116 protein-coding genes (2 of these 116 running past the window's edge) are annotated in these 109927 nt (G+C 65.8%); 49 read left to right on the plus strand and 67 right to left on the minus strand.

Annotated features, from left to right (window positions below; translation table 11 throughout):
- The 5 genes from ADAD_RS0103240 to ADAD_RS0103260 all read left to right on the plus strand — a co-directional run.
- On the plus strand, window positions 1-724 hold the 3' portion of the coding sequence (locus tag ADAD_RS0103240; protein ID WP_010409613.1) for an aspartate aminotransferase family protein. Its footprint begins 470 nt before the window's first position; 724 of the gene's 1194 nt are visible here — the last part of the coding sequence; its start codon lies beyond the left edge, outside the window; its stop codon occupies window positions 722-724.
- Window positions 724-1653 (plus strand): ornithine carbamoyltransferase, encoded by a 930-nt coding sequence (gene argF, locus ADAD_RS0103245; protein WP_010409615.1) that lies wholly within the window; start codon window positions 724-726, stop codon window positions 1651-1653. The genes ADAD_RS0103240 and argF overlap by 1 nt, the downstream gene beginning before the upstream one ends.
- A 49-nt stretch (window positions 1654-1702) precedes the next feature.
- A complete protein-coding gene (gene hslO / locus ADAD_RS0103250; RefSeq protein WP_010409617.1) occupies window positions 1703-2605 on the plus strand; it encodes an Hsp33 family molecular chaperone HslO in 903 nt (300 codons plus the stop codon).
- Window positions 2606-2668: 63 nt separating this feature from the next.
- Entirely contained in the window at window positions 2669-3361 is a 693-nt protein-coding gene (gene queC, locus ADAD_RS0103255; RefSeq protein ID WP_029139874.1) for a 7-cyano-7-deazaguanine synthase QueC, read from the plus strand.
- Between the two features lie 20 nt (window positions 3362-3381).
- Window positions 3382-5031 (plus strand): spinster family MFS transporter, encoded by a 1650-nt coding sequence (locus ADAD_RS0103260; protein WP_010409622.1) that lies wholly within the window; start codon window positions 3382-3384, stop codon window positions 5029-5031.
- Between the two features lie 31 nt (window positions 5032-5062).
- On the opposite strand, the gene ADAD_RS0103265 is transcribed toward ADAD_RS0103260, so the two are convergent.
- The 17 genes from ADAD_RS0103265 to ADAD_RS0103345 form a co-directional block, all read right to left on the minus strand.
- Window positions 5063-5599, minus strand: a complete 537-nt coding sequence (locus ADAD_RS0103265) for a superoxide dismutase family protein (protein ID WP_010409625.1) — start codon at window positions 5597-5599, stop codon at window positions 5063-5065.
- A 90-nt stretch (window positions 5600-5689) separates the two neighbouring features.
- Window positions 5690-6808 carry an OmpA family protein gene (locus tag ADAD_RS0103270; RefSeq protein WP_010409629.1) on the minus strand — a complete coding sequence of 373 codons (1119 nt, stop codon included), beginning with the start codon at window positions 6806-6808 and terminating at the stop codon, window positions 5690-5692.
- A gap of 221 nt (window positions 6809-7029) precedes the next feature.
- Window positions 7030-7482, minus strand: coding sequence for a DUF2793 domain-containing protein (locus tag ADAD_RS0103275; RefSeq protein ID WP_010409632.1), 453 nt, complete (start codon window positions 7480-7482; stop codon window positions 7030-7032).
- A 21-nt stretch (window positions 7483-7503) separates the two neighbouring features.
- Window positions 7504-9654 (minus strand): GTA baseplate fiber-binding domain-containing protein, encoded by a 2151-nt coding sequence (locus ADAD_RS0103280; protein ID WP_010409635.1) that lies wholly within the window; start codon window positions 9652-9654, stop codon window positions 7504-7506.
- Window positions 9642-10076: an NlpC/P60 family protein gene (locus ADAD_RS0103285; protein ID WP_010409638.1), complete on the minus strand. Its 435-nt coding sequence runs from the start codon at window positions 10074-10076 to the stop codon at window positions 9642-9644. The genes ADAD_RS0103280 and ADAD_RS0103285 overlap by 13 nt, the downstream gene beginning before the upstream one ends.
- Window positions 10073-10876 carry a DUF2163 domain-containing protein gene (locus ADAD_RS0103290; RefSeq protein ID WP_010409640.1) on the minus strand — a complete coding sequence of 268 codons (804 nt, stop codon included), beginning with the start codon at window positions 10874-10876 and terminating at the stop codon, window positions 10073-10075. Before ADAD_RS0103290 ends, ADAD_RS0103285 begins: the two co-directional genes overlap by 4 nt.
- Window positions 10873-13200, minus strand: a complete 2328-nt coding sequence (locus ADAD_RS0103295; RefSeq protein WP_010409641.1) for a DUF2460 domain-containing protein — start codon at window positions 13198-13200, stop codon at window positions 10873-10875. Before ADAD_RS0103295 ends, ADAD_RS0103290 begins: the two co-directional genes overlap by 4 nt.
- Window positions 13200-13778: a hypothetical protein gene (locus ADAD_RS0103300; protein ID WP_010409643.1), complete on the minus strand. Its 579-nt coding sequence runs from the start codon at window positions 13776-13778 to the stop codon at window positions 13200-13202. Before ADAD_RS0103300 ends, ADAD_RS0103295 begins: the two co-directional genes overlap by 1 nt.
- A complete protein-coding gene (locus ADAD_RS0103305) occupies window positions 13765-13965 on the minus strand; it encodes a phage tail assembly chaperone (protein WP_010409647.1) in 201 nt (66 codons plus the stop codon). Before ADAD_RS0103305 ends, ADAD_RS0103300 begins: the two co-directional genes overlap by 14 nt.
- Complete coding sequence (locus tag ADAD_RS0103310; protein WP_010409650.1) at window positions 13962-14270, minus strand: gene transfer agent family protein; 309 nt, start codon at window positions 14268-14270, stop codon at window positions 13962-13964. Before ADAD_RS0103310 ends, ADAD_RS0103305 begins: the two co-directional genes overlap by 4 nt.
- Window positions 14267-14674: a phage major tail protein, TP901-1 family gene (locus ADAD_RS0103315; RefSeq protein WP_010409652.1), complete on the minus strand. Its 408-nt coding sequence runs from the start codon at window positions 14672-14674 to the stop codon at window positions 14267-14269. Before ADAD_RS0103315 ends, ADAD_RS0103310 begins: the two co-directional genes overlap by 4 nt.
- Before the next feature lie 19 nt (window positions 14675-14693).
- The gene (gp17, locus tag ADAD_RS0103320; RefSeq protein WP_010409655.1) at window positions 14694-15086 is read right to left on the minus strand and encodes a tail completion protein gp17; all 393 of its coding nucleotides are present in this window, start codon (window positions 15084-15086) and stop codon (window positions 14694-14696) included.
- A complete protein-coding gene (locus ADAD_RS17065) occupies window positions 15086-15235 on the minus strand; it encodes a hypothetical protein (RefSeq protein WP_192807569.1) in 150 nt (49 codons plus the stop codon). Before ADAD_RS17065 ends, gp17 begins: the two co-directional genes overlap by 1 nt.
- A 17-nt stretch (window positions 15236-15252) precedes the next feature.
- On the minus strand, window positions 15253-15768 hold the full coding sequence (locus ADAD_RS0103330; RefSeq protein ID WP_010409660.1) for a head-tail connector protein: 516 nt from the start codon (window positions 15766-15768) through the stop codon (window positions 15253-15255).
- Between the two features lie 137 nt (window positions 15769-15905).
- The gene (locus ADAD_RS0103335; protein WP_010409662.1) at window positions 15906-17057 is read right to left on the minus strand and encodes a phage major capsid protein; all 1152 of its coding nucleotides are present in this window, start codon (window positions 17055-17057) and stop codon (window positions 15906-15908) included.
- A gap of 91 nt (window positions 17058-17148) precedes the next feature.
- Complete coding sequence (locus ADAD_RS0103340; RefSeq protein ID WP_029139875.1) at window positions 17149-17538, minus strand: HK97 family phage prohead protease; 390 nt, start codon at window positions 17536-17538, stop codon at window positions 17149-17151.
- Between the two features lie 107 nt (window positions 17539-17645).
- Entirely contained in the window at window positions 17646-17954 is a 309-nt protein-coding gene (locus ADAD_RS0103345; RefSeq protein WP_010409669.1) for a DUF6127 family protein, read from the minus strand.
- Between the two features lie 55 nt (window positions 17955-18009).
- On the opposite strand from ADAD_RS0103345, the gene ADAD_RS0103350 reads away from it, so the two are divergent.
- Window positions 18010-18210: a hypothetical protein gene (locus tag ADAD_RS0103350; protein WP_139020323.1), complete on the plus strand. Its 201-nt coding sequence runs from the start codon at window positions 18010-18012 to the stop codon at window positions 18208-18210.
- Here ADAD_RS0103350 and ADAD_RS0103355 read toward each other — a convergent pair.
- The gene (locus ADAD_RS0103355) at window positions 18196-19344 is read right to left on the minus strand and encodes a phage portal protein (protein ID WP_029139876.1); all 1149 of its coding nucleotides are present in this window, start codon (window positions 19342-19344) and stop codon (window positions 18196-18198) included. The genes ADAD_RS0103350 and ADAD_RS0103355 overlap by 15 nt on opposite strands.
- Window positions 19345-19449: 105 nt before the next feature.
- Here ADAD_RS0103355 and ADAD_RS0103360 point away from each other — a divergent pair, with 105 nt between their 5' ends.
- Window positions 19450-19878, plus strand: coding sequence for a hypothetical protein (locus ADAD_RS0103360; protein WP_010409677.1), 429 nt, complete (start codon window positions 19450-19452; stop codon window positions 19876-19878).
- A complete protein-coding gene (locus ADAD_RS0103365; protein ID WP_010409680.1) occupies window positions 19875-20240 on the plus strand; it encodes a hypothetical protein in 366 nt (121 codons plus the stop codon). Before ADAD_RS0103360 ends, ADAD_RS0103365 begins: the two co-directional genes overlap by 4 nt.
- Here ADAD_RS0103365 and ADAD_RS0103370 read toward each other — a convergent pair.
- Together ADAD_RS0103370 and ADAD_RS0103375 are read right to left on the minus strand one after the other, a co-directional pair.
- Window positions 20235-21584 (minus strand): DNA-packaging protein, encoded by a 1350-nt coding sequence (locus ADAD_RS0103370; RefSeq protein ID WP_010409684.1) that lies wholly within the window; start codon window positions 21582-21584, stop codon window positions 20235-20237. The genes ADAD_RS0103365 and ADAD_RS0103370 overlap by 6 nt on opposite strands.
- Window positions 21581-22096: a hypothetical protein gene (locus ADAD_RS0103375; protein WP_010409686.1), complete on the minus strand. Its 516-nt coding sequence runs from the start codon at window positions 22094-22096 to the stop codon at window positions 21581-21583. The genes ADAD_RS0103370 and ADAD_RS0103375 overlap by 4 nt, the downstream gene beginning before the upstream one ends.
- Before the next feature lie 241 nt (window positions 22097-22337).
- Here ADAD_RS0103375 and ADAD_RS0103380 point away from each other — a divergent pair, with 241 nt between their 5' ends.
- On the plus strand, window positions 22338-22979 hold the full coding sequence (locus tag ADAD_RS0103380) for a YqaA family protein (protein ID WP_029139877.1): 642 nt from the start codon (window positions 22338-22340) through the stop codon (window positions 22977-22979).
- Between the two features lie 21 nt (window positions 22980-23000).
- On the opposite strand, the gene ADAD_RS0103385 is transcribed toward ADAD_RS0103380, so the two are convergent.
- The 4 genes from ADAD_RS0103385 to ADAD_RS0103400 form a co-directional block, all read right to left on the minus strand.
- Window positions 23001-23432, minus strand: coding sequence for an OsmC family protein (locus ADAD_RS0103385; RefSeq protein ID WP_010409692.1), 432 nt, complete (start codon window positions 23430-23432; stop codon window positions 23001-23003).
- Between the two features lie 74 nt (window positions 23433-23506).
- A complete protein-coding gene (locus ADAD_RS0103390) occupies window positions 23507-24301 on the minus strand; it encodes a sulfite exporter TauE/SafE family protein (RefSeq protein ID WP_010409697.1) in 795 nt (264 codons plus the stop codon).
- 18 nt (window positions 24302-24319) lie between these two features.
- Window positions 24320-24850, minus strand: a complete 531-nt coding sequence (locus tag ADAD_RS0103395) for a rhodanese family protein (protein WP_010409700.1) — start codon at window positions 24848-24850, stop codon at window positions 24320-24322.
- 5 nt (window positions 24851-24855) lie between these two features.
- Window positions 24856-25182, minus strand: coding sequence for an ArsR/SmtB family transcription factor (locus ADAD_RS0103400; protein ID WP_010409701.1), 327 nt, complete (start codon window positions 25180-25182; stop codon window positions 24856-24858).
- Between the two features lie 69 nt (window positions 25183-25251).
- On the opposite strand from ADAD_RS0103400, the gene ADAD_RS0103405 reads away from it, so the two are divergent.
- Entirely contained in the window at window positions 25252-26136 is an 885-nt protein-coding gene (locus ADAD_RS0103405) for an MBL fold metallo-hydrolase (protein WP_010409703.1), read from the plus strand.
- Here the strand turns inward: ADAD_RS0103405 and ADAD_RS0103410 are convergent.
- The 4 genes from ADAD_RS0103410 to ADAD_RS0103425 form a co-directional block, all read right to left on the minus strand.
- On the minus strand, window positions 26133-26954 hold the full coding sequence (locus ADAD_RS0103410) for a S1 family peptidase (RefSeq protein WP_010409706.1): 822 nt from the start codon (window positions 26952-26954) through the stop codon (window positions 26133-26135). The genes ADAD_RS0103405 and ADAD_RS0103410 overlap by 4 nt on opposite strands.
- A complete protein-coding gene (spt, locus tag ADAD_RS0103415; RefSeq protein ID WP_010409709.1) occupies window positions 26954-28207 on the minus strand; it encodes a serine palmitoyltransferase in 1254 nt (417 codons plus the stop codon). The genes ADAD_RS0103410 and spt overlap by 1 nt, the downstream gene beginning before the upstream one ends.
- Window positions 28204-28449 (minus strand): acyl carrier protein, encoded by a 246-nt coding sequence (locus tag ADAD_RS0103420; protein WP_010409712.1) that lies wholly within the window; start codon window positions 28447-28449, stop codon window positions 28204-28206. Before ADAD_RS0103420 ends, spt begins: the two co-directional genes overlap by 4 nt.
- Before the next feature lie 90 nt (window positions 28450-28539).
- Window positions 28540-28908, minus strand: coding sequence for a response regulator (locus tag ADAD_RS0103425; protein ID WP_010409716.1), 369 nt, complete (start codon window positions 28906-28908; stop codon window positions 28540-28542).
- A gap of 50 nt (window positions 28909-28958) precedes the next feature.
- Here ADAD_RS0103425 and ADAD_RS0103430 point away from each other — a divergent pair, with 50 nt between their 5' ends.
- The 4 genes from ADAD_RS0103430 (at window position 28959) to ADAD_RS0103445 (ending at window position 31578) form a co-directional block, all read left to right on the plus strand.
- A complete protein-coding gene (locus ADAD_RS0103430) occupies window positions 28959-29255 on the plus strand; it encodes a DUF3572 domain-containing protein (protein ID WP_010409721.1) in 297 nt (98 codons plus the stop codon).
- Complete coding sequence (locus ADAD_RS0103435; protein ID WP_010409724.1) at window positions 29252-29908, plus strand: hypothetical protein; 657 nt, start codon at window positions 29252-29254, stop codon at window positions 29906-29908. Before ADAD_RS0103430 ends, ADAD_RS0103435 begins: the two co-directional genes overlap by 4 nt.
- Window positions 29905-30363 carry a RidA family protein gene (locus ADAD_RS0103440; protein ID WP_010409727.1) on the plus strand — a complete coding sequence of 153 codons (459 nt, stop codon included), beginning with the start codon at window positions 29905-29907 and terminating at the stop codon, window positions 30361-30363. The genes ADAD_RS0103435 and ADAD_RS0103440 overlap by 4 nt, the downstream gene beginning before the upstream one ends.
- Before the next feature lie 66 nt (window positions 30364-30429).
- A complete protein-coding gene (locus tag ADAD_RS0103445) occupies window positions 30430-31578 on the plus strand; it encodes a GNAT family N-acetyltransferase (RefSeq protein ID WP_029139882.1) in 1149 nt (382 codons plus the stop codon).
- A gap of 4 nt (window positions 31579-31582) precedes the next feature.
- On the opposite strand, the gene ADAD_RS0103450 is transcribed toward ADAD_RS0103445, so the two are convergent.
- Window positions 31583-31909 carry an SEL1-like repeat protein gene (locus ADAD_RS0103450; RefSeq protein ID WP_010409732.1) on the minus strand — a complete coding sequence of 109 codons (327 nt, stop codon included), beginning with the start codon at window positions 31907-31909 and terminating at the stop codon, window positions 31583-31585.
- A gap of 316 nt (window positions 31910-32225) precedes the next feature.
- On the opposite strand from ADAD_RS0103450, the gene dksA reads away from it, so the two are divergent.
- The 8 genes from dksA (at window position 32226) to ADAD_RS0103490 (ending at window position 38504) form a co-directional block, all read left to right on the plus strand.
- Window positions 32226-32684: an RNA polymerase-binding protein DksA gene (gene dksA, locus ADAD_RS0103455; protein ID WP_010409735.1), complete on the plus strand. Its 459-nt coding sequence runs from the start codon at window positions 32226-32228 to the stop codon at window positions 32682-32684.
- Window positions 32685-32819: 135 nt separating this feature from the next.
- Window positions 32820-33197: a PilZ domain-containing protein gene (locus tag ADAD_RS0103460; RefSeq protein WP_010409738.1), complete on the plus strand. Its 378-nt coding sequence runs from the start codon at window positions 32820-32822 to the stop codon at window positions 33195-33197.
- 52 nt (window positions 33198-33249) lie between these two features.
- A complete protein-coding gene (locus ADAD_RS0103465; protein WP_010409740.1) occupies window positions 33250-34710 on the plus strand; it encodes an ABC transporter substrate-binding protein in 1461 nt (486 codons plus the stop codon).
- Window positions 34711-34755: 45 nt separating this feature from the next.
- A complete protein-coding gene (locus ADAD_RS0103470; RefSeq protein ID WP_010409745.1) occupies window positions 34756-35172 on the plus strand; it encodes a DUF4112 domain-containing protein in 417 nt (138 codons plus the stop codon).
- A 42-nt stretch (window positions 35173-35214) separates the two neighbouring features.
- Window positions 35215-36021, plus strand: coding sequence for a tryptophan 2,3-dioxygenase (locus ADAD_RS0103475; protein WP_010409749.1), 807 nt, complete (start codon window positions 35215-35217; stop codon window positions 36019-36021).
- Entirely contained in the window at window positions 36021-36650 is a 630-nt protein-coding gene (gene kynB, locus ADAD_RS0103480) for an arylformamidase (RefSeq protein WP_029139883.1), read from the plus strand. The genes ADAD_RS0103475 and kynB overlap by 1 nt, the downstream gene beginning before the upstream one ends.
- A gap of 1 nt (window position 36651) precedes the next feature.
- Entirely contained in the window at window positions 36652-37869 is a 1218-nt protein-coding gene (gene kynU, locus ADAD_RS0103485; RefSeq protein ID WP_010409757.1) for a kynureninase, read from the plus strand.
- A gap of 83 nt (window positions 37870-37952) precedes the next feature.
- Window positions 37953-38504 carry a cytochrome b gene (locus ADAD_RS0103490; RefSeq protein WP_010409761.1) on the plus strand — a complete coding sequence of 184 codons (552 nt, stop codon included), beginning with the start codon at window positions 37953-37955 and terminating at the stop codon, window positions 38502-38504.
- A 117-nt stretch (window positions 38505-38621) separates the two neighbouring features.
- On the opposite strand, the gene ADAD_RS0103495 is transcribed toward ADAD_RS0103490, so the two are convergent.
- Both ADAD_RS0103495 and ADAD_RS0103500 read right to left on the minus strand, forming a co-directional pair.
- On the minus strand, window positions 38622-39452 hold the full coding sequence (locus ADAD_RS0103495; RefSeq protein ID WP_237700730.1) for a universal stress protein: 831 nt from the start codon (window positions 39450-39452) through the stop codon (window positions 38622-38624).
- 86 nt (window positions 39453-39538) lie between these two features.
- Window positions 39539-40147 carry an HNH endonuclease gene (locus tag ADAD_RS0103500; protein ID WP_010409771.1) on the minus strand — a complete coding sequence of 203 codons (609 nt, stop codon included), beginning with the start codon at window positions 40145-40147 and terminating at the stop codon, window positions 39539-39541.
- Window positions 40148-40275: 128 nt separating this feature from the next.
- On the opposite strand from ADAD_RS0103500, the gene gluQRS reads away from it, so the two are divergent.
- The 5 genes from gluQRS (at window position 40276) to ADAD_RS0103525 (ending at window position 43338) form a co-directional block, all read left to right on the plus strand.
- Entirely contained in the window at window positions 40276-41124 is an 849-nt protein-coding gene (gene gluQRS / locus ADAD_RS0103505; RefSeq protein ID WP_010409773.1) for a tRNA glutamyl-Q(34) synthetase GluQRS, read from the plus strand.
- 3 nt (window positions 41125-41127) lie between these two features.
- Window positions 41128-41358 (plus strand): HIG1 domain-containing protein, encoded by a 231-nt coding sequence (locus ADAD_RS0103510; RefSeq protein ID WP_010409777.1) that lies wholly within the window; start codon window positions 41128-41130, stop codon window positions 41356-41358.
- An 18-nt stretch (window positions 41359-41376) separates the two neighbouring features.
- Window positions 41377-41955: a cob(I)yrinic acid a,c-diamide adenosyltransferase gene (locus ADAD_RS0103515; RefSeq protein ID WP_010409779.1), complete on the plus strand. Its 579-nt coding sequence runs from the start codon at window positions 41377-41379 to the stop codon at window positions 41953-41955.
- A 74-nt stretch (window positions 41956-42029) separates the two neighbouring features.
- Window positions 42030-42899, plus strand: coding sequence for a 3-hydroxyacyl-CoA dehydrogenase NAD-binding domain-containing protein (locus ADAD_RS0103520; RefSeq protein WP_010409783.1), 870 nt, complete (start codon window positions 42030-42032; stop codon window positions 42897-42899).
- Window positions 42900-42981: 82 nt separating this feature from the next.
- Window positions 42982-43338: a hypothetical protein gene (locus tag ADAD_RS0103525; RefSeq protein WP_010409786.1), complete on the plus strand. Its 357-nt coding sequence runs from the start codon at window positions 42982-42984 to the stop codon at window positions 43336-43338.
- Window positions 43339-43353: 15 nt separating this feature from the next.
- Here the strand turns inward: ADAD_RS0103525 and ADAD_RS0103530 are convergent, their stop codons facing one another.
- Window positions 43354-43752: a YidH family protein gene (locus ADAD_RS0103530; RefSeq protein ID WP_010409788.1), complete on the minus strand. Its 399-nt coding sequence runs from the start codon at window positions 43750-43752 to the stop codon at window positions 43354-43356.
- A gap of 48 nt (window positions 43753-43800) precedes the next feature.
- On the minus strand, window positions 43801-46398 hold the full coding sequence (mutS, locus tag ADAD_RS0103535; protein ID WP_010409790.1) for a DNA mismatch repair protein MutS: 2598 nt from the start codon (window positions 46396-46398) through the stop codon (window positions 43801-43803).
- Between the two features lie 196 nt (window positions 46399-46594).
- On the opposite strand from mutS, the gene ADAD_RS0103540 reads away from it, so the two are divergent.
- The gene (locus ADAD_RS0103540) at window positions 46595-48868 is read left to right on the plus strand and encodes an NADP-dependent malic enzyme (protein ID WP_010409791.1); all 2274 of its coding nucleotides are present in this window, start codon (window positions 46595-46597) and stop codon (window positions 48866-48868) included.
- A 21-nt stretch (window positions 48869-48889) separates the two neighbouring features.
- Here the strand turns inward: ADAD_RS0103540 and ADAD_RS0103545 are convergent, their stop codons facing one another.
- From ADAD_RS0103545 to ADAD_RS16280, 7 genes are all read right to left on the minus strand, one after another.
- A complete protein-coding gene (locus ADAD_RS0103545) occupies window positions 48890-49558 on the minus strand; it encodes an SDR family NAD(P)-dependent oxidoreductase (RefSeq protein WP_010409794.1) in 669 nt (222 codons plus the stop codon).
- Between the two features lie 11 nt (window positions 49559-49569).
- Window positions 49570-50937: an NAD-dependent succinate-semialdehyde dehydrogenase gene (locus tag ADAD_RS0103550; RefSeq protein ID WP_029139884.1), complete on the minus strand. Its 1368-nt coding sequence runs from the start codon at window positions 50935-50937 to the stop codon at window positions 49570-49572.
- A gap of 155 nt (window positions 50938-51092) precedes the next feature.
- The gene (locus tag ADAD_RS0103555; protein ID WP_010409798.1) at window positions 51093-51587 is read right to left on the minus strand and encodes a YciE/YciF ferroxidase family protein; all 495 of its coding nucleotides are present in this window, start codon (window positions 51585-51587) and stop codon (window positions 51093-51095) included.
- A 124-nt stretch (window positions 51588-51711) separates the two neighbouring features.
- Window positions 51712-52581 carry a hypothetical protein gene (locus tag ADAD_RS0103560; RefSeq protein WP_010409800.1) on the minus strand — a complete coding sequence of 290 codons (870 nt, stop codon included), beginning with the start codon at window positions 52579-52581 and terminating at the stop codon, window positions 51712-51714.
- A 1-nt stretch (window position 52582) separates the two neighbouring features.
- Complete coding sequence (locus ADAD_RS0103565) at window positions 52583-53251, minus strand: TetR/AcrR family transcriptional regulator (RefSeq protein ID WP_010409802.1); 669 nt, start codon at window positions 53249-53251, stop codon at window positions 52583-52585.
- 145 nt (window positions 53252-53396) lie between these two features.
- Window positions 53397-54185, minus strand: a complete 789-nt coding sequence (locus tag ADAD_RS15440; RefSeq protein WP_010409804.1) for a LytR/AlgR family response regulator transcription factor — start codon at window positions 54183-54185, stop codon at window positions 53397-53399.
- Complete coding sequence (locus ADAD_RS16280; protein WP_010409805.1) at window positions 54182-55273, minus strand: sensor histidine kinase; 1092 nt, start codon at window positions 55271-55273, stop codon at window positions 54182-54184. Before ADAD_RS16280 ends, ADAD_RS15440 begins: the two co-directional genes overlap by 4 nt.
- A gap of 476 nt (window positions 55274-55749) precedes the next feature.
- Here ADAD_RS16280 and ADAD_RS0103580 point away from each other — a divergent pair, with 476 nt between their 5' ends.
- Complete coding sequence (locus ADAD_RS0103580) at window positions 55750-58812, plus strand: TonB-dependent receptor domain-containing protein (RefSeq protein ID WP_010409807.1); 3063 nt, start codon at window positions 55750-55752, stop codon at window positions 58810-58812.
- Between the two features lie 127 nt (window positions 58813-58939).
- On the opposite strand, the gene ADAD_RS16285 is transcribed toward ADAD_RS0103580, so the two are convergent.
- Genes ADAD_RS16285 through ADAD_RS0103595 form a run of 3 tightly spaced genes read right to left on the minus strand, consistent with a single transcriptional unit; the run spans window position 58940 to window position 62288 of the window.
- The gene (locus ADAD_RS16285; protein ID WP_010409809.1) at window positions 58940-59725 is read right to left on the minus strand and encodes an aminoglycoside adenylyltransferase domain-containing protein; all 786 of its coding nucleotides are present in this window, start codon (window positions 59723-59725) and stop codon (window positions 58940-58942) included.
- Between the two features lie 33 nt (window positions 59726-59758).
- Window positions 59759-60472 carry a tRNA (guanine(46)-N(7))-methyltransferase TrmB gene (gene trmB / locus ADAD_RS0103590; protein WP_010409811.1) on the minus strand — a complete coding sequence of 238 codons (714 nt, stop codon included), beginning with the start codon at window positions 60470-60472 and terminating at the stop codon, window positions 59759-59761.
- Window positions 60473-60491: 19 nt separating this feature from the next.
- Entirely contained in the window at window positions 60492-62288 is a 1797-nt protein-coding gene (locus tag ADAD_RS0103595; RefSeq protein ID WP_010409813.1) for an SLC13 family permease, read from the minus strand.
- Between the two features lie 155 nt (window positions 62289-62443).
- Here ADAD_RS0103595 and ADAD_RS15455 point away from each other — a divergent pair, with 155 nt between their 5' ends.
- Window positions 62444-63706, plus strand: coding sequence for a mechanosensitive ion channel family protein (locus tag ADAD_RS15455; protein WP_010409815.1), 1263 nt, complete (start codon window positions 62444-62446; stop codon window positions 63704-63706).
- A 109-nt stretch (window positions 63707-63815) separates the two neighbouring features.
- On the opposite strand, the gene ctrA is transcribed toward ADAD_RS15455, so the two are convergent.
- Complete coding sequence (gene ctrA / locus ADAD_RS0103605) at window positions 63816-64511, minus strand: response regulator transcription factor CtrA (protein ID WP_010409817.1); 696 nt, start codon at window positions 64509-64511, stop codon at window positions 63816-63818.
- Window positions 64512-65076: 565 nt separating this feature from the next.
- Between ctrA and ADAD_RS0103610 the strand changes: the two genes are divergently transcribed.
- Both ADAD_RS0103610 and ADAD_RS0103615 read left to right on the plus strand, forming a co-directional pair.
- Window positions 65077-65799, plus strand: a complete 723-nt coding sequence (locus tag ADAD_RS0103610; protein ID WP_033193174.1) for a chorismate mutase — start codon at window positions 65077-65079, stop codon at window positions 65797-65799.
- A gap of 28 nt (window positions 65800-65827) precedes the next feature.
- Complete coding sequence (locus ADAD_RS0103615; RefSeq protein WP_010409820.1) at window positions 65828-66364, plus strand: prephenate dehydratase; 537 nt, start codon at window positions 65828-65830, stop codon at window positions 66362-66364.
- A 3-nt stretch (window positions 66365-66367) separates the two neighbouring features.
- On the opposite strand, the gene rpoN is transcribed toward ADAD_RS0103615, so the two are convergent.
- A complete protein-coding gene (rpoN, locus tag ADAD_RS0103620) occupies window positions 66368-67855 on the minus strand; it encodes an RNA polymerase factor sigma-54 (RefSeq protein ID WP_010409822.1) in 1488 nt (495 codons plus the stop codon).
- A gap of 201 nt (window positions 67856-68056) precedes the next feature.
- Window positions 68057-68854 (minus strand): LPS export ABC transporter ATP-binding protein, encoded by a 798-nt coding sequence (lptB, locus tag ADAD_RS0103625; protein ID WP_010409824.1) that lies wholly within the window; start codon window positions 68852-68854, stop codon window positions 68057-68059.
- A 142-nt stretch (window positions 68855-68996) separates the two neighbouring features.
- Here lptB and ADAD_RS0103630 point away from each other — a divergent pair, with 142 nt between their 5' ends.
- The 3 genes from ADAD_RS0103630 to ADAD_RS0103640 are packed head-to-tail and all read left to right on the plus strand — an operon-like array spanning window position 68997 to window position 71329.
- Window positions 68997-69359: a hypothetical protein gene (locus ADAD_RS0103630; RefSeq protein WP_010409825.1), complete on the plus strand. Its 363-nt coding sequence runs from the start codon at window positions 68997-68999 to the stop codon at window positions 69357-69359.
- 51 nt (window positions 69360-69410) lie between these two features.
- Complete coding sequence (locus ADAD_RS0103635; RefSeq protein WP_010409827.1) at window positions 69411-70790, plus strand: mechanosensitive ion channel family protein; 1380 nt, start codon at window positions 69411-69413, stop codon at window positions 70788-70790.
- On the plus strand, window positions 70787-71329 hold the full coding sequence (locus tag ADAD_RS0103640; RefSeq protein WP_010409830.1) for a hypothetical protein: 543 nt from the start codon (window positions 70787-70789) through the stop codon (window positions 71327-71329). Before ADAD_RS0103635 ends, ADAD_RS0103640 begins: the two co-directional genes overlap by 4 nt.
- Window positions 71330-71333: 4 nt before the next feature.
- Here ADAD_RS0103640 and ppa read toward each other — a convergent pair whose 3' ends face one another.
- Window positions 71334-71861 (minus strand): inorganic diphosphatase, encoded by a 528-nt coding sequence (gene ppa / locus ADAD_RS0103645; protein WP_010409833.1) that lies wholly within the window; start codon window positions 71859-71861, stop codon window positions 71334-71336.
- A gap of 132 nt (window positions 71862-71993) precedes the next feature.
- Between ppa and hisS the strand changes: the two genes are divergently transcribed.
- The 7 genes from hisS to ADAD_RS0103680 all read left to right on the plus strand — a co-directional run bounded on the left by hisS (window position 71994) and on the right by ADAD_RS0103680 (window position 80724).
- Entirely contained in the window at window positions 71994-73352 is a 1359-nt protein-coding gene (gene hisS, locus ADAD_RS0103650) for a histidine--tRNA ligase (RefSeq protein WP_010409835.1), read from the plus strand.
- Window positions 73353-73655: 303 nt separating this feature from the next.
- Window positions 73656-74723 carry a peptide chain release factor 1 gene (gene prfA / locus ADAD_RS0103655; RefSeq protein WP_010409838.1) on the plus strand — a complete coding sequence of 356 codons (1068 nt, stop codon included), beginning with the start codon at window positions 73656-73658 and terminating at the stop codon, window positions 74721-74723.
- Entirely contained in the window at window positions 74716-75573 is an 858-nt protein-coding gene (prmC, locus tag ADAD_RS0103660; protein ID WP_010409840.1) for a peptide chain release factor N(5)-glutamine methyltransferase, read from the plus strand. Before prfA ends, prmC begins: the two co-directional genes overlap by 8 nt.
- A gap of 231 nt (window positions 75574-75804) precedes the next feature.
- Entirely contained in the window at window positions 75805-76542 is a 738-nt protein-coding gene (locus ADAD_RS0103665) for a DUF4167 domain-containing protein (protein WP_010409841.1), read from the plus strand.
- Between the two features lie 69 nt (window positions 76543-76611).
- Window positions 76612-78171, plus strand: coding sequence for an apolipoprotein N-acyltransferase (gene lnt / locus ADAD_RS0103670; RefSeq protein WP_010409843.1), 1560 nt, complete (start codon window positions 76612-76614; stop codon window positions 78169-78171).
- Between the two features lie 48 nt (window positions 78172-78219).
- Complete coding sequence (metK, locus tag ADAD_RS0103675; RefSeq protein ID WP_010409846.1) at window positions 78220-79440, plus strand: methionine adenosyltransferase; 1221 nt, start codon at window positions 78220-78222, stop codon at window positions 79438-79440.
- A 102-nt stretch (window positions 79441-79542) separates the two neighbouring features.
- Window positions 79543-80724, plus strand: a complete 1182-nt coding sequence (locus ADAD_RS0103680; protein WP_010409849.1) for a DUF418 domain-containing protein — start codon at window positions 79543-79545, stop codon at window positions 80722-80724.
- Here the strand turns inward: ADAD_RS0103680 and ADAD_RS0103685 are convergent.
- From ADAD_RS0103685 to ADAD_RS0103700, 4 genes are read right to left on the minus strand one after another with little or no spacing between them, the layout of a single operon-like run.
- A complete protein-coding gene (locus tag ADAD_RS0103685) occupies window positions 80721-81863 on the minus strand; it encodes a CaiB/BaiF CoA transferase family protein (RefSeq protein WP_010409851.1) in 1143 nt (380 codons plus the stop codon). The two genes, ADAD_RS0103680 and ADAD_RS0103685, sit on opposite strands and share 4 nt — an antisense overlap.
- Window positions 81864-81873: 10 nt before the next feature.
- Complete coding sequence (locus tag ADAD_RS0103690) at window positions 81874-82539, minus strand: CoA transferase subunit B (protein ID WP_010409853.1); 666 nt, start codon at window positions 82537-82539, stop codon at window positions 81874-81876.
- Window positions 82532-83410, minus strand: coding sequence for a hypothetical protein (locus ADAD_RS0103695; RefSeq protein WP_010409856.1), 879 nt, complete (start codon window positions 83408-83410; stop codon window positions 82532-82534). The genes ADAD_RS0103690 and ADAD_RS0103695 overlap by 8 nt, the downstream gene beginning before the upstream one ends.
- Window positions 83411-83424: 14 nt before the next feature.
- A complete protein-coding gene (locus ADAD_RS0103700; protein ID WP_010409858.1) occupies window positions 83425-84138 on the minus strand; it encodes a CoA transferase subunit A in 714 nt (237 codons plus the stop codon).
- A gap of 441 nt (window positions 84139-84579) precedes the next feature.
- On the opposite strand from ADAD_RS0103700, the gene ADAD_RS0103710 reads away from it, so the two are divergent.
- Window positions 84580-86886 carry a CDC48 family AAA ATPase gene (locus ADAD_RS0103710; RefSeq protein ID WP_010409860.1) on the plus strand — a complete coding sequence of 769 codons (2307 nt, stop codon included), beginning with the start codon at window positions 84580-84582 and terminating at the stop codon, window positions 86884-86886.
- A gap of 108 nt (window positions 86887-86994) precedes the next feature.
- On the opposite strand, the gene ADAD_RS0103715 is transcribed toward ADAD_RS0103710, so the two are convergent.
- The 3 genes from ADAD_RS0103715 to polA are packed head-to-tail and all read right to left on the minus strand — an operon-like array spanning window position 86995 to window position 92322.
- Window positions 86995-88083, minus strand: a complete 1089-nt coding sequence (locus tag ADAD_RS0103715) for a mechanosensitive ion channel family protein (RefSeq protein WP_033193177.1) — start codon at window positions 88081-88083, stop codon at window positions 86995-86997.
- A gap of 31 nt (window positions 88084-88114) precedes the next feature.
- Complete coding sequence (locus tag ADAD_RS0103720; protein ID WP_010409866.1) at window positions 88115-89458, minus strand: sensor histidine kinase; 1344 nt, start codon at window positions 89456-89458, stop codon at window positions 88115-88117.
- Window positions 89455-92322 (minus strand): DNA polymerase I, encoded by a 2868-nt coding sequence (gene polA, locus ADAD_RS0103725; RefSeq protein WP_010409867.1) that lies wholly within the window; start codon window positions 92320-92322, stop codon window positions 89455-89457. Before polA ends, ADAD_RS0103720 begins: the two co-directional genes overlap by 4 nt.
- A gap of 207 nt (window positions 92323-92529) precedes the next feature.
- On the opposite strand from polA, the gene ADAD_RS0103730 reads away from it, so the two are divergent.
- Window positions 92530-92802, plus strand: a complete 273-nt coding sequence (locus ADAD_RS0103730) for a hypothetical protein (protein ID WP_010409869.1) — start codon at window positions 92530-92532, stop codon at window positions 92800-92802.
- Between the two features lie 76 nt (window positions 92803-92878).
- On the opposite strand, the gene ADAD_RS0103735 is transcribed toward ADAD_RS0103730, so the two are convergent.
- Window positions 92879-93910: a serine hydrolase gene (locus ADAD_RS0103735; protein WP_237700732.1), complete on the minus strand. Its 1032-nt coding sequence runs from the start codon at window positions 93908-93910 to the stop codon at window positions 92879-92881.
- 144 nt (window positions 93911-94054) lie between these two features.
- Complete coding sequence (locus ADAD_RS0103740) at window positions 94055-94462, minus strand: baeRF12 domain-containing protein (RefSeq protein WP_010409873.1); 408 nt, start codon at window positions 94460-94462, stop codon at window positions 94055-94057.
- 124 nt (window positions 94463-94586) lie between these two features.
- Here ADAD_RS0103740 and ADAD_RS0103745 point away from each other — a divergent pair, with 124 nt between their 5' ends.
- The gene (locus tag ADAD_RS0103745; protein WP_010409875.1) at window positions 94587-96842 is read left to right on the plus strand and encodes a DUF305 domain-containing protein; all 2256 of its coding nucleotides are present in this window, start codon (window positions 94587-94589) and stop codon (window positions 96840-96842) included.
- A gap of 106 nt (window positions 96843-96948) precedes the next feature.
- Here the strand turns inward: ADAD_RS0103745 and groL are convergent, their stop codons facing one another.
- A complete protein-coding gene (gene groL / locus ADAD_RS0103750) occupies window positions 96949-98601 on the minus strand; it encodes a chaperonin GroEL (RefSeq protein WP_010409877.1) in 1653 nt (550 codons plus the stop codon).
- A gap of 56 nt (window positions 98602-98657) precedes the next feature.
- Window positions 98658-98945 carry a co-chaperone GroES gene (gene groES / locus ADAD_RS0103755; protein ID WP_010409879.1) on the minus strand — a complete coding sequence of 96 codons (288 nt, stop codon included), beginning with the start codon at window positions 98943-98945 and terminating at the stop codon, window positions 98658-98660.
- Between the two features lie 232 nt (window positions 98946-99177).
- On the opposite strand from groES, the gene ADAD_RS0103760 reads away from it, so the two are divergent.
- On the plus strand, window positions 99178-100035 hold the full coding sequence (locus ADAD_RS0103760; RefSeq protein WP_010409881.1) for a mechanosensitive ion channel family protein: 858 nt from the start codon (window positions 99178-99180) through the stop codon (window positions 100033-100035).
- Here ADAD_RS0103760 and ADAD_RS0103765 read toward each other — a convergent pair.
- Window positions 100016-101443, minus strand: a complete 1428-nt coding sequence (locus tag ADAD_RS0103765) for an MATE family efflux transporter (RefSeq protein ID WP_010409883.1) — start codon at window positions 101441-101443, stop codon at window positions 100016-100018. The genes ADAD_RS0103760 and ADAD_RS0103765 overlap by 20 nt on opposite strands.
- 94 nt (window positions 101444-101537) lie before the next feature.
- Here ADAD_RS0103765 and ADAD_RS0103770 point away from each other — a divergent pair, with 94 nt between their 5' ends.
- Window positions 101538-103304, plus strand: coding sequence for a cation:proton antiporter domain-containing protein (locus ADAD_RS0103770; protein ID WP_010409885.1), 1767 nt, complete (start codon window positions 101538-101540; stop codon window positions 103302-103304).
- A 107-nt stretch (window positions 103305-103411) separates the two neighbouring features.
- Here the strand turns inward: ADAD_RS0103770 and ADAD_RS0103775 are convergent, their stop codons facing one another.
- The 3 genes from ADAD_RS0103775 to rplJ form a co-directional block, all read right to left on the minus strand.
- A complete protein-coding gene (locus ADAD_RS0103775; RefSeq protein ID WP_237700733.1) occupies window positions 103412-103792 on the minus strand; it encodes an immunity 53 family protein in 381 nt (126 codons plus the stop codon).
- Window positions 103793-103835: 43 nt separating this feature from the next.
- Window positions 103836-104210, minus strand: a complete 375-nt coding sequence (gene rplL, locus ADAD_RS0103780; protein WP_010409889.1) for a 50S ribosomal protein L7/L12 — start codon at window positions 104208-104210, stop codon at window positions 103836-103838.
- A 70-nt stretch (window positions 104211-104280) separates the two neighbouring features.
- On the minus strand, window positions 104281-104796 hold the full coding sequence (gene rplJ, locus ADAD_RS0103785; RefSeq protein ID WP_010409891.1) for a 50S ribosomal protein L10: 516 nt from the start codon (window positions 104794-104796) through the stop codon (window positions 104281-104283).
- Between the two features lie 366 nt (window positions 104797-105162).
- Between rplJ and ADAD_RS0103790 the strand changes: the two genes are divergently transcribed.
- A complete protein-coding gene (locus ADAD_RS0103790) occupies window positions 105163-105516 on the plus strand; it encodes a hypothetical protein (RefSeq protein ID WP_010409892.1) in 354 nt (117 codons plus the stop codon).
- An 81-nt stretch (window positions 105517-105597) separates the two neighbouring features.
- Here ADAD_RS0103790 and ADAD_RS15460 read toward each other — a convergent pair whose 3' ends face one another.
- The 5 genes from ADAD_RS15460 to ADAD_RS16965 form a co-directional block, all read right to left on the minus strand.
- Window positions 105598-105855 carry a hypothetical protein gene (locus ADAD_RS15460; protein WP_010409894.1) on the minus strand — a complete coding sequence of 86 codons (258 nt, stop codon included), beginning with the start codon at window positions 105853-105855 and terminating at the stop codon, window positions 105598-105600.
- Window positions 105856-106084: 229 nt separating this feature from the next.
- Entirely contained in the window at window positions 106085-106309 is a 225-nt protein-coding gene (locus ADAD_RS0103800) for a helix-turn-helix domain-containing protein (RefSeq protein WP_010409896.1), read from the minus strand.
- Window positions 106309-106872 carry a DUF2975 domain-containing protein gene (locus ADAD_RS0103805; RefSeq protein ID WP_010409897.1) on the minus strand — a complete coding sequence of 188 codons (564 nt, stop codon included), beginning with the start codon at window positions 106870-106872 and terminating at the stop codon, window positions 106309-106311. The genes ADAD_RS0103800 and ADAD_RS0103805 overlap by 1 nt, the downstream gene beginning before the upstream one ends.
- A gap of 34 nt (window positions 106873-106906) precedes the next feature.
- A complete protein-coding gene (locus ADAD_RS16960) occupies window positions 106907-107047 on the minus strand; it encodes a hypothetical protein (RefSeq protein ID WP_010409899.1) in 141 nt (46 codons plus the stop codon).
- 27 nt (window positions 107048-107074) lie between these two features.
- Window positions 107075-107215 (minus strand): hypothetical protein, encoded by a 141-nt coding sequence (locus ADAD_RS16965; RefSeq protein WP_010409900.1) that lies wholly within the window; start codon window positions 107213-107215, stop codon window positions 107075-107077.
- 433 nt (window positions 107216-107648) lie between these two features.
- Between ADAD_RS16965 and rpoB the strand changes: the two genes are divergently transcribed.
- Window positions 107649-109927, plus strand: the 5' portion of a protein-coding gene (rpoB, locus tag ADAD_RS0103820; protein ID WP_192807571.1) for a DNA-directed RNA polymerase subunit beta. 1876 nt of this gene lie beyond the right edge of the window; 2279 of the gene's 4155 nt are visible here — the first part of the coding sequence; its start codon is at window positions 107649-107651; its stop codon lies beyond the right edge, outside the window.

Here is a 109927-nt window from a genome sequence, read left to right on the forward strand (position 1 = left end):
CTTCAAGTATTGCCCGTTCGACGATCTGGAGGCGGCCAGGGCGGCGATCGGTCCGCAGACCGCGGGCTTCCTGGTCGAGCCGATTCAGGGCGAAGGCGGTATTCGCCCGGCGAGCCAGAAATTCATGCAGGGCCTGCGCGATCTGGCCGACGAGCATGGCCTGATGCTGGTGCTGGACGAGGTGCAGTGCGGCGTTGCGCGCACGGGCAGGTTCTACGCTCACGAACTGTACGGCATCAAGCCGGACATCGTGGCGAGCGCCAAGGGCATCGGCGGAGGCTTCCCGCTGGGCGCATGCCTTGCCACCGAACATGCGGCGCGCGGCATGACCTTCGGCACGCATGGCTCCACCTATGGCGGCAACCCGCTTGCCATGGCGGCAGGTGTCGCGGTGATGGAGGCAGTCGCCAACGAGGAATTCCTCGCCAGCGTGCGCGACAAGGGTGCGCGGCTGAAGGCGCGGCTGGAACAGTTCATCGGCAATTATCCCGACCTGTTCGAGCTGGTGCGTGGCGAAGGCCTGATGCTGGGCATCAGGATGAAGGTGGAAAGCCGCCCCTTCTTCCAGCACCTGCGCGATAACCACCAGCTGCTCACCGTGGCGGCGGGCGACAATACCCTGCGCGTGCTGCCTCCGCTCGTGATCGGCGATGCCGAGATGGACGAGTTCTTCGACAAGCTGTCGGCGGGCGCCGCCGACTACAAGATACCGGAACCCGCCTGATGGATAATCGGCATTTCCTCGACCTTTCCGACGCGGGCGGTGACGCGCTCGCCGCAATGCTCAACGACGCGCAGGATCGCAAGACCGCGCGCAGGGGCTGGCCCAAGGGTCGTGGCGATGCCGACGCGCCGCTCAAGGACCATGTCCTTGCGATGATCTTCGAGAAAAGCTCCACCCGCACGCGGGCCAGCTTCGATATCGCGATCCGCCAACTCGGTGGCAGCGCCATGGTGATGGAAGGCGGCTCGATGCAGCTCGGCCGGGGGGAGAGCATCGCCGATACCGCGCGCGTGCTCAGCCGGATGGTCGATGCGATCATGATCCGCACGGACGATCACGCCAAGGTCGAGGAAATGGCGCATCACGCCAGCGTGCCGGTGATCAACGGGCTGACCGACAAGTCACACCCCTGCCAGATCGTGGCCGACCTGCTGACGATCGTGGAGCAGGGCAAGGCGCTGCCGGGGCTGGAGCTTGCCTGGTTCGGGGATGGCAATAATGTGCTGCACTCGGTCCTCGAGGCGGCGGGCATCTTCAAATTCAACGTGCGTATCGCGACCCCGGCGGGTTACGAGCCCGAGAGCGCCTTCGTCGAGATGGCGCGCGCGGGCGGTGCCACGGTTACGCTGACGCAGGATGCGCAAGCGGCCGCCACCGATGCTGATGTGATCGTGACGGATACCTGGGTGTCGATGGGGCAGGAAAATGCGTCCGAGAAGCTCGACGCGATGCAGCCCTACCGGGTGGACGATGCGCTGATGGCACTGGCGAAGACGGACGCGCTCTTCCTCCACTGCCTGCCCGCCCATGTCGGCGACGAGGTGAGCGAAAGCGTGATCGAAGGGCCGCAGTCGCGTGTGTTCGACGAGGCGGAAAACCGCATCCACGCGCAGAAATCGGTGCTGCTCTGGGCATTCGGAAAGCTGTGAGGGCGCCAGGGGGGTTGGGTGGTCGCCCACCATCCCCATATAGCGCGCCGTGAACACGACTCTCCCTCAGACCGAAACCTTCGCCGACCGCTGGCTTGGCGCGTCCATCCCCGATCGCGATGCGCGCCTGCGCCTCGTGCGGCTGGACGAAACCCTTTCCGAAATTCTCGGCGCGCACGATTACCCCCCCGCGATCCGCCACCTGCTGGCAGAGGCGCTGGTCGTCGGATCGCTGATCGGCAGCCTGATCGACGAGGATGAGGGCCAGATGACGATGCAGGCGCAGACCAAGGCCGGCGCCGTCAGCCTGCTGGTATGCGATTACCGGCAGGGGGCGGTGCGCGGGTATGCCGAATTCGACGGGGAAGCCCTGGCGCGACTGGGCGCCAATCCCTCGCTCCCCGCGCTGTTCGGCGAGGGCTATCTGGCGATTACCTTCGACGTCCCGGAACGCGGCGGCCGCTATCAGGGGATCGTGCCGCTGGAAGGGGAGACGCTTGGCGAGGCGTGCGAGACCTATTTCGTTCAGTCCGAACAGGTGCCCACGCTGGTGCGCGTCGCGGTGCAGACCGAAGGCGATCGCACCCTGGCGGCGGGGTTGCTGGCGCAGCATCTGCCCGATGGCGAAGTGGGCCGCGAGAGGCTGCACGTCCGTCTGGCGCATCCCGAGTGGGAACATGTCCAGGTGATGGCGTCGTCCATCCGGCACGAGGAATTGCTGGACGAAACGGTCCCCCTCGAAGCGCTGGTGTGGCGCCTGTTTCACGAAGAGGCCGAGGTGCGCGTCTTCCAGGGCGCGCCTCTCACGCGCGGCTGCCGGTGCAGCATCGAACACTACCAGTCCGTCCTCCGGCGCTTCCCCGAAGCGGAACGCGCCGAGATGCGTAACGATGCGGGCGACATCGTGGTCGACTGCGCGTTCTGTTCGCGTTCCTTCAACATTCCCGACTGAGTGCGCCCGCCGGAGGCGCGATAGGCTTGCCGGGAGGCAGTGCCAGGCGCTAGCGACTGGTCCATGCCTGCCACAGCTCGTGAAAATATTGCCGCAGTGCTCCTGTCCGGGGGGCTCGATTCGATGGTCGCGGCCGGTCTGGCGCAAGAGGCCGGGCATCAGGTCCACGCCTTGACGATAGACTATGGCCAGCGCCACCGGCGCGAGATCGAGGCTGCGCGCAATATCGCCAGGGCGCTGGGCCTTGCGAGCCATTCGGAGATCGCGCTGGATCTTCGCAAGTTCGGAGGATCGGCCCTTACTGCCGATATCGACGTGCCGAAGGATGGCGTCGGTGAGGATATCCCCGTCACCTACGTGCCCGCGCGCAATCTCGTGTTCCTCTCGCTGACGGCTGCCTTCGCGGAAAGCCGTGGGGCGGGCCGGATCGTGATCGGCGTGAACGCACTCGACTATTCGGGCTATCCCGATTGCCGGCCCGAATTCATCGCCGCCTTTGCGGAAGCCGCGCGTCTGGGCACGAAGGCGGGGATCGAAGGGGGCGGTTTCGCCATCGACGCGCCGCTACAGTTCATGAGCAAGGCCGATATTGCGAGCGAGGCCGACCGGCTGGGGCTGGATACTGCGCTCAGCTGGTCGTGTTATGATCCGAGGGGGGATGGCCTCCCCTGCGGATTGTGCGATAGCTGCAGGCTGAGGCTTGGCGGTTTCGCCGCTGCGGGGCTGGAGGATGGGCTGACCTATCCGGCCCGATAAGGACAAGGACGAGGGGATTCATGAGCGAGATTGAGAAGCCTGCGGCTGCCGCAGATGCGCAGGTTCCTAACCCGGATGCGCCCGTGCCTGCCTATAGCTGGTACGCGCTCGGGGTGCTCGTGCTGGTCTACGTGCTCAACTTCGTCGACCGGCAGATCCTTTCGATCCTCGCCAACGACATCAAGGCGGATCTGGGTGTCGACGACGCGTTTCTGGGCTTTCTCTACGGGACGGCCTTCGCGATCTTCTATTCGCTTTTCGGTATTCCGCTGGGCAAGCTGGCTGACAGCTGGCACCGCGTCAGGCTGATGACCATTGGCCTTGGCCTGTGGTCGATCATGACGGCGCTCTCCGGTTTCGCGAAGAATGCCGCAATGCTCTCCGGCGCTCGCGTGGGCGTTGGCATTGGGGAGGCCACGGCCAGCCCCTCCGCCTATTCTCTTATTTCGGACTGGTTTCCAGCGCGTCTGCGCGCCACGGCTCTCGCCATCTATTCCTCCGGCCTCTACGTCGGCGGCGGTATCTCGCTGGTTATCGGCGGTCTGATCGTGGAAAACTGGAATGCGGCCTATCCCGACGGCGGCCCGCTGGGTCTGGCGGGCTGGCAGGCTGCGTTTATCGCGGTGGGCCTGCCCGGCATCCTGCTGGCGATATGGGTCCTGACGCTGAAAGAGCCGGTTCGCGGCCTGATCGACGGCATGCCGAGCAAACCGGTAGAGCGGCCTTTTCGCGGCTTCTTCGAAGAGCTGCTGCAGATCATCCCGCCCTTCACCTTCGTTGGCGCCGCAAGGCGCAGCGCCGCCGCGCTGGCGTTCAACGTGCTGGGCTTCGTGGGGTTCTTCGTTGCGGCATGGCTGATCACGACGCTGGTGCAATCGGGCCAGGGCTTCATCATGGGCGCAATCGCAGCGAGGGTGCCGATCCTCGATGTCGCCATTTCGGATCAGTGGTTCCTGCTGGCGATCGGCTATTATTCGATCTTCAGCTGGGCGAGTGCCCTGCGGTCCCGCGATGCCGAGACCTTCGCGCTGACCTGGGGCTCGCCTGCCTTCCTGTGCACGATCCTGGGCTACGGCACGGTCGCCTTCCTGTCCTATGCGACGTCGTATTGGGGCGCGCCCTATGGCGAGCGCGTGTTCGAGATTTCGAAGAGCGAGCTGGGCCTGCTGCTGGGCGCACCGGCGGCCGTGACAGGCTTCCTGGGCGTAGTGCTGGGTGGGCGCGTGGCAGACTGGCTGTTCACCAAGATGCCTGCCGGGCGCCTTTATGTCGTGCTGTTCGGCCTGCTGGCGCCGGTCCCGGTAATCTGGGTGATGTTCACGACAGAGGATCGCACGGTGTTCCTCATCATGGCCGCGATTGCGCAGCTCTTCGCGTCGAGCGCGCTTGGCGGTGCCGCCGCGACGAGCCAGTCGCTCGTCCTGCCACGCATGCGCGGAGTGGCCACGGCCACCTTCTTCCTTGCCACGACGCTCGTCGGCCTGGCGCTGGGGCCCTATCTTGCGGGCCTGGTGTCGGCAAAGGCAGGCGAAGACCTGGGGCTGGGCATGCTGAGCCTGCTGTGGATAGCGCCCATCGGTGTGGTCCTGCTGTTCTTCGCGTTCAAGCTGGTGCCTGAGGCGCAGGAACGCGTCCTGGCGATGGGACAGGGTGGAGAGGTACGCGCCTAGCTGAGGCGCGTACCTGCCCTGGCAGTAGCGGTCAGGTAGCCGGCTCCAGAACGCCGCAGCGTTCGCGCGGGCCGGCGGCGCCCGATGGATCGGTGCGCCCGTCGTCGGGCTTGGCGTGAATGACAATCGCGGTGCCATCGTCATCGAAGATCGATTCGAGCACGTAATCTCGCGGCCCGTCGATCGTGACGCGTGTGGCGGCCGTCCCGTTGGCGCCCACCACCAGGTTGGGCAGATCGCCCATGTGGCTGCCATCGTCGTCGAGCAGGCCGTGCCCTTCGTCGGAGGGGTTGAGGTGGCCGCCTGCCGAAGTGAAGTCGGGAAGCGCGCAGCGGCCGGTCGTGTGCAGGTGGAAGCCATGCTCTCCGGGCGCAAGGCCCTGGACTGTTACTGCCAGTTCGACCGTTTCATCATAGGCGAAAAGGCGTGCTTCGCCGGTTGGCGCACCTGTATTGTCGAGAAGAACGGCGGTGGCGACAGGATCGTTCTGGGACTCGGGAACGCTGGCACAGGCGGTGAGGGCCAGCGCGCTCGCGAGGTAGAGTGTAGCCTTGGCGGGATGAATCATGTGGGCGGGTCTCCTTTTCCTACTCGCCCAACGAAAAAGGGGCCGGATCGCTCCGGCCCCTTTCCAATTTCGTAGCGGAAACCCGCTCGATTACATGCCCGAACCCGGACCGTAGGTGATTTCCACGCGACGGTTCTGCAGTTCGCGGACACCGTCGGCGGTCGGAACCCGGGGGTTCGCTTCGCCGAAGGCTTCGCTGCTGATGCGCGCGTCGGGGATGCCACGGCCGGTCATGTACGAACGGACGGAAGCATTACGACGTGCCGCGAGGCCGAGGTTGTACTGCACGGTACCCGAACGGTCGGTGTAACCGGCGAGCATCACCGAGGCGGTGCCGCAGTTCTGGTAAGCCGAGACCGCGTTGTTCAGAACCGAGGCTGCTTCGGGCGTGATGTCCGACTTGTCCCAGTTGAAGAACACGATGTACGGGCCGGTGTTGCACGTCTGCGCAGGCGGCGGCGGCGGCGGCGGCGGCGGGGGAGGCGGCGGCGGCGGCGGCGGCGGCGGCGGCGGCGGCGGCGGAGCTTCCGGGGCGCCGAAGTTGTAGGTCAGCGTGCCGAGCAGCGAGTGCGACCGGAAACGACCGTCGACGGCGTCGCCGAAACGATCGACCAGATTCACGTCTTCAGCGTTGAAGAAGCGGTACTTCAGGCCAACGTCGATGTTGTCGCTGAGCGGAGCACGGACGCCCGCCAGGACCTGCCATGCGAAGCCGGTATCCGAATCATCGAGACCGGGAGGGTTGCCGAGGCTGACCTGCGCGGTGGCTTCGGTGCGAGCAACGCCCACACCACCACCGGCGAAGCCCTGAAGGCCGTCATCCGGTCCGAAATCGAACAGGCCGTTGACCATGAAGCTCAGCGAACTGACGTCGCCCGCAGCAGGGTACACGCCGGGGAGCGCGATACCGGTTGCGGTCAGCGGGAAGCCCTGCAGGCCCACGTTGACGTCGTCGATGTCCGCTTCGCGATAGCTGGCTTCGGCTTCGAGGCGCACGGGGCCGAAATCGTAGCCGACGAGGCCGCCGAAATCGTAGCCCACATCCGAGTTGACCGAGAAGTCGTTTGCGACCCCGTTGACGTCGAATTCGATGTCTTGGACGATCATCGGACCACCTTCGACTTGCACGTAGAACGAGTCATCACGTGCAAGCGCCGGCGATGCGAGCATCGTCGAAGCCATCGCCATTCCAATGACGATATTGCGCATTACTGAAAATCCCCTTTTGTAATGATTGGGAGCCACCAGGAGGCCCCCACTTAACTTTTCCCCAGTTCAGAGGCAAGCAGGCAGGCTACCACTAGAGCAAAGCGACAGCACTGTTGCACGATTGCCTCAGAAGCAAGTGCGAGTATCTTGGAAGCCGGCCGGTGAGCCTGTTCCTCCCGCACGCCCAACGCCTTAGCCAAAAACCGGTTCCCGCTAACGCCTCAGGAGCCCAGCCCGACAGCCCGCAGGGCGTCGACCAGGGCCACAATCGCCGCCCTCGCTTCCTCGTCGATCACGCCGCCCCCGGCGGGTGCGGCGGGAAGCGTGAGCGCGTGCCAACCGTCCATCCATCTCAGCGTGGTGCCGGAGGATTTGTCGAACACCTGCCAACCGGCTTGCGGCATGGCGAACATCCAGGCTCCGGCGGAAAAGAACGCGATCGAACCCTCGCGCTCCTCCCAGGAATCCTGCGGTTGGGCGCCCACGATCCAGCATTCGCCCGGCGCGGGGGCGACGGGCGGGGAGCTGGCTTCCCCTTCGATGGCCGGGGCAAGCAGGGCATCGATCCGCGCGAGCGCTTCGTTCACCGTGGCTTCCTTTTGCGCCTGCGCGGCGAACAGGAATGGCAGGTCGAGACGGGCGGAGCGCGTGGCGTAGGTGAGGGCGGTGGTCATGGTCTGAACTCCAGGGCGCAATCATTGGGGAAGGAGCGTGGGCAGGGAAACGGCATGGCTACCCACCTGCCGGACCCAGAGGGCAGCATCGGGATGGGCGGTAGCAAGCAAGGCCCAGTCCGCCGCCGGGAGGCTGAAGCGGGGCTCCGAAACGTCCCAGATCGAGACAGGCGCATCGATCGGCCCCAAGCCGACACGGAAGCTCTCGCGTTCCTCGGCCAGCGGCGTCTCTACGCCATCCAGCCAGCGCCAGGCGCCACGGGCGCGCCTGACCCAGCGCCACTCCGGATCGCCGGAGGCCGTGCGCAATGCGCAGGGATGGACCGGGGGAAGCGGGCGACGCGTCGAGTCGCGTCCGCTCAGCGTGGCGAAGGTGGGCTCGGCATCGCCGATGGTGGCGAAAGCCGCGATTTCCTCGAAGGTTTCCTTCCCCAGCGAGAGCAGCCGTTCGTCGAGGACGATAACAGACGCCCCCGCCGGGTGGCCCACGGCGGCGTGATGCTCGGTCGCACCGCGCCCACGCAGCAGCCCGCTCAGTCGCCAGTGGCCGTTGCTCAGCGGTCGGGCGAAGCGGAATTGCAGGATTTCCTCACCCAGCAGTATCCGGTTGGCACCGTCGAGCAAGACCCGCTCGTCCGCCGACTGGAGCTGCCCCTGCGCGGAGGACAGCGCGATATCGAACGTGGCCTGCGGTTCCAGAACCAGTGCGGGCGATCCGGGAAGCGCGGTGAGGCTTCGGCCCTGCAGGGCATCGCCGTTCGCGGACAGGCCCAGCGCGATGAGCGAGTCGTTTTCCACCCCCGCCAGCGCAACGGTGCCGCGCGTGCTCGCCATGGTGACGGCCGCATAGCGTTGTGGGGAAGTGCCCGCGCCGGTCCCGTCCCACGGCAGCTCGAAATAGCGGAGTGTCAGAGCGCCGGGCAGTTCATCTGCGGGTGGCAGGGCGGTGCCCGGATCGGCGGCGGACTCGATCGGTGGCAGTGCGACAATGCGTTCCAGCGCGAGGTCCGCGCCGTCCGCATGCCAGTCCCACCCCCGCACGAGCCAGGGCTGCGCATCGCCCGCGCGCGTCACGCAGCGGCCCGGCGCATAGTCCGGCGCAGGCTCGGCGATGCGGTACGAGAGCGTCTCGCGCGCCGTCCGGGCCGCGCGATGCAATTCCGAAATCCGGATCTGCGCGCTGCGGGCGGCAAACGCGCCCGCGAACTCGACGATGGCACGTTGATCGCCGCTCGCCCCCGGAGCCCGCTGCAGCGAGGGCTGAAAATCGCGTGCGGGATCGTAGTAGCGCAGCGCAGAGGGCGCCTCGCGATCCGCCTGCGCGCGTCGCACGAGCGGCACGGCCATGTCCTCACCGTCCGGGCGCCCCGCAGTCGCAGGGGGCAAGGCGGAGGTTTCGGACAATCCCATGGGCGTAATGGAGAGACCCTGCGCCGTCGCGGTGGTGGCCAGCGGGAAAACCTGCGCGAGATGGGCGAGCAGCCCCGCACGCGGGCCGCCATCGTCGGCGAAGCCTACTAGTCCGGCCAGCGCGGCGCCCGCCGCAGGGGCGAGTGCTATTCCCTCGAGCACATCCACCACGTCGAGTGTTGCGTCACGCGCATCGATCTCGAAACTCAGGGCCGGGATCCTGTTGCCGAAGCTGGCCAGCTGCAGATCCTCGAACACGGCATAGGCGATCCCGCGAAAGGCGCAGGCCTGCAGGCCCCTGTCTGCCGCGATCAGCGGGTCGACCGGTTCGTCGCCATCGCCCCGGTATATCCGCATGAGCCCGCCGACCTTCAGGTCGCCCGCCTGCCCGCGCAGCAAGGCACCATCCGCCCATACCCGGCCTACCGAGGCGATCGGACGGCTGGACAGTGCGACCGCGAAAGAGATCGAGTAATTATAGGTGGTGGTCCTGGGCTTGCCCTTGCCGCCGCTTGTCTCGCTGCTCTCGACGAGGTCTGTCGACCAGATGATAGAGCCCGGCATCCGCATCGTCCCGAAGATCCGTGGAATGGACTGCCCATAGCTCGACGTCGAAAGCGCCAGTTCGGTCAAGCGTCTGCCTTCGCGCGTCGGTGTGCCGATAAGCGTGGCATCGACGGCGCGGCCCAGCAGAGCGCCGACGGCGCCTCCAACGGGTCCGCCAACCGCCGTTCCGACAGCAGAGAGGATCAGCGTTGCCATTCGTATTCTCCGTCGGGATGCAGCCGCCAGGCGGCGATGATGCTCCAGTGATCGGGCAGTGCACCGCGCACGACCCGGCGCGCCCCGGCATGCGCGTGCACAATGTCCGAGCCTTCGACGGCGATTGCGGCATGCATCTGCGCCGGTGCCGTGCGCAGCAGAAGAATGTCGCCCGGCTGGCGCAAGTCGCCGTCCACACGTGCAAGGCCTGCAGCAGCCAGCGCGCTCTCGGGGATGGCAGGCGCGCGCCGGTGGGGGCGATAATCCTCGGGCAGGCGAGGCCGGATGCCTGCGCGATCAAGGCTGATGAGGATGACGCCGATACAGTCGAGCCCGGTGTCGGGATCACGCCCCTGCAGGCGGAACGGTGTGCCCGCGAGGCCGTTTGCCGCTGCGATCACCGCACGTATTCGCGGCGTCATGTGCGTGATGGATAGCGCGCGACCAGATCATTGCCCGGAAGGAATGGTTCGCCTCGAAAGTTGATCGCGTTGCCGAAGCGGCTGGCGCATGTGGCGATGGTCCGGTCGCAGCCTTCGCGCAGGAGCGCGCGCGTACCTTCCTTCACACCTGCCGGAAACGGACCGTCCAGAAACAGCGCGCCGTCCGCCTCGCCGATGATGTCATGGCGCAGGCCGGTCGCGGGGCCGTCCAGCCAGCGAAGCTCGCCGAACACGAAGTCCGCAGCGGCAATATCGGCAAGGCGCACACCGTTCGATCCCGCGTCCATCCCGGATACCAGCGCAGGCCGACTGAAGCGGGTTGGAGAGAGGTTGCAGCCCGGGCCACAGAACCTTGCACGGCAACCGGGGCTCGTGCGGGGCACGGGATCGCCATCGAGTACAGCCTTGGCGGAGCGCAGCCGCGCGGAAAATCCATCCGCCGTGGCTTCCGTCCGGCCCATGGTGCCGCTGAAGAGGGTCTGCGCCTCTCCGCTCTGCCAGTCGATCGTGCCCAGGCTGACGGTGGCTCCGTCGAATCGGCCCGCCGCCAGATCTTTCGCCGAGATTGCGTCGTGTGTCAGCGCGCCGTCGATCTGTGCATCGTCGTCGCTCACATCGCTGGTCACGCGCAGGGAAGCCGGGCGTACGCCGGGCGCGGCCTGCAGCGTCAGCCCATCGAGCGAGAGATTGCGGTCGTGACTGGTGAAACCGAGTGCCACGCCGTCGCGCCTTTCGATCCGCCAGAAGAAGGCCCGCGTGCCGAGATGGTCGCCGCTCATGCCGCCTCCCTGATCTCGATCAGCGGCACACTGGGCGCCTGACCTGCCGCAAAGCCTGCCGCGCTGACCGCAAGGCGATCTTCCGCGAAGCGGACCGGCACGTCGAACAGAAAGCCTGCGCGCACGGTAACGCCTTCGCCGGGCGCGGTATCGAGGACAACCTCGCCCAGCGGATCGAGCGCAAAAGCGCCGGTTTCCTGCCCGTCGAGCGATACTCGCACCGTACCGGCGCGTGGCCGAGTAATCCGCCGGACCTGAGGTTCGGGCTCTTCGCCATAGCGCTTGACGAGCGCGAAGCGGGTTTGCTCGCCGTCGCCAATCCCCAGGATCTGGTCCTGCGGGCCCGGTGCGCCGCCTGCCTCGCCGGAGGAATGGTCGAACGGGTCTGCCAGGCGAAAGCCGCGTGCGGGGCCGTGGCGGGCGCGAAAGAAGGCCAGCAGTATGCCCAGCTCGCCCTCGGACCGGATCCCCGGCCCCACATCGAAGCGCAGGCGTGCATCGGCCCATTGTGCGGTGCGACGCTCGTGACCGGAGGCCGTGACCAATATCGAGGTGGAAAATTCGGGGCTGGCGCTGGCGTCGGTGCCCAGGGCGAGCGGGTAGAGTACGTCGTCGAAATTCTGCATATCGTCCTCTTCGGGAGGCGCGAGCCGGGTGTATCCATCGCGCGAGACCTGCGGCAGTGCCCAGACGAAGCGCTGATCCACACCGCGTGCCGCAGCCTCGTCCAGTGCGCCGTCGATCCGCTCCCAGAAGGTCTCTGCGTCGTCGGCCGAAAGCACGAAGCCGGACAGGTAATCCTGCCGGTCCACCGGATAGCCAAGCCGCGCATCGACCAGATCATAGGCGGCCCTGCGCCGAGCCGTGGCTCCTGCGGTCAGCCAGTCGTAATCCTCCACCTGCAACCGGTCGAAGGCGGGGTAGGCCCAGCCCGCCGGCATATTGGCGCGCTTCTGCTCCGGCATGGCGGGATCGAGCACGCTTGGCGTGAAGATCAGCAGACTGAGTTCAGCGGGGCCATCTGCCGCGTCGCGGACTGCCTGCGCGAGCGCGGCGGTGGAGTTCGCGAGAATCTCTCCCGCCCGGTCGAGCAGGACGAAGTGGGGCAGATAGAGCCTGATCCTGAGCGTCGGGATCGAAGTCATGATACCCTCGCCCCGCCATATCGCGAGCGCGGCCTGATCGTAGATACAGCAGTGGCCATCGGCGCGCACCCACCACCAGGGCTCGCCGATCTGGAAGCGCACGGGCAGTCCTGCGTCCTCCACCAGCGCGACGAGGTTCGCTGCGACCGCACGCAGCCATGCCATCGCCTCGACGCGTGCTGGAGTAAGGAGCGCCGAAGGCGGCTCCCAACCCGTGCGCGCGGGTGTCCCGTCGAGCGCATATTGCTGCCAGCCTTGCGGACAGTGATCGGCCAGCAGTTCGTAGGACAGCGAAACGATCGGTTCGAGTCCGGCTGTGGCAAGCTCGGCAAACCAGTTCGCGTGCCAGGCCCTCGCCGGTGCGCACAGCGTGCCGCCAGGATCGGCCAGCAAGCGCCCTTCACCCGGCACCAGCCGGAAGAAGTGGCTCATCCCCACATAGTGGATCACCCGCCCGCGATAGCCGAGGCGATGGATCTGCCGCGCAAGGCGGGCCGGTGTCTGGTTGAAGGCATCGTCGTAGGCGGTGGCGATCTGCTCGCCATGTTCGGGCAGCATGCTCTCACCGATTTCGAGCATGGCGCGCGCACCGTCGCAGGATATTTCGCTCAGCTCGGCCCAGCCGTCTGCGCGGCTGGAGAGGGGGGCGGTGTTGCCCGGCGCATAGCCCGGCGGGACCAGCGAGATGAACATGCGATCGATGTCGGACGGATGGATCGGCTCGCCCGGCAGACCGAACCCGCCCTCCAGCGAAGAAAAGGGCAGGGTGACACGCGCGTCCTCGGGCGTGCCCTCGGCATAGTTCCACAGGCGGACATACCACGCACGCGGTGCGCCGTTCGCATCGCGGCCTTCGATGGTCAGCGTGGGGCCATTCGCCGCATCGAGCGCGATCACCCCGCCGCTGCACCAGCGGAATCGCAGGATCGTATGCGCATAGTCGCGATCCGTGGCGTAGGCGTGGAGCGGGTGATCCAGCCGGTCCTCGCTCTCCCAGATCAGTCCGGCGAGTTCGCCCGCATGGTGGAATTCGCAATCGACTCGCAAGGCATCGGGCGCGGTGGTGATGACGCTGGCCATCATCGGGCGGGGGAAGTTCACGGTCCAGAAGCGCGGATCGAAGCGCTGAATATGGTCGTGCTCCTGCCCGTTGCGGCGCTCGCAAAGCCAGTAGGCCATCAGCTGTTCTCCATGGCACGGCGCACGGCGGCCGCGACCTGGCGGCTGGAGCGTTCGAGAGCGACCGGCGCTGCCGTGCCCGCAGGGGCAGCCAGCTGGATCGAGACATCCACGCGCTTCGTCGCGCCATCCTGCCCCAGCGGCAGGATGCGCCCGTCGCCGGGGGGCACGAACAGCTCCGGCCCGCGCTCCCCGACCAGGTAGCCGCGCTGCGCACTCACGGGGCCGCCCGTGGCACGTCCGGGAAGGCCCAGAGCGCCGCCCAGCAGCGTCCCGACAATGCTGCCGAGCGGACTGCTGGAACCAAAAATCTGGCTGAGGCCCAGCTTGAGCGCCTGCGAGGCAATCCGGTCGATCGCGCGGCTGGCGCTCGCCTGCAGATTCTCGAAGCCCAGGCTGCCGCGCCGGATCGCGGTCAGCAGGCTGCGCTCAAGCACGTCGCCTGCGCGGGCAAAGCCGGACACGAGTTCCCCGTCGAGATCGCGGCGCATACGCGCGATATCCTCCGAGAAGCCCCGCGTGCTGGCGCGCACGTCGATCAGCAGGGGGTCGAGATCGTCTGGTTCAAGAGCCGGCATCGGGATCGCGCTCCATCAGGGCTTCGAGGTCGTCGCGCGAGAGGCCTTGCGCGACCGGGGTGGTGGGGCCGAGCGCGGTGGCAAGCTCGGCCGGGGTGGCGCGCCAGAACGCATCGGGCGGCCAGCCGAGCGCCTGCGCGGCGAGGGCGGCGAGCGGCGGCGTGCCGCTGGCGAAGTCGCTCATCATCGGCCCTGCAGGATGGCGGCGAGCAGGGCGCGCAGCGGCTTCGTGCTCGCGGCGAGCCCGCCTGCCAGGATCGCATCGCCCACGGTTTCCCGCGTCACGCCTTCGCGCGGGTCGAGGCAGTGCCAGAACAGCGTGGCGATCTCGGCAAGGCGTAGCTGGCCCTCGCTCGCGCGTTCGACCAGCGCGAACAGCGGGCCGATCTCTTCCTCCGCAGCGACCAGCGCTGCGAAGCTGGGGCGCAGTGTGTGGACCTCACCCGCAATGCGGATGGAAGCCTCGCCGCGAACAGGGTTGGCCGCGCTCATGCCGGGACGACCGCGCCCGAGCTTTCGAGCTGGATGGTGTAGTTGCGCTCTCCGTTGAAATCGCCCGAATAGTCGAGCCGCTGGACGAGGAAGCGCCCGCGCAGCCGCGCGCCATCCTCGAACGACAATTCGTAATCGTCGATCGTCCCGGCGAGCGCGTGGGCTTGCACCCGTCCCTCTGCCTGCGAGCCGAGGAAGATGCCACCCGCGCTGACCGAGACCGAGCGTGTGCCTGCGCCCGACAGCAATTCGCGCCAGCCGCCCGAATCCTTGTGCGTCACCACCACGCTACCGCCGTTGATCGAAAGCTGCGTGGTGCGCAGGCCTGCGACGGTTTCGTAGGCGGGCGGGGTGGCACCGTCGCCGATCTTGAGAAGGAAGGCGGAGCCTTTCTGGGCTGTCATGACAGAGGACCTTTCTGGATCATTCGGAAGCGAGGAGGCGGAAGCGGTATTCGCGCAGGTGTGCGCGAGCATTGCGGGGCCTGCGTTCGGCGCGGCCGCGCAGGAAGCTGGCGCTGACCACGTGAAAACCGCTCTGTTCGGCGGGCAACGCAAGCGCGCGCTCGTCGAGCCGTTCGGCCAGCTGCGCACCGGTCGCGGGATCGTCGCCATGAAGGCGCAGCTCGAGCGCGACCCGAACCTCGCGGCCCGCAAGCGTCTTGGTGCTCCAGTCGGCGGAGGCGCTGGCGACCAGCGCGAGCCAGGGGGCGCTCGCCCGTTCGACCTCCGCTTCGTCGATAATGTTGAGCGCGGAAGCGATCGCGGGGTCGGCGCGCAGATGGTCGAGCAGCGCGGCGCGCAGTTGGGTTTCCATCAATCGTCTCCGAAGTCGGGCCAGAGCCTGTCGGGCGCGTGCCAGTATTGGCTGCCCGAGCGGCGGGCGCGTGCCTGCAGGCGGCGCAGCGCGCGGCGTTCCAGAGCATGCGCAAGCCGGTCGAGCGCGGGAAGTCTTACCCGGATCATGCGATTCTCAGCCGCCGTCACGGGCGCCACAGTGCGGCGATGGCTGCTGGCGGTTCGCTGGCGCCCTGCTCGCCCTCGCGGTGGAGAAATGCGGCGAAGCGCAGGATGCCGTGGCGCAGCCCATCGGGGAGCGAGGCCCAGTCGGGTGCGGGCCCCGCCTCCAGCGTCAGCACGACACGGCTGACGAAAGGCCCGCGGCGCAAACGCAGCTGCCCCGCACCGTCGCCAGACAGGTGCAGATCGTACTCGTCTTCACCCAGCACGGTGCGCACGCCTTCGCTGTCGAGCAATTCCACGCTCATCACCTGCGCAATCGGCATGGTCGTCAGGCGCGTCCATTCGTGGCTCGCATCGCGGGTTTCCTCGATGGTCGAGGCGAGCGGGGTGAGGCCGGTGAAGCGCTCGCACGCTTCCACGGCTGCGCCGATCAGCGCGGTCAGCTGCGCATCGTCAGCGGTTCGCGTGATGCCGAGCCAGTGCTTGAGTTCTGCCAGCGCTGGCGAGAGATCGCCGCCGGCCAGGATGGTGCGCATCGTGGCGGTCTCCTTGATGGGTCAAAGGGAAGGCGCCCGCGCCGCCGGGTTCTCGAACGGCCAAGGGGAAAGCCGGAGATTGGCGTGCGGCGCGGGCGCGCAGGGTGCGGGGTCCAAGGCCCCGCACCCTGTCAGCGTCAGGCCTCGATGCGCAGCAGCTTGATCGCTGCGCTATCGAGCACCTGCCCGCCGATCCGCTTGGTCGCGTAGAAGTGGACGAAGGGCTTGTTGCTGAAGGGATCGCGCAGCACCTGCGTCGCGCTGCGCTCCGCGATCAGGTAGCCGTGGCGGAAATTGCCGAAGGCGATCGGGTATGCGTCCGCCGCAATGTCCGGCATGTCTTCCGCCTCGATCACCGGATAGCCCAGCAGCCGGTCGGGCTGGCCCTCGACCAGGCCCGGCTGCCACAGGAACGCACCGTCGCTGGTCTTGAGCTTGCGCACCTGCGCCAAGGTGGCGGAATTCATCACGAAGGCGGCGCCCTGCCGGTGCCCTGCCTTCAGCGTATGGACGAGATCGATCAGCGTCAGGTCCGGGTCGCTTCCCAGCCCGATCGCATCGCCCGTGCCGATATACTGGAGCGAGCCGAAAGCGCGGGAGCTATCGCCCAGCGTGGAGGTGGTCGCCTGCAGGAAGCCCTTGGGCTGGTTGGTGCCGCTGCCATTGACGAAGGCCGCACCCTCTGCCTGCGCGAATTCCATCGCGATCTCGCTCGCCAGCCAGGTTTCGAGGTCGAAGGCTGCGTCGTCGAGCATCGACTGCGATGCCGCCGGGTTGGCGTAGAGATCGCCGCTCGGCGGGGCGATTTCGGCGAAGGTCGGCGTGTCGGTTTCGCCACGCTCGCCGATCTCGCTCGCCCAGCCGCTCGCGGTGCCGCCGGTGGAGATGAGCTTGCGATAACCCGCGGTGCCGGTCTGGACCACCTGAGCGATGGCGCGGATAGGGCTGATGTCGGTCAGCTCGCGGACGATCATCGCGTCGATCTGGCGGGGGACCGCATAGCCGCCGTCACCGGGCGTGGTGCCGGAGAGCGACTTGATTTCATGCGTCGCGCCGCGTCGCAGGTAGCCATCGACGAAGCCCTTCACTTCGGCGGGTGCGCTGTCGCCCGAGCCCAGCACGGGGCGCTGCGCGGCGCGACCAATCCTGTCGACGCGGGCCTTCACCTCGTCGAGATCGGTGCGGATTGTCGCGACGTTCTCTTCCAGCGCGTCCTGCCGGGCGACGATATCGAAGCTGGCGTCCAGCGGGTCGGCGGTGGTCTCGGTAATCGGGGTCTGAATATCCATGAAGAACCTTTCTTTCGGGCACGGGAAAAGCCCCCTCTCCTTGAAGGCGAGGGGGTTGGGGGAGGGGCGGAGAGCGAAGCGGTCGGTCGGTTCAGGCGACCAGATGCACCCGGGCGCCGTGTTGCAGCGGGTGGGTGACGAGGCTGATTTCGATGAGGTCGACGGCAAGCAGCTCGCGGCCCTGTTGCCCATGGTGCGCTAGCCTTGCGCGGTAGCCGAAGCTGAGCCCGGTGACGGAGCGCGCGGCCAGCATCGCGGCTGCGCGGCTGGCGGGCCGGTCGATCCAGGCCACGACTCTCAGCCCGCGCGCATCCTCGCCAATCCGTTCGACCGTCCCGATCCGGTGGCGCGGGTCGTGCTGCCAGTAGAGGGGCAGTGGCTCGCTGTTTCGGGCGAGCGTGGCGGTGAAGGCACCGGGCCGGATCGTGTCGCGCGCCGCATCGGCAACATCGAACAGCGCCGCGTATCCGGCGATCCTCAGCACTGGCTGATCCGTTCGTCCTGAGCTTGTCGATGGGCGAACCCAGCGCCCCGTTCGCGGTTCGACAGGCTCACCACGAACGGGTCCGGGAAGGTTGGCCACGGACCTCACTTGAGCAGCCCCGGCACACCGAGCCGCACTGCGATGCCGAGCAGCAGCAGCGCACACATGCCGCGAACCAGCCACTCGATCGCGGCCTTCCACGCGCTCGCCTTGGCATCGCGCCAGGCCTGCAACAGCTCGCGCAGCTCGTCGATATCGCCCGAGGCCGCTTCGTCCGACAGGCCGATCCGCACCAGCGCACGGTTGGCACCCAGTTCGCCTGCTTCCTCCGCAATGGCGCGCAGGGTGACGAGTTCGGCGCCTTCGGTCCGCGCCTGCGCCAGAAGCGCGGCGAGCATGTCTTCGTTGGTCATGGGTTCACTAGCCTCTTCGGATGGGGCAGGATCGGTGCACAAAAGGGGGGTGAGAATGCTGAAATCGCGCCGAATGGTGATCTTCGCGGCAGCCTTGGCCGCGCCGGTGATCGCGTATCTCGGCTATCTGAATGCGATTGATTTCTGGGCGGCGGACGCCTGCCTGGATCGCGGAGGAAGCTATCATTACGACCTCGGCGAGTGCAGCTTCACCGAGAATTATCGGGGCGACGTGCCATCACTATGGCCGCTCTAGCCCCAGCATCGCGCGGCGTTCCTCGTCGGTCAGGAAGTCTGCTTCGCTGACCTGCTTCCACAGCCGTTCGCGATCCTCGGAAAGCGCGGGCACCCGGTCGAGATCGACTGCGATGTTCGCTCCGTCGAACCAGGGTGCCATCCCGGCGGCGAGCCCGCCGAAGATCTTGTCCGCCAGCGGCAGCAGCGTGAGCCGCCACAGTGCGCGGTTGGCCTCGCGGTAATTCGAATAGGTGTTGTCGCCCGGCAGGCCGAGCAGCATCGGCGGCACCCCGAAGGCAAGCGCAATGTCGCGGGCCGCCGCCGCTTTGAGCGTTGCGAAATCCATGTCGGCGGGGCTCAGGGCCATGCTCTGCCAGCTAAGCCCCCCTTCGAGCAGCATCGGCCGTCCCGCATTGCCATTGCCCTGGAAGGCGCTGGCGAGTTCGGCCTTGAGCCGTTCGAACTGGTCGGCGCTTAGCCCCTGTCCGTCGCCCGGCGCATAGACCAGTGCGCCCGAGGGCCGTGCCGCGTTTTCAAGCAACGCATGGTTCCAGCGGCTCGCCGCGTTGTGAATCGCGATGGCCTGAGCGGCGGCGCTGAGCGCGCCTGCGCCATAGTGATCGTCACCGGGGTTGAGGCATTTGAGATGGATCAGCTCGGGCCAGCCGTCCTCGTCCTCCAGCGGGATCACATGCGTCTGCGCGCCGAGGTGGTAGGCGAAGCTTTCCGGCCAGCCATCGGCGCGCTGGCGGATCGTCACCCGCTCGGGCCGCAGCGCGAACAGCTCGACCGGCCTGCCGCTGGCGTCCTTAAGGATCTGGATGAAGGCATTGCCGTGCAGCAGCAGGTGCGCGGCGATGGTCTCGACCAGCGACTGGCCCGCGCTGGGCGCAGTGACCAGCGTCAGCAGCTCGTCCGCATCGGTGGAGACGGGCGCGGCCCCCACCCCCTCGGCCACGATCCGCACCGCCCTCTGCGCGACCGGGTTGGAGGCATATCCGGCATGCAGGCTGGTCGCATAATCGAACGGCGGAGCGGACGCCCCGTGCATCTCGAACGCACTCGCCCAGGGCGAGGCGAAGCCGCGCGCGATAGGCACGCGGGCGCTGCCCCCGCCCTTGAAGGCGGAGATCAGGTCGGTAAACATGGACACAAGGCGTCTCCCGGGATCAGGAACTTCCCCCGGGCAAACGCGCCCGAGGGGGAAGTGATGAAGTTTCGTCTATCTGTTTGTTGGGCAGCGTTCGCTGCGGTGGCCATGGCTCAGCCTGCATTCGCGCAGGGGCCCGAGCATGTGGTCGAGGCATCGGACGAAGGATGCCGCATCGAAGTGCGCGGCGCGGACAGGGCGTTGCTCATGCGCGCCGATGCCGACGGCAATGCCCAGATCGGCCTCATGTTCAGGGACGCCGCCGCTACCCCGGGGCAGACCCGCGACGGCTATATCTACCTGGGCTTCAATACCTCGACGAGCGGTCCGGTGACCTACCGCGACGGCTACGAGGGCGATTTTTCGAGCGGCTATATCGCCGACATGGGCACCGCTGACCTGTTGTGGCTGGTCGATCCGGTCCACGGCCGCTTCTCGCTTTCGGTCGACAGAAATACCGGCTTCGAGGCGCAGACGGGCGAAAGCGTGGCCGAGTTCGAGGCGTTCAGGGACTGCCTGGCGGATATGCAGGAGTGATCCGCCTGCTGACAGGCGGCCTGTTCGCCCTGAGCGGTCTTGCCTCGTGCGATTCGATCGGCGAACCCGTCGGCACTGCGCCCCTTGTCTATCGGGAAACATCTCGCCTGAGCTCGAGTAACATCATGCGTTGCTTCGAGCGGATCGGTGTCGAAACCTATTTCCCCGGTGTCGAGTCTTTCGCGATCGCCGCGGGCCGGGTCGGCGCTCCAGGATCGGGTGGCTATCGCGCTGAAGATGGAACGAGCATCTCCGTTGTTCACGAATATCCGAACCCGACGATTGTCTCGATCCGCGCCCATGCGCCATTGAATGAACTTCAAAAAGGCATGGTCTCAAAGTGTACCCAGCAGCATTTATAGGGCTTTGATGCCGGGCCTTCCGGTCCGTCCCAGCATCAGCTCGGTCAGCGCCCAGACCAGCGCGTCGGCGCGGTCGGGCGATCTTCCCGGGCCCTCATAGCCTCCGCCAATGGTAAGCCCGCACATCTGATCCTCCAGCTTCGCAAACAGTCCGGCGTGGCGCACGCGGCCTGCTTCGTAGAGCGCGGCGACCGGTTCGGCGCGGGCGGTCTTGCCGCGGCTGGCGTGGACCAGCTTGACCGGCAGACCAACATCCGCTGCGCGCAGCACGCTTTCGACCATCGCGCCGCCCTGGTTGGCTTCGGCGATTACGCGGTCGGCGTCCCATTTCGCGGCGGCTCTTGCCACCGCTCGCGCCCATTTCTCGGGCGAGGCGCGCGCCACGGTTTCGTCGGCGAGCACGGTTGCAACGCCTTCTTCGTCCACGCCGCATGCCACGATCCCGCAGGCATCGCCTTGCGCGCTGGCGGGAGGATCTACGCCGATCACGATGCGGGCGAAGTTCAAGGCCCCACCCCCCGACCCCCTCCCCTGAAGGAGAGGGGGAGTCTGGCGGCACGTCTCCAGCAGCGCGCGGCTCCACAGTGCGCCTTCGATATCTCTCAGCAGTTCTCCGTCCAGCTCCTGCCGCCCCAGCGTGGTGCGGCCGAACTGGCGGCGCATCCGGTTGAGGAAGCGGGTGGGGAGATTTCGCTCGTTGTCCCACGTGGTGCCGCGCGTCACCACGACGTCATCCTCGCCAAGCAGGCGCTGGACCAGCGGTACGGCGCGCGGCGTGGTGGTGGCGGCGACGCGGGGGGTCTCGCCCAGCCGCAGGCCCATCAGAAGGTTGTCCCATGCGGCAACCGCTCGCTCTCCCGAATTATCCCATTTGGCGATTTCGTCACACCAGGCGAACCCGTGCTGCGGCCCGCGCAGGCTCTCGGGCTCGGCGGCGGAGTAGCAGATGGCTTGCGCTCCGTTTGCCCAGGTCAGGCGGCGAAGGCTCGGCTCCCAAGCAGGCGCCGTCCCGGGGGGCGACACTGCCAGGATGCCACTTTCGCCCTCGATCATCACGCTGCGCACTTCGGCCAGTGACGCGCCGACCAGTGCGATCCGCGCCTCCGGCTCGCTGCGCGCGGTCAGCCGCACCCATTCCGCGCCGGCCCGGGTCTTGCCGAAGCCCCGCCCGGCGCAGACCAGCCATGTGTGCCAGTCGCCCGCGGGTGGCAGCTGTTCGGGCCGCGCCCACAGCGGCCAGTAGAAGGCGATGGCCCGCGCCTCCTCGTGCGTCAGCGATGCATACCAGTCGAACCGCGCTGCGGGTGCCAGGGAGAGGAGGGCGCCCAGCGTATCGGCCGTCATCGGTGGCTCCCGGCGCCGTCCTTGTCGCCCTGCGCTGGCGCCTCGGTCCCGGTCAGGCGCGTGCGGATCGTTGCGAGCTTGCGCTCCAGAGCCGCAAAAACGGCGGCTTCGTCCTGCCCCTGGCGCTTCGCGCGTTCGGCGGCGATGGTCTCGCGATGGGCGGCCAGCAGACGGATGGCATTGGCCACATCCAGCTTGCGCTCCGGGTCCTGCCCGCGCAGGCAGGCGAGCACCTCCATCTCGAGATGCTCGTACCCCTCGTAAAGCGCGGCCCTCCACGCCGCCGCGAAATCCGCATGCTCGCGCCGGGCCTTGTAGGCGCGAGCGGAAGATACGCCGGCCTGCTTCGCCGACGCGGTGACGTTCGAGGTCGCGGCAAGCGCCTGAAGGAAGTATGTCCGCCAGTGCCTGTTGGCCGGGCCCTCACCCTCGGCGCTCTTCTGCGTATCGGTGACGCGCAGGTTCGTGCGTGCCCCCGCCTTTGCCGGGGAGGCGCGCCTGTTGCTGGTCATGAATGGGAAGCCCCGAGGTGGCAGTGGCTGTGAGGGCGCGAGAGGCTGTGCCCGTTCGAGGCGTCCGCACCATCGCGATGTTCTTGTTGCCTAACCGAAGAGCGTTGCGATGTCAATCACAAAATAACCAGATAGGTAAACTAAGCGACCGCCGTTTCGCTTGCACGGCCCCCTGGGGTCGCCTAAGCGGCGGTAAAGCGGGGACTGGCCACGATATCGGGCCGAGGGACAGGAAGTGGCCATGCTGCGCGGACTATACGAATGGACGATGGAGAAGGCGGCGCATCCGCATGCGCAGGGCTGGCTCGCGCTGTTCGCCTTCGTCGAATCGAGCTTCTTCCCGATCCCGCCGCATCCGCTGCTTGGCCTGATGTGCCTCGCCGAACCGAAGAAGGCGATCCGCTATGCCCTGATCTGCACCGTCGCTTCGGTGATTGGCGGCCTGTTCGGATACGCGATCGGTGCGCTGCTTTATGAAAGCATCGGTCTGTGGCTGCTGGGCGTGCTGGGATATACGGAGGCGTTCCCGTGGGCCGCCTGCACGGTGAATGCGAACGGGGGCTGGGCGGTTTTTGCCACCGCCAGCACGCCCATTCCCTACAAGCTGATGACGATCACCGCGGGCTTCGTCAGCATGAACCTCGCCACCTTCATCATCGCCAGCATCGCCGGGCGCGGGCTGATCTTCCTGACGGTGGGCGTGCTGTTCCGCCTGTTCGGGGCGCCGATCAAGAAGTTCATCGACAAGTATCTGGTGCCGCTGACCACGCTGTTCGTGGTGCTGGTGGTGGGTGGCTTCCTCGTCATCACGCAGCTGGGGCACGACGATGACGCAGAGACCGCGAATGATCCCTGCGCCAGTGCCACGCTGGAAGACTTCTAGGCGGAAAGCCGCCACACGCCGTTAGCCGGTAAATTCGGTCTCCAGCGTGATCTGGGTATCGAGCAGCTTGGAGAGCGGGCAGTTGTCCTTGGCGGTCTTCGCGCATTCCTCGAACGTCGCCTTGTCCAGCCCGTCGCCGCCGCCCTTCACGGAAAGGGCGGACTTGCTGACCCTGAATCCGTCGCCGTCCTTTTCCAGCGTAACCTTGCAGGTCGTCTCGATCGTGCCGTCCGAATGCCCCTTGTCCGCGAGCTGAAAGGCGAGCGCCATGGTGAAGCAGCTGGCATGTGCTGCGGCGATAAGCTCTTCCGGGTTGGTGCCCGGCGCATCCTCGAAACGGGTGTTGAAGCCATAGGGCTGGTTGTCGAGCGCGCCGGACTCGGTCGAGACATGGCCCTTGCCGTCCTTGCCGAAGCCTTCGTATTTCGCACTGCCGCCGCTGATATTTGCCATTTCGGTAATCTCCTTGTGTCTCTGACAGACGAGAGGAGCGGCAAGCGGTTCCGGCGGTTCTGTGACCGAAACGGTCAGACGCCCTGCCAGCCCAGCGATCCGGCAATCACCCACAGGCCCACACCTGCGACGAGGATCGCGAAGCCTACTTCCAGCACCCGCTTGTGCCCGGCGAGAAGGGTGCCTGCCGCGCGGCCCAGCACGCTGCCGGCGACGCCGCCTGCCACCAGCCAGCCGACCACAACCCAGTCGACGAGCCCGGACAGGGCATAGGATCCGGCGGTCGTCAGCCCGAAGGCGCTTACCGCGACGAGCGAACTGCCGATCGCCAGCGAAAGGGGCATGGCGGTTGCGAACACCAGGCCGGGCACGATCAGGAAGCCGCCGCCAATGCCGAAAAACCCGGCCAGCAGCCCGGTGCCGAGGCCCGTGGGCAGGATCCGGGCGAGCATCGGCCGCGCATTGTCGCGCGTCATCCGGACTGCGGGATTCTCGGCAGAACGCCGCTTCCTGAGCATCAGGAGAGCGACAACGACCATCAGCGCGCCGAACAGGCCGAGCAGCCGCTGACCGTCGAAAGCCTTGCCCGCTTCCGCACCCAGTGCCGCGCCTGCCGATCCGGCGAGCGCGAAGCTGAGCGCGCATTGCCAGCGGACATTGCCCGCGCGCGCATGGCCGACCAGGCCGACCAGCGCATTGAGGGCCACGGCCACCGCAGCGGTGCCGATCGCCATGTGGGGCGATTTCATCCCCACGGCATAGACCAGCAGCGGGACGGCCAGAATCGAGCCGCCGCCGCCGACCAGCCCCAGCACGAAGCCGATCACACCGCCGGAAAGCAGGGTGAGGATGATGGTGGCCATGTCCATTTCAAAAGTCGCCTCGCGTCAGGCGGCGCTCGCGCGCCGGTTCCACGGCATCACCGACAGCAGCCGGGCCATTCCGCACCAGCCGGTCGTGCCTGCGAAGACCAGCCCCGCGCCGACAAAGCCGGACAGCGCGAACCAGCCGGGGGCGAGCGCGAGACCCAGGATGACGCCGAGCAAAACCAGCGAACCCGCGGCGATCTGCACCTGCCGCATCAGTTCGAGCGGCTGGCTGCGATCTTCCTCCACCGGCAGGCCGGCCTTGCGCCATGCTTCCAGTCCGCCTTCGAGCAGGAAGGCCTCGCCCGGGTGGCAGCCCGCAAGCTGCCCCGCATTGCTGCCGGTGCGCATGCCGGATCGGCACATGAACACGATCGGGCCATCGCAATCGATCCGGTCGATCCGGTCGAGCGGGCGATTTTCCGCGTCCTTTGCGCGGGCGCGGGCAAACTCGTCCGGCCCGCGAATATCGACCAGACGCGCGCCCTCGTCGATCAGGCGGCGGGCTTCATCGGGGGAGATGGTTTTGGGGGTGTTGGGGGTAGCGGTCATGGGGGTCACTCCTGACAATAGAGATCGTGAAGGGTCGCCAGCAGGGTGCGGCAGCGCGGGTCGGCGATGCGGTACCAGGCGGTCTGCGCCTCGCGCCGGAAGTCGACCAGGCCTTCCGCCCGCATCTTCGCAAGGTGCTGCGAAAGCGCGGACTGCGACAGGCCGACCTCTTCGGCGAGCGCGTTCACCCGCAACTCGCCATGTTCGGCCAGCTTGCACATCACCATCAGGCGACGCGTGTTGCCGAGCGCCTTGAGCAGCTCGGCGACGGAAGATGCATTGGCCTCGAACGTGGCGAGGTCTGCGGGGGCGAGGAGAGTGTCGTTTTCCATTAGCACTTGCTAAATAAGCAATCGCTAATATATGTCAAGCGTCAACGACGAAAACGAAGGAGACGCATCATGACCAACCCCCGCATTCGTGCCTTTTTCGACGAGCCGACCAACACGGTCAGCTATCTGGTCTGGGACCCGGAGACCTCCCATGGGGCGGTGATCGACCCCGTGCTCGACTTCGATCTCGCCTCGGGCGAGGCGGATGTGCGCTCTGCCGAAGCGATTCTCGCTGCGGCCGAGGAGGAAGGTGTGACGGTCGAGCGCGTGCTCGAAACCCACGCCCACGCCGACCATCTGAGCGCAGCGCCCTTTATCAAGGCGATGACCGGCGCCAAGATCGGCATCGGCGCCCATATCCGCGACGTGCAGAAGATCTTCCGCCCGGTCTTCGGACTGGACGATCTGAAGACCGACGGGTCGGATTTCGATGACCTCTTCGAGGATGGAGAGACCTTCACGATCGGGTCTCTGAACGTGGAAGTGCTCCACGTGCCCGGCCACACCCCCGCGGACGTCGCCTACAAGATCGAGGACGCGGTGTTCGTGGGCGATACGCTGTTCATGCCCGATTTCGGCACCGCGCGGGCGGACTTCCCCGGCGGCGATGCGCACCAGCTCTACCGCTCGATCCGGCGCATCCTTGCGCTGCCCGAGGAAACGCGGCTGTTCATGTGCCACGACTACAAGGCGCCGGGCCGCGAGGATTATGCCTGGGAAACGACCGTGGGCGAACAGAAGCGCAGCAGCGTGCACGTGCACGACGGTGTGAGCGAAGACGAGTTCGTGGCCATGCGCGAGGAGCGCGACAGCGATCTTGCGGTACCGCGGCTGCTGCTCCCCTCCGTCCAGGTCAACATCCGTGCCGGGCGCTTTCCCGAAGCGCAGGACAATGGCGTTGCCTATCTGCGCATCCCGGTGAAGCCCGTGCGGCGAACGCCTGCAAACGCCTAGGAAGGCGCCGCGCCTGCACCCGTCGTCTCGGCAATCCAGTCACGGAAGGCGGAGACGCGGGTGTGGTAGGTCGTCAGGCCGTATGCCCCGGCCCGATAGTCTTCCGGCGCGCCGTCCCAGTAGGTCCATGAGGCGAGGGCGACCAGTTCCAGCCGGCCGTCCTTCACCATCATCAGCGGCCCGCCGCTGTCGCCGCGCCCGATCGAGCCCTCGTCGGGCAGCGCGGCGTCTCCGCGTTCGAAGGTGATCCCGATCCATTCGGGCAGGACCTGCGAAATCTCGTTGCGCGCGCGGCGCAGCGATCCGCGTTGCGGGTGGATTCCCAGTGCGCCGCTCAGCCCGGTTCCACCCTGGCCCTTACCGAACAGGGTCACCACATCGCCCGGCGCAACTCTGCCTTCGTGGAACGCGACCGGCGCGACATCGGTCAGCGGGTTGCGCAGGCGGACCAGCGCGATGTCACGCATCACGAAGCTTGCATCCATGATGGGCTTGATCGAACCGTCCGGACCCGGCCCCGTGGGTGGCGCATAGTCGGGGTGCAGGATCACCTCCGCCACCGCCCGGTCCCGCCCACCGATCGAAACGCTTTCAGGGCGATCGCCCGCCACGGTATGTGCGACGGTCAGCACCCAGCCGGGCGCGATCAGGACACCGTGCCCGCTGCCGGGCCAGTCGGCCAGCGCGGGAATCTCGCTCGCCTGCGCGCGATAGAGCGATGGCGGCGCGTCGTGCCGGACGACGATGCCTGAGGCGGGCCCGCAGGCAAGCGCGCTGGCGGCGAAGGCAGCAAGCGCGAGGCGCGCTTTCCGCCGCATCAGATGATCCCGACCGCCTTGCCCGCGCGTTCGAACATGCCAAGGATCGTCGAGACCTCTTCCTCGCTATGCTCGGCGCACAGCGAACAGCGCAGCAGCGTCATGTTGGCGGGCGTGGCGGGCGGGCGGGCGAGATTGACGTAGAGCCCTTCCTTCAGCAGCGCTTCCCACATCTGCGCGCCCCTGGTCAGGTCGGGCATGATCACCGCGACGATGGCGCTCTGCGGCTCGTCGGTGCCGAGCTGGAAGCCCAGATCCTTGAGGCCGGAGTGCAGCCGCTTGGAGTTCTCCCACAGGTGCGCGCGCTTGTTCGACCCGTGCATCAGCTTGCGGATCGAGGTCGCGGCGGTGGCGACCACGCTGGGCGGCAGGCTGGCGGTGAACACGTAGGGGCGGCAGACCAGCCGCATGATCTCGAAATCGGGGTGGTTGGAGACGCAGAAGCCGCCCACCGTGCCCACGCTCTTCGAGAAGGTGCCGATCACGAAATCGACATCGTCCAGCACGCCCTGATCCTCGGCCACGCCCCGGCCATGTTCGCCGATGAAGCCCATCGAATGCGCTTCGTCGACCAGCACCATCGCACCCGCTTCCTTGGAGATGCGGACCATTTCCTTCAGCGGAGCAACGTCGCCGAGCATCGAATAGACGCCTTCGAGGACGACCAGCTTGCCCGCATCGGCGGGAATGCGCTTGAGCCGCTTTTCCAGCGCCTCGATATCGTTGTGGCGGAAAGGCACGATCTCCGCCCGGCCCATCGAACAGCCGTCGTAGATCGATGCGTGGCTGTCGATATCCAGCACCACGTAATCGCCCTTGCCGGCGATGGTGGAGATGATGCCGAGGTTGGCCTGGTACCCGGTGGAAAAGACCATCGCGTGGTCCATTCCGTAGAATTCCTTGAGCGCGTCCTCGCACTCCTTGTGGCCCTGATACGTCCCGTTCAGCACGCGGCTGCCGGTGGTCCCGCTGCCGAATTCCTCCAGCGCCTGCTTGCCCGCCTCGATCACGTCCGGATCGAAGGTCATGCCCATGTAGTTGTAGGTGCCCAGCAGGATCGTCTCGCGCCCGTTGCAGATTGCGCGGGTGGGGGAGAGGACCTTTTCCATCACAAGATTGAACGGGTCTTCCACCCCGCTGGCCAGCAGACCCTCGCGCATCTGGATCAGCTCGTCGAACTTGGCGAACAGATCGCCCTTCGCGCGTGCTTCGCGCGTCACCGGCTGGTCCGGCTGGCTGATACCTTCGCTCATTCCGCGTCGACCAGCTTCTTCACCGCATCGACGAGCTGGCCGTAGGTCTCGATCTCGGCCTGCTGGTTCATGCTGATGATGATGTCGAATTCGTCCTCGATCGCGGCGACGAAATCCATCACGGTCAGGCTGTCGAACTCCAGGTCGCCCTGGAAGGTGGTGTCGTCGGTAATCGTGACGCCGTTCTTGTTGAACGGCTCGATCAGGGTGCGGATTCGCCGGTCGATTTCGGCACGGTCCATAGCGGGATTCCTTCGGTGTCCTCTTGGCGCCGGGCAAAGCTTGTTAGCCCGGCATTTGTCAAGCGTACCCGCAGGCCGGGTGCGCACGCGCTATTCCCCGATGAGCCCCACGACCTTCGCCGAAAAGGGCACGATGGAGACGGGCTTGGCGAGATAATCCTCCGCGCCTGCGGCCCGGATGCGCTCCTCGTCCCCCTTGCCGGCATAGGCCGTCACGGCGAGCACGGGCACGCCCGAGAGCTGCGCGTCGGCCTTCATCTGCGCGATCAGGTCGAGGCCGGAGACATGCGGCAGCTGAATGTCCATGATCGCCAGATCGGGCCGGAAACGGCGGGCCGCCTCGATCACCGTGTTGCCGTCGGAACAGCCGAGCACCTCGTACCCCTTGGCGCGCAGTACGTCGCAGAACAATTTGCGGTTGAGATCGTTGTCCTCGACAACGAGGATACGCTTTGCCACGTCTCGCCACCTCCCTAGCTTCCGCCACGAATAGGCCAGCCACCGACCGCATGACAATCACACCGCCCGATAATTCCGAGCATGGCGCATCCGGACACGACGGAGCGGAGACGCTGGCCCTGTCCGCACTCGGCTGGATCCTGACCGACGAGAAGCGGGCGGATCGCCTGCTCGCGCTGACCGGGCTGACGCCGGAAATCCTGCGCGATGGCCTGGGTGAACGCCGCGTGCAGGCCGCCGTGCTCGAATTCCTCGCCGGGCACGAACCCGATCTCGTACTGGCGGCCGACGCGCTGAACGTGGCGCCCGAAGATATCATTGCAGCCCACCGGAAACTCTCCGCATGAACGCCACTTCCACGCAAGCCGCTTCCACCCAGGCCCGCCCGCTGGTCATCACCGATTGCGACGAGGTGCTGCTGCGCATGGTCGCCCATTTCCGCGAATGGCTGGGCGAGGCCCACGACATAGACTTCGCCTTCCAGTCCGATTTCGCCCGCGCGCTGACCCGGCGCGAGGATGGCACGGTGGTGGAGCAAAAAGAGATCTGGCGCCTGCTCAACGCCTTCTTCGATAGCGAGATGGACCGGCAGGACCCGGTCGAGGGCGCTATCGAGGCTTACGGCCAGCTCGCCGAGAAAGCGGACGTGGTCGTGCTGACGAACCTGCTCGATCACCGGCAGGAAGACCGCGCGCGCCAGCTGGCCCGGCACGGGATCGATGCGAAGGTCTACACCAACCAGGGGCCGAAAGGCGGCGCGATCGCCCGCATCGTCGAGGAATACGGCCCCCGGCGCACGGTGTTCATCGACGACCTGTCGCAGCATCACAATTCCGCGCGCGAACTCGCCCCCGATACGCTGCGCCTGCACCTTTGCGGAGAGCCCGACCTCGCCCCGCATATTGCGTGCGGTGCGAAGGCGGGCGATGCGCACGCGCGGATCGACCGGTGGGACGAAGCCCTGCCATGGATACTGGAAAACCTGGAGAAACCCGCATGAGCATCCAAAGCCGTCTCGACAAGCTCGGCATCACCCTGCCCGAAGCGGCCGCCCCAGTGGCCAGCTACGTGCCCGTCGCCGTGAGCCGCAACGTCGCCTACATCTCGGGCCAGCTGCCCTTTATCGACGGAGAACTGGTGGTCGGGCGGCTGGGCGAAAACGTGAGCCTTTCGGAAGGGATAGACGCCGCACGCGCCTGCGGGCTGATGATCCTGGCCCAGTTGCAGAATGCGCGCGTTTCGCTCGACCGGGTGGAGCGGGTCGTGAAACTGGGCGCCTTCGTAAACTCCACGCCCGATTTCACCGACCAGCCCAAGGTCGCCAATGGCGCGTCCGAACTGATGTTCGACATTTTCGGCGAAGCGGGCCGCCACGCGCGCGCCGCCGTGGGCGTGCCGGCCCTGCCGCTGGGCGTCGCAGTGGAAATCGACGCGGTGATTGCGCTGACCGACTGATTGCGCCCGCAGGGGCGGGCCAAAGTCGCCCCTGCACGGCGGCCGGTCGCGGCCTATATTGCGCAGATGGCGGATTTCGAACTCACGGCCCGGATTCATGGCGGCGTTGCAGGGATAGACGCTGGCGAGTGGGATCGGCTGGCGGGCACGAACAATCCCTTCGTCAGCCACGCGTTTCTCTCTGCCATGGAGGATTCGGGCAGCGTTGGCCCGGGCACGGGGTGGCAGGCCGCCCCGGTCACGATTGCGGACGACAGCGGTACGATCCACGCCGCTCTGCCAAGCTATCTCAAGATGCACAGCCGGGGCGAATATGTGTTCGATCAGGGCTGGGCGGATGCCTACGAGCGCGCGGGCGGGCGCTATTACCCCAAGCTGCAGATCGCCGTACCTTTCACGCCTGCGACGGGGCCACGCCTGCTATGCGGCGAGCGGGAAGGCGAGGAAGCCTTTGCCGCACCGCTGCTGCGCGCAGCGGAGCAGGTATGCCTGGAGCATGGCCTGTCGGGCGCGCACGCCACCTTCATCGCGCCCGAGCAGGAGGCGCTGTTCAAGGCGGCGGGCTGGCTGATTCGCAGCGATCTGCAGTTCCACTGGGAAAACCGCGGCTACGCAGATTTCGATGCCTTTCTCGATTCGCTTGCCAGCCGCAAGCGCAAGAATCTGAGAAAGGAGCGCGCGCGGGCTCGCGAGGCGGTGGAAATCCGCCATCTTACCGGCGCCGACCTGACCGAGGATGTGTGGGATGCCTTCTGGGAATTCTACCAGGATACCGGGGCGAGAAAGTGGGGCACGCCCTACCTGACGCGCGAGGCATTCACGCTGCTGGGCGAGCGGATGGCCGAGAAGATCCTGCTGATCTTCGCTTTTCTGGATGGGGAGCCGGTGGCGGGCGCCATGAACGTGATCGGCGAGACCACGCTTTTCGGGCGCTACTGGGGATGCCGCATGGACATACCCTTCCTGCATTTCGAGTTGTGCTATTATCAGGCGATTGATGCGGCCATCGCGCGCGGCCTATCGCGCGTCGAGGCAGGGGCGCAGGGCGGGCACAAGCTCGCCCGTGGCTATGCGCCGGTACAGACGCGCTCTGCCCATTTCATCGCCGACCCCGGCTTGCGCGAGGCGGTGGCGGAATTTCTCGAGCGCGAGGCGCAGGGCATCGACGCGGAGCAGAATTTTCTGGAGGCGCGCACGCCTTTCAAGAATCCCTGATAGGTCAGGCAACCCGGCGGTGGTCGCTGAGCCACTGCCGCGCACGGCGCTGCGCTTCGGCGATTTCGCGCGCGGTCATCTCGTCGGAAATGTCGGCCCGGCACCAGGCGGCTTCCTGATGGCCCTGAGCTGCGGCGAGATTGAACCACTGGTGCGCCTCTATCAGGTCGCAGTCGAGCCCGTGCCCGCCAGTCGACCAGATCACGCCCAGTTCGTAGCAGGCTTCCGCATCGCCCTGGGTGGCGTCGCCGATCAGCCGGGCAATGGTGATGTCGGCAATATTGGCCGGCGCCGGTTGGGCATCGGCAGTCTCGATCGCAGTCAGTCGCATGTGAAATCCCCTGTCATTCTTGCGTCGTCGTTGTTGCGTCCCCTTCATCGCGGGTTTGGCCCGCAGATTCCTTTCAACCCTCTTATGGTAAACAGAGGGTTAAACCGGGCGCGGATTTCTGCGGCTTCGTGGTGGCAGGCGGGGGCAACAAGCCATTCGCCGCGTGTTCAGCCGCCCGCCCCCAAAGCGCGTCCGGCAATGGCGCGAGCCGGGATAAGCGCTTGTTCGCCCATGCATGGATGCTAAGAGCCGCGGCGCGAGACCAATGCCGCAAGGCAGGCGAGAGTCGATTGGACCGAAAAGGGTAAAGGACGAGATGGCCGCGACAGCGCTAAGCGATAGCGAAATCCTTGCCCGGGCCAATCGCGCCCTGCCTGCGGATTACACCCCGCAGGACGACGAAGAATACATGAACGAACGGCAGCAGGAGTTCTTCCGCAAGCTGCTGATCGAATGGAAACGCTCGCTCCGTACCGAAGCCGGCGGCACCCTCCAGAACCTGCAGGAAACGCCGCTGCGCGAACCCGATCTGACCGATCGCGCATCGAGCGAGACCGACTGGGGCATCGAACTGCGCACGCGCGACCGCCAGCGCAAGCTCATCTCCAAGATCGACGCGGCGCTGCGGCGGATCGATCAGGGCGAATACGGTTACTGCGAAGTCAGCGGCGATCCGATCGGGCTGCAGCGCCTCATCGCCCGGCCCGTGGCGACCATGACGGTGGAGGCCCAGGAAGCGCACGAGCGGCGCGAGAAGATCTCCCGCAACGATTAAGCGTCCGTCGCGCGGCGCTTAAGTGGGTAAAGCGCCGTTTAAACTTCTTTAGGCTGTGTCGGTCTAAAACGGTTTCCGTCCCTTCACGGGGCCAGCCGAGAAACCGAAACAAGAGCCGAAGGTTACCTACGCTTCATGACTGCCATCGAGACCCGATCGCTGAAGCGCGACAGCCTTTTCCTGTCCGCTGATGTCACGCTTGCCGAGGGCTCCGTGCCCGTGCGCGTGAAGGTTCGCAACCTGTCCGACGGGGGCATGATGGCCGAGGCCGCGATCAGTGTGGAACGGGGCGCGCGGCTGACGATAGACCTGCGCAATATCGGCCCGATCAAGGGATCGGTCGCCTGGACGCAGGACAACCGCTTCGGGATCGTGTTCGACGACGAGATCGATTCCAAGAAGGTCCGCGAGCCCGCTTCCGGCGGCGACAAGACGCCGCGCTATGTCCGCCCGTCTTCCATCGCGCCCGATTCGGCCCGCCAGGTCGACAAGAGCGCTCTTCGCAAAATCTGAAGAATAGCGCGCTGACCCGCGCGCTTCGCCCTGCTAAAGGCCGGGCGTGACCATGCGTTTTGCCCTTACGTGTCTTGCCGGCCTGGCGCTCGCCGCGTGCAGCGGCAGCAATGACGACGATGGCCTGTCGGTCGTCACCATAGGCCAGCCCGAATCGATCTTCGAGGAAGGCCTTCGCCTGCCGCCCGGCGCGCAAATGGTCCGCGATGCGACCAGTTCGGGGATCGTGGCGATCAATTCCGAAGGCGAGGTGGTGCCGGCGCTGGGCGAAAGCTGGATCGTCACCGACGACGGTCGCAGCTTCATCTTCCGCCTGCGGCAGGTGACCTGGTCCGATGGCGATCCGCTCACCGCCGAGCAGGCGCGGGCCAGCCTCGTCAGGACGATCGCCGCCCTGCAGGGCACCTCGCTCGGCCTCGATCTGCGCAAGGTCGAAGAGATTCGCGCGATGACGGGCCGCGTGATCGAGATCCGGCTGACCGGTCCGATGCCCGAATTCCTCCAGCTTCTGGCCCAGCCCGAGCTGGCGATCACCCGCGATGGCGAATCGATCGGCCCCATGCGGCTGCAGCGCGAAGGCGATACGGCGATCCTGGCACCCGTTCCGCCCGAAGAGATGGGGCTGCCCGAACGGGAGGGGGAGGTGCCGGGCGTGCCAATCCGGCTGCGCGCCCTTCCGGGGGAGGAGGCGAATGCCGCCTTTGCCGCGGGCGGCGCGGCCGCGCTGCTCGACGGGACGATCTTCACCCTTCCGCTGGCCGATACCGGGCCGCTGGCGCGTGGCACGATCCGGCTCGATCCCGCGCTGGGCCTGTTCGGCATGATCGTGACCAACGAACAGGGCTTCCTCGCCGAGGTGGAGAACCGCGAAGCGCTGTCCATGGCGGTGGACCGGGCCGCCCTGCTCGAACAGTTCAGCGTCTCGGGCTGGCAACCCTCGGCGCAGATCGTGCCCGGCGGCCTGCCGGGCAATCCCAACGTGAGAGGAGAGCGCTGGCCGGGCATGTCGCTCGACCAGCGACGCTTGCAGGCCAGAGCGCGGGTGACGGCGTGGAGCCGGGCAACCGGGCAGAATGCGCGCGTGCGGCTGTGGCTGCCCGACGGGCCCGGATCGGACCGGCTGATGAATGCGCTGTCGCTCGATTTCGCGACGATCGGCGTGGAGCTGCGCCGGGTCCCGTTCTCGCAGGGGGCGGACCTGGTGATGATCGACCGGCTGGCTCGCTACCCCGGTGCGCGCTGGTTCCTCAACCAGTTCAACTGCACGCTGCTGCCCGGCCCGTGTTCGCCCGATGCCGACGAGCTGGTTACCGAATCGCTGAAGGCCGGCGGCGCCGAAGAAGCGGACAATCTGCTGGCCGAAGCCGAAGGCGCGCTTCTTGCGCGCGAGGCCTATATACCGCTCGGCGCACCGGTACGCTGGTCGCTGGTGCGCAGCGGGCTGGAAGGTTTTTCGGAAAATTCGTGGTCCCGACATCCGCTTTATGCGTTGGCTGGGGTAGAGCCATGGTAAACAGGGGTCGCTGACACAGGGTTTGGGCAATCGGGGACGAATCGAATGGGCGATACGCGCAAGATGAACCTGCTCGGGGTGGAAGTGCCTGCCGGGAACGATCCGGCATCGGTCTACCGCCGTATCCAGATGATGGAACAGCTGATGGAGCGCAGCATGACGATCCCGGGTATCAACTACCCGATCGGGATGGATGCGATCGTCGGCCTGATCCCGGTGCTGGGCGACATCTTCGGGGTCGCCATGGGGACCTACATCGTCTGGGAAGCGCGCAATCTGGGCATGCCCAAATGGCACATGTCGCGGATGATCGGGAATGTCGCCATCGACGGGGTGATCGGTTTCGTCCCGCTGGTCGGCGATGTGGCCGATGTGGCCTTCCGGTCGAACACCCGCAATCTCAAGATCGTGAAGAACTACATGTGCAAGCACTACCCGGACGTTGCGGTGGTCGACTGCTGAACCCGTTTTGCGCTGACGCTCCGAAGCGCTAGGGCAGCGGCCATGCCAGCCAAAGACCCTCAGGAGGAGGTGACCTACGCCTCCTATCTCGATCTCGACCGCATTCTGTGCGCGCAGCATCCCCGCTCTGACGCGCAGGACGAGATGCTGTTCATCATCGTCCATCAGGCCAGTGAGCTGTGGCTCAAACTGTGCCTGCACGAACTGGAACCGGCGCGCGAGGCGATCGCGCAGGACAGGCTGCGGCCTGCCTTCAAGATGCTGTCCCGCGTGGCCCGTGCGCAGGAACAGCTGATCCAGAGCTGGAACGTGCTGAGCACCATGACGCCGCACGACTATTCGCTGGTGCGCCCGCATCTGGGCACCTCCAGCGGCTTCCAGTCCGCGCAGTACCGGTTGATGGAATTCATCCTCGGCGGGCGCAAGCCGAACATGGTGACGATGCACGAAGCCGTTCCGGAAGTGGCGGAGAAGCTGCGCGCGGAGCTTGCCCGGCCCAGTCTTTACGAAGAAACCGTGCGGCTGCTGGCCAAGCGCGGGTTCGACATTCCCGAGATGGTCCTGAATCGCGACCGCGACCAGCCCTGGGAGAAATCCGACGCGGTCGAGGCCGCATGGGTCAAGATCTACCAGAACCCGCACGATCACTGGGACCTCTACGAGCTGGCGGAAAAGCTGGTCGATCTGGAATACCACTTCCAGCGCTGGCGCTTCGGGCACCTGAAGACGGTGGAACGGATCATCGGCTTCAAGCGCGGCACGGGCGGCACGGCGGGTGTCGGCTATCTCGAAGGCGTGCTGAAGGAGGTGTTCTTCCCTGAGCTGCTGTCGGTGAGGACCGCGCTCTGATGGCTAAAGTCCGGGACATCTCGCAGACATTACGCCCCGGCCTTCCGGTTTGGCCCGGCGATACCGGGTTCGCATTCGAGCGGACCTGGCGGATGGAGGACGGATCGCCCGTCAACGTAGGCCGGATGACCATGAGCACGCATTCGGGCACGCATGCAGATGCGCCGCTGCACTATGCGAGCGACGGCGCGGATGCAGCCAGCATGAGTCTCGATCCCTATCTGGGGCGCTGCATCGTGGTCGATGCGCGCGGCGTGGAGGGCGCGATCGACATCGCCGATCTGCCCACGCTCGATTATGCCAACCGCGTGCTGTTCCGCACCTGGGATGCCTTCCCGCACGACCAATGGCGCAGCGACTGGCTGCCGGTTGCCGCCGAGACGATCGAATGGCTCGCCGCGCATGGCGTGGTGCTGATCGGCACCGACGCGCCCTCGGTCGATCCGCAAGAAAGCAAGACGATGGACGCGCACCTCGCGGTGCTGAAGCACGACATGCGCATCCTCGAAGGGCTGGTGCTCGATGATGTGCCCGCAGGCCACTACGAACTGATTGCGCTGCCGCTGAAGGTGGGCGGAGGCGATGCGGGCCTGTGCCGCGCGGTGCTGCGGGAGCTGCCCGATGAGTGATATGCTTGAGCGCGCGCGCGAGCTGGATGCCGCAGACGCCATCGCGCATTTCCGCGACCGGTTCGACCTGCCCGAAGGCGTGATCTATCTCGACGGAAATTCGCTGGGGCCACTGCCCAGGGCGACCCGTGAGCGGCTGCATCAGGTGATCGATACCGAGTGGGGCGAAGGCCTGATCCGCTCGTGGAACGAACTGCCCGGCGGCGGGGGCGACTGGATCGCCATGCCCCAGCGCGTCGGTGCGAAGATCGCCCCGCTGATCGGCGCGCAGGCGCACGAGGTGATCGCGTGCGATTCGGTTTCGGTGAACCTTGCCAAGCTGATCGGCGCGGCGCTGTCGCTGAACCCGGGCCGCAAGGTGGTGCTGAGCGAGCCGGGCAATTTCCCGACCGACCTCTACATGATCCAGGGGCACCCGCAGATCGAACAGCGGCTGGCCGAGCGCGATCAGATGATCGACGCGCTGGATGAGAGCGTGGCACTGCTGCTGCTGACGCATGTCCACTACAAGACCGGCGAAATGTTCGACATGGAGCGGCTGACGAAGGCCGCGCAGGATGTTGGCGCGATCGTGCTGTGGGACCTGTCGCATTCAGGCGGCGCGGTGCCCGTGGACCTGAACGGCGCGAATGCCGACCTCGCGGTGGGCTGCGGCTACAAGTACCTCAACGGCGGCCCCGGCGCGCCCGCCTACGCCTTCGTGGCCGAGCGGCATCACGGCGATTTTTCGCAACCGCTGACCGGCTGGTTCGGCCACGCGCAGCCCTTCGCCTTCTCCGACGAGTACGAGCCTGCCGAGGGCGTCAAACGCCTGCTCGCAGGCACGCCCCCGGTGCTGGCGATGGCGGCGCTTGAATCGGGCGTCGAACTGATCGCCGAGATCGGGATGGAGGCGCTGGTCGCCAAATCGCGCGCGCTGAGCGAGTTCTTCCGCGAGTGCGTGGGCGACCTCGATCTCGATCTGGTCAGCCCCCGCGATCCCGCGCGGCGCGGCAGCCAGCTGAGTTTCCGGCACGAGAACGCCTACGCGCTGTCGCAGGCGCTGATCGCGCGCGGCGTGATCGGCGACTTCCGCGATCCCGATGTCCTGCGCCTCGGCTTCGCGCCCGCCTACCTGCGGTTCGAGGATGTTGCCCAAGCCGCCCGCCACCTCGCGCAAGTGCTGGAGACGGGCGAATGGCAGCAGCCGGAGTTTCAGGAGCGGGCGGCGGTAACGTGATGGCGCGAACCCTCTTCCAAAAGGCATGTCCGGCGGGTTAGGCTTCGCGTCGCCCGCCTCGGGCCAGCCTTGCGGAGGATAGCATGCGCGAGAAAATGAGCCGCTACTCGACAGTATCGATCATCCTGCACTGGACGATCTTCGTCCTGATTTTCGCCAACGCAACCTTCGGGGGCTGGATGGAAGAGGCGAGCAGTGCCGACAAGTTGCAGTATTACGAGCTGCATCGGTCAGTCGGGATCACCGTTCTTCTGCTGAGCCTGGTGCGTCTGGGCTGGCGCTTCGCGCATCCCTGGCCGGCGTTTCCGGAGGCGATGCCCGCGTGGGAGCGCATCCTTGCCCGCACCACCCACGTGACCTTCTACGTGCTGATGATCGGCGCGCCGCTGCTTGGCTGGGCTGCCGCCTCGTCGGGCGGGGCGCCGGCGAGCGACCTGTTCGGTGTCATCCCGTGGCCCAACCTGCCTCTGGCGGACGAGAGCGTGTCCGAAACGCTGGGTTCCGCACACACATTGTCGGTAAAGGCGATCTACGTGGTTCTGGCGCTGCACGTTCTGGGCGCGCTCAAGCACCACTTCTTCGACAAGGATGTGGTGCTGGCGCGGATGGTGCCCTTCCTGCCGAAGCGCTCCTAGGGGAAGCATTTCGAGCCTGCCGTCGGCAGCATGGCGAATCGAGGGCGGCACGCTCTGCGTCGGCCGCCCCTCCGACGTCGTGAAGCCTGTCGCGTCACAACGCCCGGAAGCGTGAACCTAGTCCGCCTTCTCGTGCTCCGGGTGGATGACCAGCGTATCGATGGTGAGCGTTTTCAGAAGATCGCTCACCGTGCTGCCGATGAGGGCCTGGCGCCAGCCGCCGTAGCCATGCGAAGTCAGCGCGCACAGATGCGCGTCGTACTTGCGAATGGTCTTGTTGATGGCGGTAAGCGGCGATCCTTCGACCAGCTCCATGGTCATCTTCTCGCGGCATTCCGGGGATACATCCAGCTGCGCGGTAAAGCTGTCGCACTGTTCCTGCGCAGCCGAGGCCAGCTCCTTGCGGACATATTCCGCGTTCTGCCATGCCTCGTAGGGGACATGAAACGCATGGACGAGGTGCAGCTGCGCCTGCGGGAACATGCGGACCGCCGCTTCCACACCGCGCTTCGAAGCATCCGACAGGTCGGTTCCGATCACGATATGGTCGTAGGACGTGCGCGGTCGCTCCTTGGCGATCAGCACGGGGTAGGGCGAGCGGCGCAGCAGCAGGTCGATCGCGGTGCCGAGGAAAAAGTCGCCCACCGAATTGTAACGCGCCACACCGATGACGAGGCAGAAGGCGTCTTCGTCCTCCACCGCCTGCGCAATCGCGCGCGGGGCGGAGCCTTCGGGGAACAGGCAGCGATAAGAACCGGCATCCTCCGGCATGACCGAAGCGACGCGATCCTGCAGCGAAGGCCCGGTCTTGGTCTCGTTCTCGTCTTCGACTGCGTGGACCACCACCAGCTCGCGCCCGGTTTCGCGTGCGAGCCGGACGGCGCGATCCACCGCCCTGTCCGAACGGGGTTTGAAATCGGTAGCCACAAGGATGGGATGCTGAGTCACGATTACCTCCTGTTGGGAGGCACGTTAATTGGATGGCTCGCCGCCCGCAAGAAATTGCCGTGCGCGAGGTGCGCGCAGACCGCTCCCTATTCCTCCAGCTCGATGTCCCAGTAGAGCCAGTCGCGCCAGGTTTCGTGGAGATAGTTGGGCGGGAAGCTCTTGCCGTGCTGCTGCAATTGCCAGCTGGTCGGCCGGATGGGCTCCAGCATCAGTTTCATTCCCGCCTGTTTGGGCGTGCGCCCGCCCTTCTTCATGTTGCACGGCGCGCAGGCGGTGATGATGTTCTCCCACGTGGTCTTGCCGCCGAGGCGGCGCGGGACGACATGGTCGAAGGTCAGGTGGCTGGGGCTGCCGCAATACTGGCAGGTGAAGCGGTCGCGCAGGAACAGGTTGAAGCGGGTGAAGGCGGGAAATTCGCTGGTCTTCACGTACTGCTTGAGCGCGATCACGGAGGGCAGCTTCATGTCGAGCGAGGGCGAGTGAATCTCCCGCTCGTAGCTCGCGACGACATCCACCCGGTCGAGGAAGATCGCCTTGATCGCGGTCTGCCACGGCCAGATGGACAGCGGATAATAGGAAAGCGGAGTATAGTCCGCGTTGAGAACAAGTGTCGGGCAAGCCGACAAATTCCTCGTCGGGTCTTCATCTACGCTGCGGAACTGAGCCGCGCGGTCGATCAGATCGGCCTTGAACACTTCGCCGTGTCCTCCCCTGATGCGATGAAAGGACCATTTGCCCGCAAAAGCGTCAAGCCTATGACAAAGCAGGTATCCACAGAGCTTTTTGGCGAGTCGCACTTTTTTGCGGCTAAGGACGTCAAGATATGATCGTCACGCGCTTCGCCCCGAGCCCCAATGGCCCGCTGCACTGGGGCCATGCATACTCGGCCATTGTCGCCCATGATCTGGCGCATGCAGCGGGCGGCACGTTCCTGCTGCGGATCGAGGATATAGACGGCCCCCGCAGCCGCCCCGAACTGGCGGACGAATTCCGGCGCGATCTCGGATGGCTGGGGCTTGAATGGCGCGAGGTGCCCGCGCAGGGCACCCGGCTGGCAAGCTATGAGGCGGCGCTGGCCAGGCTGGAGACGCTCGGTGTGCTATACCCGTGCATCTGTACACGCGCCCGGATAGCGGAAGCCGCGAGCGAAACCGGCCCCGAAGGTCCGGTCTATCCCGGCACCTGCAAGGGCCGCACCGTGCCCGGGGGGGTGCCCGCTGCGCTGCGGCTGGATCTGGCGAAGGCGCTGGAGATCACGGGGCCGCTGGTGTGGGACGACGCCGTGGCCGGGCCGCAATCGGTCGGCGATGCGATCGATCGCCTCCCGCTCGGCGACCCGGTTCTTCGCCGCAAGGATCTGCCAGCCAGCTATCACCTCGCGGTGACTCTGGACGACGCCGCCGACGGGGTGACTCTGGTGACGCGCGGGCTGGACCTGTTTCATGCAACGCCGGTGCACCGCATCCTGCAGGCGCTGCTCGGCCTGCCCGTGCCGCGCTGGCACCACCATCGCCTGCTGCTGGACGAACAGGGCCGCAAGCTCGCCAAGCGGCGCGGCTCTCCCGCGATGTCGGATTACCGCGAACGGGGCGAGGATGGGCACGCCTGGGCGGAAAAACTGCGTACCGCACAATGGCCATGTGGCATTTCCATCGGTAAGGCCCACATCTGAACCATGAATACGATCCTCATCATCGCCCTCATCTTTCTCTCGATCATGGTCGTGGTCTCGCTCGTGCGCGGGATCATCGCCTTCCTGAAGACCACCAAGGTCGATCTGGAGAACAACACGAGCGAAACCGTGACCGAGATGCAGATCATGCAGAACAAGGCCATGTTCGACCGCATCAAGTATCAGGGCCTTGCGATCCTCGTGGTCGCGATCCTGCTTGCGGTTGCAAGCTAGGCGCGGCACCTGCCGCCCATGGTAAAGCTCAACAAGATCTACACCCGCACCGGCGACGATGGCTCCACCGGGCTCGTCGATGGCAGCCGGACCGCCAAGCACGCCGCCCGGATCGAGGCGATCGGCGCGGTGGACGAAGCGAACAGCGCGATAGGCCTCGCCGTCCTGACCGCAGTGGAGAGCGCAGACGATCTGCGCCGCATCCAGAACGACCTGTTCGATCTCGGCGCCGATCTCGCCACCCCCAAGGGTGCGCTGGACGGCGAGGGGTTCGAACCGGGCGAGATGGTGCTGCGCGTCGTCGATGGCCAGGTCGAGTGGCTGGAAAACGCCATCGACACGGCGAACGAGAAGCTGGAGCCGCTGACCAGCTTCGTGCTCCCCGGCGGCAACGAGGCGGCGGCGCGGCTGCATGTGGCGCGGGCGACCGTGCGGCGGGCCGAACGCGCGATGACCGCGCTGGCGCAGGTGGAGCCGGTGAACCCCGCAGCCCTGCGCTACATCAACCGCCTGTCGGACCTGCTGTTCACGCTGGCCAGGCTTGCCAATGACGGCGGCGCGGCGGACGTGACCTGGGTGCCGGGCGCAAATCGCTAAGCCCGCGCTAGCCAGCGCTGCCCATCCTCGCTAGCCAGCGCCCATTGCTGCACTCGCGAAGGACAAGGATCATCATGCAGACCATCGGTGTCATCGGCGCGGGCCAAATGGGCTCGGGCATTGCGCAGACCATCGCCCGGAACGGGATCGACGTACTGCTGACCGACCGCGAACTGGCGATTGCCGAAAAGGCGCTCGGGGGGATCGAACGCGCGCTGGGCAAGCTGGTCGACAAGGGCAAGATCGAGGCTGGCGATGCTGCGGCGACGCTGGGCCGGATCAAGCCGGTCGGCGATGTCGCGCCCATGGCGCAGGCCGACATGATCATCGAGGCCGCGACCGAGAAGGAAGCTATCAAGCAGGGCATCTTCGAAAACGCGAGCAAGGTGCTGGACGAAAATGCGATCCTCGCCAGCAACACCAGCTCCATCCCGATCACGCGGATGGCCAACTGGTCGCCCGATCCGGCGCGCTTCATCGGGCTGCACTTCTTCAATCCGGTGCCCGTCATGGCCCTGATCGAAGTGATTCCCGGCCTGGCCACCGCGCAGGAAACCACCGACCGCGTTACCGCCTTTGCCGAGCGGCTCGGCAAGGAAGTGGTTCTCTCGCAGGATGAGCCCGGCTTCGTGGTCAACCGCATCCTGCTGCCCATGATCAACGAGGCGGTGTTCGTGCTCGGGCAGGGAACGGCAAGCATCGAGGATATCGACAAGGGTTGCCGGCTGGGTCTCAATCACCCGATGGGCCCGCTTCAGCTCGCCGATTTCGTCGGGCTCGATACCTGCCTCGAAATCATCCGCGTGCTGCAGGACACCACGGGCGACACGAAGTACCGGCCCGCGCCGCTGCTGGTGAAATATGTCGAGGCCGGCTGGCTCGGCCGCAAGACGGGGCGCGGCTTCTACGACTATTCGGGCGATGCGCCGGTGCCGACGCGTTAGCCGGCGTCGGTCCGCTCGCTGCGTTCGCTGCGCCCGGAACCGCTCAAACCCCCCGCCCGTTCATGAGGAAAGGAGATTCCCCATGAGCGACAAGAAAAAGAACGAACTGCCCTCCGACTTCGATGGCGAACGGCTTCAGACCGACGAGCTCGCGCCCGAGAACGAGAATTCGGAGCAGGTCGGTTCCTACGATCAGGCGCAGACCGTGTCCGATCAGGCGCAGGGCGTGTCGACCACGATCCTGAATGCCGACAGCGAGCATGCGCCCAGCGGCCTTACCGCGCCCGACGCGCAGGACGTGGTCGATCACATGAACCAGATGGAACGCGGCAACACGGTCGACATGTCGGCCTACCGGGGCGAGCCCAACCACGACGACAATGTCGACAAGTTCGGCAAGCCGTCCAAGCTCGACGGATTGCGCGGCGATGGGACCTGATCCGGGTTGTGGCGGTCAGCCTTCGACCAGCACCCACAGCCCAATCGTAACGATTATCGCCCCGATGGCGACGCCCCAGGCCATGACCCTGAAATTCGGCGTCGGTATCGGGGCGAATTCGTGTGTGCTGAGCCGGGCCAGCGTTTTGCAGGCGCGCCTTTCCGCCGTGATCGCAAGCCAGCCACCGCCAAGGATAAAGCCGGTGGCGATCAGCTTGGGCATCCACGACGGGTCCCAGCTGCCGAACAGGGCCCGGAAGCCGAGCCCGATACCGATTGCGGCGAAGGCGGTGCGCATCCACCCCGCGAACGTTCGCTCCATCGCCATGATGTTGCGGTCTTCCGCAAGATCGGTCCGGAACTCGGCCCACTGAGTGCTCTTGTCCGGGTCTTCGGGGGGATCGTCCTGCGCCATGAGGACACAACCTATCGCCTGAGGCTGTAAACGCAAAACCAGCAAGCGTTAGCTTTCGCCGCCTTCGCGTTTCAGTTCGTACAGCATGTCGAGCGCCTCGCGCGGGGACAGCGCATCAACATCCAGCGCGGCGAGCTTTTCGCGCAGCGTGTCGCACTCCTCTTCCTGCGCCTGCATCGCGGCGGAAAACAGCGGCAGATCGCCGAGCCCGGCGGCCAGCCCGCCGGTTTCCTCGCGCCCCCGCTCCAGCTTCGCCAGCACCGCGCTCGCCCGGTCGACAACGCCCGGGGGAACGCCTGCAAGCTTGGCCACCGCGAGGCCGTAACTGCGGTCTGCCGGGCCTTCCGCCACCTCGTGCAGCAGCACCAGATCGCCCTGCCATTCGCGTGCGCGTACATGGTGCAGCGACAGCGCGTCGCAGGTTTCCGCGAGCCGCGCGAGCTCGTGGTAATGCGTGGCGAACAGGCAGCGGCAGCGGTTCTGCTCGTGGATCGCCTCGGCCACTGCCCAGGCGAGCGCCAGCCCGTCATAGGTGGAGGTGCCGCGCCCGACTTCGTCGAGGATCACGAAAGACCGCTCGGTCGCCTGCGCGAGGATCGCTGCGGTCTCCACCATTTCGACCATGAAGGTGGAGCGGCCGCGCGCCAGATTGTCGCTCGCGCCCACCCGGCTGAACAGGCGGTCCACCAGGCCGATCCGCGCCGAGCTCGCAGGGACGTAGCTGCCCGCCTGCGCCAGCAGCACGATCAGCGCATTGGCGCGCAGGAAGGTCGACTTGCCGCCCATGTTCGGGCCGCCGATCAGCCACAGGCGGTCTGTATCGCACAGCGCGCAGTCATTGGGGACGAAGCGCTCGCCCGCCCTGGCCAGCGCGGCCTCCACCACCGGGTGCCGCCCGCCGACGATCTCGAGGCAGGATGCATCCTGGATGGCAGGTGCACACCAGTCGCCCTCTGCGGCGCGTTCCGCCAGTCCCGCAGCGACGTCGATCCGCGCCAGCGCATCCGCGGTGCGCGCGATTGCCTCTCGCGCCTCTACCACCAGCGCGACCAGCGCTTCGAAATGCGCTTCCTCGGCGGCCAGCGCGTGGCCGCCCGCCTCGGCGATCCGGGTCGCTTCCTCGTGCAGGTGAACCGAATTGAACCGCACCGCGCTCGCCATCGTCTGGCGGTGGGTGAAGCCGCTGTCCGGCGCCATCAGCCTGTCGGCGTGCTTGCTTGGCACCTCGATGAAATAGCCGAGCACGCCGTTGTGCTTGATCTTGAGCGCGCTCACGCCGGTCTCGTCGCGGTAGCGCGCTTCCAGCGCCGCGATGGCCTTGCGTGCGTTGCCGCTCGTCTCGCGCAGCGAGTCCAGCGCATCGTCGTAGCCGCTTGCGATAAACCCGCCCGAAGAGCGCTCCGTGGGCGGGGAGGGCACCAGCGCACGGGCCAGCTCGTGCACCAATGCGCCATGGCCGGTGAGGCGGGGCAGCAGATCGTCGAGCAGGGCGGGGCGGTCGGGCAGCGCGGCCAGCGCCTCGTGCAGCACGCGCGCTTGCGCCAGCCCGTCGCGCACCTGGCCCAGATCGCGCGGGCTCCCGCGATCCGCCACCAGCCGCGCCAGCGCGCGGGCAATATCGGGGATCGCGCGCAGCGCCTCGCGCGTATCGCCGCGCAGGATTGGATCATCGTGAAACAGGCGGACCAGCGCCAGCCGCGCCTCGATCTGCGGCCTGCGGGCGAGCGGGGCGGACAGATCCTCGGCCAGCTGGCGAGCGCCCGCGCTCGTCACGCAGCGGTCTACGGTGCCCAGCAGGCTGCCCGTCCGCGCGCCGCCCTGCGTGGCGGTGATTTCCAGGCTGGTACGGCTGGCCTCGTCGATCGCCATGCACGCATCGCTGGCATTGATCCGAGGCGGGAGGAGGAAGGGCATCGCCCCGCGCCCGGCATGCTCGAGATAGGCGAGCAGGCCCCCCGCCGCCGCCAGCATCGCCCGGCTGAATTCGCCGAACGCATCGAGCGTGGAGACACCGTGCAGGTCCTGCAGCCGCTGGCGTCCGCGCTCGCTGGCGAAATCGCCTGCCGGGCGCAGCGTCGCCTCGGGCGGGGCGGCCTCCCAGTCCTCCGGCGTTACGATCTCGCGCGCGCCGAGCCGCGAGAGTGCGGCGGCGAGAGCGTCAGGCGTGCATTCCTCCAGCTCCATCCGGCCGGTGGAGATGTCGCAGGCGGCGATCCCCAGCGTGCCGCGCACCTCGCACACAGCGGCGAGCCGATTGGCGCGGCGCGGTTCGAGCAGCGCATCCTCGGTCAGCGTGCCGGCGGTGACGAAGCGGATGATCTCGCGCGCGACCAGCACCTTGGAGGACGGCTTGCCTTCCGCCTTGGCGCGGGCTTTCGCCTGGTCCGGCGTCTCGACCTGTTCGGCAATGGCGACGCGGTGGCCCGCACGGATCAGCCGGGCGAGGTATCCGTCCGCCGAATGCACCGGCACGCCGCACATCGGCACGGCCTCGCCCCCGCTCTCCCCCCGCGTGGTTAGAGCAATGTCGAGCACGCCCGCCGCCATCTTCGCATCGTCGAAGAACAGCTCGAAGAAATCGCCCATGCGGTAGAACAGCAGGCATTCGCCCGCCTGCGCCTTGAGCGCATGGTACTGTTCCATCATCGGGGTGAGTTTGGCGGTCACGATATCCGGCCTAGCGATCCTGCCCCCGATTCGGGAAGCGAGCGGCTGAGCGCTTTCCCCTGTCGGCTATGCACCGTCCCATGCAAGATTGCTTCGCGCGACCACTGGTGCGCGCGCGACGTTGCCTCTACGGCAGGGGCGAATATCGACGAGTACCGAGTGAACGAGGGCGCGAATGGCTGACGAAAACGACATGGGACCCAACGCGGGCTTCGAGGCACGCGAGGCGCTGCTCTACCATGAAGCGGGGCGCCCCGGGAAAATCGAGATCATCGCGTCCAAGCCCATGGCAACGCAGCGCGATCTGGCGCTGGCCTATTCGCCCGGCGTGGCGGCGCCGGTGCAGGCGATTGCGGACGACCCGGCCAATGCGGCGAAATACACCGCCCGCTCCAACCTCGTCGCGGTGATTTCCAACGGCACCGCGATCCTGGGCATGGGCAATCTGGGCGCGCTGGCATCCAAGCCGGTGATGGAAGGCAAGTCGGTGCTGTTCAAGCGCTTCGCCGATGTCGATGCCATCGATCTGGAGCTCGATACCGAAGACCCGGACAAGTTCATCGAAGCGGTCGCGCTGATGGAGCCCAGCTTCGGCGGGATCAATCTGGAAGACATCGCCGCGCCCGAATGCTTCATCATCGAGCAGGCCCTGCGCGAGCGGATGAACATTCCGATCATGCACGACGACCAGCATGGCACCGCGATCATCGCGGCGGCGGGGCTTATCAATGCGTGCCACCTGACCGGGCGCAAGCTCAAGGATGTGCGCATGGTCGTCAACGGGGCGGGCGCATCCGCGCTCGCCTGTACCGCGCTGATCAAGTCGGTCGGCGTGCCGCACGAGAACGTGATCGTGTGCGACCGGACCGGCCCGATCTATCCCGGCCGCGACAATGTGGACCAGTGGAAGAGCGCGCATGCGGTGGAAACCGAGGCGCGCAGCCTGGAAGAAGCGCTGGAAGGTGCGGACATCTTCCTCGGCCTGTCCGCGGCAGACGCGCTGAAACCCGAATGGGTGGAGAAGATGGCGAAGCAGCCGATCATCTTCGCCATGGCCAACCCCGTACCCGAGATCATGCCGGAGGACGCCAAGGCGGTTCGCCCCGACGCGATCATCGCCACCGGGCGCAGCGACTACCCCAACCAGGTCAACAACGTGCTGGGCTTCCCCTTCATCTTCCGCGGCGCGCTGGATGTCCGCGCCACCGCGATCAACGAGGAGATGAAGATCGCCGCTGCCGAGGCCATCGCCGGGCTGGCGCGCGAGCGCGTGCCCGAAGAGGTCGCCGCAGCCTATGGCAAGAGCCAGAAGTTCGGTGTCGACTACATCATCCCTGCCCCCTTCGACCCGCGCCTGATGGAAGTGGTGTCTTCCGCCGTGGCCGAAGCGGCGATGAAATCGGGCGTCGCGCAGTTCGAGATCGAGGATCTGGACGCCTACCGTCTGGCGCTCAAATCCCGCCTCAACCCGACCACCTCGGTGCTCACGCGGGTGTACGAGGAAGCCAAGGCCAACCCCAAGCGGGTGGTCTTCGCCGAGGCGGAAGAGGATGTCGCGCTGCGCGCCGCGATCCAGTTCCGCGATTTCGGCTACGGCACGCCGATCCTCGTCGGGCGCACGAAGGCCGTGGCGGACAAGATGCACATGCTGGGCGTGTCCGACCCCGGCAGCTTCGAGATCCAGAACTCCGCCGACAGCGAGCATGTGCCCGAAATGGTCGAGTTCCTGTACAAGCGCCTGCAGCGGCGCGGCTATACCGAGCGTGACGTGCGCCGCATGGTCAACCAGGACCGCAACGTCTTCGCCTCGCTGCTGGTCGCGCTGGGCCACGGCGATGCGCTGATTTCGGGCCTGACGCGCACCTATGCGCAGACCGCGCGCGAGATCGGCCGCGTGCTCGACCCGAAGCCGGGCGGCATTTCCTTCGGCATCCACATGCTGGTCGGCAAGAACCACACCACCTTCCTCGCCGATACGACGATCAACGAGCGGCCGACGTCGGAAGATCTCGCGCATATCGCGTGCGAGACGGCGGAAGTGGCGCGGCGCATGGGGCACGAGCCGCGCGTCGCCTTCCTTTCCTACTCCACCTTCGGCAACCCGCCGGGCAAGTGGCTGGAGAATATCCGCGACGCGGTCCACATCCTCGACGAACAGCAGCCCGGCTTCGAATACGAGGGCGAGATGGCACCCGATGCCGCGCTGAACGAAAAGGTGATGGCGCTGTATCCCTTCAGCCGCCTGTCGGGCCCGGCCAACGTGCTGATCATGCCCGGCCTGCAGTCGGCCAACCTGTCGGCCAAGCTGCTGCGCGAACTGGGCGGCGACGCGACGATCGGCCCGATGCTGGTGGGCATGGAAAAGCCCGTCCAGATCGTGCCCGTCACCGCGAACGTGCCCGACGTGCTGACGCTGGCGGTGCTGGCGAGCGCCGGGGTGGTCGAATAGGCCTGCTGGTGGAGCGATCCCCTAGAAGGGGATCTGCTCTCCCTTGTAGTTCACGAAGCGGTAGCCTGCTCCGCCGGCCTTCTCGACCACGTCGGCAAGGCCCTTGCAGCTTTCTTCCACGGTGATCTTGGCGTTCGGGCCGCCCATGTCGGTCTGCACCCAGCCGGGGTGGAGCGAGAGGACTTCCACGTCGCGCTCCTTCGCCTGCTGTTCGGCGATGCCCTTGGCCAGCATGTTGAGCGACACCTTGCTGACGCGGTAGAATTCGTACCCGCCCGAACTGTCCGCGATGGAGCCCATCAGCGAAGACATGAAGGCCAGCGTGCCGCCGTCCTTCAGCATCGGCAATAGCGCCTTGCCGACGCGCGCCGGGCCATAGGCGTTGGTCTGCATGACATGGGCGATCTCTTCGTCGGTCGCCTGTTCGGCGGACTGGTGCGATGCGCCGGTGATCCCCGCGTTGACGATGATCGCGTCGAGCGAGCCTTCGCCGAACTTGTTCTTCAGCCCGAGGTAACTGTCCGGCTCGGTCACATCGACTGTGACGATGTCGATCTCGCCCGCGCCGTGCAGTTCGTCGCTGCGCGTGCGTTCGCTGGCGACGACGCCCCAGCCCCGGCTTGCGAATTCCTTCGCAAGGCCAAGGCCGATACCGCGCGATGCGCCGACGATGAGGATTTTCTTGCTCATGGAATGTGCTCCTAGGCCGGATGGACCAGCGTCTTGAGGTTCATGAATTCGTGGAGACCGAATTCGGCCAGTTCGCGCCCGTGGCCGGAGCGCTTGATGCCTCCGAAAGGCGCTTCGATCTTCGATCCATTGACTGCGTTGAAAGTGGTCATCCCCGCTTCGATCGCGTTGGCGAAGTGTTCCTTCTCGCCCTCGTCGGTGGTCCACACCGCCGAGCCGAGGCCGAAGGGGATCGCATTGGCAATGGTGGTCGCCTCGTCGATATCCTTCGCCTTGTAGAGCTGCCCGACGGGGCCGAAAATCTCGTCCGTCCCGGTGTCGCTGGCCAGCGGCACATCGGTGAGCAGGCCGGCGGTCATCCACGCGCCGGGCCGGTCGATCTTCTCCGCCCCGAACACCAGCGTGCAGCCTTCGTCCTTCGCCTTGGCAACCTGATCGAGCACGGTGTCGCGCTGGCCCTCGCTCGAAAGCGGGCCGAGTTCGGTGTCGTCGTCCATCGGGTCGCCCAGCTTCACATCCTTGAGCGCGGCGACGAAACGGTCGGAGAATTCCTCGTAGATATCGGCATGCACGATCGTACGCTTGCCACAGATGCACGACTGGCCGTTGTTCTGGATGCGTGCGGTCACCGCGTCCTTCACCGCCTGGTCGAGATCGGCAGACGGCATGACGATGAACGGATCGCTCCCACCCAGTTCGAGCACGACCTTCTTCAGATATTTGCCTGCCTGGGCGGCGACTGCACTGCCTGCGCCCTCACTACCTGTCAGCGTGGCGGCGACGATCCGGTTGTCGGCGATGACATCGCCTATCGGGTCCGACGAAACGCACAGGTTCTGGAAAACTCCCTCGGGCGCGCCGGCTTCCAGCACCAGTTCCTCCAGCTTGTCCGCCACGCCCTGCACGATGCTGGCGTGCTTGAGCAGGCCGACATTCCCGGCGAGGATGCTGGGCGCGAGGAAGCGGACCACCTGCCAGTAGGGGAAGTTCCAGGGCATCACCGCGAGCACCGGGCCGAGCGGCAGCCAACGGCCTTCGGCCGTGCCGCCATCGCTCAGCTCCCACGTTTTCGATTCCAGCATCGGGGGGCCGTTTTCGGCATAGTGATGCAGCAGATCGGCGCACTTGCTCACCTCTGCGCGCGCCTGCGTGATCGGTTTGCCCATCTCGGTCACTGCGAGGCGGGCAAGCTCTTCGTTCTGCGATTCGAACAGACCGCCCAGCGCGTGGAGCACCTCGGTCCGCCGCGAGACCGAAATTGTGCGCCAGTCGCGGAAGGTGCGCGCCGCCGTCTCCAGCTTGGCGTCGATTCCATTCTGGTCGAGCGTTTCGTACGTGGCGATGGTTTCGCCGGTCGCGGGATTGGTTGTCTGGATCAAGATCGGTGCCTCCGGGCTGGCATTCATCCGATCAATCGCTGCCGTGGCCTGCCGTTCCACTCGGCGCAGCGTCGCCCTTCATCGAAGGCCGCGCAAAAGAAAGCGGGCGCCCGGTCTGGCCGGACGCCCGCGCTTGGGTCGTATGAGGGTCAGGCTCAGGCGGCCTGCTTGTTCACGTCGCCAACCGCGATGTCGGTCATCGCGCGGTCGCCTTCATAAGTCTGGTCGAGGCATTCGTTGAGCTTGGCCGCTTCGTCGTCGAGGCCGAGGCGCTTGGCGAAGGCGACCACGCAGCCATAGCCCGCAAGACCATAATGGGTCATGCGCTGGTACTGCGTGATGATCATCGCATCGCGCACCGCATCATCGCCGAATTCGGCGTTGACGACATGCGCGTCGACTTCCTTGACGATGCCTTCCATGCCCTTGCAGAATTCACCGGTCGGCTTGGCATCGTGGCCTTCGATGATGGGCTTGAGCGTATCGATGCCGCTCTGAATGCCATCGACGCCGCGCTTGAGCGCAGCCTTCAGCTCCGGATCGCTTGCGCGCTCGTGCAGCTTCTTCGTCGCTTCGAGCGATTGGCGGTCGGCGCTGTAGATGTCCTGCAGCTGGTCGATGTAGACGTCTTTGAGGGTATTGAGTGCCATGGTGTCTTTGCTCCTTGGGGGTGTACCCAAGAAGCGCGCAAACCCGCGGGATTGTTCCGAAATCCTTGTCCACGGCGCGATACGCCCAAGGACAGATCGCGCTAACGGGCCGGGTAGATGAGGATTACATCCGGACGCGCGTGAAACGCCGTTCATCCGGGAGAGCGAGGGCAGCCTCCCCCCTCATGTGGGCGCGGCGCCAGAAGATGGCGCTTCCTCGACGCACAAGATGGCCGCGAACGTGGTGGAGCCTGACCCCGCCGTGGCCGGTCAGGGACGTGTGCGCCATGTCCCTCACGATCTCCGGCCGGGAAATCCGCATTTCGGTGTAGTCGAGCAGCGCGGTGCGCCCGCGGGAGACCCGCGCCTTGTTGAGTTTGCCGCGCGAGAATTCCCGCTGGGCGATCTCTCCGCTGCGAAGCAGCAGGACCGAAAAGGCGACCATCAGGGGCCCCGCCAGCCATGATGCCTGCGCGACAAGATGGTCGGTCCAGCCCTTCGATCCTGCGGGCGAAGGTTGTGTTCGTCTGGCGCGGAAGTGGCGGCACAGAAGGTCGATCGACTGGTTCTGATGTGTCATCCCGAACCACTCAGGGTCCGGGTCCAGCGCATGGTCGAGGTCGAACGCGAAGCAGGTGGGCGTGACCTCGGGCGGCCCCCCCGGCCGTTCCCAGACGAGCGTCATCTCGCCCGTGCGCCCGCTCTCGTCTGCCTCGACCAGCAGGCCGACTCTGGGTTCCTCGTATGATTGCTGCCCGTCCAGATCGTAATCCCGCCATTCGAGCCAGAACGTCTCTGCCGGAAGGCGAACCAGATCCAGGCAATCCGCGAGGAGATCCGCCTGATCGATGACGAGCGACTTGGCGAGCGAGCAGACCTGATCGTCCAGCACGAACCGGCGATCGGCCAGCGCGATCCGTGCTCCCAGCTGGATCGGTCCCGCAAGATGGGACGGCATCGTGACGCCCGACTTCACCTGATCGAACAGGTGCATGCTAGCCGCGCGCCGCCTGCAAGGGCACGCGATCTTCGCCGCTGCTCGCAGTCAGCCGGTTACAGAACATCGTTGCGAGTTCCGTAGCGCTGATCAGCGGTGCGGTGTCTTTTCCGTCCGCCGCGGCAAGCGCCGACATCAGCGAGAAGATGCGGTCGATCTCTTCGCTGACATTCGGAACGATGGGGACGCCGCGCAAAGCCATCCGCAGCAATCGCCGTTCCAGCCTGACCGAGAGCGGATCACGGATTCGCCCGCGATAGGCCGGCTCGGCGCTGGCGATCTGACCGGTTGCGATCAGCGCGAGAATTTCCCGATGGGCCTCCCCGGCAAAGCTCTTGAGCAGATAGTCCGCGAAAGCGAACAGGACGTCGTCAAGCGCCAGCTCCCCCTTGGCGCCGCCATCGTTCGGATCGAAATGCAGGCCATTATCGATCCGGGCGACGAGTGCCTGGACGACCGCGTCGAACAGGCAGTCCCGGTCGGCAAACTGATTATACAAAGTGCGCCGCGACAGGCCTGCCCGGTCGGCCACGTCCTGCATCGTGACCTGGGCAGGCGATCGTGTTCGCAGTTCCGCCCTGGCCGCGTCGATCAGCGCCTGGCGCGGGGGAATCGATGCGGGAGCAAGGGCTTCGCCTGCTCTGATCGGGATGGTGTCGTGAAACATCGGGCGTGACCTCCGCAAGCGAAGTTGCGGGAGCCCGACAGCCGCCACCACCGCTATGTCATTGATGACACCGCAGAATATGCAGGCGCAGCGGCGCTCTTACGAGCGACCGGATTTTCAGGATGAGCGACCGCCCGTCATCGCGTCAGTCGGTCGCATAGATCTTGCCCAACCGGTCCCGGTATTTCCGGCCGACAGGCACGAGCTCGCCCGATTGCATTTCCAGAACGCTGCCGCCCCAGCTGTTGCGGGTCACCGCCCTTACCCGATCCGCCCTGACCGCGTGAGAGCGATGAACCCTGATGAAGCAGTCGGCCGCTTCGTTTTCGAGGAAGGTCCCGATGGGGCCTTGCTGAAGGTAGCTGCGCTGTTCCCCGTGAAGCCTGACGTATCCGCCTTCCGCCTCCACGCGCTCGATCTCGCCCAGATCGACCCGGATGATGCCCTTCCCCTGGCGCACCCACAAATCGGGCATGTGCCCGCTGTCTTCCTGCAGGGAGCGCAAACTCGACAATTCGGACTGCAGCTCGGAGAGCCGGCGTTCGGCGTCGCGCGCATGAAGCGCACTGCGCGCCCGCAGAACCGCATCGTGCAGACGCGAGAACCTGACCGGCTTGGAAAGAAAATCGGCCGCACCGGTATCGAACGCCCGTGCCGCGAAGTCCGGGAAGGCCGTGACGAATACGAAAAGCGGCGGCGTTTCGGCCTGGTTCTGCCTGCCCAGGGCCTCGACCACATCGAAACCGTCCAGCCGCGGCATCTCGATATCCAGAAACGCCAGATCGGGCCTGCTCCGGCCGATTGCGTCCAGCGCTTCCTGCCCATTGGTCACCTGGCCCACGATCTCGATTCCCCCGACCGTGTCGAGGAGCTTGGCGAGCCGCTTGTTGGCCAGCGGCTCATCGTCCGCGATCAGCACGCGCAACACGCTCATGGTGCCATCCTCAGCGGAAGACGGATGACGACCCGGAAGCCCATGGGAAGTGCCTGGGCGCTCAGCGAGGCGGCATCTTCATGGAGCGCGCGCAGACGTGCCTCGATATTGTGCAGTCCCGCGCCGTTGCGGGATGGGGCTGCCCGGGGCGATAATCCCTCGCTTCGCGTATCCTGCACTTGCAGCAGAAGGTCTCCGTTGTCGGCCCGCGCCTCGATCTCGATCAGGATCCTGCCGGTGCTGCGGCCTGCCGAATGCTTGATGACGTTTTCGACCAGCGGCTGCAGGATGAGCTTGGGCACAAGGGCGTAGGCCAGCTCGGGCGGCGCTTTCACCTCCACGTCGAGACGGTCGGGGAATCTCACCTTCTCGATGGCGAGATAGCTCTCCTGCGCCTCTATTTCATCGCGCAGGGGCACCTCGTGTTCCGGGCCGGCGGCAAGCACGCGCTGGTAATATTCGGCCAGGTTTTCGACCATCCCCTCCGCTTCGTCGAGGTTCCGGTCCGATAGCAGGGAGGCAACCGAGTTGAGCGCGTTGAAGAGAAAATGCGGATTGACCTGATATCGCAGCGCCTGGAGCTCGGCCTCGCGGACCAGTCGGGTGATCCGGTCGAAACGGTCCTGACGTTCGCGCAGCTTGACCGAATACTGGACCGTCAGAATGGCAATGGTGATGGCAAAGAAGAGGTGGGAGAAGCCGGTCCACATCCCCACCAGCCTCTGGAACGCGGTCTGGTCCGGGCTGAGCTCGGGGAACACTGCCAGATTGAGGAGCGCGTAGGGGATCGGTGCGAGCCATGCGACCGCCAGAACCATCAGCCCCCTCAGCCAGATCGGCCGGTCCCAGGCGAAATCGACGAGCGCGACGACCCCCAGGCTGATGACGATCCCGGCGCCGACCGGGATCAATCGGCGCAGGGGGACCAGCTCGGCATTCGACAGGACCATGCTCCCGGCGAGGGTCAGGCTCAGGTAGTGGAAAAGCCAGACCGCGAGTATGGCCGCGACCGAAGGAAGCCAGATCGAATATCTGGAAGGCCCTCCCACGCTGCGGAAGGCGCTTGCGTAGTCGTTCAAGAGCATCATGCTTCATGATAGACCGTTTCCCGCCACTTTCACCTGTCGTTCGTGATAGCGAGAGGGTCGCTCATCGGTTTTTGGGACGTGAAGCCGGTCCGGGAAAGCCCGGCGGCCACGCCCGCCCGGACCCGCTCTGCCATGTCGATCGCCTGCGGCTGGCGCCCCAGCCTTGCGTCCGACTGCCTTCATGCGCGGTGGTGGGTGCAGCGCTCCGCGCCCGGGGGAGAATCCACTCTCCAGCCTGACTTCAGCCCCGCGATGAGAAGAGGTCTTCTGAAGAGATGGAATTGTAAATTGCTCGATATGTTTACAAGCCTGTGAAGCGGCGAGGTCAATTACGTAAACCTGAATAGCAAGTCATGTGAAAATACTGTGCTGTTGTGATCACATCGCGTTCTTTTGGGAGTATGCATTCATTATCGCCTTGGCTTTCAAGGAATTGCGAAGCCAATGAGCGGCTTCTCAATTTCAGGGAGGCACTAATGAATACGCTTTTGAGAACGCTGCTCGTGGGCAGCTCTTTGACGGTGATGGCCGGGCTCGCCGCTCCTGCCCTCGCGCAGGAGGTGCCGGACGCAAGCGCATCGCAGGAAGAGGATGCGCAGGAAGACGCGGCGCCGACGAACGAGATCGTCGTCACCGGTTCGCGCGTGCGCCGTGAGACCTACAACACCAACGCGCCGGTCGACGTGGTCACCCGCGAGGAAACGGTCCTTGCGGGCACTGCCTCGGTGGCGGATGCGCTTCAGGACAGCACGCTGGCCTCTGGCAGTGCGCAGCTGAACGAAGCCTATCTTGGCTTCGTGTCGCCGGGCGGTGCCGCTGCCAACAGCATCGGCCTGCGTGGCTTGGGCCCCCAGCGAACCCTCGTCCTGCTGAATGGCCGGCGCCTTTCGCCCGCCGGTGTCGGCCCCGAACTGATCGCCGCCGATCTCAACGTGCTCCCCAATGCCATCCTCCAGCGCATCGAGGTGCTGCGCGAGGGCGCTTCCTCGATCTACGGATCGGACGCCATTGCCGGGGTGGTCAACCTGATTACCGACGAGGTCGATGGCGTGACCGTCGATTTCTACACCAACCAGCCGGTCGAGCATGGGGGCGGCGGGCGAACCTACCGCGCCTCGGTCACCGGGGGGACCGTTTTCGACGGTGGCTACGTCACCGGCTCGTTCGAATATCGTGAACAGACCCCGCTCAAGGTGCGCGACCGCGAGGAATTCCGTTGCCCGACCGATCTTCTGACGGACCCGGATACGGGCGAGCCGGTCGGCCAGCGGGTGCCGGGCAGCGACGAGCTTCGCTGTTTCCCCTTCGATTCCGGCGGTATCGCGCAGAATTACCTGCTGGTGGCCGATACCGGGGTCAATCGGTATTCCTACCGCGATGGCGACATAACCCAGCCCTATCTGGTCAACAATCTCGACATTCGCCCGCTGGCCAGCAGGCGCCAGCTCGATGTCGATGTGACGTCGGCCCTGCGGACATTCACCGGCTTCCTGAGCGCCGGGGTGGATGTGGGCGCGCTGGGCAATGCCGAAATCTATACCGAAGCGCTGATCACCCGGCGGGAATCGCAGCAGAACGACCTCGCGCAGATCAATTACAACGCCGATACCATTGGTTTCGAGGTCGGCCCGCGCGCTGCTCCGGCCGGCTTTACCGGGCTTCCGGTCTTGGCCTATCCCTTCGCGCCGACGGCACTGGATACGGGGGGCGCGCAAATCCTCCGGCCCTTCATCGCCCCGCCGATCGTCGATCGCAGCCAGGAGGTGAACTACTATCGCGGCGTGGCCGGTATCCGGGGCGATCTGGGCTTCGGCAATTTCCGCTATGATGCCTCCGTGGTCTACTCGCTGACCGACAGCACCTCCAGCGTCGAGGGAATCGACGCGCGCAAGTTCCGCAATGCGATAACCGCCGTGATCGCCCCGGACGGCACGCCCGAACAGTTCGTGACGGTCGCCGGCCCGGGTACGGTGGGCGCAGGCAACCGGTACACCTGCGCGGCGAACGTCGCTGGCGGCAACTACCTGCCCGGCGCCAATTGCGTGCTGTTCAACTTTGCCGATCCGGCGGTGCTTGCAGGCGATATTCCGCAGGCCTCGCTCAACTATCTCTACGAGGACGTCGTCGGCGAGACGACCTTCGAGCAGATTACCGGCCAGCTGATCTTCGACGGCACGCTGCTCGATCTGCCGGCAGGCCCGGTCAATATCGCGCTGGGTGCCGAGTTCCGGCGGGATTCGATCGACGACAATCCTTCCGAGATTGCGCAATCGGGCAACTTCTACAACTACACGTCATCCGGTCGCACGAAGGGCAGCGACGAGGTCATCGAAGCCTTCGGCGAAGCCAGCATCCCGATCCTGGCGGACAAGCCCTTCTTCCGTGAGCTGACCCTCGATGTGTCGGCCAGAATCACGGATTACGAATCCTATGGTTCGGACTTCACCTATCGGGTGGGCGGCACCTGGGCTCCGACGGACTTCCTGCGCTTCAGGGGGAGCTACGGCACCGCCTTTCGCGCGCCGAACCTGTACGAGCAGTTCGTTGCCGACCAGACCGGGTTCTATCCCGCCAGCTTCGACCCGTGCGACGAGTTCGCTTCGGTGTTCGATCCGTCCTCCAACCGCTATCAGAACTGCCTTGCGGATCTCGAACCCATTCTCGGCACCGCAGGCGCGCTGAATTTCACCGCGACCGGTGGGCCGCAGGTGATCACGCAGGGCGGGCGCGACGTTCTGGAAGCGGAAACCTCGACCTCGTGGGGGCTGGGCGCGATCCTGACGCTACCCGCGGTCGGGTTCAGCCTGACTGCCGACTATTTCAACATCGAGGTCAATGGTCAGGTCGATCTGCTGAACTCCGGCATTCTCAGCCGGTGCTTCAACTCGGACGACTTCCGGAGCGGCAACGAATTCTGCGAGTTCGTCGAAGCGCGCGATGACGGGCAGGGCAACCTGACCAGCTTCCGCAATCCCTATCTCAACATCGCGTCGCAGAAGGTGGAAGGCATCGACTTCTCCGCCCGGCAGTCGATGGAGCTGCTGGGTGGGCAGTTCACGGCCGACTTGCGGGCGACCCGCATGCTGACCCAGGAACTGCAGTCCTTCGAGGGCGATGAGCCGGTCAACTACAACGGCCGCCTCGCCTTCCAGTCGTCGCTGGGCGGACCGAAGTGGGTCGGCGATGCGGACCTGCGCTTCTCCTTCGGCGACATCACGTTCCGTTACGGGCTGCAGTATGTCGGCCCGATGGACGGCAACGAGTTCGTCGAAGAAGGTCTGCTCGCAGCTCCTGTGGTCAACGGCGATCCTGTCGACTTCGACCTGCTGGCCGAGGAGTATTTCGAACACGATATCTCTGTCCAGTTCCGCATCCAGGATCTGGGTCAGCTGACGCTCGGCGTGAACAACGTGTTCAACAACGAGCCGTCGGTCATCAGTTCGGCCGGTGGTTTCCCGCGGGTCGGAAACTACTTCAACTATAGTGGATACGACCTCATCGGCCGCTCATTCTTCCTGAATATGACCCGGTCGTTCTGAACCCTCTCCCCAAGAGGCGGCGGGGTGCCATCCGGCACCCCGCCGTTTGTCCTGTCCGGAACTCCCTCGCTGCGCGAGCGAGGGTCTCGCGCGCTATTACCGCCGGTAGCGGAAGTGCCCGCCACCCTCAGGCCAGTTCGCGGCGCATGCCGTCGATCTTCCGGGCGACCATTTCGACAAACCCGCGCACCGAGTCGGAATCGAAGCTGGCGGGCGCGCACCCCTCGCGGGCTTCGAGAGCTCGGGCGACCATAGCGTCTCGCGGATGACGCCGCAGCCACCAGCGCCCGCCCTCGGTCTTGGAGAGAATTCGGCCCGTTTCGGCGGCATGGAGCGAGCGTGCGGCATTGAGAATGGCATTCACGGGCGTCTTGCCGTCCGAGCGCTCTTCCACATGGCGCAAATGCCATCCCAGTTCTTCGACCAGTGCGGCAAGCAGCAGAGGTCGGGCAACCGATCCGAACGCCTCGTTGGGGGCCTTGCCGCTGAGCGGGATGCCCGCCTCGCGACACAGCGCAATATCGATCAGCATGTCATTCGCCGTTCCGGGCGGCTCGCAGGCGGATTTCATGCCCGGACCGGTCGAGAGCGCGAATGCGAAGGGCAAGTCCAACCGCGCAGTTTGCGCGGCTTCGGCCGGAAAGAGAACGATCTCCAGACCCTGCGCCGGAACGGCAAGAACAGGATGCGAAAGCCGGGATGAGAGTTCCTTGCGGGTGGCCCTGTCCAGATCGCCATCGACGATCCCGAGCAGATCAATATCGCTGCGGTGCGGCGCGAAGTCGCCCTGCACTGCGGACCCGCACAGATACAAGCCCAGCAGTCTGTCGCCCAGCACGGCCTGGCAGGTGCGCGCTGCTGCATCGAGATATTCTCTAATCCCTGCCGGGATGTCGGAGCCGGATGACGTCATGACCTTTGCGCCGTTCTTGGCTGTGGCGGGCCCTCATCGCCTGCGGAACCGGAAGTACCACACCTCGTGGCCCATCTGTTCGCGCGCCTTCTTCTCGTAGCGGGTCTCGCACCAGCCCGAGGGGCGCTGCTGGAAGCTCTTCGGCCCTTCCACCTGCCATTCGAACGGGCCGCTTGCTGGATCGGTGAAGCGGCGCATCACCATCAGCGCGTGGCGCAGGTAGACCGGGTGATCGGTGCCGAAACGAAATTCGCCGCCAGGCTTCAGCTTGTCCGCGATCATCCGCACCGGCCCGTCGTTCATCATCCGCCGCTTGGCATGGCGCGCCTTGGGCCAGGGGTCGGGGTGCAGCAGGTAGACCATGGTGAGCGCGCCGTCGGGCACGCGCGACAGCACGTTCAGCGCATCGCCCGCGTGCAGCCGGATATTGGCGAGCCGCTGTTCCTCCACGTGGGTAAGCGCCTGCGCCACGCCGTTGAGGAAGGGCTCGGCGCCGATGAAGCCGTGATTGGGCAGCAGGTCCGCCCGGTAGGCCAGATGCTCGCCCCCGCCGAAGCCGATCTCGAAATGCAGCGGGCAATCCTCGCCGAACAGCCGCTCGGCGGTGATCGGGCCGTCTTCGGGCACGGAAATCTTCGGCAGCAGGTCGTCGACCAGCGCCTGCTGGCGCGCGCGCAGCGGCTTGCCGACGCTGCGACCGTACAGTCGGCTGAGAGTTGTGGGATCGCCTTCCTTGTGCGCTGTCATGCGCAGGGCCGCTAGCCGCTCAGCCGAAGTAAATCCAGATGGCGACGGACACCGCCAGCCCGACCACGATATTCATGGGCAGGCCGATCTTCACGAAATCGGAAAAGCGGTAATTGGCCGCGCCATAGACCAGCGTGTTGGTCTGGTAGCCGATGGGCGTTGCGAAGCTGGCGCTGGCGCCGAACATTACCGCCACGATCAGCGGCCGCGCGTCCAGCCCGGCTGCATCGGCGAGGCCGATGGCCAGCGGCGTCATGATCACCGCGATGGCGTTGTTGGTGATCGCCTCTGTCAGCGTGCTGGTGACGGCGTAGACCAGCAGGATCAGCACCAGCAGCGAACCGGCGCCCAGCAGCGGCTGGATAGTGTCGACGATCAGTTCGATGGTCCCCGCATTGTCGAGCCCGGTGCCGAAGGCGAGCATCCCGAAGATCAGCACCAGCGTGCTGCCGTCCAGGCTGGCCCAGGCATCGCTCGGCTCGATGCAGCGGGTCGCCAGCACCAGCGCCACGCCGCCCACCGCCAGCGCCTCTATCGGCAGGCCGAACACCGCGGCGCCCACCACCACCGCAGCCAGCGTTGCAATCGCGATCGGGGCCTTCGTCCGGCGGAAGGACTGCGCCGTGGTGAGGCCGACATTGGTCAGCTGGACATTGCCCTGCAGCGCCTGCGCCGCATCCGGCCCCGCCGCGATCAGCAGCCGGTCGCCCGCGCGCACCCGCGTCTCGCCCAGCGAGGGCCCGGGCAGGTGGTGCGGGCGCGCAAGGCCGAGCACGCGGACCCGCAGGCGCGAGAGCAGCGGAATTTCCTTCAGCCGCTGGCCGACCACCGGATGCGTGGCGGAAACCACCGCCTCGATCACGCGCAGGTCGGTGGGGCGCTTGTCGCGCGCGGTCTCCACCCCGCCGCCCAGCCCGACGAGGCCGGTGCGGAAATCGGGTGCTTCGGCGAGCGAGGTGATTTCTTCGGGACTGGCGCTGACGATCAGCTGGTCGTCCGCTGCCAGTTGGAAATCGTCCAGATCCCTTCGGTATAGGTCGGTTCCGCGCTGGACTGCGACGATCCGGACGCCGGGACGCCGCCCGATATTGCTCTCCGCCAGCGTCTTGCCGACATATCTGCTCGTCTCCATCAGGGTCAGATGCGTGAGATAGATGTCGCTCTCGCGCGTTTCGTCGCCCATGCGCGGGCCGCGATCGGGTAGCAGCAGCGGCCCCAGGATCAGCAGCACGACAAGCCCCGCGATCATGCCGACGAAGCCGACCGCCGTGATCTCGAAGATGCCGAAAGCGTCCTGCCCCGCGTCCTGCGCAACGCCATCGACCAGCAGATTGGTCGAGGTGCCGATCAGCGTCATCGTTCCGCCCAGGATGCACAGGTAGGATAGCGGGATCAGCAGCCGCGTCGCGCCCACCTTCAGGACCTTGGCCAGTTTCTTGACCACCGGGATCATCACGATGACGACCGGCGTGTTGTTCATGAAGGCCGACGCCGCGATCGTGCCCAGCCCGATCTCGGCCGTCGCCAGCCGGGGGCTCTGCGTGGTCCGGCGGATGACCCAGCCGGACACTTCCTCCAGCGCGCCGGTCCGCAGCAATGCGCCCGACAGGATGAACATCGCCGCGATGGTTATCGGCGCCGGGTTGGCGAAGGTGCCCAGCATCTCCTCGGGCGACAGATAGCCCAGAGCGAGCATGACGGCGCCCGAGACGACCGCGATGACCACCGGAGGCCGCCGTTCCAGCAGGAAGGCGAGGAAGGTGAGAGCCAGCAGCGCCAGCCCGATCTGGGCCGAATAGTCGGAAAGGAACGCCATGGGGCCCTGCGCAAGCGTGGGAGATCGCTAGCAAATGCGCAGACGCGAGCCGGGTTTCCAAGTGAAATCGGATGGCGCCGGGAAAAGCAATTCTTCTGCGCGCCCGCTGGGCGGGGGGTGTCGCCGCCGGGCGGTTCGCGTTAGGCGCCATTCGCATGGAAGAACTCTTCGCATATCTCGGCGGGCAGCCGCCGCTGGTTCAGGCGCTGGGCGGCGTGGCGCTGCTGCTGCTGATCGCATTTCTGGTCAACCTCGTGCTCAAGAAGGTGGTGCTGCGCCTCGCCGCCCCGTTCCTCGACCGCAGGACCAAGACGCCCGACAAGGCCGTGGGCTGGCTGGTGACCACGATCCCGCTGCTGATCATCTCGCGCGGGATCGTTTTCGTGCGTTACCTGCCCGAAGAGTTCGAAGCGGTCGTCTCCAACGTCGCCAACGCCACCATCGTGCTGGTGATCGCGCTCTCCATCACCACCGGGCTGACCTACGTCAACGAACTGTACAAGCGGCGGCCCGAGGCCAGGCACCGCCCTATCAAGGGCTTCCTCCAGGTGGTGAAGATCCTCGTCTTCGGCGCGGCCGCGATCCTCGGGGTGGCCGCGCTGATCGAACAGTCGCCGCTGCTGCTGCTGTCAGGCCTGGGTGCAATGGCGGCGGTGCTGCTGCTGGTGTTCAAGGACACGATCCTGAGCCTGGTCGCCTCTGTCCAGCTGTCCGCGCAGGACATGCTGCGCGTGGGCGACTGGATCGAGATGCCGCAGCAGAACGCCGACGGCGATGTGATCGATATCGCGCTGCACACGGTGAAGGTGCAGAACTTCGACAAGACGATCACCACCATCCCGACCTACAAGCTGATCAACGAGAGCTTTCGCAACTGGCGCGGGATGGCCGAGGCGGGCGGGCGCCGGATCAAGCGCGCGATCAACCTCGACCAGAACACGCTGCGCTTCCTGAGCGACGAGGAAGTGTCGGACCTGCGGCGTTTCCGCCTGCTGCGCGATTACCTCGATCGCAAGGAGCAGGAGCTGCGCGAATGGAACGCGCGCGAAATGGCGGGGGAGGACAACCCGGTCAACGCGCGGCGGATCACCAATATCGGCATGTTCCGGGCCTACGTGCTCGCCTATCTGCGCACGCATCCGCGGATCAATCACGACATGCTGACGCTGGTGCGCCAGCTGGAGCCGACGCCCACCGGGCTGCCGCTGCAGATCTACACCTTTGCGGCGACCACCCAGTTCGCGGAGTACGAGTTCATCCAGTCGGAGATTTTCGACCACCTGCTGGCGATCCTGCCCGAGTTCGGGCTGCGTGCCTTCCAGGAGCCGAGCGGAGTGGACTTCGCCCGGCTTTCCAGCCCGCGCACGCTGAAACAGTGGGAGCGCCGCGAGACGGAGACGCCGGGCAACGTCGTCTAGCGGGCACGCCTGCCTGTGCCCGGGCCGTGCACCGCCGCCCCGACATAGCAAAACGCCCCGGAGCCAGGCTCGCGGGGCGTGATGCCGTTCCCGTCCATGGGAAAATCCGTCAGGCCGCCTCGGCCTCTTCGTTCGGGTCGCGCAGCACGTAGCCGCGGCCCCACACGGTTTCGATGTAATTCTCGCCATCGCATGCATGGCTGAGCTTCTTGCGCAGCTTGCAGATGAACACGTCGATGATCTTGAGTTCGGGCTCGTCCATCCCGCCATACAGGTGGTTGAGGAACATTTCCTTGGTCAGCGTGGTGCCCTTGCGGAGCGAAAGCAGCTCCAGCATCGCGTATTCCTTGCCCGTCAGGTGCACGCGCGCCCCGTCGACCTCCACGGTCTTGGCATCGAGGTTCACCGCCAGTTTGCCGGTGCGGATGACCGACTGGCTGTGGCCCTTCGAACGGCGCACCACGGCATGGATGCGGGCGACCAGTTCTTCGCGGTGGAAGGGCTTGGTCACGTAATCGTCGGCACCGAAGCCGAAGCTGCGGATCTTGGAGTCCATCTCCGCAATGCCCGAGAGTATGAGAACCGGCGTCTGCACCTTGGCGACGCGCAGCTTCTTGAGCACATCGTAACCGTGCATGTCCGGCAGGTTCAGATCGAGCAGGATGATATCGTAATCATACAGCTTGCCCAGATCGAGGCCTTCCTCGCCCAGATCGGTCGAATAGACGTTGAAGCCTTCCGTGGTCAGCATCAGCTCGATGGCCTTGGCCGTGGTCGGTTCGTCCTCGATCAGCAATACGCGCATGGGTTGCCCCCTTTGCCCCTGTGGATGTGCTGCGACACTCCGTTGCGGAGCGCTGCATTTCATTAACCACACAAGGTCTGAACGGAAAAGGTTAACATCGTGTAAAGCGCATGTTTGCGGCGAATCGCGCGGTGAGGCGAGCCTCCCGTGAGTCGGGCCGTGCGCCGCATGGCAGAGTCACCCGAAAGCCACAGGTGGCCGTGCTTGCAAAGCAAGGCTTGCGATCTTGCACCGCAGCGGATATTTCCTTTCACCGGAAGCGCAAGAGGCAGTGCTTTCGTTTCAATTTTCGCCTCGGGAGCGTTCAGTGATGACCAGGCTTCGGGATATCGCAATCCCCGCTTTGGCCCCAGCTTCGAATTGCGCGTCGCCGTTCACTTCGGCGTCCTTCGCGCGCGTCTCCTATTATACCTATTATTTCGGTTCGTTTAGCGGCCGGTACGCCTGAGCGGCGTATCGGGATCCGCGCGAGGCCCTGCGCATAAAGCGGCCACCAGCTTCCATCGAAAACGACCTTGTGCCGCGCCGCCCGAAATGCGTGCGCGCCGAACCGAAAGACACGAACATGACGAATACCAATACCAATATGCGCGCCATCGATACGCTGCGAGAAGAGATCGACACGCTGGACGAGGAACTGCTCGCCCTGATCGAGCGCAGGCTCGACCTCGCGGCGGCCATCGCGCAGGCCAAGGGTGAGGACACCGCCGATGCCGATAGCGAAGAACTGCTGCTGCGCCCGGCGCGCGAGGCAAGCGTCATCGCCCGCTTGGGTTCGCTGACCCGCCGCATCCCGAAGGATTCGATCACCGCCATCTGGCGCGAGCTGATGGCGATCAACCTGCAGGCGCAGCGCCCGATCGAGATCGCGCTGCATGCCTCGCGTCACCCAGAACGCATGCACCTGATGGCGCGCGCGCGTTTCGGCACGATCCTGCCCGTGCGGGCAAGCGCCTCTCCGCAGGCCGCGCTCGACAAGGCGCGCGCAGGGCGCGCGATCGCGCTGATCGAGATCGGGGAGGGCGACTGGTGGACCAGGCTGGGCGACGATCCCGACCTCAACATCATCGATGGGCTGCTGGGCGAAGGCGGGCGCGGGTCCGCGCTCGCGGTCGGCCGCCTCTCGCCCGACCGGCTGGGGGAAGACCGCAGCTTCGCGGTGCTCGAACAGGCGGAGCTTGCCAACCGGCTGGGCCGGGGCGAAGCGGTCTTGCCGATTGCCGTGTCGGGCAATCTGAACCTCTGCGTGATCGAACGTGTGACGCCGCTGTCGCGCGCGGCGGCCTGATCGCTCCCGACCGGCACGAGTTCATCTTATGCGAATTGCCTATGGCGGGCACCCCGGTGCCTTCGGAGAGCTTGCCTGTCTCGCGCGGTTTCCCGAGGGCGAGCCCGTCGGCTACGCGGATTTTCCCGCGGCCTGCGCGGCGCTGGTCAGCGGGGATTGCGACCACGCGCTGATCCCGTTCGAAAACTCCATCGCGGGCCCCGTGCCCGGCGTGGCCGATCTGCTCGCCTCGCTGCCGGTGCGACGGATCGGCGAACATGCGCAGCCGGTGGCCTTCCATTGCCTGGGCGTGCGGGGAACGCGGCTCGACGAGGTGCAGGTGATCGCCAGCCACCCCATGGCGCTGGCCGAATGCACCCGCTTTCTGGCGCGGACCGGCGCGCGGGCGGTGGAGGCGGGCGATACCGCAGGGGCCGCCGCCACGGTAGCCGAGGAGGGGGATCGCACGCGCGCCGCGCTCGCCTCGGAGCGGGCGGCGGCGCTCTACGGGCTGGAAGTGATTGCGGCGAACGTGGAGGACAGCCCCGACAACGTTACCCACTTCGCGGTGCTGGAGCGGGCCTGATCGCTACCCGATCGCGGCGAGCTTCTTCGCCCGGCGGCGCTGCACGCTCGACCCGATCCCCATCGCCTCGCGGTACTTGGCGACCGTGCGGCGTGCGATGTCGAAGCCTTCGGCCTTGAGAAGATCGACCAGCTTGTCGTCGGAGAGGATCGCCTTGGCATCTTCGGCATCGGTCAACGCCTTGATCCGCGCCTTGACCGCTTCCGCGCTCGCGCCCTCGCCATCTTCGCCGCCACCAACACCGCTGGTGAAGAAGTACTTGAGATCGAAGGTGCCGCGCGGACAATGCAGGAACTTGTTGCTGGTCACCCGGCTGACCGTGCTTTCGTGCATCTCGATCTTTTCGGCCACCTGCTTCAGCGTCAGCGGACGCAGGTGGCTGACCCCGTGCAGGAAGAAGCCTTCCTGCTGGGTCACGATCTCGCTCGCCACCGCAAGGATGGTCTTCTGCCGCTGGTCGAGCGCGCGGATCAGCCAGCGTGCGTCTTCCAGCTTGTCCTTCAGCCATGACCGGCTGTCGCGGTCGCGGCAGCCATCGCGCAAGGTCACCAGATAGGGGCGGTTGACCACGAGGCGCGGCAGCGTTGCCTCGTTCAGCGCGATGCGCCAGGTGCCATCGGGGCTGCGGTCGATCAGGATGTCGGGCGCGATGGCCCCATCCTCGCGCGTGCCGAAGGCAAGGCCGGGGCGCGGGTCGTAGGCGCGCAGTTCCGCCAGCATCTCCACCAGCTCTTCCTGGTCGACTTCACACAGCTTGCGCAGCCGCGCGACCTCGCCCCGGGCGACCAGATCGAGATGGTCGATCAGCCGCGCCATGCACGGATCGTAACGGTCCGCCTCGCGGGCCTGGATCGCCAGGCATTCGGCCAGGTCGCGTGCGCCCACGCCTGCCGGATCGAGCGTCTGGACCAGCGCCAGCGCGCGCTCGGCCTCCGCCAGGGGAACGCCCAGCGCGGCGGCGATCTCGGTCAGCGGTTCGGCGAGGTAACCGGCCTCGTCCAGCCGGTCGACAATGGCGCGCGCGATGAAGATCTCGCGCTCGTCGCTGGCGGCCGCGCCAACCTGTGCGTGAAGATGTTCGGACAGCGAGATGCCGGCAGCGGTGCTCTGTTCGAGGCCGAAGCCCTCGTCCTCGCCGCCGCCAGAACCATCCGCCGCGCCCCAGCTGCCGTCACCCGTATCGCGGTCTATTTCCAGCGCGGAAGAGGCAAGATCGGTCGGCGCGTCGCTCTGCCCGGCGCCTTCCGCGATCAGCGTGTCGGCCTCACGCTCCTCGCGCGGAGTCTCGGGCACGTCGGAATCGCCACCCTCTCCGCGCTCTGCCTGGGGCGTCTCCCCCAGCTCGAGCAAAGGGTTGGATTCCAGCGCATCGCCGATGAAGGCCTCGATCTCGAGGTTCGACAGCGTCAGCAGCTTGATCGCCTGCTGCAGCTGCGGTGTCATCACCAGCGATTGCGACTGGCGCAGGTCGAGGCGCGGGGCGAGGGACATCAGGCGTTGCGTCCATTCGTCCGTTGGCAAGCCAGCAGACTGCTCCCGGTACCGGCCCCGGCGAACCGGCATTGGCCACCGGGAATCACAGCGACGACCGCCGGAAAATTGAACACACCTGGCCGGGTGGGAGTGCGGGCTGGTGCCGCCACGGCGGACCCAGTTCTCCCCTGAGCGGTCACGTTTCGGACCGCCGGAAAATCACAAGGTAAAATTCTCGCCAAGGTAGAGCCTGCGCACGTTCTCGTCTGCCACCAGGTCCTGCGGGGTGCCCGCGAACAGCACCTGGCCACCATAGATGATACAGGCGCGGTCTACGATATCGAGTGTTTCCCGAACGTTATGATCGGTAATCAGCACGCCGATGCCGCGATCCTTCAGGTCGATCACCAGATCGCGGATGTCGCTGATCGAGAGCGGATCGATCCCCGCGAAGGGTTCGTCCAGCAGCATGATCGAGGGGTTGGCCGCCAGCGCACGCGCGATTTCGCACCGCCGCCGCTCGCCGCCCGAAAGCGCCATGGCGGGCGCGCTGCGCAGCCGGGTGAGGCCGAATTCGTCCAGCAGCCGCTCCAGCCCCTCGCGCCGGCGCGCGCGATCGGGCTCCGCCAGTTCGAGCACGGTGGCGATGTTCTGTTCCACGGTCAGCCCGCGGAAAATGCTGGTTTCCTGCGGCAGGTAGCCCAGGCCGAGGATGGCCCGCCGGTACATCGGCAGGTGCGTCACATCCTCGCCATCCATCAGGATGCGGCCGCTATCGGGCTTCACCAGCCCCATGATCGAATAGAAACAGGTCGTCTTGCCCGCGCCGTTGGGGCCCAGCAGGCCCAGCACCTCGCCCTTGCCGACCGACAGCGAAATATCGGTCAGCACGGCGCGCTTGTCGTAGCTCTTGGCGATGGAGACGACTTCCAGCCCGCCCTGCGGGATGGGCGGGGCGGCGTTGGCTTCCACCTGTGCGGAGCTTTGCGCAATTTCGGCGGGGTCGATCTCTGCCATGGGGCCTGCTTAGCAAATGGTGCGCGTGGCGAAAGCTGCAAACGGCGAGGGATCGCGCGCTGGTGCGTGCCAACAGGCTTGAGAGTGGGGCGATGCCGGCCTAACATCAACCTCTTGCGCACGCAGGCGAGAGGACAAGCGGATGGACACGAGCAGCAATTTTCCCACTGGCGATGCCGAACAGGTCGATTGGGCCGCCCGGATCAGCGACAACATTGCGTGGAGCCTGCTCGTCACGACCGCGCTCATCATCTTCATCACCATGCCCAAGATGAAATACGCCTTCGACGGCATCACCGTTTACTTCCTGCTGGTGGTGATGGTGGGCGCGTTCATTCCGGTGCTGCGCTTCTTCGAACATCGCTGGGATAGCCGATCGGGCCACGATCCCCACGATCCTTCGCTGCGTGGCGCGTTTCGCCGCGATCAGGTGGGGCTGTGGCTGATGACCATCGGCGTCCCGCTTCTGCTGGCCGCAGGCTTCGGAATCGCATTTCCGCACTGACGGCGGCGTCATGCCGCGCGAATCGCGGCTGATCACGGGGGGGCTGAGACCATGCTGCGGATACTGGCCGCCTTCTGCCTTGCGCTCATCGCGCTGCCTGCATCGGCGGCGCTGCCCTCGCTATCGCAGGATGAACCGGCGGAGGCTCAGCCCGCGCCTGCGCCCACTGCGGGTAACACGCTGTCGGACCAGCGCGATCCGCAGGCCGATACGCGCATCGCCAACCGCCTGCGCGACATCTACGCGCAGGTTTCCGGCTTTTCCGCCATCGAGGTCGAGGTCAACGAAGGGGTCGTGCGGCTGACCGGGTCCGCGCCCAGCCAGCAGGCGATCGAGGAGGCGGGCGCCATCGCCGCGCGCTTCGATGTCGCCACGGTCGAGAACGAGATCGCGCGCGACACCTCGCTCAGCGGGACGGCGGACATCGTGACCGCCCTGGTGGACCGGATGCGCGAGGCGGTGAACATGCTGCCGCTGATCGGGGTGGCGCTGCTGATCGGCCTTGCGATCGTGGTCGTGGGCTACCTGCTCGCCTCGCTCAAGTTCGTCTGGCGGCTGTTCACTCCGAACGATTTTCTCGCCGATCTGGTGGCGAGCGCGATCCGCTTCATCGCGGTGATCTTCGCCGCGGTCATCGCGCTCGACATTATCGGGGCGACCGCGCTGCTGGGCGCGGTGCTGGGCGGCGCGGGCGTCATCGGCATCGCGCTGGGCTTTGCCATGCGGGACACGGTGGAGAACTACGTCGCATCGCTGATGCTGAGCCTGCGCCAGCCGTTCCGCGCCAACGATCTGGTGAACATCGACGAGTTCGAGGGGCGCGTGATTCGCCTCACCAGCCGGGCCACCGTGCTGATGACGCTGGAGGGCAACCAGCTGCGCATCCCGAACTCGACGGTGTTCAAGGCCAACATCCTCAATTTCACGCGCAACCCGCAGCGCCGCTTCGATTTCACCCTGGGCGTCGACCCGGACGACGATGCCACCGCCGCGGCCGAACTGGGGCGCGAGACGCTGGCGGGGCTGCCCTTCGTCCTGACGGATCCGCCGCCCGAGGCGCGGATTGTCGAGGTCGGCGATTCGAACGTGCTGATCCGCTTCCTCGGCTGGATCGACCAGCGCGAGACCGACTGGTTCAAGGCGCAGAGCGCAGCGATCCCGGCGGTCAAGAATGCGCTGGAGGGCGCAGGCTTCGGCCTGCCCGAGCCGATCTATCGCCTGCGCTTCGACCCGCGTTCGGCCAGCCTCCCGTTCGAGAACATCGCCGAGCGCGATGGCGCACCCACGCGCCCGCGCAAACCGAAGCCCGATGCCGAGGCTGTGCTTGCCGATGTCGCGCCCAGCGACGAGATCGACCAGATGGTGGAAGAAGAGCGCGAAAGCCCCGAGGCCAAGCGCGACCTGCTCGACCACCGGCGGCCGGTGGAGTGAGACGCTTCATCGAGATCGTCTTCGGGCTTGTTGCTGCGACCTTCGTGGCGACGGGCCTGACGTCGGTGCTCGCCCTGTTCGCAGCATCGGTTCAAGACCTGGTCTGGACGGTCGAGAACTCCCGAAGCGTCGCCGGGTGGCTGGTGTCGGCGCTGGCTGGCACGATCGGCACGCTACCCTTCGCGTGGATTTTCGGATTTCCGGGCGCCTTTGTCGTCCTGGCAGCGGTTCTGCTGCCGCTCGGAAGCAACCCATCCCGACGATCTCTGGTCGTTGCGGGAGGGTCTGCAGGACTGTTCCACACGGGAATCGGCTGGGCACTGCGCCTGGCGGATGCGGCGCTAGGCCCGACCGATCCGAGGGAGGACCTCCTCCACGCGATCGTTGGATGGGGCGGTTTCCACCTGACGAACCTGCGGCTCGCGGTGGCTATCGGAGCGATCCCTGCGTCGATAATCGCGGGATGTGCGGCAGGGCTGGTCTTCTACCGCATGAACCGGGGCACTTCACAAGAGCTCCGGGAATCTCGCTCCGCGTAAGGGCCTAGCCCTTCGCCCGTTCGATCGCTTCGACCACGATCTTCTTCGCTTCGGCTGCATCGCCCCAGGCGCCCACGCGCACCCACTTTTCGGCTTCCAGATCCTTGTAGTGGGTGAAGAAGTGCTCGATCTGCTGGAAGATGATGCTCGGCAGGTCCTTCGTCTCGCCCACGTCCGAATAGTACGGGAAGGTCGTGTCCACCGGCACGCAGATCAGCTTTTCGTCGCCGCCATGCTCGTCTTCGAGGTTGAGCACGCCGATCGGGCGGGCGCGCACCACGCAGCCTGCGATGAACGGGCTGCGCGCGATCACCAGCGCATCCAGCGGGTCGCCATCGGGCGACAGCGTGTGCGGCACGAAGCCGTAATTCGCCGGATAGCGCATCGGCGTGTGCAGAATCCGGTCGACGAACAGCGCGCCCGAATCCTTGTCGAACTCGTACTTCACCGGCTCGCCGCCGGTGGGCACTTCGATGATCACGTTGAGGCTTTCGGGCGGATTGTCGCCCGTGGGCACTTTGTCGATACGCATAATTGTGGAGGCTCTCTTGTTGTGACTCGCGCCGTGAGGCGGATGATTACGGCCCCCCTCCCAAACTGCGGCGCGGCTTAACGAAGGCGAGGCGATTGCGGAAGGGGCAATGCCAGCCTAACTGCACCGCCCATGGGCAAGAACAATTCCAAGACGCCGCAGGCGATCCGGGGCACGCAGGATATTTTCGGGGCGGAGGCGGAAAGCTTCGCCTTCGTGGTCGAGACGTTCGAGCGGGTGCGCAAGCTCTACCGCTTCCGCCGCGCCGAGTTTCCGGTGTTCGAAAAGACTGAAGTTTTCGCCCGCTCGATCGGCGAGACGACCGATATCGTCTCCAAGGAAATGTACAGCTTCGAGGATCGTGGCGGAGAATCGCTCACCCTGCGGCCCGAATTCACCGCCGGGATCGCGCGCGCCTACCTGACCAATGGCTGGCAGCAGCACGCGCCGGTCAAACTGGCGACGCATGGCCCGCTGTTCCGGTACGAGCGCCCGCAGAAGGGCCGCTACCGCCAGTTCCACCAGATCGACGCGGAGATCATCGGTGCGGCAGAACCGCAGGCCGATGTCGAGCTGCTGGCGATGGCCGACCAGGTGATCCGCGAGCTGGGGATCGAGGGCGTGACGCTGCACCTCAACACCTTGGGCGATGGCGATTCGCGTGAGGCATGGCGCGCCGCGCTGGTCGAGCACTTCCGTAGCGTGAAGGACGAGTTGAGCGAGGAATCGCAGGAGCGGTTGGAGAAAAACCCGCTGCGGATTCTCGACAGCAAGGACCGCCGCGACCAGCGCTTCGTTGCCGATGCGCCGAAGATCGACGCGTACCTGTCGGATGAGGCGCGCGCGTTCTTCGATGCGGTGACCGGCGGGCTGGATGCGGCGGGCGTGAAATGGGTGCGCGCCGAGAGCCTGGTGCGCGGGCTCGACTACTACCGCCACACCGCCTTCGAGTTCATTCCCGACGAGGGCTCTGCCGCAGCCGACGCGCTGGGGTCGCAGAGCACGATCCTCGGCGGTGGCCGCTACGACGGGCTGATCGAAAGCCTTGGTGGGCCGCCGACGCCTGCGGTCGGCTGGGCTGCGGGGATCGAGCGGCTGGCTATGCTGGTGGGGGAGAAGGGCGAGGGCAGGTTGAACGTAGCGGTGGTCTCCGAGGCTGAGTCGACTGATTTGCTAGCTGCTTGGCTCGCCCCTCAACTTCGGTGGAAACAGTTGTCGGTTGAGTTATTCAACGTTGGCGGTCTGAGAAAACGTTACGACAAAGCGGTAAAAGCCAATCCTCAAGTTCTTCTCGTTCTCGACGATAAAACTAGTGTGCCTCACCAAATTGGAGTGATGCGAGTTCGGTCGCTCACGCATAACAAATCGATTGATCCTGATACTGCGGATCTTATCCGTGATGCGTTGGAAGGAAAGCTCTGGCTTGGAGGTAACCGCATTATCCAACATGGCCATGAGATAGAGCTAGAGCACGACCCACTAGCGGAATAACGACGATCGGGCCGCTTAGAACTGATCGCCAAATCAAGTGCTTCGTCATCCCGGCCCCGGGCCGGGATCCCGCTTTCTTCAGCGCCAAGCCAAAAGAAGCTGGACCCCGGATCAAGTCCGGGGTGACGGTGGAGCGTGAGGCGAGGGAGACCTTTCCTACTCCACCCCCTTCACGCTAATGCGCCTTGCATGACCGCCGACGCACCCGACATTCCCCTCCCGAAATAGCCAACCCACAAAGGCCCGCCTTTTTCACCCCTGAACACTGTGTCAGGTGTGTCAGGCCCGCCACCGGAACGACCATTGACCATCCCCCCCGAACGCCTCGACCAGATCGCCAACCGCTTCGCCGAGATCGAGGCGCGGATGGCCTCGGGCCAGCTCGAGGGCGAGGAATTCGTCCAGGCAAGCCGCGACTATGCCGAGCTGGAGCCGGTGGCGAAGCTCGCGCTGGAGCTGAAGGCCGCGCGCGAGGAAGTTGCGGGGCTGGAAGACATGCTCTCCGACCCCGAGATGCGCGCCATGGCAGAGGAGGAGCTGGAGGCGCTCAACCAGCGCATTCCCGAGCTTGAGCAGCAGCTCGCTGTCGCGATGCTCCCGCGCGACAGCGCCGATGCCAAGCCCGCGATGCTCGAAATCCGTGCGGGCACGGGCGGCGATGAGGCCGCGCTGTTCGCGGGCGACCTGTATCGTATGTACGAACGCTTCGCGGGCGAGCAGGGCTGGAAGGTCGAGCCGGTCAGCATGAGCGCGTCCGAAGTCGGCGGCTTCAAGGAAATCGTCGCGAACGTCACCGGCACCGGCGTGTTCGCGAAGCTCAAGTTCGAAAGCGGCGTGCACCGCGTGCAGCGCGTGCCCGAGACCGAGAGTGGCGGGCGCATCCACACCTCGGCGGCGACCGTGGCGGTGCTGCCCGAGCCCGACGAGGTCGATGTGCAGATCGATGCGGGCGACCTCAAGATCGACACCTATCGCGCGTCCGGTGCAGGCGGCCAGCACGTCAACACGACCGATTCGGCGATCCGCATTACGCACCTGCCGACCGGGCTGGTGGTCACCTGTCAGGACGGGCGCAGCCAGCACAAGAACCGCGAGAAGGCGATGCAGGTGCTGCGCGCGCGCCTCTACGAACAGCAGCGCGAGGCGACCGAGGGCGCAGAAGCCGAGGCGCGCAAGGCGATGGTCGGCTCCGGCGACCGTTCCGAACGCATCCGCACCTACAACTTCCCGCAGGGCCGCGTGACCGATCACCGCATCGGCCTGACGTTGCACAAGCTGCCCGAGATCATCGCGGGCCCGGGGCTGGGCGAACTGGTCGATGCTCTTATCGCCGAGGACGAAGCCAAGCGGCTGGCGGCGATGAATGAGTGAGGGTGGCGTGCCGAGCGTGGCGGACGCCATACGCGAAGCCGCCACTCGCCTCTCGGCCACCAGCGATACCGCGCGGCTCGATGCCGAACTGCTGATGGCGCATGCGCTGGGCATTTCGCGCTCGGACATGCTGCTGCGCGGCATGCGCGATCCCGCGCCCCAGGGGTTCGAGGCGCTGGTCGCCCGCCGCATTGCGCACGAGCCGGTCGCCTACATCACCGGCAGCGCCGAATTCTACGGGCTGGACCTGCAGGTTTCGCCCGCCGTGCTGATCCCGCGGGGGGACAGCGAAACGCTGATAGATGCTGGGAGGGAGCACTTTGCGGATCGCGCATCTCCGCAGCGCATCCTCGACCTCGGCACAGGATCGGGCGCGCTGCTGCTGGCGGCGCTGTCGCTGTGGCCCGAGGCGCAGGGGCTGGGGCTCGACGCCTCGATGCCAGCGCTGCGTGTGGCGCGATGCAATGCGACGAAACTCGATATGGCGGAACGCGCGCGGTTCCTGCGCCGCAGCTGGCGCAAGGGCGACTGGCGGCGCGATCTCGGCACGTTCGACCTGATTCTGTGCAACCCGCCCTATGTCGAGGACGCCGCCGCGCTCGACCCGCAGGTGCGCGATCATGAGCCCGCATCTGCGCTGTTTGCAGGGGCCGAAGGTCTCGACGACTACCGGATTCTGCTTCCGCAAATTCGTCCCTTGTTAACAAATACCGGGATCGCCATCTTCGAAATTGGCGCAGCGCAGCAAAGTGCCGTGGGCGAGATCGCACGAAATCAGGGATTTAGCCCGCGCTTCTGCAAGGATCTTGCAAAAAGGCCACGCGCCATGATTGTTTCGCAAAGCTTTTGACAAGGGGTTGGCAAAGCGACGGGCAGCCGGTAAGCCTCGTCAAGACCCGGCAAGAATTGGACATTCTCGCAAGGGTCGCGATCCGACATCTGCGAGAAGACCGGGCCTTTGAAGGGCCTGCGATCGGCAAGAGTTCGAAGATCATGCTTAGGGACAGGTGGGCCGCGCGGAACACACGGCATTGCTGCAGCGCCGCGATTTGTGAGCCCGACCTAGAGGGAAGATTATTCCTTGAACAACAACAACAACCGTAACAACAACCGCCGGCGCGGCCGCGGCAATCGCAACCAGGGCGGGGGCGGCAACAGCTCCAACCGGATCGACAGCCGCGCGCGGGGCAATGCGCCCCAGCTGCTCGACAAGTACAAGAAGCTGGCGCAGGACGCGCAGCACAATGGCGACCGCGTGCAGGCGGAATACTACCTGCAGTTCGCGGACCACTATTTCCGCGTCATCGCCGACAACAAGGCCCGGCAGGACGAACAGCGCGGCAAGCGCGACAACAACGAACGCAGCCAGGCGAACGACGATTCCTCCGACGACGACGAGGACCGCGGCAATGACGGGCGCAACGACGGCCGTAACGATGATCGCCGCAAGCCGAAGAAGTCCAACCGCAACGAAAAGCAGCGCGGCAAGGCCCGCGGCAATTCGGACAGCGAGGATTCCTCGGACGACAGCGACGAAGAAGAGGTCTTCGAAAGCGAAGAGAACCCCTTCGTGCGCAAGCGCAAGGCACCGGCCAAGCGGGCCAGCGCGCGCAAGCGCGACGATGGCAACCGCGACGACGATGATGGCGACGGCGACGAAATCGACGCCGCCGTCCTGCCGCCGGCCATTGCCGCGGCCACCGCGTCCGACGAGGACAGCAAGCCGGCCAAGCCGCGTCGCCGGACGCGCAAGGCGGTCGAAGAGAACTCGGACGACGGCGACGATACAGGCGACGGGGCACTGAGCGCGGTCGGCTGATCGCGCTGCTGGTACCGGGATGACCGGCATTCGGCCCAAACGCTGCCTGACGACCGGCGGGAGCGCCCGGTGCTAGGCCGCGCGCTCCAGCATCCGCGCATCGTCCTGTTGCTGCTGGGCGCGCTCGCCGCGCTCGGCTTTCCTCCTGTACACCTGTGGCCGATCGCACTGATCGCACTGGGCGCAGGCGCTGTGCTGATCCGTTTCAGCGGATCGGTGCGCAGCGCCTTCTTTCGCGGCTGGCTGTTCGGCCTCGCGCATTTTACCGTCACCAATCTCTGGATAGCGACCGCCTTCACCCATCAGGACCGCATGCCGGCCGTGCTCGGATGGTTCTCGGTCCCGCTGCTTTCGACCTATCTCGCGCTTTACCCGGCGCTGGCCTTCGCCGCCGCCTATCGGCTTGCACGAGGAAAGAGCACGCTGGTCTATGCGCTGGCGCTGGGCGGGGCGTGGATCATCGCCGAGTGGCTGCGCGCAACTTTGTTCACCGGCTATGCCTGGGGGCCGTTCAGTCTTGCCTTGCTGGGGCCGTTCGATCGCCCCGGGCTCGCCGGGCTGCTTCCGCTGACGGGCACCTACGCACTTTCCGGCATCGCCGTGGTGCTGGCCCTCGGCCTGACCGATCAGCTGCTCCGGAGGCAATGGCTGCGCATGGGGCTCGCCTCGCTGCTGCTGCTTGCGGCGATGTACTGGCCCGCTGGCCAGGGCGAGGAAGGCACGCTCCCCTACACGCTGGTCCAGCCCGATCTGGACCAGGATGCGCTCAACGATCCGCGCCAGTACGAGCCCGGGTTCCTGACCCTGGCCGCGCTTACCGTGCGGCCCGAGGAGCAGGAAGGCTCAAGGCTGGTGCTTTGGCCCGAAGGCGTGCTGCCCGACTATCTGCGCGAGGGCTATCCCGAGCGGTACTATGCGGCGACCACCGCCGGGCGCGATCCGCAATTCGCCAGGCAGCGGATCGCGCGCGTCATCGGCGAGGGCAGCCTGCTGCTGACCGGGACGATGGACCTGGAGATCGAGGGCGACAGCGCCGTCGCCGCCTATAATGTCGTCACCGTGGTCGACGACGAGGGCGAGATCGTGGGGGGGTACCGCAAGGCGCATCTGGTGCCCTATGGCGAATACCTGCCGTTCCGCGATCTTCTGGAGCCGATCGGGCTCTCGCGGCTGGTCGCGGGTTCGATCGATTTCGTGCCCGGCCCCGGGCCGCAGACGCTCGATCTGGGTGACTACGGCCGCGCGGGAATCCAGATCTGTTACGAGATCATATTCTCGGGCCAGGTTGCCGACGGCGCGAATCGCCCGGATTACATCGTGAACCCCTCGATCGACGGCTGGTTCGGGCCGACCGGCCCGCCGCAGCACATGGCGCATGCGCGGATGCGCGCGATAGAGGAAGGCCTGCCGATCCTGCGTTCCACCACCACCGGAATCAGCGGCGTGATCGACGCGCGCGGTGTCGTGCGCGAGCATATCGGCATGGGCAACCGCGCGCGGATCGAAGGCAGCGTGCCGCCAGCCGCTGCGCCCACGCTGTTCTCCCTCATGGGCAACTGGCTGGCACTCGTCTGGGCCCTGGCGCTGCTCGGCGGCTCTCTGGTTGTAAAGCGGCGGAGGGCGGTTTAGGGCACGCATGCAGACATAAAGAACTCTTTATATCGAGGTAACAGCCCCATGCGCAGCAGCTATATCTTCACGTCCGAGAGCGTTTCCGAAGGCCATCCCGACAAGGTTTCCGACCAGATTTCGGATGCCATCGTCGATCTGATGCTCAGCAAGGATCCCGAGGCGCGGATCGCCTGCGAAACGATGACGACGACCCAGCGCGTGGTCCTCGCGGGCGAAATCCGCTGCGCGCCGATGTACGACAATGGCGAATGGAAGCCGGGCGCGGCCGAAGAGATCGAAAAGGCCGTGCGCGATACGGTGAAGGAAATCGGGTACGAGCAGGACGGCTTCCACTGGGAAACCCTGACCTTCGAGAACCACCTGCATGGCCAGTCCAGCGAAATCGCGCAGGGCGTCGACGCCGGGAGCGATGGCTCCAACAAGGATGAAGGCGCGGGCGACCAGGGCATCATGTTCGGCTATGCCTGCAACGAGACGCCCGACCTGATGCCGGCGACGCTCGATTACAGCCACAAGATTCTCCAGAAGCTGGCGGACGACCGCAAGTCCGGCGTCGCGCCGTTCCTCGAACCCGACGCCAAGAGCCAGGTCACGCTGCGCTACGAAAACGGCAAGCCGACCAAGGCTGTCGCCATCGTCGTCTCCACCCAGCACGCGCCCGGCTACCATGAAGGCGAAAAGGAAGCCGAGCTGAAGGCCTATGTGAAGAAGGCCGTTGGCGAGGTGATGCCTGCCGGGCTGATCGACGACGACACCGTGTGGCACATCAACCCGACCGGCGCGTTCGAGATCGGTGGGCCCGATGGCGATGCGGGCCTCACGGGCCGCAAGATCATCGTCGATACCTATGGCGGCGCGGCGCCCCATGGCGGCGGTGCCTTCAGCGGCAAGGACCCGACCAAGGTCGACCGTTCGGCTGCCTACATCACCCGCTATCTGGCGAAGAACGTGGTCGCGGCGGGGCTTGCCACGCATTGCACCATCCAGCTTTCCTACGCGATCGGGGTCAGCGAGCCCCTATCGGTCTATGTCGATCTGCACGGCACCGGCACCGTCTCCGAAGAGGCGCTGGAAGACGCGATCCGCGGCATGAGCAAGCTGGGCGGCCTGACGCCGCGCGGCATCCGCACGCATCTTGGCCTCAACAAGCCGATCTACCGCCGGTCCGCCGCATACGGCCACTTCGGGCGCAATGCCGAAGGCGACGCGTTCCCCTGGGAGCGGACCGATCTGGTCGAGGACCTGAAGGCTGCCGTCGGCAAGTAAGCCGTCAGGCCGCAGGACATGAACGGGCCCGGCACTCCGCTGACAGCCCCCGCACGAGCGGGGGGAGCGGGGGCGCCGGGCCCTTCTGCGTCCGGCGATCGCGTGGTCGCCCTCGATGCGCTGCGGGGCATTGCCGTGGCGGGCATCGCGCTGATGAACGTCTACATCTTCGCGTTGCCGCCAGCCGCCTACTTCAACCCGGCAGTGGCGGGGAGCGACGGGCCGCTCGACTGGATGGTCTGGGCGGTCAGCTTCGTGTTCGTGGAGGACAAGTTCCGCAGCCTGTTCGCCATGCTGTTCGGCGCGGGGGTTGCGATCCTGATGGAGCGCGCGCGGGCGCGCGGGGCGGCCCATCCCGTGCGCGAGCACGTTGCGCGCATGGTCGTGCTGTTCGCCATCGGCGCAGCTCACGCTATCCTGCTGGCCAATAACGACGTCTTGCGCCTCTACGCGATGGCGGGCCTGGTCCTGCCTGTGTTCCTGGCGCTCAACGGCCGCTGGCTATTCATCGCCGGGGCCATGTTGATGGCGATGCACGTGGTAGGCGGATCGCTGCTCGCCTTTCTGTGGCTGACCGCCGAGCCGGGCAGCACGCTGGCGCTCCTGCCCGCACAGACCTTCGGCGCGGACCCGCTGGCGCTCGATTATGCGCGCGTGATCGGGACGGAAGACTTCGGCGCGCGCGTGGCCAGGCGCACTATGGGCTTCTTCGCCGCGTTGCAGACACAGGTGCCGGGCATCCCGTCCACGCTGGCGATGATGCTGGTCGGCGCGGGACTGTGGCGTGCCGGCCTGCTGCGCGGCGTCTGGGAGCGGTCGCGGTGCTTCGCGCTCGCGGGGCGCATGGCGCTGGTCGCGCTGCCGCCGCTGGCCGCAATGATGGTGCTGGACGTGCAGGCCGGTTTCGCGGGCGCGATGGTCGGCCCGGTCGCGCTGTTCTGGTCGCTGCCTTTCGATCTGCTGCTGGCGGTCGGCTACGCCGCGCTCGTCATGGGGCTGTTTGCGGCCCGCGACGGCGCCCTGCGCCGCCGCCTTGCTGCGGCGGGGCGCCTTTCGCTGACCAATTATCTGCTCTCCAGTCTGACCTTCGCGCTGATCTTCTATGGCTGGGGCCTCGGGTGGTTCGGCATGCTGACACGCTGGCAAGCCTTTGCAGTGGCCTTGGTGCCCATCACGCTCATGCTGATCTGGTCGCCCTTGTGGCTCGCCCGATTGCGGCAGGGGCCGTTCGAATGGTTGTGGCGCAGCGTGGCGCGCGGGCGGTTGGGGCCGATCCTGCGCTAGTCATCCTGCCCGAGCCTGGGCGAAGGCTCACCCAGCGCAAGTTCGGCGTCGGAGAAACTGAACGGACTGCGCAGCCCGGTGAGGCCCTCGGCCATGGGGAAGGTCATGCCGCGCGCCTGCACCTGCGGGTCTTCGAAAACCTCGGACACCTCGTAGATCGGCCCCGCAGGCACGCCGGCCTTGCGACACGCCGCAAGCAGCGCCTCGCGATCCCACTGCGCGGTCTCGGCGGCGATGATCCCGTCGATCTGTGCCCGGTTGGCGATCCGCGCCTCGTTGGTGGCGAAGCGTTCGTCACCCAGCAGGTCGTGTCGTTCGAACACTTCGAGCAGCTTGCGAAACAGCCGGTCGTTCGCGGGCGCGAGCACCACGGGGCCGTCCTTCGTCGGGAACACGCCATAGGCACTCACCTGCGCGTGCATGTTCCCCATGCGCGGCGGATTTTCGCCTGTGGTGAAGAAACTCTGCGCCTGATGCGCCAGCAGAGCGACCGAGCAATCGTAGAGCGCCATGTCGATATGCTGGCCCTTGCCCGTCCGCTGCCGCATCGCGAGCGCGGCCTGGATGGCGATGGTCGAATAGAGGCCGCAGAACAGGTCCGACACGGACATGCCGTGCTTCATCGGCTCGCCCTCGGGCTCCCCGGTCAGAGCCATGAACCCGCTCATCGCCTGGATGACGAAGTCGTAACCCGGTTCGTTGCGGCGCGGCCCGCCCTGCCCGAAGCCGGTGATCGAGCAGTAGACGAGACCGGGGTTGGCCTGTGACAAGCTGGCATAGTCGAGCCCGAACTTGGCCAGCTTGCCGGGCAGGAAGTTTTCGATCACGACATCGGCCTGGCCAGCCAGACCGGCCACCACGGCCAGATCATCGACGTTCCGGAAATCCGCCGTGATCCCCCGCTTCCCGCGGTTGCAACCATGGTAATAGGCCGCTTCCTTCGCGCCGTTCGAACGCTCTACGAAAGGCGGCCCCCATAGCCGGGTGCCGTCCCCCTCGGGTGCCTCTACCTTGATGACATCCGCGCCGAGGTCGGCCAGCGTCTGCCCGGCGGAGGGCCCGGCGAGGATGCGCGCGAGTTCGAGAACCTTCAGCCCCGCGAGCGGGGCGTCAGGGTTGCGGGGTTTGTCGAGCCACATTGCGAGCGCTTCAGGCCTTCTGGAGCGCCACTTCGTATTTGGCCGTCGTGCTGTTCGCGATGTCCTCTTCGCTCACACCGGGCGCCAGTTCGATCAGCTGGAAGGCACTGTCATGGTCGGGCCGACGGAAGACGCCGAGGTTGGTGATGATCATGTCGACCACGTTCGTGCCGGTCAGCGGAAGCGAGCATTCTGGGATGAACTTGGGGTCCCCGTGCTTGGAGGTGTGGTCCATCACCACGATGATCTTCTTCACGCCCGCGACCAGATCCATCGCGCCGCCCATCCCCTTGATCATCTTGCCGGGGATCATCCAGTTGGCGATATCGCCGTTCTGCGCCACTTCCATCGCGCCCAGCACGGTCAGGTCGATATGCCCGCCGCGGATCATGGAGAAGCTGGTCGCGCTGTCGAAATAGGCGGAATGGTCCAGCTCGCTGATGGTCTGCTTGCCCGCGTTGATGAGGTCGGCGTCTTCCTCGCCTTCCAGCGGGAAGGGGCCGATGCCCAGCATGCCGTTCTCGCTCTGCAGCGTCACATGCATGCCCTCGGGGATGTGGTTGGCGACCAGCGTGGGGATGCCGATGCCGAGATTGACGTAGTAGCCATCTTCCAGTTCGCGCGCCGCACGGGCCGCCATCTGGTCGCGGCTCCAGCCTTTGGTTTCGTCAGTCATCTTGTGAGCCTTGTTCGGATTGTGAGAGGGAGGTGAGCGGCGCTGGCGCGAGAAACCACGCCTCGCCGATCAGTGGGTCGAGTGCGAAGGCTGCGTCGGGATCCTTCAGGAACGCGAACAGCTCGTCGAAATCGCGCTTCTGGTCGCCCAGGATCGCGACGATGCAGAAATCGCCCGCCGCATCGGCGCGGCGCGTGGCCTTGGTTTCGTCTTCGTAGCGGACCAGGTAGAGTTCGTCCGCCCCGCTCGGGTCGAGCCCGCTACGCAGCAGCGCCCGCCGAACGGCACCCGCCCGCACGGCCGTATGGCGCGAAAGCCACAGAACCGCGACTTCCTGCGCGCGCAGGGTCGCCAGGACGCGTGCAAGCTGCCGGGACGTGACGACATCCTCTGCCAGGGGGGCCTCGCTGTCTGCCGGATCGAGATCGACCAGCACCGCGGTCTGCGCGAAGGCACATTCGGCGCGGTCGGGCTTGAGCGTGCCAGGATCGGCAAGAATCGCGGACTTGCGCTTCTCCTGCGAGAATGGATCGCGCTGGGCGATGGCCGTGACCTTGGCGAAAAGCTGCGAATAGGCCGGATCGTCCTGCCCCCCCTGGCCCGAGGGTGGCGGCACTTCCGCATAGGAGACGACGCCCACGACCTCGCCTGATGACAGCAGGGCGACCTGCGCGTCCTCCGCGCTGGCGGCCTGCGATTCCTCTGCCGCCGGGCCCGCGCCGGCCGCGGCGGGAGGCGTTGCCTCGTCGTGCGGCGGCCGGTCGATCCCCCGGCCCATCATCGCTCCGGCAGCGACCGGTACGGCCAGCGCGACGCAGCCCGAAAGGCCGGGCAGCGCGAGCAGCAGCAGCAGGGCGAGCGCGCGATTCATGCCGGATCGGGCGGTCAGGCCGCCTCGCGCACGGTGCGGAATTCGATCTTCTTGTCGTAGGGCGCACCCACGATCATCCGCTGCACGAACACCCCGGGCAGGTGGATGCAATCGGGATCGAGCGAGCCGGTCGGCACGATTTCCTCCACCTCGACCACGCAGACCTTGCCGCAGGTGGCGGCAGGTACGTTGAAGTTGCGCGCGGTCTTGCGGAACACGACATTGCCGGTCTCGTCGGCCTTCCACGCCTTCACGATGGCCAGATCGGCGAAGATGCCTTCTTCGAGGATGTAGTCCTGCGGGCCCTCGCCGGTGTCGAACCGTTTCACTTCCTTGCCCTGGGCCACCTGCGTGCCGACGCCGGTCTTGGTGTAGAAGCCGGGGATGCCCGCGCCGCCTGCGCGCATGCGCTCCGCCAGCGTGCCCTGCGGGCAGAATTCCACCTCCAGCTCGCCGGCGAGGAATTGGCGTTCGAATTCCTTGTTCTCGCCCACATAGGACGAGATCATCTTCTTCACCTGCTTGGTGCGCAGCAGCTTGCCGATGCCTTCATTGTCGATTCCCGCATTATTGCTGGCGAAGGTCAGGCCGGTGACGCCGCTGTCGCGAATCGCATCGAGCAGTCTTTCGGGAATGCCGCAAAGGCCGAAGCCCCCGCTGGCGATCAGCATGTTGTCCTTGAGCACGCCTTCCAGCGCGGCCGCGGCATCGGGAAATAGTTTCTGCATGGTGCTCCGGTGGGTCGGGGATGTGTTTCCGTCGTGTTTTAGGGGGTTGGCGCGGCCTTGTCATCCCGCACCCGCGCAACATTCGTTGCCGCAGTGCAACAAGGAATGGCATGGCGGCGCAACGGAAACGTCGGAAATCCGCCACTTCTTCGACTTGCATTTTCTGCAATATTAAATGATCTTTTCGCACTTGCGAAGAGGATCGTGTTGCGCCACAACAATGAGGCCTTTCAGGCATCCTCTCCCAAACTTAATACCCGGCTGGGTTCGCTCAGCCGGGTTTTTTCTTGTCCGGCGCACCTTGGCCGGCCTTGTCGGACCTATGCGCGCGCTCGCTCATTCCCAAGGGGTCATTCCAATATCCGTAGCGCGACCTATCTAGGCCGCCACGCGAGGCGCCCGCCTACCCGGGCGCGTACCACACGGGAGAGAGCGCAGATCATGGCCGATAGCGAAGCCGCGAGCGAAAACACCGTCCGCCTGCAGGTTGCGGCGGCGCGCCAGGAAGAAAGCGGGCGCGGCGTCGCGCGCCTTCCACGAAGTGCGATGCAATCGCTCGGCGTGACGGAGGGCGATATCGTGCAGCTCTCCGGCAAACGCTCCACTGCCGCGATCGTGATGGCCGCCTATGACGAGGATCAGGCGCTCTCCGTGGTCCGGCTCGACGGGCTTCAGCGCGCCAATGCCGAAGTGGGATCGGGCGAGCATGTGAAGATCGAGGCCGCGCAATCGCGCCCCGCAACCCGTGTGGTGTTCGCCCCCGCCAGCCGCGAGATGCGGCTTCAGGGGCCGACCCAGGCGCTCAAGCGCAATTTCTTCCGCAAGCCGATCGTCAGCGGCGATCTGGTGGCGACCACCGGCCAGCAGCCGGTGCAGAACATGCCGCCCGAAGTGCAGCGCATGTTCAACGCGCCCGCCTACGCGCTCACCCAGATCCGCCTGCGCGTCATCAGCACCGCGCCCAAGGGCATCGTCCATATCGACGAGAACACCGAGATCGAGCTGCGGCCGGACTTCGAGGAGCCCAAGGCAGGTCGCTCCGTGGTCAATTACGACGATGTCGGCGGCATTTCGGAAACCATCCAGCAGCTGCGCGAAATGGTCGAGCTGCCGCTGCGCTATCCCGAACTCTTCACCCGCCTCGGCGTCGACCCGCCCAAGGGCGTGCTGCTGCACGGCCCGCCGGGAACCGGCAAGACGCGGCTGGCGCAGGCCGTCGCCAATGAAAGCGATGCCGAGTTCTTCGCGATCAACGGGCCCGAAATCATGGGCTCGGGCTATGGCGAATCGGAAAAGCGGCTGCGCGAAGTGTTCGACAACGCGAACCAGAACGCGCCCGCCATCATCTTCATCGACGAGATCGATTCGATCGCGCCCAAGCGCGATTCGGTCCCGGGCGAAGCCGAAAAGCGGCTGGTCGCACAACTGCTGACGCTGATGGACGGTCTGGAATCGCGCGCCAACATCGTCGTCATCGCGGCGACCAACCGCCCCGACGCGATCGACGAGGCATTGCGCCGGCCGGGCCGGTTCGACCGCGAGATCGTGATCGGCGTGCCCGACGAGAACGGCCGGCGCGAGATCCTCGCCATCCACACCCGCGGCATGCCACTGGGCGAAGGCGTGGACCTGAAGGAGCTGGCCAAGGTCACGCACGGCTTCGTCGGCGCGGATATCGCCGCGCTGGCGCGCGAAGCCGCGATCGACGCGGTGCGCCGGATCATGCCGCAGATCGATCTCGACGCGCAGACCATCCCGACCGAAGTGCTCGAGAATCTGCATGTCGGGCGCGACGATTTCCTGTCCGCGCTCAAGCGCATCCAGCCTTCCGCCATGCGCGAAGTGATGGTGCAGGTGCCCGATGTCGGCTGGAGCGATCTGGGCGGCATCGACGACGCGATCGAGAAGCTGAAGGAAGGCATCGAACTTCCGATCAAGAACCGCGAGGCCTTCCACCGCCTCGGCATCCGCGCGGCCAAGGGTTTCCTGCTCTACGGCCCGCCGGGCACGGGCAAGACGCTGCTGGCCAAGGCCGTCGCCAAGGAAGCGGATGCGAACTTCATCTCGATGAAGTCCAGCGACCTGCTGTCCAAGTGGTACGGCGAGAGCGAGCAGCAGATCGCCAAGATGTTTCGCCGCGCGCGTGCTGTCTCACCCTGCGTGATCTTCATCGACGAGATCGATTCGCTGGTCCCCGCGCGTGGCTCCGGCACCATGGAGCCGCAGGTGACGGGGCGGGTGGTCAATACCGTCCTCGCGGAGATGGACGGTCTGGAGGAACTCCAGTCGGTCGTGGTCATCGGCGCCACGAACCGCCCGACGCTGGTCGATCCCGCGCTGCTGCGGCCCGGCCGGTTCGACGAACTGGTCTATGTCGGCACGCCCGACGCGAAGGGGCGTGAGCAGATCCTGGGCATCCATACCGGCAACATGCCGCTGGCAGACGATGTCAGCCTGTCCAAGCTGGCGTCCGAGACAGAGCGGTTCACTGGGGCCGATCTGGAAGACGTGGTCCGGCGTGCCGGCCTCGTCGCGCTGCACCGCGCGGGCACCGATGTGCAGGAGGTTACCATGGGCGACTTCACCGAGGCCCTGAAGGACAGCCGTGCCTCTGTGACGCCCAAGATGGAGCAGGAATACAAGAAGATGCGCGGCGAGCTGAAGAAGCGCGCGGCGGAACCAATGCCGATCGGCTTCATCACCGAAGGCATGGTGGAATCAACGCGCGATTCGAAGCACGGGGATTAGGAGTTCCGCGCTCTCCCCGCCCGTCCTGAGCTTGTCGAAGCGCGGCGGGGTGCTCTCCCTTGGTGCTTCGGCAGGCCCAGCACGAAGGGGTGCCAGCCGGCAATCGCCCTAACCGCCCCGCTCGTTCGCGGCCTCGACCTCCAGCCGGTGGCGGATCAGCGCGACCGGCTGGTTCTCGCGCAGCCATTGCAGCATGTATTCGCGCACTTCGCAGCGCAGCGTCCACAGGTCACCGATGCTCGCGGCGGTCATGGACAGACGCAGGGCGATGCTCTCCGGGTGGGCATCGACCACCAGCGCGGCCGCATCGCGTTCATCCCACAGCGCATGCTCGGCGAGGAAGCCGAGGAAGGCCTGCCGGATTGGCTCCACATCGGCGATCGGATCGAGGTTGAGCATCACGATACCGGTCAGCCGGTCGGCGGAGCGTGACCAGTTCTCGAAGCTTTCCTCGAAGAACTTGCCGGTGGGCACCACCAGCACGCGTTCGTCCCAGATGCGCACCACCACGAAGGTCATGCGGATTTCTTCCACCCGGCCCACTTCGCCGTCCACCTTCACCATGTCCCCGATCCGGATCGGTTCGGTCAGCGCCATCTGGATGCCCGCGATCAGCGATTTGAGCGCAGGCTGCGCGGCGGCGCCGATCGCCAGCGCGGCAAGGCCCGCAGAGGCCATCAAGGTCACGCCCACCTGCCGCACGCCCGGTATGCTCAGCAGCACCAGCGCGATCGTTATGACGATTATCAGGCTGGATGCCGTCCGCCGGAAAATCTCGATCCGGGTCTTGCGGCTGCGCATGTGAATCGGGTCGAGCCGGGTCTCCATCCGCCGCTCGTGCGCCAGCGAGGCGCCCTGCACGAAGGCGAGCGCCAGCCAGCCGAAGATGACCGGCGCGATAAAATCGGAAAGCGCATCCCACGCGGGGCGGATGGCTGGCACGCGCTCCGCCACGGCAGATATGGCGATGGCCACCGCAAGCCAGCGCGAGGGCCCTCGAACCGCATCGAAGATAGGCTGGCCGTACTTCGCGGGACCATGGGTACTCGCCCGGCGCAGCAGAACGAAGGCAACGCGGTGAACGGCCAGCGCAAGCACCACGGCGATGCCCAGCGCCGCGGCGATGGCGAACGCCTTGTCCAGCGGCACCGCAAGCTGCGCCGGGTCTAGCATTTCGGTCAGGTTCGCCATGGCCATGCCTGCCGGATATTGGCCGCGCGGTGCGCGATCAAGCGGCACCATCCTTCGGGTGCGGCGGGAAGACAATGCGCACGGTGACGCCGCGAGGGCCGAAAGTCCGTTCCACCTCGCCGCCGAGCTGGCGCCCGGCACCGGTCATCAGCGTGCTGCCGAAGCCGCCGCCAACCTCGGTACGGGCGCCGTTGTCGCCATCCTCTTCATCGATGCTGCCGTCGCGTTCTTCCTGCCATTCCAGATGCACCAGGTTGCCTTCCTTGCGCCAGCGCACGGTCAGCAACCCTTCCTGGCTCCAGCAGCCATATTTGACCGAGTTGGTAGCAAGCTCGTGCAGGACCAGTCCCAGCGGCGTCACCTGGATACGGGCGATGGCCACATCCTCGCCATCGATTTCGAGGCGCTTCTCCTCCGAGACATGCGGCTCCACCGTGGCTTCGACGAGCGCGCGCAGCGATGCGCCGCCTTCCCGGTTCAGGCGATCCGCCGCCGTGCCGGACCCCTGCGTGACCTCGTGCGCGGTCAGCAGCGCGCGGATGCGCGAGCCGATGCGTTCCTTGTAGGCAGCCACGTCCGTCACGTCGCGCGCACTCATCTGGACGATGGCCAGCACCATGGCGAACAGGTTCTTCACCCGGTGGTTCAGTTCCTGCGCCAGCAGATCCGCCCGGTCGCGCGCGGTTTCGAGTTCGCGGGCCTGCGCCGCTTCTGTCTCCGCCTGTGCCGCGCGGGCGACCAGCACAGCCCCCAGCGCGATGGCGCCGACCAGCAGCAGCAGCAGGACGCCCAGTGCCGGCAGGATGCGCTCTTCCGCGGTCCGCGCGCGCTCCGTCTGGTCTGCCAGCAGGTTGCGCTCGATTGCAGCAAGCGTGTCGATCGCGGTGGTCAGGCGTTGCATCGCATCATAACCGTCGCCGGTCAGGATGCGCCGCCGGGCATCGCGCAGATTGCCCTGTTCCAGCAGGCCGACCGTGTCGTCGAGTTCGCTGAACTTGTCCTCCAGCGCGGCGCGAATGCGGTCTACCTGCTGCCGCTGGACGGGGGCTCCGTCGGCAAGCGAACGGTCCAGCTTCTCCAGTTCCTCGACGGTTTGCGTGCGCGCGGTACGATAGGGTTCGAGATAACGCTGGTCGAGCGTGATGAAATAGCCGCGCTGCGCGCTCTCGGCGGAAAGGGCGGCGCGCTCCACGCGGTCGAGCGTCTGCAGGATTTCCGAGGCCCGTTGCGCCTGCACCCGCTCCGCCCGTTCCGCCGCGCCGAGCGACAGCAGCAGCGCGAGCGCGCCGAGGATCGCGCCCGCCATGGCGCCGAGCACCAGCCAGTTGAACCAGCGGCGGATGAAAGCGCGAAAAGGGGCAGGCCGCAGAGCCGGGTTCAATGTGCGTCGTCCCAGCTCTGCCCCGTGCCGATCTCGACGCCCAGCGGCACCGAAAGCGCGACGGTAGGTTCGGCGGCCTCCACCATCACCCGCTGGATCACGGGCGTGGCCTTCTCCACCAGCGATTCGGGAAGTTCGAACACCAGTTCGTCATGCACCTGCAGCAGCATGCGCACGCCGTCCGGCTCATCCGGCTTCAGCCCCGCCGCCGCCAGCGCGGGGCCCATGCGCGCCATCGCCCGCTTGATGATATCCGCACTGGTGCCCTGGATCGGCGCGTTGATCGCGGCGCGCTCGCTCCCCTGACGCTCGGCCTGGTTCTTCGAATTGATCCGGGGAAACCACGTCTTGCGACCGAACAGGGTCTCGGAATAGCCACGTTCCCGCACGGTTTCGAGCGTATTGACGATGTATCGCTGGATGCCGGGAAACCGCGCGAAATAGGTGTCGATCAGAGCCTGCGCCTCGTCCGGCTCGATCCCCAGCCGTCCGGCCAGGCCCCAGCGCGAAATCCCGTAGAGAATCGCAAAATTGATCGTCTTGGCGCGCGCACGCGTATCGCGGTCGACCTCGCCGAACATCTCTTGCGCGGTGCGGTTATGAATGTCCTCGCCCGCCGCGAAGGCTTCGCGCAGCGGCGCCACGTCCGCCATGTGCGCGGCAAGCCGCAGTTCGATCTGCGAATAGTCTGCCGCCAGCAGGACATTGCCGTCGTCCGCCACGAAGGCCTGCCGGATTTCGCGGCCGATTTCGGTGCGGATCGGGATGTTCTGCAGGTTGGGATCGGTCGAGCTGAGCCGCCCGGTCTGCGCGCCGGTGAGGCTGTAGCTGGTGTGCACCCGGCCCGTGCGCGCATTGATCGCCTGCTGCAGCGCATCGGTATAGGTGGACTTGAGCTTGGCCAGCTGGCGCCATTCCAGCACCTTGGTGGCGATCGGCGCGCCCTGGGCGTCGAGCTTTTCGAGCATCGCCTGGTCGGTGGAATACTGCCCGCTCTTGCCCTTGCGGCCGCCCTTGTAGCCCATCTTGTCGAACAGGATGTCGCCCAGCTGCTTCGGGCTCCCGACCGCGAATTCCTGACCGGCAATGGCGTGAATCTCGCCCTCCAGCCGCTTGGTTTCGGTCGCAAACCGTTCGGACAGATTGGCCAGCTGCTCGCGATCCACCTTGATGCCGTGGCGTTCCATGCCCGCGACCACAGGGATCAGCGGGCGATCCACCCGCTCGTAGATCCTGGTGCCGCCTTCGACGGCGAGCCGGGGCTTGAGATGGGTGTACAGCCGCAAGGTAACATCGGCATCCTCGGCGGCATATTCGGTTGCCCGGTCGAGCGCGACTTCGCCGAAGGGGATCGCCTTCTTCCCCGTGCCGCAGATTTCCTTGAAGGTCAGGCAGGTATGGCCGAGGTGGCGCTGCGCCAGTTCGTCCATGCCGTGCCCGCCGCCGATCCCGTCCTGCGAGCGCCCGGCATCGAGTGCGAAGCTGATAATCATCGTGTCGTCGATCGGCGCGACCGCGATACCCAGCCGCGCCAGCACGTTGACATCGTACTTGAGGTTCTGGCCGATCTTGAGGACCGCATCGCTCTCCAGCAGCGGGCGCAGCTTCTCCAGCGCGACATCCATCGGCACCTGCTGCGGCTTTTCGGCGAACATGTCTTCCCCGCCGCCGCCGACGTTGAAATGGCCGAGCGGGATGTAGCAGGCCTGGTTCGGCCCGGTCGCCAGGCTCACGCCGACCAGATCGCAGGCCATGCAGTCGAGTTCGCTGGTTTCGGTGTCCACGGCCACCAGCCGCGCCTTGAAGGCCTTGTCGATCCAGCGATCGAGCGCTTCGGGCGTCTGCACGCATTCGTAAGCGCTGCGGTCCACTGCGGGCATGTCGGGCAAGGGCTGGCGATTGCCTTCGGGCGCATGCGCCTCCCCCTTGTTCTGTGGTTTTGCCGGGTGGAGCCGGGTGGTCGGCCCCGGCGCGCTGCTGCCGCCTTCCAGCCGGCGCAGCAGGCTGTTGAAGCCCTGTTCGCTCAGGAAAGCGGCAAGCGGCTCGGGCGGGATCGAGGAAAGCTTCATCTCCTCTATCGGCATGGGCAGCGGGCAGTCTTCCTTCAGCGTCACCAGCACCCGGCTGAGTTCGGCATCGCCGCGATGTTCCAGCAGCCTTTCCTTCAGCTTCGACTTCTTCATGTCCGGCGCCGCGTCGAGCGCGGCGGTGAGCGAGCCGTGGTCCTGGATCAGCTTGGTCGCGGTCTTCGGACCCACACCATAGATGCCGGGAATATTGTCCACCGAATCGCCCATCAGGGCCAGCACGTCCCCCACCAGTTCGGGCGGGACGCCGAATTTTTCCTGCACTTCCTCCGGTCCGATCCGCGCGCTCTTCATGGTGTCGAGCATGTCGATCGTGCCGCCGGCCTCGCTCGTGCCCACCAGCTGCATCAGATCCTTGTCGGAGGACACGATCGTGACGTCCCAGCCCTGCGCGGCTGCGGTGCGGGCATAGGAGGCGATGATATCGTCCGCCTCGACGTCGGGCTCCTCGATGCAGGGGAGGGAGAAGGCGCGCGTGGCATCGCGGATCAGCGGGAACTGCGGCACGAGGTCTTCGGGCGGCTCGGGCCGGTTCGCCTTGTACTGATCGTAGATTTCGTTGCGAAAGCTCTGGCTCGACTTGTCGAGGATCACCGCAAGGTGGGTCGGTCCCTCGGCCTTGTCGAGGTCCTCGGCCAGCTTCCACAGCATCGTCGTGTAGCCGTAGACCGCACCGACCGGCGTGCCTTGGGGATTGGTCAGCGGGGGCAGACGATGGTACGCGCGGAAGATGTAGGCGGAGCCATCGACGAGATAGAGGTGCTGCTTGTCGGCCATGGCCTCTGCTAGCAGCGGGCCAGGGGCCCGTCAGCCCTGCATGATCCGGGAAAAATGTCCGGATAAGGGCAAAAAAGTGTTCGGCTGCCCAATTTGGGCTTGCCATGCCACATTCTTGCCATTATCTACGAACCAGAAACCGCCAGGAGGGGGTTTCAACCGGCCGCATTCATCTGCGGCAGGTCAATTCTGAAAAGGATATAGATTATGCGCAAGATCGTTCTCGCTTCGGCCATCGCCGTTTCGGCTCTCGGCCTCGCCGCTTGCTCGGAAACCACCGAAGAAAACGCCGAAGACACCGTTGAAGGCGCCGCTGCCGACACCGAAGCCAACCTCGACGCCATGGGCGACGAAATGGAAGAAGGCGCCGCCGAAACCGGCGAAGCTCTCGAAGACGCGACCGCCGAAGCTGAAGAAACCGCCACCGAAGTCGAAGCCGACGTCGAAGGCGAAACCGAAACCGAAGCCGCTGCCGACTAAGGCACGCTTCCTTCGGGAAAAATTAAGGGCGGTGCCTCGCGGCGCCGCCCTTTTTCGTGTGCGTTAGAAGGGGGGCTTACTGACCGCCCGAACCGTAGTTCGCCGAGGCCCAGACCCGGCCGTCGACCGGGGCGTTCTGCCCGAAGCCGCGATAGAGCGCGCCGGTGATCTCCGCGATTCGCGCGTCGCGCTGGCGTCGTGCCTCGAGCTTGCGGGCGCGATTGCCGTTTTCCGATGCCATCGAAACGCTCTGGCCGGTAACATAGATCGCGGCGGCCACCGGGCGACCGTCGGGCGTATAGAATATGCCGATATCGCTCGCCGTGCGGCTGAGCGTGCCCGTCTTGTGCGCCAGATTGGCGCTATCGGGCAGAGCGGATGTCATCCGGCGCTTGCCCGTGACGGTGGAGGCCATCGCATTCATCAGCACCTGCCGCGAATAGGAGCTGAGCCACTTGCCCTGGTAGATTCCGGCGAGCAGACGGCCCATCGCGCGCGGGGTCGCGCTGTCTTCGAAGGCGATTTCCGAGGCGGGATCGATCCGGCCGTCTTCACGCACCAGGGTCGCAATATCGCGGGTCAGCTCGAAATCGTAGATCCCGGCGGTCTGGCGCATCCACGCGTTGACGGCCTGCGGGCCGCCAACCGCGTTGAGCAGCGCATCGGTGCAATCGTTGCAGCTGCGGCTGATCATCAGATCGAGGTGTTCGCGCCCGGAAATATAGGTACCGCGACCGGGCAGCTCGAATTCGCTGGTCAGGCTCCAGCGGCCCTGATCGACCCCCGCCAGGAAGGTCGCCGCAATCGCCACCTTGCTGGTGCTGGCCATCGGGAAGCGCTGATCGGCCAGAATGCCGACTTCCTCGCCAGTCGCCAGGTCGATGGCGTAAACGCCGATCCGGCCGTTCGACCCATCTGCAAGCGTGGCGATCTGCCGTTCGAACGGCGAATCATAAACCGCCTCGAAGCTCTGCGGTGCGCGCACCTCGGTGCCGAGCATGCTGTCGAACTGGGCTTCGAGCGAAACCTGCTGCGCGGAGGCCGGCGCGAACGGGAGGGCGCTGGCTGCCAGCGCGAGTGCGAATGTCGACCCAAGTTTCCTAAGCATAATCCCGTCCATAGCCTGCGACTCTTGTGTGCAGTATTAATGCGCGAGCTTAACAAGGCCTCAACCCCTAATCGAAGGTTGAGCAGGATTGGCACGACCGATCATGCCAATCCTGCGACAAGTCGAGGAACGAGAGCCCTCGCCTCAGGTGTCGGCGATGATTTTCGCAATCTTATCCAAGGGTTCGCCGGTTACGGTCTTGTCGATCTCGCCGACCAGAGCCTTCTCCAGCGCGCTATGGTAATGCCGCCGCATCTCACCCAGCGTCTTGGGATCGGCAAGGACTAGCAGCTGCGTCACCTCGCCCGACACCGCCTTGGCATTGAGCCACTCGGCCACGGCTGCCCCATGTGCCAGTTCGTTCAGATCGGTCGCGCCGGTGCGCTGGCTGACATCGTCCTGATGGCGCACGCCCGCGCTGAAATTGCTCGGATCGAGATCCGGCTGTTCGACCATCTCCAGCTTCGGCTCGAAAATCTGGCCGGTGTTCTTGAGGAACATGAAGCGGTTGCCATCGGCGACGGCGACGTGGGCGTTATGGGGTAATTTCATAGGGCATTTCTCCTTCCCGCAACCAACACACGGGCCCCGGGAATGGTGCCGAAAACGGGTGAAAAAACCGGCCTTCCCAGCGCGCGCAAATGCGGTAGGTTCGCACCAAACCAGGAGATTTACCATGACGACCCGCGCCTTCGCCGCCGCTGCCAGCCTTTTCGCCCTTGCCACCCCGCTTGCCGCCCAGGAGGCTCCGATCATCCAGCCCGGTGCGCCCGGTTCGGAAAACAGGACGCTGCGCGCCGAGGATGCGACCAAGCTGGCTGCCACCAAGTTCACCCCCCAGGACGCGCGCTTCATGCAGATGATGATCCCGCATCATGCGCAGGCGGTCGACATGGTGGCGCTTGTGGAGGAGCGGACCAGCAACGCCGATATCCTCGCCATCGCGGGGCGGATTGCCGCCGGGCAGGACGACGAGATCGCCTTCATGCGCGACTGGCTGACCTCGCGCGGGCAAGCGACGAGGATGCAGCACACCGCGCAGGCCATGGGCGGCATGAGCCACGCGGACCACATGGCTTCCATGGGGATGGCCAGCCCCGATCAGATGGCGCGGCTCGCCACGCTCGAAGGGGCCGCGTTCGACGCCTATTTCATCGAGCTGATGACCCGCCATCACAAGGGCGCGGTCGACATGGTCGACGATCTGCTGGACCAGCCCGGCACCGCCTACGATCCGGTGATGTTCGAGTTCGTGAACGACATCAAGACCGAGCAGCAGGACGAGATCGACCGGATGAACGCGATTGCGGCCCGGCTCTCGGGCGACCCGCGCGCCAGCCTCGCCCCGGGTTTCCGCGATGCGGGCGAAGCGATCAGCAACCTGAGGCTGGTGGCCGCGCTGCCCAAGCCGACCGGCTTCTTCGATCCGGCAAACCCGGCGCAACTGCAGCCCAGGATCGAGGACGAGGAGGATGGCGCGCAAGAGGAAGCACCGGGCGCGGAGGAAGAGCCAGAGCTGGTCGCCGCGACCGCAGCCGACCCGCGCGATGAGGACGACGAGGAAAGCAAGGACCGCTTCGGCCAGCGCGGCTCTCTGCTGAGTTTCGCCAATACCGACATGGCCTTTTCCGGCGATCTGCTGGTGGCGGGCAATTACCACGGCTGGAACGCCTATCGCCTGGGCGAGGATGGCGTGCCGCAGCTGGTCAGCTCGGTCGTGTGCCCCGGCGGGCAGGGGGACGTGACGATCGTGGGCGATCTGCTGCTGATGAGCGTGCAGGACAGCCGCGCACGCAAGGACTGCGGGCTGCAGGGGGTCCAGGGCCGCGTCAGCGAAGAGCGCTTCCGTGGCCTGCGCATCTTCGACATTTCCGACATTACCAATCCGCGCCAGGTCGGCCAGGTGCAGACCTGCCGTGGCAGCCACACGCACTCGGTCGTCTCGGCGGATGATCGCAGACTGGTCGTCTACAATTCGGGCACAAGCTACGTGCGCGATAACGAGGAGCTGGCCGGCTGTTTCGAGACCGGGGGTGACGATACCGCGCTGTTCAGCATCGACGTGATCGAGATTCCGCTCGCCGATCCGGGCGCATCGCGGATTGTCGACAGTCCGCGCGTCTTCGCGGAAAACGGGCAGATCGCGGGCCTGTGGCGCGGTGGCGACCATGGCGAAGGCACGCAGCAAACCAGCAGCACCAACCACTGCCACGACATCACGGTTTTCCCCTCGCTCAACATCGCGGCGGGCGCATGTTCGGGCAACGGCATCATCCTCGACATCTCCGACCCGATGAAGCCCACCCGGATCGACGATGTGACAGACAAGGGCTTTGCCTACTGGCATTCGGCCACCTTCAACAACGACGGCACCAAGGTGCTGTTCACCGACGAATGGGGCGGTGGCGGCCGTCCGCGCTGCCAGGCGGGCGATCCGCGCAACTGGGGCGCCAACGCGATCTACTCGCTGGAAGATGGCGAGCTGAGCTTCGAAAGCCTCTACAAGCTGCCCGCGCCGCAGGGCGACAAGGAGAACTGCGTCGCCCACAACGGGTCGATCATCCCGGTGCCGGGGCGCGATATCTTCGTCCAGGCGTGGTACCAGGGCGGCATCTCGGTGATCGACTTCACCGATGCCAAGAACCCGGTCGAAATCGCCTATTTTGACCGAGGTCCGGTGGACGAGGACCAGCTGGTGACCGGCGGCTACTGGTCCGCCTACTGGTATAATGGCCGCATCTACGGCACCGAGATCAGCCGGGGACTCGACATTTTCGCACTGGAGCCGAGCGAGTTCCTCACCGCAGAGGAAATCGCGGCCGCCGAAGCAGCGCAGTACCAGGGCGACGTATTCAACCCGCAGACGCAGACTCAGGTGACCTGGCCGGACGATGTGATCGCTGCGGTGGAGGCGAGCCGCAAGGGTGGGTAGAGCAGGCTTCTAGCCTCAGCGCCCCCGCCTGGTGCGCAGCAAAAAGCCCCGCCGGATCGCTCCGGCGGGGCTTCTTGTGTTCAGTTCGGTGACTGGGTGGCGTGGCTTAGAAGCCCATGCCGCCCATGCCGCCGCCCATGCCGCCCATGTCGGGCATGCCGCCGCCGGAGGACTTGTCTTCCGGCACTTCGGAGATGGCAGCTTCGGTCGTGATGAGCAGACCGGCGACCGAGGCCGCATCCTGCAGCGCGGTGCGCACGACCTTGGTCGGGTCGATCACGCCGGCCTTCACGAGGTTTTCGTACGTGTCGGTCGCGGCGTTGAAGCCCTGCGTTTCGTCGCCTTCGCGCAGCAGGTTGCCCGTGACCACCGCGCCGTCATGGCCGGCATTGGTCGCGATCTGACGGATCGGGGCGAGGATTGCCTTGCGCACGATGTCGACACCGCGGGTCTGGTCGTCGTTCTCGCCCTTCAGGCCGTCGAGGGCCTTGGTGGCGTAGAGCAGCGCGGTACCGCCGCCCGGGACGATGCCTTCTTCCACTGCGGCGCGGGTTGCGTGCAGCGCGTCGTCGACGCGGTCCTTGCGTTCCTTCACCTCGACTTCGGTGGCACCGCCGACCTTGATCACGGCAACGCCGCCTGCGAGCTTCGCGAGACGTTCCTGCAGCTTTTCCTTGTCGTAATCGCTGCTGGTGTTCTCGATCTGCGTGCGGATCTCGTTCACGCGGGCCTGGATGTCGGCTTCGTCACCGGCACCGTCGACGATCGTGGTGTTGTCCTTGTCGATGGTGACGCGCTTGGCCTGGCCGAGCATGTTCAGCGTGACGTTCTCGAGCTTGATGCCGAGATCTTCGCTGACCATTTCGCCCTTGGTCAGGATCGCGATGTCCTGCAGCATCGCCTTGCGACGATCGCCGAAGCCGGGAGCCTTGACCGCAGCAACCTTCAGGCCGCCGCGCAGCTTGTTGACCACGAGGGTGGCCAGCGCTTCGCCTTCGATGTCTTCCGCGATGATCAGCAGCGGACGGCCGCTCTGCACCGCAGCTTCGAGGATCGGCAGCATCGACTGGAGGTTCGACAGCTTCTTCTCGAAGATCAGGATGTAGGGATCATCCAGCTCGACGGTCATCTTGTCCGGGTTGGTGATGAAGTAGGGCGAGAGGTAGCCGCGGTCGAACTGCATGCCTTCGACGGTCTCGAGCTCGAATTCGAGGCCCTTCGATTCGTCGACGGTGATGACGCCTTCCTTGCCGACCTTTTCCATGGCTTCGGCGATCTTTTCGCCGACTTCACGGTCGCCGTTGGCGGAGATCACGCCGACCTGGGCGATCTCGCTGGTGCCCGACACGTCCTTCGAACGACCCTTCAGGTCTTCGACGACCTTGCCGACGGCCAGATCGATGCCGCGCTTGAGGTCCATCGGGTTCATGCCCGCCGCGACCGACTTCATGCCTTCGGTCACGATGGCCTGGGCCAGCACGGTGGCGGTGGTGGTGCCGTCACCGGCGGCGTCGTTCGCCTTCGATGCGACTTCCTTGATCATCTGCGCGCCCATGTTCTCGAACTTGTCCTTAAGTTCGATTTCCTTGGCGACGGTGACGCCGTCCTTGGTGATGCGCGGGGCGCCGAAGCTCTTGTCGATCACGACGTTGCGGCCCTTGGGGCCCAGCGTCACCTTCACGGCATTCGCGAGCGTATCCACGCCCTTGAGGATGCCTTCGCGCGCTTCGCGCGAGAACTTTACGTCCTTGGCTGCCATTTTCGGGGTTCTCCTGAAATGAGGTTATTGAATTACTGGAAGCGGAAGGGAGCGGCTCAGCCGACGATCCCGAGAATATCGCTTTCCTTCATGATCAGCAGGTCTTCGCCGTCGATCTTGATCTCTTCGGCGCCCCACTTCTTGAACAGGACGCGGTCGCCTTCCTTGACGTCGAGCGGGGTGACCGTGCCGTCTTCGGCCTTGGCGCCCGAGCCTACGGCCACGATCTGCCCTTCGCTGGGCTTTTCCTGGGCGCTGTCGGGGATGATGATGCCGCCGGCGGTCTTTTCCTCGGCTTCGATGCGACGGACCAGAACACGGTCGTGCAGCGGACGAAATGCCATGCTTGATACCTCTTGCTAGGGTGAAAACTGGGCGTTGGCACTCTCATGTGAAGAGTGCCAGCACGGCGCATATGTGCAGCCGCCGTTCGACCGTCAAGCGGTGGCATCCAGAAAAAAATCAGGCAGAGCGCGGCGTGCGGACCGGGCTGACGGGACCGGCTTGGGCACTCGTGCGTAACCAAGTCAGGTGCGGCCCCGCATCCGTTTCAAGACTGCAGTTAACAGGACGAGCATGGCTTCTCAAACCCCCGAAACATCTTCCGCCGGATCCTCCGGCCTCGATCTCAGCTTCGTGGCGAGTATCGTCGACTGGCTGGAAGCCAATATCATGCAAATCATCGGCGCCTTTGCCGTTCTGGTGATCGGCCTGCTGATCGCGGGCGTGCTGTCGCGCTGGGCCGAACGGGCGCTGGGCAAGTCCTCCAAGTTCGAGCCGACGGTGGCGAACTTCCTCTCCAATATCGTCAAGTACGCCTTGTGGGCGGTGGTGCTGGTGACGGTACTGAGCCAGTTCGGGGTGGAGACCGCCAGCATCCTCGCCGCGCTGGGGGGCATGGCGCTTGCAGTCGGCCTCGCCTTGCAGGGCACGCTCAGCAATGTGGCCTCGGGCGTGATGATCCTGGTGCAGCGGCCCTTCGTGGTGGGCGAGGCGATCAGCGTCGACAGGTTCACCGCCGTAGTCCAGCGGATCGGCCTGTTCACGACCGAGCTCAAGCAGTTCGACGGCCTGTTCGTGATGGTGCCCAATGCCGAATTGTGGAACCAGCCGATCGTCAACCTGAACCGCCACTCGACCCGCCGGATCGAGCTGATCGTCGGAATCGGCTATGGCGACAGCATGAAGGAGGCGCGCGAAGCGCTGCTGTCTCTCGCGGCGGCGGACGAGCGGGCGCTGGACGATCCGGAACCCCAGGCCTTCGTCGCCTCGCTCGACGACAGCTCGGTCGGTATCGGCCTGCGGGTCTGGTGCGCCACCAGCGACTACATGGCGCTGACCTGGGACCTGACGGAGGCGGCCAAGGCCAGGTTCGACGAAGCCGGCATCTCGATACCCTTCCCGCAGCGCGAGATTACGATGGTACAGGGTTGATCGCCGCTTCCTGCGGCGTGAAGCGCGTGAGCCCCAGCGCTTCGCGCCGTGCCCATCGCCAGGTCAGCAGCGCGGCGGCGAAGGCGAGGCCGGTGGCGAGGCCGATCCACACGCCGACCCCTGCAAGGTGCGTCGCAAAGCCGAGCGCCAGCGACAGGCCGAAGCCCGGCACCCAGTAAGAAAATACCGCGATCCACATCGGCACCCGCGTATCCTGCAATCCGCGCAGCGCGCCGGCTGCCACGGCCTGGACCCCGTCGACCAGCTGGAACGCGGCGGCGACCAGCAGGTAGCGGGTGGCGAAGGCGACCAGCCCGGCGTTCGCGACGTCCCACGGGTCGATATAGATCGCCAGCAGCGGCATGGGGATCAGCACCATCGCGCTTGCCGTGCAGGACATGAAGACGAGCGCAATCGCGATCCCGGCCCAGCCCGCGCGGGCCATGCCTGCGCTGTCGCGCGCGCCGTAGAAATAGCCCACGCGGATCGTGGTCGCCTGGCCCACGCCGAAGGGCACCTGGAAGGCGAGCGCGGCGATCTGCAGCGCGATCGTATGCGCCGCGAGTTGCGCCGCTCCGATATTGCCCATCAGGAACGCAGCCGCACCGAATACTCCCGCTTCGGCGCAGATCATCAGCGCGATCGGGGTGCCGATCCGCACGATTCTGCCGAAGGCCTGCCAGTCGGGCACCCACCAGCGCCCGAAGATATGGTAGCGATGCAGCTTCGGATCGATCCTGATCGCGATCACGTAAGCGCCCATGGTGAACAGCGATGTCATCAGCGTGGCCACTGCCGCGCCGGGCAGGCCGAGTTCGGGTGCCCCCCAGTTGCCGAAGATGAAGGCGTAGTTGCCCACCGCGTTGACCCCGATACCCAGCGCGGTGATCGCGGTCGCGAAGATCGGCCGGTCGAGCGCGGAGACGAAGCTGCGCAGGACGTTGTTGATGAGGAAGGGGATGGTCGAGCACAGCAGCACCAGCGCATAGCTCTGCCCCAGCGCCGCAAGCGCGGGCTCCTGCCCGGTCAGCAATGCGAATTGTTCGAACCCGAGCATCAGCGCCATGCCCGCCGCCCCGCTCAGCACGGCGAGCCATAACGCCATGCGCGTGGCGCGGCGCACCGGTCGCAGCGCGGGGGCCCGGGCGCCGAGCGCGGCGGAAATCACCGCCGACACCGCGCCGGTCAGCCCGGACAGAGCCCATACGATGAGCCCGAAGACCGAGACGACGAGGGCGGAGGCCGCCAGCGGCTGCTCCCCGAGCCGCGCGATGAAGATCACGTCGATGGCATAGGTGAGCATTTGCAACAGGTTGGCGAGCGCCAGCGGCCAGCTGAGCCGGAGCGTGGCGGCGATCTCCGTGCGCCAGGGAGACGATGCTCCGGAAAGATGTGCTGTATCGGCCATGAAAAGCCGGCCCGGATATGGCCCGTCGAAGCGCTTGCCTAGGGGCGGCGGGCGGGGCATGCCGATTCCATCGCACCTGATACCGGGAGGGCACATGGAACACGGGGAAGCTGCAGCCCATTCCGCGCATTTCGCGCTCGAAAGCGGCGTCGTGCTGCTCGCCGCCGCGTTGCTGTTCGTGATCCTGTTCCGCAAGCTGGGGCTGGGGGCGACGCTGGGTTATCTGGTCGCGGGGGCGGTGGTCGGCCCGCAGGCGCTCGACCTGGCAGGGGGTGGCGAGGCGACGCTGAGCTTCGGCGAGCTGGGCATCGTGCTGCTGCTGTTCGTCGTCGGGCTGGAACTCGCGCCCAGCCGCCTGTGGCGCCTTCGCAATGCGATCTTCGGGCTGGGGCTGACCCAGGTGGTGGCATGCGGGCTGGCTCTCACTGCGGTCATCTGGCTGGCGAGCGCCTATCCCATGGCGACCGCGCTGGCGGTGGGGCTGTCGCTGGGCCTTTCCTCCACCGCGCAGGTGCTGCCGATGCTGCAGTCGGGTGGCAACCTGCGCACGCCGGTGGGCGAGCGCGCCTTTTCCATCCTGCTGTTCCAGGATCTCTCGATCATTCCGCTGCTTGCCATCGTGGGTGCGCTGGGCGCCCAGGGCGCGGGCGCGGAGGGTGGCCTGGGCTGGCTGCAGCTTCCGGTGGCAATCGGCGCCACCGTGGGTCTCGTGCTGGCCGGACGCTTCCTGCTTCGCCCTCTGTTCCGGCTGATCGGCCGGCTCGGCGAGCGCGAGATGTTCGTTGTCGCCGCGCTGTTCGCGGTGGTCGCCTCTGCCGCCCTGATGCAGGCGATCGGCCTGTCGACCGCGCTGGGCGCGTTCATCGCGGGCGTGATGCTGGCCGACACGCCCTACCGGCACGAGCTGGAGGCGGATATCGAACCTTTCCGTTCGATCCTGCTGGGCCTGTTCTTCGTCTCGGTCGGCATGATGCTCGACCTCGAAGCCATCGCCGCGCAGCCGCTGTTCGTGCTCGGCATGGCGGCGCTGCTGGTGGCGACCAAGACGGCGATCATCACCGCGCTTGGCATGCTGGTGAAGCTGCCGTGGCGCAGCGCGCTCGCGCTCGGCCTGCTGCTGAGCCAGGGGGGCGAGTTCGGCTTCGTGCTGTTCGCCGAAGGCCAGCGGGGCGGCGTGATCGACGCCCAGACGGCGAGCCTGTTCACGGCCATCGTCACCCTCTCGATGGCGACCACGCCCTTCCTGATGATGGCGACCGGGCGGCTGCGCAGGCCGCGCACGGGCGACGACCAGGTGCGCGAGGGGCCGGAGGGCGAGACGCCACAGGCGCTGGTGATCGGTTTCGGCCGTTTCGGGCAGACCGTGGCGCAGATGCTCGCCACAGCGGGGCTCGATGTCACCATGATCGACAAGCACGTGCCGCAGATCGACACCGCCGAGGAGTTCGGCATCAAGGTGTTCTTTGGCGACGGCCTGCGGCTCGACATGCTGCGCCAGGCGGGCGGAGGGGAGGCGGAACTGATCTGCTTCTGTATCGACGGAAAGCAGCTGGAGGCGGATTTCCTCGCCTCGGTGCGCGAGGCCTTCCCCCGTGCGGCGCTTTTCGTGCGCACCTATGACCGGGTGCATGTGATGAAGCTGGCAGGGGCGGACATCGCGTTTCAGGTGCGCGAGCTGCGCGAAAGCGCGATCGCGATGGGCCGCGCGGCGCTGGACCATCTCGACACCGACGAGAGCGAGATCGAGCGGCTCGAAAACGACTACCGTGAAAACGACATGGCGCGCCTGCAGGCTCAGATCGAGGCGGGGGACCTGCACGCAGGCAAGGAACGGAATATCCTGCGCGGGCGCGGAGGCTGACCTGAGTCCCTGCGGCGCTCAGGATTGTGCGCAGGACTCTGGGATCGGCACGATCAGGTTCTGCTGGGAAACGGGTTTTTGCGGTAGACGCCGGAGCATGGCCGCCCTCAGCGGCCCGATCTCTCAACCCAGTCACGGAAGAGGCCGATTACCGAAGAGAGGTCTGTCGGGCCACATGCGGCAGAGAAACTGGTTCCATTGGCCTTCGCGATCCACCAGCTTCCCGTCTCACGCCATTCATGAATGTCATCCGCAGGTTCGCCGTGCTCGGCCGCGAAGGTGCGCCCTTCTAGCGAGGTCTCGCGCAGGTCGATTGCGATCGTCCATCCGGGATTGTCCAGGGTGTCGATTTTGACTCCATAAGAGTGCTCCCAATCATCGTCACACTCGCGAACATACCAGTTCATGAGCCATTCGAGATTGTTCGCCGCCATTCGTCCTTGTCGCGCGTATGGCGGCAGGGCGCAAAAAAAAAAGGGCGGCGCCATTGCTGGCACCGCCCCTTCCTTGTCACTCGCAAGCGCGAAGAGCTTACTTGAGTTCGACCGTGCCGCCAGCGGCTTCGATCTTGCTCTTGATTTCTTCGGCTTCGGCCTTGTTGACGCCTTCCTTGAGCGGCTTGGGCGCGCCTTCGACGAGACCCTTGGCTTCGGTGAGGCCCAGGCCGGTGATGGCGCGGACTTCCTTGATGACCTGGATCTTCTTGCCACCGTCGCCGGTGAGAATGACGTCGAATTCGTCCTTTTCTTCAGCGGCCGGGGCGTCGCCACCGGCAGCCGGACCGGCAACCGCAACGGCGGCAGCGGCGCTCACGCCCCACTCTTCTTCGAGCGCGGTGGCGAGTTCAGCTGCTTCGAGGACGGTCAGCTTCGAAAGTTCTTCAACAAGCTTGGCAATGTCAGCCATGATAATTCACTCCAAAAAATAGCGTGGCCGGGCTCACGCCGCGGCCGGATATGTCGTGCGGAAAAACGTCTTACGCAGCGTCCTTGGCGGCATAGGCACCGAAGACACGAGCGAGCTTGTTTGCCGGGGCATTGACGACCTGCGCGATTTTCGTCGCGGGGGCGTTGACCAGACCAACGAGCTTGCCACGCAGTTCGTCGAGGCTGGGCATCGAGGCGAGAGCCCTGACACCTGCTTCGTCGAGCACCTGCGAGCCCATCGAGCCACCGACCACTTCGAGGCGGTCGTTGGTCTTCGCGAACTCCACCACGGCCTTGGCCGCGGCGACCGGATCTTCGCTGTATGCGAGGGCGGTCGGACCGGACAGGTATTCTTCGATACCTGCATAGTCGGTGTCCTTGAGGGCGATCTTGGCAAGACGGTTCTTCGCAACCTGGTAGGTCGCGCCTGCTTCACGCATCTTCGCGCGCAGATCGGTGGACTCTGCCACCGTCAGGCCGAGGTTGCGGGTGACGACCACCACGCCCGCCTCGTTGAAGACGTTGTTCAGCTGAGCGACCGCATCGGTTTTTTGCGAACGATCCATGCTTACTCCTTCACTATGGTCGAGCACGCTTGCGCGTGCACGACCGGCTCACGTTCGACCCCGCGGCAGAAGCTGCGAGGCCATGGGTCCGTTTGACAAGGGAAGGAGGTGCATCCGCTTTTGGGATGCCGATTGCGGCGCACACCGAAGTGGCGAACCGCGAAAAATCTCGTTTCCCCGTCTAGGCTGGAAATTAAGAAGGCCCGATTGCCTTCACCAACTGTCTCGGACGGATGCTCGCAGCGGATTTGACGCCGCATGCGAACGGGGCCGCACTTAGCGCGAGGCTGCGCGAAGTCAAGCGCAAGCGGTGGACTGACGCTCCGTCCACTCCCGGTTCAGGCGGCGCACGCCAGCTTGCTGTCCATGCGCAGACAGCTGATTGCCCTGGCCGCCCTCGGCCTCCTCGCCAGCCCCGCCCATGCGACGGGCGGGATGTACTGTAGTACGGCGTCCGAGCCATCGATCGTTATCAGCCTGGGCTTCGGCCACACGGCGGGTTCCGACCTGTTCAAGCATCGCCTGCGCGTGGACGGGCAGGACATTGCCGTCCACGCCCCGCAATGGTGGCTCGACGACGAGGAACTCCGGCTCCTCCTGACCGATGAACAGGCGGACGAGCGGGTCGTGGTGGTCAAGGCGACGCGCAACGGCGATACCTACGACGGGTCCGTTATCTACAAGGGCAAGCGCCACTGGATTCGCTGCCGCGAGGGCTGATCACCCGCACCCAAAGGAAACGGCCGCGCAATCCCGAGGGACTGCGCGGCCGCCTTTTTCCGGTCGAAAACCGCAGCGAGATCAGATCTCGTCGGCGACTTCTTCCTGGGTTTCGGCGTCGGCTTCGAGCGAATCGGCTTCGTTTTCGAGGGTTTCTTCCTCGGCACCGGTTGCGTCTTCGGCCATCTCGTCGGCGAGATCGGCTTCCGCTTCATTCAGCTCGGCCTGTTCGTCGAGGACTTCGGCGGCGGCTTCGGTTTCTTCCTCGGCCTGGCTTTCGCAAGCGGCGAGCGAGAAAGCGAGGGTGGTCGCGGCAGCGACGGCAACGATCTTCTTCATAATGTGCAATTCCCTGTATGCGATGGTAGGCCCGGCACAATCCTCACGATCGGGGATACGGGCATACCGGGGTCCCTTAATCCAGCCGCCATCGTTTCGCCACAAAAAACGCCCCGCCGGATCGGGCGGGGCGCAGATTCTGGCAACGACATTCCCGAAGCAGGATGTTTCGGCGAAGGGGAGCGGGGCCCCATGGTCCGCCGGACGTTACAATTATCGCTCCGTGGCCTCAGCCAAGGTCGTACCTCAACAGATCGCCGGGCTGGCATTCGAGCTCGCGGCAGATCGCTTCCAGCGTGGAAAACCGGATCGCCTTGGCCTTGCCCGTCTTGAGGATGGAGAGGTTGGCCAGCGTCATGCCCACCCTTTCGGCCAGTTCGGTCAGCGTCATGCGGCGTTCGTGCAGCAGGTCGTCCAGTTTGACCATGATTCGGGTTCCTTCCGTTTCGGCCATCACACGGTTCCTTCCAGGTCTTCGCGCATCGCGGCGCCGTGGCGGAACACGCGGGCAAGGATGAAAAGGATCACCACGAGCAGCCATGCGGTCATGTCGAAGCCGCCGCTGTCGAAGGAAAAGCTGACATCCTCGATCCCCGATTCCTTCACCGCAGCGGCATAGCTGGCGAGCGGGATTGCAATGGCCCCGGCGGGGATCAGCGCGAGCTGCGTGCCCAGCATCAGCCACGCCATCAGGCTGAGGCGCTGGGCGTTTTCCGGCTGGAAGGGATCGCCCTCTCCCACGGTGCCGATGATGCGCCGCAGCTTGCCGAAGAAGACGAACAGCATGGCCACGATAGCCAGGCCAACCGCCATGATCGCGGCGATCCAGATGGTGGGGAAGCGCTCGGTAATCTGGGGCGCTTCGCGGGCGATTTCCGCCTCCACGTAGCCGCCTGCGAAGAGGATGGTCGGGATGGCGATGACGAGCGCAATCGCCCCGATCGCCATTGCTACCTGCAGGATGATCGCGAAGATTTTGCCGATAAGCAGCAGCGGGTCGTTGATGGCTTTGGGCATGCGGTGTCTCCCCTGAAAGTCGTGCAGCCTTGGGTCAGGCCAGTTCGGTGGCAATCATGGCGCCGGTCGGCTGCGCGTATGCGGACGCGGGCACGCTGGTCACGGCGTTGATGCTGCCGCCGGCGATAAGCAGTGCGGCGCAAAAGGCGAAGAGATGTTTGGTAAGGTCGTGCATGGGATATCTCCCTCGTCGAAAAGGGGGTCAGGCCAGGTCGGGCGTCGCCAGCGATGCGATGGCAGGCGCGCTGTCGGCCGGCGGAACGGTGACGATCGCGGTCAGGCTGCTGGTTGCGATGAGAATGGCGGCGAAGGCGGCGGCGATGCGTTGGGTCGTGCTGGTCATTTATCGATCTCCTTTGTGTCCGATATCGATATTCAATAATCCGGCACCGACTTATCGTCAATCGATAAATATCGAAAAACGATAAGACACTGATCGATAAACGAAAAATTTCCCGAATCTTTGACAATCTCCCCGCGGATTCCTACATGGCGCGCTCACGCCAGCTTCGAGCAAGGCCGAATCACGCGCGAGATTCGGATCCAGGAAAGGAAGCGGCGGGCCAGAGCAATCGCGGCGGAAAGAAACCAGTGGCATGCGGATTCTCCCGCGCGCCGCCCATCTCCGCCGTTTCCGGCCAGTTCCCTCGTGCAGCGACAATTCTATTCTCGCAGGACCGGACGGGGGCGCATGCCTTCGTCTGCCCCGCGAACGGCGAAAAAGGTTCTTTCGACTTATGGCGACCAAGAGCGCGAACGACGACGCCAAGCTTCCGATGAAGCGCGGCACGGCCAAGACGGGCACGGCAAAGCGCCGCATCCGCAAGATCTTCGGCGACATCCACGAAGTGGTGCAGATGCCGAACCTGATCGAGGTTCAGCGCGAAAGCTACGAACAGTTCCTGCGTTCCGACAAGGAAATCGACTACGTCTCGGGCCTCGAAAAGACGCTGCGCAGCGTCTTCCCGATCCGCGATTTCGCCGGCACGGCAGAGCTCGACTTCGTCGATTACGAACTCGAACCGCCCAAGTACGACACCACCGAATGCCGCCAGCGCGGGATCACCTATGCCGCGCCGATGCGCGTCACGCTGCGCCTGATCGTGTTCGAAGTGGACCAGGACACCGAAGCCCGCTCCGTGCTCGATATCAAGGAGCAGGAAGTGTACATGGGCGACATGCCGCTCATGACCGAGAACGGCACCTTCATCGTCAATGGTACCGAACGCGTGATCGTGTCGCAGATGCACCGTTCGCCGGGCGTCCTGTTCGATCACGACCGGGGCAAGACGCACAGCTCGGGCAAGCTGCTGTTTGCCGCCCGCGTGATCCCGTACCGTGGTTCGTGGCTCGATTTCGAGTTCGACGCGAAGGACATCGTCAACGTCCGGATCGACCGCAAGCGCAAGCTGCCCGTGACCTCGCTGCTCTATGCGCTGGGTCTCGATAGCGAGGATATCCTCGATCACTTCTACGATCGCGTGACCTGGAAGCGCGCGAATGATGGCTGGACGATTCCCTTCGTCGCCGAGCAATGGCGCGGATCGAAGCCGACCTTCCCGCTGGTCAATGCCGAAACGGGCGAGGAAGTCTTCGCCGCCAACCAGAAGATCAGCCCCCGTGCAGCCAACAAGGCCGCCAAGGACGGCCTCGAGATGCTGCTGCTGCCGACCGAGGAAATCATCGGCCGCTACGCCGCGCGCGACATGATCGACGAAGGCACGGGCCGCATCTACATCGAGGCGGGCGACGAAGTGTCGGTCGAGCATCTCGAGGTGCTGGACGGTGCGGGCGTCGACCAGGTCGAACTGCTCGACATCGACGAGGTCAACACCGGCCCGTGGATCCGCAACACGCTCAAGGTCGACAAGGCCGAGAACCGCGACGAAGGCCTGGAAGCCATCTACAAGGTGATGCGCCCGGGCGAACCGCCGACCAAGGAAACCGCCGAAGCGCTGTTCGAAGGCCTGTTCTTCGATGGCGAGCGTTACGACCTGTCCGCCGTGGGCCGCGTGAAGCTGAACATGCGTCTGGAACTGGACGCCGAAGACACCGTCACCACGCTGCGCAAGGAAGACATCCTCGCGGTGGTGAAGGAACTGGTCGGCCTGAAGGACGGCAAGGGCGAAGTCGACGATATCGACAACCTCGGCAACCGCCGTGTGCGTTCGGTGGGCGAACTGCTCGAAAACCAGTATCGCGTCGGCCTGCTGCGCATGGAACGCGCGGTGAAGGAACGCATGAGCAGCGTCGACGTGTCGACCGTGATGCCCAACGACCTGATCAACGCGAAGCCTGCCGTGGCCGCGGTGCGCGAGTTCTTCGGTTCAAGCCAGCTCTCGCAGTTCATGGACCAGACCAATCCGCTCTCGGAGGTCACCCACAAGCGCCGCGTCTCCGCGCTCGGCCCGGGCGGTCTCACCCGTGAGCGTGCCGGCTTCGAAGTCCGCGACGTTCACCCCACGCACTACGGCCGCATCTGCCCGATCGAGACGCCTGAAGGCCCGAACATCGGCCTGATCAACTCGCTCGCCAGCTTCAGCCGGGTGAACAAGTACGGCTTCATCGAGACGCCCTACCGCCGCGTGATCGACGGCAAGGTCACCAGCGAGGTGATCTACCTTTCCGCGATGGAAGAGCAGAAGCACACCGTTGCGCAGGCATCCGCCGCACTCGACGAGAACGGCAGCTTCGTGGAAGAGCTGGTCTCGGCCCGCCAGAGCGGCGACAACCTGATGGCTCCGCGCGAAACCATTACGCTGATGGACGTGAGCCCCAAGCAGCTCGTCTCGGTCGGTGCATCGCTCATTCCGTTCCTGGAAAACGATGACGCCAACCGCGCGCTGATGGGCGCCAACATGCAGCGCCAGGCCGTGCCGCTGGTCAAGGCGGAAGCGCCGTGGGTCGGCACCGGCATGGAAGAGACCGTGGCGCGCGATTCGGGCGCGGCGATCACCGCCAAGCGCGGCGGCATCGTCGACCAGGTCGACGCGACGCGTATCGTCATCCGTGCGATCGGCGATGTCGAACCCGGCCAGTCGGGCGTCGACATCTA

The organism is Citromicrobium sp. JLT1363 (genome assembly GCF_000186705.1).
Lineage (GTDB): Bacteria > Pseudomonadota > Alphaproteobacteria > Sphingomonadales > Sphingomonadaceae > Alteriqipengyuania.

Bases quoted from the DNA above. Each gene is read 5' to 3' on its own strand.
- argF (WP_010409615.1), top strand. From the start codon at position 724: ATGGATAATCGGCATTTCCTCGACCTTTCCGACGCGGGCGGTGACGCG.
- queC (WP_029139874.1), top strand. From the start codon at position 2,669: ATGCCTGCCACAGCTCGTGAAAATATTGCCGCAGTGCTCCTGTCCGGG.
- ADAD_RS0103260 (WP_010409622.1), top strand. From the start codon at position 3,382: ATGAGCGAGATTGAGAAGCCTGCGGCTGCCGCAGATGCGCAGGTTCCT.
- ADAD_RS0103265 (WP_010409625.1), bottom strand. From the start codon at position 5,599: ATGATTCATCCCGCCAAGGCTACACTCTACCTCGCGAGCGCGCTGGCC.
- ADAD_RS0103270 (WP_010409629.1), bottom strand. From the start codon at position 6,808: ATGCGCAATATCGTCATTGGAATGGCGATGGCTTCGACGATGCTCGCA.
- ADAD_RS0103275 (WP_010409632.1), bottom strand. From the start codon at position 7,482: ATGACCACCGCCCTCACCTACGCCACGCGCTCCGCCCGTCTCGACCTG.
- ADAD_RS0103280 (WP_010409635.1), bottom strand. From the start codon at position 9,654: ATGGCAACGCTGATCCTCTCTGCTGTCGGAACGGCGGTTGGCGGACCC.
- ADAD_RS0103285 (WP_010409638.1), bottom strand. From the start codon at position 10,076: ATGACGCCGCGAATACGTGCGGTGATCGCAGCGGCAAACGGCCTCGCG.
- ADAD_RS0103290 (WP_010409640.1), bottom strand. From the start codon at position 10,876: ATGAGCGGCGACCATCTCGGCACGCGGGCCTTCTTCTGGCGGATCGAA.
- ADAD_RS0103295 (WP_010409641.1), bottom strand. From the start codon at position 13,200: ATGGCCTACTGGCTTTGCGAGCGCCGCAACGGGCAGGAGCACGACCAT.
- ADAD_RS0103300 (WP_010409643.1), bottom strand. From the start codon at position 13,778: ATGCCGGCTCTTGAACCAGACGATCTCGACCCCCTGCTGATCGACGTG.
- ADAD_RS0103305 (WP_010409647.1), bottom strand. From the start codon at position 13,965: ATGATGAGCGACTTCGCCAGCGGCACGCCGCCGCTCGCCGCCCTCGCC.
- ADAD_RS0103310 (WP_010409650.1), bottom strand. From the start codon at position 14,270: ATGAGCGCGGCCAACCCTGTTCGCGGCGAGGCTTCCATCCGCATTGCG.
- ADAD_RS0103315 (WP_010409652.1), bottom strand. From the start codon at position 14,674: ATGACAGCCCAGAAAGGCTCCGCCTTCCTTCTCAAGATCGGCGACGGT.
- gp17 (WP_010409655.1), bottom strand. From the start codon at position 15,086: ATGGAAACCCAACTGCGCGCCGCGCTGCTCGACCATCTGCGCGCCGAC.
- ADAD_RS17065 (WP_192807569.1), bottom strand. From the start codon at position 15,235: ATGATCCGGGTAAGACTTCCCGCGCTCGACCGGCTTGCGCATGCTCTG.
- ADAD_RS0103330 (WP_010409660.1), bottom strand. From the start codon at position 15,768: ATGCGCACCATCCTGGCCGGCGGCGATCTCTCGCCAGCGCTGGCAGAA.
- ADAD_RS0103335 (WP_010409662.1), bottom strand. From the start codon at position 17,057: ATGGATATTCAGACCCCGATTACCGAGACCACCGCCGACCCGCTGGAC.
- ADAD_RS0103345 (WP_010409669.1), bottom strand. From the start codon at position 17,954: ATGACCAACGAAGACATGCTCGCCGCGCTTCTGGCGCAGGCGCGGACC.
- ADAD_RS0103350 (WP_139020323.1), top strand. From the start codon at position 18,010: ATGCTGAAATCGCGCCGAATGGTGATCTTCGCGGCAGCCTTGGCCGCG.
- ADAD_RS0103360 (WP_010409677.1), top strand. From the start codon at position 19,450: ATGGCTCAGCCTGCATTCGCGCAGGGGCCCGAGCATGTGGTCGAGGCA.
- ADAD_RS0103370 (WP_010409684.1), bottom strand. From the start codon at position 21,584: ATGACGGCCGATACGCTGGGCGCCCTCCTCTCCCTGGCACCCGCAGCG.
- ADAD_RS0103375 (WP_010409686.1), bottom strand. From the start codon at position 22,096: ATGACCAGCAACAGGCGCGCCTCCCCGGCAAAGGCGGGGGCACGCACG.
- ADAD_RS0103380 (WP_029139877.1), top strand. From the start codon at position 22,338: ATGCTGCGCGGACTATACGAATGGACGATGGAGAAGGCGGCGCATCCG.
- ADAD_RS0103385 (WP_010409692.1), bottom strand. From the start codon at position 23,432: ATGGCAAATATCAGCGGCGGCAGTGCGAAATACGAAGGCTTCGGCAAG.
- ADAD_RS0103390 (WP_010409697.1), bottom strand. From the start codon at position 24,301: ATGGACATGGCCACCATCATCCTCACCCTGCTTTCCGGCGGTGTGATC.
- ADAD_RS0103395 (WP_010409700.1), bottom strand. From the start codon at position 24,850: ATGACCGCTACCCCCAACACCCCCAAAACCATCTCCCCCGATGAAGCC.
- ADAD_RS0103400 (WP_010409701.1), bottom strand. From the start codon at position 25,182: ATGGAAAACGACACTCTCCTCGCCCCCGCAGACCTCGCCACGTTCGAG.
- ADAD_RS0103405 (WP_010409703.1), top strand. From the start codon at position 25,252: ATGACCAACCCCCGCATTCGTGCCTTTTTCGACGAGCCGACCAACACG.
- ADAD_RS0103410 (WP_010409706.1), bottom strand. From the start codon at position 26,954: ATGCGGCGGAAAGCGCGCCTCGCGCTTGCTGCCTTCGCCGCCAGCGCG.
- spt (WP_010409709.1), bottom strand. From the start codon at position 28,207: ATGAGCGAAGGTATCAGCCAGCCGGACCAGCCGGTGACGCGCGAAGCA.
- ADAD_RS0103420 (WP_010409712.1), bottom strand. From the start codon at position 28,449: ATGGACCGTGCCGAAATCGACCGGCGAATCCGCACCCTGATCGAGCCG.
- ADAD_RS0103430 (WP_010409721.1), top strand. From the start codon at position 28,959: ATGACAATCACACCGCCCGATAATTCCGAGCATGGCGCATCCGGACAC.
- ADAD_RS0103435 (WP_010409724.1), top strand. From the start codon at position 29,252: ATGAACGCCACTTCCACGCAAGCCGCTTCCACCCAGGCCCGCCCGCTG.
- ADAD_RS0103440 (WP_010409727.1), top strand. From the start codon at position 29,905: ATGAGCATCCAAAGCCGTCTCGACAAGCTCGGCATCACCCTGCCCGAA.
- ADAD_RS0103445 (WP_029139882.1), top strand. From the start codon at position 30,430: ATGGCGGATTTCGAACTCACGGCCCGGATTCATGGCGGCGTTGCAGGG.
- ADAD_RS0103450 (WP_010409732.1), bottom strand. From the start codon at position 31,909: ATGCGACTGACTGCGATCGAGACTGCCGATGCCCAACCGGCGCCGGCC.
- dksA (WP_010409735.1), top strand. From the start codon at position 32,226: ATGGCCGCGACAGCGCTAAGCGATAGCGAAATCCTTGCCCGGGCCAAT.
- ADAD_RS0103460 (WP_010409738.1), top strand. From the start codon at position 32,820: ATGACTGCCATCGAGACCCGATCGCTGAAGCGCGACAGCCTTTTCCTG.
- ADAD_RS0103465 (WP_010409740.1), top strand. From the start codon at position 33,250: ATGCGTTTTGCCCTTACGTGTCTTGCCGGCCTGGCGCTCGCCGCGTGC.
- ADAD_RS0103470 (WP_010409745.1), top strand. From the start codon at position 34,756: ATGGGCGATACGCGCAAGATGAACCTGCTCGGGGTGGAAGTGCCTGCC.
- ADAD_RS0103475 (WP_010409749.1), top strand. From the start codon at position 35,215: ATGCCAGCCAAAGACCCTCAGGAGGAGGTGACCTACGCCTCCTATCTC.
- kynB (WP_029139883.1), top strand. From the start codon at position 36,021: ATGGCTAAAGTCCGGGACATCTCGCAGACATTACGCCCCGGCCTTCCG.
- kynU (WP_010409757.1), top strand. From the start codon at position 36,652: ATGCTTGAGCGCGCGCGCGAGCTGGATGCCGCAGACGCCATCGCGCAT.
- ADAD_RS0103490 (WP_010409761.1), top strand. From the start codon at position 37,953: ATGCGCGAGAAAATGAGCCGCTACTCGACAGTATCGATCATCCTGCAC.
- gluQRS (WP_010409773.1), top strand. From the start codon at position 40,276: ATGATCGTCACGCGCTTCGCCCCGAGCCCCAATGGCCCGCTGCACTGG.
- ADAD_RS0103510 (WP_010409777.1), top strand. From the start codon at position 41,128: ATGAATACGATCCTCATCATCGCCCTCATCTTTCTCTCGATCATGGTC.
- ADAD_RS0103515 (WP_010409779.1), top strand. From the start codon at position 41,377: ATGGTAAAGCTCAACAAGATCTACACCCGCACCGGCGACGATGGCTCC.
- ADAD_RS0103520 (WP_010409783.1), top strand. From the start codon at position 42,030: ATGCAGACCATCGGTGTCATCGGCGCGGGCCAAATGGGCTCGGGCATT.
- ADAD_RS0103525 (WP_010409786.1), top strand. From the start codon at position 42,982: ATGAGCGACAAGAAAAAGAACGAACTGCCCTCCGACTTCGATGGCGAA.
- ADAD_RS0103530 (WP_010409788.1), bottom strand. From the start codon at position 43,752: ATGGCGCAGGACGATCCCCCCGAAGACCCGGACAAGAGCACTCAGTGG.
- mutS (WP_010409790.1), bottom strand. From the start codon at position 46,398: ATGATGGAACAGTACCATGCGCTCAAGGCGCAGGCGGGCGAATGCCTG.
- ADAD_RS0103540 (WP_010409791.1), top strand. From the start codon at position 46,595: ATGGCTGACGAAAACGACATGGGACCCAACGCGGGCTTCGAGGCACGC.
- ADAD_RS0103545 (WP_010409794.1), bottom strand. From the start codon at position 49,558: ATGAGCAAGAAAATCCTCATCGTCGGCGCATCGCGCGGTATCGGCCTT.
- ADAD_RS0103555 (WP_010409798.1), bottom strand. From the start codon at position 51,587: ATGGCACTCAATACCCTCAAAGACGTCTACATCGACCAGCTGCAGGAC.
- ADAD_RS0103560 (WP_010409800.1), bottom strand. From the start codon at position 52,581: ATGCACCTGTTCGATCAGGTGAAGTCGGGCGTCACGATGCCGTCCCAT.
- ADAD_RS0103565 (WP_010409802.1), bottom strand. From the start codon at position 53,251: ATGTTTCACGACACCATCCCGATCAGAGCAGGCGAAGCCCTTGCTCCC.
- ADAD_RS15440 (WP_010409804.1), bottom strand. From the start codon at position 54,185: ATGAGCGTGTTGCGCGTGCTGATCGCGGACGATGAGCCGCTGGCCAAC.
- ADAD_RS16280 (WP_010409805.1), bottom strand. From the start codon at position 55,273: ATGATGCTCTTGAACGACTACGCAAGCGCCTTCCGCAGCGTGGGAGGG.
- ADAD_RS0103580 (WP_010409807.1), top strand. From the start codon at position 55,750: ATGAATACGCTTTTGAGAACGCTGCTCGTGGGCAGCTCTTTGACGGTG.
- ADAD_RS16285 (WP_010409809.1), bottom strand. From the start codon at position 59,725: ATGACGTCATCCGGCTCCGACATCCCGGCAGGGATTAGAGAATATCTC.
- trmB (WP_010409811.1), bottom strand. From the start codon at position 60,472: ATGACAGCGCACAAGGAAGGCGATCCCACAACTCTCAGCCGACTGTAC.
- ADAD_RS0103595 (WP_010409813.1), bottom strand. From the start codon at position 62,288: ATGGCGTTCCTTTCCGACTATTCGGCCCAGATCGGGCTGGCGCTGCTG.
- ADAD_RS15455 (WP_010409815.1), top strand. From the start codon at position 62,444: ATGGAAGAACTCTTCGCATATCTCGGCGGGCAGCCGCCGCTGGTTCAG.
- ctrA (WP_010409817.1), bottom strand. From the start codon at position 64,511: ATGCGCGTATTGCTGATCGAGGACGAACCGACCACGGCCAAGGCCATC.
- ADAD_RS0103610 (WP_033193174.1), top strand. From the start codon at position 65,077: ATGACGAATACCAATACCAATATGCGCGCCATCGATACGCTGCGAGAA.
- ADAD_RS0103615 (WP_010409820.1), top strand. From the start codon at position 65,828: ATGCGAATTGCCTATGGCGGGCACCCCGGTGCCTTCGGAGAGCTTGCC.
- rpoN (WP_010409822.1), bottom strand. From the start codon at position 67,855: ATGTCCCTCGCCCCGCGCCTCGACCTGCGCCAGTCGCAATCGCTGGTG.
- lptB (WP_010409824.1), bottom strand. From the start codon at position 68,854: ATGGCAGAGATCGACCCCGCCGAAATTGCGCAAAGCTCCGCACAGGTG.
- ADAD_RS0103630 (WP_010409825.1), top strand. From the start codon at position 68,997: ATGGACACGAGCAGCAATTTTCCCACTGGCGATGCCGAACAGGTCGAT.
- ADAD_RS0103635 (WP_010409827.1), top strand. From the start codon at position 69,411: ATGCTGCGGATACTGGCCGCCTTCTGCCTTGCGCTCATCGCGCTGCCT.
- ppa (WP_010409833.1), bottom strand. From the start codon at position 71,861: ATGCGTATCGACAAAGTGCCCACGGGCGACAATCCGCCCGAAAGCCTC.
- hisS (WP_010409835.1), top strand. From the start codon at position 71,994: ATGGGCAAGAACAATTCCAAGACGCCGCAGGCGATCCGGGGCACGCAG.
- prmC (WP_010409840.1), top strand. From the start codon at position 74,716: ATGAGTGAGGGTGGCGTGCCGAGCGTGGCGGACGCCATACGCGAAGCC.
- metK (WP_010409846.1), top strand. From the start codon at position 78,220: ATGCGCAGCAGCTATATCTTCACGTCCGAGAGCGTTTCCGAAGGCCAT.
- ADAD_RS0103685 (WP_010409851.1), bottom strand. From the start codon at position 81,863: ATGTGGCTCGACAAACCCCGCAACCCTGACGCCCCGCTCGCGGGGCTG.
- ADAD_RS0103690 (WP_010409853.1), bottom strand. From the start codon at position 82,539: ATGACTGACGAAACCAAAGGCTGGAGCCGCGACCAGATGGCGGCCCGT.
- ADAD_RS0103695 (WP_010409856.1), bottom strand. From the start codon at position 83,410: ATGAATCGCGCGCTCGCCCTGCTGCTGCTGCTCGCGCTGCCCGGCCTT.
- ADAD_RS0103700 (WP_010409858.1), bottom strand. From the start codon at position 84,138: ATGCAGAAACTATTTCCCGATGCCGCGGCCGCGCTGGAAGGCGTGCTC.
- ADAD_RS0103710 (WP_010409860.1), top strand. From the start codon at position 84,580: ATGGCCGATAGCGAAGCCGCGAGCGAAAACACCGTCCGCCTGCAGGTT.
- ADAD_RS0103715 (WP_033193177.1), bottom strand. From the start codon at position 88,083: ATGGCCATGGCGAACCTGACCGAAATGCTAGACCCGGCGCAGCTTGCG.
- polA (WP_010409867.1), bottom strand. From the start codon at position 92,322: ATGGCCGACAAGCAGCACCTCTATCTCGTCGATGGCTCCGCCTACATC.
- ADAD_RS0103730 (WP_010409869.1), top strand. From the start codon at position 92,530: ATGCGCAAGATCGTTCTCGCTTCGGCCATCGCCGTTTCGGCTCTCGGC.
- ADAD_RS0103735 (WP_237700732.1), bottom strand. From the start codon at position 93,910: ATGCTTAGGAAACTTGGGTCGACATTCGCACTCGCGCTGGCAGCCAGC.
- ADAD_RS0103740 (WP_010409873.1), bottom strand. From the start codon at position 94,462: ATGAAATTACCCCATAACGCCCACGTCGCCGTCGCCGATGGCAACCGC.
- ADAD_RS0103745 (WP_010409875.1), top strand. From the start codon at position 94,587: ATGACGACCCGCGCCTTCGCCGCCGCTGCCAGCCTTTTCGCCCTTGCC.
- groL (WP_010409877.1), bottom strand. From the start codon at position 98,601: ATGGCAGCCAAGGACGTAAAGTTCTCGCGCGAAGCGCGCGAAGGCATC.
- groES (WP_010409879.1), bottom strand. From the start codon at position 98,945: ATGGCATTTCGTCCGCTGCACGACCGTGTTCTGGTCCGTCGCATCGAA.
- ADAD_RS0103760 (WP_010409881.1), top strand. From the start codon at position 99,178: ATGGCTTCTCAAACCCCCGAAACATCTTCCGCCGGATCCTCCGGCCTC.
- ADAD_RS0103765 (WP_010409883.1), bottom strand. From the start codon at position 101,443: ATGGCCGATACAGCACATCTTTCCGGAGCATCGTCTCCCTGGCGCACG.
- ADAD_RS0103770 (WP_010409885.1), top strand. From the start codon at position 101,538: ATGGAACACGGGGAAGCTGCAGCCCATTCCGCGCATTTCGCGCTCGAA.
- ADAD_RS0103775 (WP_237700733.1), bottom strand. From the start codon at position 103,792: ATGGCGCCGCCCTTTTTTTTTTGCGCCCTGCCGCCATACGCGCGACAA.
- rplL (WP_010409889.1), bottom strand. From the start codon at position 104,210: ATGGCTGACATTGCCAAGCTTGTTGAAGAACTTTCGAAGCTGACCGTC.
- rplJ (WP_010409891.1), bottom strand. From the start codon at position 104,796: ATGGATCGTTCGCAAAAAACCGATGCGGTCGCTCAGCTGAACAACGTC.
- ADAD_RS0103790 (WP_010409892.1), top strand. From the start codon at position 105,163: ATGCGCAGACAGCTGATTGCCCTGGCCGCCCTCGGCCTCCTCGCCAGC.
- ADAD_RS15460 (WP_010409894.1), bottom strand. From the start codon at position 105,855: ATGAAGAAGATCGTTGCCGTCGCTGCCGCGACCACCCTCGCTTTCTCG.
- ADAD_RS0103800 (WP_010409896.1), bottom strand. From the start codon at position 106,309: ATGGCCGAAACGGAAGGAACCCGAATCATGGTCAAACTGGACGACCTG.
- ADAD_RS0103805 (WP_010409897.1), bottom strand. From the start codon at position 106,872: ATGCCCAAAGCCATCAACGACCCGCTGCTGCTTATCGGCAAAATCTTC.
- ADAD_RS16960 (WP_010409899.1), bottom strand. From the start codon at position 107,047: ATGCACGACCTTACCAAACATCTCTTCGCCTTTTGCGCCGCACTGCTT.
- ADAD_RS16965 (WP_010409900.1), bottom strand. From the start codon at position 107,215: ATGACCAGCACGACCCAACGCATCGCCGCCGCCTTCGCCGCCATTCTC.